Source organism: Flavobacterium ovatum (genome assembly GCF_040703125.1).
In the GTDB taxonomy this organism is placed as follows: domain Bacteria; phylum Bacteroidota; class Bacteroidia; order Flavobacteriales; family Flavobacteriaceae; genus Flavobacterium; species Flavobacterium ovatum.
In genome coordinates, this window is record NZ_CP160035.1 from 2,481,029 (window position 1) to 2,596,371 (window position 115,343).

The window sequence follows — 115,343 nt, forward strand, 5'->3', positions numbered from 1 at the left end:
TTTTCACTCAGACTACGGAGTATTCTTATGATACTTTGTCGGCTCGTATGCGTGAGTTGTCCTACTTGAATAAAGGAATTACAATTACTTTTACAGATAAAAGAGAATTAGATAAAGACGAAAATTTTGTTTCTGAAGTATTTCATTCTACAGAAGGACTAAAAGAATATATTCGTTACCTAGACGGGAACCGTGAGCCAATTATTGCTCATGTAATCTCTATGGATAATGATAAAGGAGAGATTCCTGTTGAAGTGGCATTGATATACAATACAAGTTATAGTGAGAATATTTTCTCCTATGTAAATAATATCAATACACACGAAGGGGGAACGCACTTGCAAGGTTTTAGAACGGGTCTTACGAGATCATTGAAGAAATATGCAGATGCTTCGGGAATGTTAGACAAATTGAAATTTGATATTTCAGGTGATGACTTCCGTGAGGGGTTGACAGCTATTATCTCTGTAAAAGTTGCAGAACCACAGTTTGAGGGGCAAACAAAAACCAAACTTGGAAATAGAGAAGTTGTTTCGCCAGTAAGTCAAGCGGTGGGTGATATGATTGAAGCATATTTGGAAGAAAATCCAAATGATGCTCGAATCATTGTTCAAAAAGTAATTTTGGCAGCTCAAGCACGTCATGCTGCTAAGAAAGCGCGTGAAATGGTACAGCGCAAAACCGTAATGGGTGGCGGTGGATTGCCAGGGAAATTGTCTGACTGTTCAGAACAAGATCCAGCAAAATGTGAAGTATATCTTGTCGAGGGAGACTCGGCAGGTGGAACGGCTAAGCAAGGTCGTGATCGTGCATTTCAAGCAATTTTGCCCTTACGTGGTAAGATTTTGAATGTTGAGAAAGCGATGCATCATAAGGTGTTTGAAAACGAGGAGATTCGGAATATATTTACTGCTCTTGGAGTTACAGTAGGTACTGCAGAGGATAGTAAAGCATTGAATATTGAGAAATTACGTTACCATAAAGTAATTATTATGTGTGATGCCGATGTCGATGGTAGTCATATCTCTACTTTAATTTTGACATTCTTCTTTAGATTTATGAAAGAATTGATTGAAGAAGGACATATATATATTGCTGCTCCACCTTTATATTTGGTGAAAAAAGGAAATAAAAAAGAATACGCTTGGAATGATTTACAACGTGATCAAGCTAATGAGAGAATGGGAGGAAGCGCAGCGATACAACGTTATAAAGGTCTTGGAGAGATGAATGCAGAACAGTTGTGGGAAACAACTATGGATCCTAACTTTAGAACATTACGTCAAGTAACAATTGATAGTTTAGCGGAAGCTGATAGAGTCTTTTCGATGTTAATGGGTGATGAAGTACCACCTCGTAGAGAGTTTATCGAAAAAAATGCAGTTTATGCTAATATTGATGCTTAATTTATTAAATTAGACCGACCATTAATAAAAATGGTCGGTTGTCTATTTTAATTAACAAATTAATTCAAAAAAAACATGAAGGTATCAATAATAGGAGCAGGAAACGTGGGTGCAACTTGTGCTGATGTAATCTCTTATAGAGGAATTGCAAGTGAAGTAGTATTGTTGGACATAAAAGAAGGTTTTGCTGAAGGTAAAGCTTTGGATATAATGCAATGTGCGACTAATACAGGATTTAACACAACGGTTTCCGGGGTGACTAATGATTATTCTAAAACAGCAAATAGTGATGTTGTTGTGGTAACTTCTGGAATTCCAAGGAAACCAGGAATGACCCGCGAGGAACTAATTGGAATTAACGCAGGAATTGTTAAATCTGTTGTTCATAGTGTATTAGAGTTTTCTCCTAATGCAATTTTTGTAATTGTGTCGAATCCAATGGATACGATGTGTTATTTAACATTAAAATCTACGGGATTACCTAAAAATAGAATTATTGGTATGGGAGGCGCGCTGGATAGTTCTCGTTTTAGAACCTATTTAGGGTTAGCGCTGGATAAACCAGTTAATGATATTTCGGCAATGGTGATTGGAGGTCATGGAGATACGACTATGATTCCTTTGACACGTTTAGCTTCTTATAATGGTATTCCTGTTACTCAGTTTCTATCAGATGAAGTTTTACAAAAAGTAGCTGCAGATACTATGGTGGGAGGAGCAACTCTAACAGGATTGTTAGGGACTTCAGCTTGGTATGCGCCAGGAGCTTCTGTTGCGTTTTTAGTAGATAGTATTTTGAACAATCAAAGAAAAATGATTGCTTGCTCAGTTTACGTGGAGGGCGAATATGGACAATCAGATATTTGTATAGGTGTTCCTTGTATTATTGGTAAAAATGGTGTGGAAGAAATTTTAGAGATTAAGTTAAATGATGATGAAAAAGCATTATTTGCTAAGAGCGCAATTGCTGTTAGGCAAATGAATGATGCTTTGAAATCAATATTAGGTTAATAAAAATGGCATATAAATGAAAAGACTGCACTTTTGCAGTCTTTTTTTTGAGATTAATTCGAAAATAAATTGGTTAGTCTGAACCATAATTATATATTTGCTCGGTTTAATAAAATAATACAATTCTTGGGTTTTGTTTTTTTGTTTTAAAAACATGATTAAGATTAGCATTTCAAGCACAAACAATAATAAAATAAATATAAAATAATTAATTTTCAGTAATAATGCAGAATAAAGGACTTATTAAATTTTTTGCAATTCTATTTGCATTGGTAAGTATTTACCAACTCTCGTTTACTTTTGTTTCGAGTAAAATTAAAAATGATGCTAAATCTTTTTCGGGAGGAGATCCTGACAAAGAATTGAGATATTTAGATTCAATTAGTAAAGAAAAAGTATTTAACTTAGGGTTTGCTAATTTTACTTTTGATGAAGTAAAAGACAAGCAAATAAATAAAGGTCTTGACTTAGAAGGTGGTATCAATGTGATATTACAAATTTCTGTGAAAGATATATTAAAAGGATTGTCTAACAATTCTAAAAATCCAGTTTTCAATAAGTCTTTAGCAGATGCAACGGCTAATCAAAAAGGGAATCAAACGTATATCGATGCTTTCTTTGAAGCTTTTGCTGCTAACTCTAAAGGAACAGTAAAATTAGCTTCGCCAGATATTTTTGCAAACCGTTCTTTGCAAGGTGAAGGTGGTGTTGATTTTCAAATGTCAGATTCTGATGTTCAAAAAGTAATCAAAAGAAAAGTTGACGAATCAGTTGAAAGTGCTTTTGGTGTTTTAAGAAAACGTATTGACAAATTTGGTGTAACACAACCAAACATCCAAAAATTAGGAGAATCAGGAAGAATCCTTGTGGAGCTTCCAGGTGCTAAAGATGTTGATAGAATTAAAAAATTGTTGCAAAGTACTGCGCAATTAGAGTTCTGGGAAACCTATAAAATTGATGAAATTGGTAACTTCTTGGTAGCTGCAAATGATGCTTTGAAGAAAACTGAAATCACTAAAGTTGAAACTAAAAAAGTAGTTAAAGATTCTTTAAGTGCATTATTAACAGATACGAAAGATTCATTGGCTACCAAACAAGGAAACAATCCTTTGTTTGATAAAATGTTATCTCAAGGTGGTGGACCGGTTTTAGGTTTATTTGCTCCTAAAGATACAGCTGTAGTTAATGGTTATTTGAAAAGATCAGATATTAGAGTTTTATTAGCTCCTGAATTTCGTTATGTGAAATTTGTTTGGGGAAAATCGACTCAAATAAAAGATGCTAAAGATAAAAGTGTAGAAGCAGTAGAATTATATGCCTTAAGAGGTAATAGAGATGATGTTGCTTCAATGAGTGGTGGTGTTGTAACTGGTGCAAATGCTTCTTTTGATCAGTTAGGAAAACCTTCTGTATCTATTGAGATGAATGGACAAGGAGCAAAGGTTTGGGAAGAATTAACAGGAAGAGCGTATACTCAAAAATCAAATATTGCTATTGTTTTAGATGATATTGTTTATTCTGCTCCGGGTGTTTCTACTGGGCCTATTGCAGGAGGAAGATCGGAGATTTCAGGAAGTTTTACTTTGGATGAATCTACGGATTTAGCTAATGTTTTAAGAGCAGGTAAATTACCCGCAGCAGCAGATATAGTACAGTCAGAAGTAGTAGGTCCATCCTTAGGACAAGAAGCTATTGATAATGGAACAACATCTGCGCTAGTAGGTTTACTTATTGTTTCATTATGGATGATGGTATATTATGGTAAAGCAGGATGGTATGCTAATATAGCATTAGCGGTTAACTTACTTTTCCTTTTCGGAGTTTTAGCAAGTTTAGGAGCTGTTTTAACATTGCCAGGTATTGCAGGTATCGTATTAACAATGGGTACGGCAGTTGATGCCAATATCATTATTTATGAAAGAGCAAAAGAAGAATTAAGAGCCGGAAAATCGCTTGAAGAAGCTATTAAAACGTCTTACAGTTGGAGGGGAGCAATGTCTTCTATTACAGATGCAAACGTTACTCATATTTTAACAGGTGCAGTATTATTTATTTTTGGTTCAGGACCTATTAAAGGATTTGCTACTACTTTGTTAATAGGTATTGCTACTTCATTATTTACTTCAATTTTTATTGCAAGAATCTTTTTGGATAGAAATTTAAGAACTAAAAGTGACTTAACATTTGTCACTAATTTCTCTAAGAAAATATTCAATAACTTCAATTTTGATTTCTTAGGAATGAAAAAATGGACATATATGTTCTCGGCAGTTGTTGTTGTGGTAAGTATTGTATCATTATCAACAAATGGTCTGGATCAAGGAGTTGATTTTGTAGGAGGTAGAACTTTTCAAATTCGTTTTGAAAAACCCGTTGAAGCTGAAGTAGTAAAAGGGGAATTGACTAAAGTATTTGGTAGTGCTGAAGCAAAAATATTTGGTAGTGATAATCAATTAAAGATTACTACGAAGTATAAAGTTAAAGAACATGGAATTCAAGCTGATGAAGAAGTAAATAAATTATTGTTTGAAACTTTAAAACATCATTATGCAGCTGATTTAACGTATGATAAGTTTATTAATGCTTATGATGGTAAGAAAGTAGGTATTTTACAAGCTTCAAAAGTTGGGCCTTCTGTTGCTGAAGATATTAAAACAAATGCTTACTGGGCTGTTCTTGGGGCTATGTTATTGGTGTTTTTATACTTAATGATTAGTTTTAGAAAATGGCAATATAGTTTAGGAGCTATCACAGCTGTTGCTCACGATGTTATTTTTGTTTTGGGGATCTATTCATTATGTTATAAGTTCATGCCTTTTGGTATGGAAATTGACCAACACTTTATTGCTGCAATCTTAACGGTAATTGGATATTCTATGAATGATACAGTTATTGTATTTGACAGAGTACGTGAATTCTTAGCAGGTAAAACAAAAGGTAATTTTGCTGAAATTGTAAATCAATCTATTAATACAACTATGTCAAGAACGATTAATACTTCATTAACTATGATTGTGGTATTGTTGATTATGTTTGTTTTTGGTGGTGAATCAATTAGAGGATTTATTTTCGCAATGCTTGTGGGTATTGTAGTTGGAACTTATTCATCTTTGTTTATTGCGACTCCAGTATTAGTTGATACTATTTCTAGAGAAGATAAAAAGAATGTTGAAAAACAACACGAAGAAAGTTAATCTACTTTATATACAAATCAAAAAGACCTAGCTTACAGGAGGGCACTGAAAAACCTCGCTTATTTCGATTTGTGTTATTTTTCAAAGATTAAAAAAACGCTTATAACAGGATTTCAAACATCCGTTATAAGCGTTTTAAATTTTACAACTGTTTTTATTTTAGATTTTAGGAGTCTATTTTTTGGCTTAAAATGAGTGTATTTTAGACAATACGCAAGTAGAACGCATTTCCTACATTAGTTTTATGATTCTTTTTAAATTTACTGTAAAAATAGCCATTGCTCCTTGCATTTGCATATTGTTTATGCCATAAGATATCGCTCTGTCAAAACCATGTGCATTTTTTAACTCACTATTCTTCGCTTCTATTTTGTATCGGTGCTTTGCTTTTTCTTTGTAATAGTCTGTTTCTTGAAAGGATATTTGCTCTTGATATAAATCTGATTTTATGGATACCGAATATGTTTTTGTTTTTGCTCCCTCTTTATAACAGCCTTCTGTTAAAGGACATGATTTACATTTTTCAACATCAAAATAGTAAGTGTCGACTTGATTTTCCCCGATATCTTTGGTTCCACCTCGTGCTTTTCGTATTGCCATATGACCCGCAGGACATACAAACCTATCGGCATCTTTATTGTAATCAAATTTATCCTCGTCTTTTCTAAATCCTTGTGTTATGGATGGGTTTAGTCTGGCCACTACTTTAATATTTTGCTCACTTGTGATTTTAAGATTTTCTTTCCCCGAATAGGCACCATCGCCAATAATAGTATCTACCTCAATTCCATTTTCTTGACTAATTTCTAAGAGTTTTGGCAACTCCGGTCCATCTCCTTTTTCTCCCGATGTTACTACGGCTGCTGTTATGATGCGCTCTTCGGTCATAGCTAAATGAGTCTTGTAGCCAAAGAAAGAACTCTCGGCAGATTTATGCCCAGTTTTGGCATCGGTATCTTTTGATAAAATTAAATTTTCTTGTGTATCTTCTTTGTCTTTTTTGATTTTAAATCGAGTAGGGTCTTTTACGGCCGGTATCAAACTCACCGAAGGATCTTCTTCTAGTCTTTTCTCTAACTCTTTGCTATAAGCCAACTCCTTTTCTAAATCATTCTCGTTGTTCTTCTCTGGCATACGTTCTTTCCATTGTTCATCAAATGAATAAACCACTTTACGAAGTTGTTTGGAACGTTCTCTCAGTACGTCTATAGCTAAAAATGGATTTGACCTTGATAAAGTATGTGTGGCATCAACTATTATAGATTTAGAACGAATAACACCTTTTTCAATGGCTAAGGCTACCGTTTTGTTAATCAATAAATTCAATAAATCGGTGTCTTTTAAGCGGAGTTTTCTAAATTTTGTCAATGAACTTGGGTTGATAACATCGGCTTCGGGTGTCATATCCAAAAAATATTTAAAGGACATGTCAAAACGAGAGCGATCAACAACATCAACATCCGAGACCGTATAAATCGTTTTCAAAAGTAGATATTTGAACATACGAATAGGACTTTCTGCCATACGACCATTATTTACACAATAGGTATGTATAAGTTCATCGGTGATAAATGAAAAATCAATTAATTCATTGATTTTTCGAAGAAGATTATCTTTAGGAATGATTAAATCATATAACGAGGAATGCTCGCTGAACTGAATTTGTTGTTGCTGAACTAACATCTAAAAAGCCTTATAATTACAGTTAAATATAACCAAAAAGGAGCAGTAAATAAAATTTTACTGCTCCTTTTTTATGCTGATTTTTTGTAAATGACTTTTTCAGTGCCCTCGCTTACAGTTAGGTCTTTTTTTTTGTACCATTTTTAAATGTTTTGGGAATTACAGTAACTCTTTGAGTTGTCAATTTTAATTAAATAAAACGAATTACGTTAAAAATAAAATACTGCCTTTATAAATGTATTTTGGAAGTTTAGTTGTTTTTTTGTCAGTCAAAAAAAAAACACTCTTTTACGAATTAGAATTATAAAATTGTATTATTTTAATTTAGCAAATTTACTAATGCAGGATTTAATACTAAAAATATTTAATTTAGGTTTTTTATAAGAGTTATAATTTTTGAAAACATACTTTACTGTTTTAATAGCTATTAAATGTTGTTATTAGTCGGTTTTAATTTTTTAACAATTTCAAATTTTATATATTTACTAAATGTTGAAATAATGAGATTCTTCACTCAAGTTCAATTTTAAATTTTTAACAATGAAAAAATTTATAAAGTCATCTACTCTTCTTTATATAGTTGTGTGTTTTTTGAATGCAAGTCTGTTCGCTACTACATTTAGTAATAGTCTTGTTGTAACAACAAGCATAGGGTTCAAGGCTGATAAAAGTTTGTTTTTTGCTCCACCTGCGGCTCCAATAGTGCAATCACCAATTTATTATTGTCAAAATAGTCCCGCTAGCCCATTGACTGCTACTGCTGATCCTGGAAATACATTGTTCTGGTATGGTACTGCTGCAACAGGAGGTACTCCATCAATTACAGCTCCAACACCTTCCACCAATTCAGTTGGTTCTACAACTTATTACGTAAGTCAAACAGACGGAAGTACTGTCAGTCCAAGAGCACAAATAGTAGTTAATGTTGTTGCTAATAATGGAGCTGTAATTTTAAATTATAGATGTGATCCGTCTCAAGTTTTAGCTCCTGATAAGGCTTCATCAGTTATGTTTGATTGGTCTAACAATCCCTTGATATCTAATACATATAATTATACTTATACTATTCAAGGTGGATCGCCAGTTTCTGGAACAACAAATGTTTCGCATCAACAAGTTTTTGGAATGTTACCTGGACAAAGTGCAACAATGACTTTGTCATCGGCAACTCATCCTTGTGTTCCGCCTCAAACTATAACTTGTACGGTTCCTTGTGGTACAGCTACAACTAACCCAAATTTTGCACCGATTCCTCCATTTTGTACAGGTTCACCTGCCCCAATCTTAGGGCCTACTTCCCCTAATGGTATTTCAGGAACTTGGGCACCAGCCGTTGTGAGTAACACGGCAAGTGGAAATTATGTGTTCACACCTGACCCTTTTTTACACCCTTGTGCTACAACACAAACGTTAAGTGTTACAGTAAAACCGTTAGTAACCATGTCTTTTACATCGATTCCAGCAAACGTGTGCCAAGGATCAACTTATAGTTTACCTACAAGTTCCAATAATACGCCACCAATAACAGGAACTTGGAGTCCATCGACTGTTGATACTTCAACATTAGGTTCTACGTCTTATACTTTTACATCTAACCCAGGACAATGTACATCTGCTTCAACGTATTCAACTACAATAACAGTAATACCTAATAATGTTACTCCAACATTTAATGCAGTCGGACCAATATGTTCTGGTGACCCACTAGCGCCATTGCCTACAGTATCTAATGAAGGAATAACAGGTAGTTGGTCTCCGGGGATTAGCAATACGGCTACCACCACCTATACTTTTACACCTAATGCAGGTCAGTGTGCTTTAAATACGACGATGACTGTTACTGTTAATTCTAAAGTAACCCCAACATTTAATGCCGTAGCACCAATTTGTTCTGGAGACGCATTAGCACCTTTACCTACTTTTTCAAATAATGGATATTCAGGAAGTTGGTCGCCTATTTTAGATAATACAAAGACAACTACTTATACATTTACTCCTACTGCGGGACAATGTGCGAATAATGCTACTTTGACAGTAACGGTAAATGCAATAATAGTACCTGTGTTTAGCTTAGTGCCTTCAGTAATTTGTGAAAATTCAGGAGATCTTGTTTTACCTACGAATTCTGAAAATACTCCCCCAATTACAGGGACTTGGAGCCCTGCTTTTGTAGATAGTTCGGTTTTAGGAACTGTTAATTATGTGTTTACGCCAGATGGTGGGCAATGTGCTAGTAGTAAAACGCTTCCAATTACGGTGAAAGAATCGAATACTTTGATAGATTTCCAGTGGACAGTCACTGATGCTTTTGTAGAAAATCAAGTCGTAACGATAAATGCTACTGCTGCGGGGGAATATGTATATCAATTTGATTTTGGTCCTTTTCAATCGAGTCCAATTTTTGAAAATGTACCTTATGGACTTCATTCCGTAACGGTAAAAGACCCTGTGGGTTGTAGTGCTCCAATAACTAAATCAAATATTCTAGTTGTTGATTTTCCAAGGTTTTTCACACCAAATGGTGACGGTTTTAATGATTCTTGGAATATAGAAACTCTGAAAGATGATGTAAATGCTAGAATTCACATTTTTGATCGTTATGGAAAATTTTTAGTTGAAATAAAACCTAATTCAGTAGGATGGAGTGGCTATTACAATGGGCACCCAATGCCTGCAACTGATTATTGGTTTACTATTGATTATGTAGAGGCTAATGTTGTTAAAAAGTTTAAATCTCATTTTTCCTTAAAACGCTAGTTTAGTAATCAAAAATAGGAATTGAATCAAAGTATTTTAGTTTAATGATTTACTTATAGAAAAAGAGGGATGATACAATATTGTATCATCCCTCTTTTTCTATTGTTATAGGTTTTTTTTCTATAATTTGATTGGCTTTTCGGCTGTAAAGATAAAATACAAACCAATTAGTATAAATGGAATACTTAACCATTGCCCTGTAGAAAATAAACCTAATGAACTTTCAAAACCACCTTGACTTTCTTTAACATACTCAACAATAAAGCGAATAGTCCATAAGGCAACTAAAAATAGCCCAAATAAATAGCCTGATTTTAACCTCGTGTCCGTTTTCCAGTATAAAAACAACAATAAAGCAAATACAAATACATAGCAAAAGGATTCATATAATTGAGCTGGATGTTTTAATGGAACTTGATCTAATAACATCGAATATTGAGGGTTGTTTGCAATCGCATGATATGCCTCTGTAGGATTTGAAATATTTGTTAAAGAGACGGCTTCTCTAGGTGAGAATTGGTCTCTTATAAATTGAATTCCAAATATTGAATCAGTTTTTTTACCAACGATTTCAGAGTTAAAGAAATTCCCTAAGCGTACAAATATAGCACCACTTGCAACAGCAATTACTACACGGTCTAATATCCATAACAAGGGTCTTTTAAGTACTTTTTTACTGTAAAAATACATGGCAACTATAATCGATATTGCTGCACCGTGACTCGCTAAACCTTGGTATCCAGTAAATTCAAATGAGGGCGTAAATCGAAAAGGAAGAAAGATTTCTAGTAAATGATTGCGGAAATATTCCCAATCATAAAAGAGAACATGTCCCAGTCGTGCTCCTAATAAAGTAGCTAATACAGTCCAAACGAATAAAGAATCTAGTTTTTCTATGGACTCATTTTCACGATCAAAAATATTTTTCATGATGTACCACCCTAATCCAAAAGCAATTACAAACATGAGGCTGTAAAAACGTATCACGAAAAATCCTAAATCAATACCTTCTGAAGGGTTCCATACAATGTTTAATACGTGTGTCATTATGTAAATTTTGGTGTAAAAATACTGTTTTTGTTTTGAGTTTCAATATTAAATTGAAGTTATGAAGAGGTATTAAGAACAGTTTAACAGTCTTAATTGGTGTTAATTTAATTGTTGTTTTTCTTAGGCGGTACAGGATCATAACCTGTTTTACTCCATGGGTGACAGCTTAAAATACGTCTTAATCCTAAATATCCACCATAAAGTAATCCATGTGTTTGTAGTGCCTCAATCATATAAGAGGAACAAGTAGGTTCAAAACGGCAAGCAGCAGGTGTAAATGGAGAAATGGCTGACTGATAAAATCGAACAAGAAATATAAAAGGAGTTGTTAATTTCATTATAAGAGGATTGTATCATTAAATGAAAAAGGTCCAATTGCTAAAACAATTGAACCTAATTAATTATATAGTGAAGCTTGTGCCTTCTTTGCTATCTTTTAGTTGAATTCCGACTGCAAGTAATTGATCTCGTATTTGATCAGATAAAGTAAAATTCTTGTCTGCACGCGCTTGATTACGCATTTCTATAAGAAGTTTAACGGTACCTTCTAATTTTTCATTTTGACTGTTCGAAACTTTTTCGTTTTCCAAGCCTAAAACATCAAAAACGAATGCATTCATTACCGTTGATAAACTTGATAAATCTTCGACAGTTACTGTTTCTTTTCTGTCTTTTAATAAATTAATATAACGAACTCCTTCAAATAATTGTGCAATTAATATTGGAGAATTAAAATCATCATTCATAGCGTCATAACACAACTGTTTCCATTCGGAAATAGCTAGTGTACTTTTAGGGCTAGGCGAAATTTGTTTAAGCCCGTCAATAGATTCCATCAATCGTTTGTATCCTTTTTCAGCTGCTACAATCGCATCATCAGAAAAATCAAGTATACTACGATAATGTGCTTGAAGCATAAAAAAACGTGCTACAGATGCCGGAAAAGGTTTGCTTAGAATATCATTTTTACCAGAAAGAATTTCTCCAGGTAAAATATTATTCCCTGTTGATTTAGCCATTTTTTTACCGTTTAAGGTCAGCATATTGGCGTGTAACCAGTAATTTACAGGCGTTTGTCCTGTACAAGCTTCGTTTTGTGCAATTTCACATTCGTGATGCGGGAATTTTAAGTCCATTCCGCCACCGTGAATATCAAAATGATTACCAAGGTACTTGGTACTCATAGCCGTACATTCTAAATGCCAACCAGGGAAGCCTTCACCCCAAGGAGATGGCCAACGCATAATATGTTGTGGTTCTGCTTTCTTCCATAGAGCAAAATCTTGTGGGTTTCTTTTGTCTGATTGCCCGTCTAAATCTCGAGTGTTGGCAAGCATATCCTCAATATTTCGTCCACTTAGGATACCGTAATTGTGGTTTTTGTTATATTTTACCACATCAAAATAAATCGATCCGTTAGCTTCGTAACCGATTCCAGAATCAATTATTTTTTTGATAATTTCAATTTGTTCAATGATATGTCCTGTAGCTGTCGGTTCAATACTAGGAGGTAGGAAATTGAAAGCTTTTAAAATCTCATGAAAATCTACAGTGTAGCGTTGTACAACTTCCATTGGTTCAAGTTGCTCCAATCGTGCTTTTTTGGCAATTTTATCCTCTCCTTCATCAGCGTCATCTACCATGTGTCCCACATCAGTAATATTACGTACATAACGTACTTTGTATCCGACATGCTGTAAATAACGAAAAATGATATCAAACGACATGAAAGTACGCAAATTACCCAAGTGTACATTACTGTAAACTGTAGGGCCACAAACATACATTCCTACGTTTCCTTCATGAATAGGAATAAAAGCCTCTTTCTCTCCAGATAGAGAATTGTATAATTTTATGTTTTGAGTACGATATAAAGGCATTTTTATATTTTTTTGGAGCTTTATCCTGATTTTTTTATTTCAATCTTTTTTAATTTCTAGCCTCTAAAAAGCTCAGACTAGAAATTAAAAAGGATTTCCACTTCAAATGTAATTCACTGAACTCATATAAAAAAATATAAAAGTTATGAAGTAATCAGGGCTATGGATTTAGTGGGGCAATTAAAATTTAGTTTCTAATTTGATGTAATCTAAAAATTCACGTCTAGTTTGTTCTTCTTTAAACTTACCACCAAATTCAGAAGTCACAGTGCTACTCTCAATATCTTTAATACCACGAGAATTTACGCAAAGGTGTTTAGCGTCAATCACACAAGCAACATCTTCAGTTCCAAGTGCGTTTTGAAGTTCTTGTACAATTTGCATCGTTAAACGTTCTTGTACTTGTGGTCTTTTTGCATAATGCTCCACAATACGATTCATTTTAGACAACCCAATCACTGTACCTTTAGAAATATAAGCCACATGTGCTCTTCCAATGATAGGTAGTAAATGGTGTTCGCAAGTAGAGTAGAGTGTAATGTTTTTTTCTACCAACATTTCACCATACTTATAGTTGTTGTCAAAAGTTGAAGCTTTTGGTTTTTTGTTTGGATTTAATCCACCAAAAATTTCTTTAACAAACATCTTAGCCACACGATTTGGTGTTCCTTTGATGCTGTCATCCGTCAAATCCATTCCTAGTGTTTGTAGAATGCTTTCAACATCTTTCTTTATCAATTCAATCTTTTCATCGTCACTTAGGTCAAAAGCGTCTTCTCGGACAGGGTTTTTTGCACATGAACCAATATGATTATCTCCTATTTCATCATGTAATTCTTCATTTTGTATCATCAAATTCTTCTATTATAAAAGAGGTTATTTTTAAGTTGGCAAAGTTAATTAATAATTATGAAACTATGTAATTCGACAAAAGTTAAATAAAATATTTTCTAGGTAAAAAAATAACGGCAAAACCTAATAAATGGGTTTTTGCCGTTATTTATATGTTATAAATCAAATATGGTTATCCGCAGCTAGTACTAAACTATAAAAAAGACAGGGATGATGATTATTTCAACTGATTTTTTGAGAATCCTTATAAATTTATAGGAAACACCGTCATCTATGTTTTAGTTCGTTTAGTCAATAACCATTGGTTTTTTGTATTTTATAGCTTTGTATACTTTAAGAGCTTCTTTTAAGATTTGAACTGAACGGATTAAATCTTCCTTTTTCAAGACATAAGCCATACGAACTTGGTTTTTTCCCATTCCTGGAGTCGAATAAAATCCTGCTGCAGGAGCAATCATTACGGTTTCTCCGTCCAATTCGTAATTTTTTAATAACCATTTCGCAAAATGATCGGTATCTTTTACTGGAAGTTGTACAATGCAATAAAAAGCTGCTTTTGGAAGTGTTACTTCAACACCTTCAATTTTAAGCAATTCAGTTATTAATGTATCTCTTCTTATCTTGTACTCTTTAATTGTTTTTGTGAAATAACTTTTTGGAGTATCTAGAGCAGCTTCACAGGCAATTTGTTCAATAGTTGGAGGGCATAAACGCGCTTGTGCAAATTTCATTGCAGTAGCGATTACTTCTTTGTTTTTGGTAACCATACAACCAATACGAGCACCACACATACTATATCTTTTGGATACAGAGTCAATCATGATAACGTTTTGTTCTAGGCCTACAAGGTTCATTACAGAATAATGAATATCTTCTTTGTCGTAAATAAATTCACGATATACTTCATCAGCAATTAGAAACAAATCATGTCTTTTGACTAATTCTCCTAATTGTTGTATTTCTTGTTCTGAATATAAATTACCAGTAGGGTTACTAGGATTACAAATTAAAATCGCTTTGGTTCGTGGCGTGATTAAGCTTTCAAATTTCTCAATAGAAGGTAGAGCAAAACCATCTTCAAAGCTAGAAGTTACAGGGATTACCTTTGCACCAGACTCTTCAGAAAAGGCACTATAGTTAGCATAAAAAGGCTCTGGGATAATTACTTCATCACCTGGGTCCATAATACTACCCATAGCAAATAATAAAGCTTCAGATCCACCGGTGGTAATCATAACATCTTTAGTATCTACATTGACACGTTGTCTTTTGTAAAATTGAGCTAGTTTTTTTCTATAGGATTTATTCCCTTCAGAGGGACCGTATTCAATTACATCTAATTCAATGTTTTTGATAGCTTGTATGGCTTTTTCAGGACTTTTGATGTCTGGTTGGCCAATGTTAAGGTGGTAAACTTTTAATCCTTTTCTATTTGCAATATCTGCAAATGGAGCTAGTTTACGTATTGGGGATTGAGGCATTTTGCGTCCTCTTATTGATATATTAGGCATGTTACTGAATTTGGTGCAAATTTGCGATTTTTTTTTGAACTAACTTAATGCTGGATACACAATTTGTAAATATCTAGCAAAAAATGCAAGATATTTATTAAATTTATAAAAACTACTATAACATGGGGAAAATAATCTTATTTTTTTTCTGTTTTCTTCAAATCTTTCCTATTATGGGACAAGATGATTTTCAATTTATAAAAAAAAAGAACAGGGTAAGTTTTTCATTTCAACTCGTAAATAACTTAGTGCTAGTACCTTTAAAAATAAATGGAGTTGAGTTGACTTTTTTATTAGATTCGGGTGTTGCTCAAACTATAGTTTTTAGTATTGATGATCAAAATGATTTCGAATTTAAGAATACGCAGAAGGTTTTGTTAAAAGGTTTTGGAAGTGATTATACTGTTCCTGGATTGAAATCTACGGATAATATTTTAGAAGTCAAAGGCATGATATCACGTTCGCATTTGTTATATATAGTTCTAGGGGAAGAATTTAATTTTTCAGAACATCTTGGAGTTCCTGTAAATGGTATTATGGGGTATACTTTTTTAAAAAATAATTTGGTAGAAATTAATTATTCAAGACATAGGATAACAGTTTATGATGATAACAATAGGAATAGAAAAAAAATAGAAGCGAAATTCTCTAAGGTTCCTCTCAGTATTGAAAAAAACAAGCCTTACCTTATTGGAAATGTAAAATTGAATGGAAGTGTTGATTCCTTGAAATTATTAGTAGATATAGGCAATAGCGATTCAATTTGGCTTTTTGAAAATGAGAAAGTAGCAATTCCAAATAAAAATTTTGAAGATTATTTAGGTAAAGGTTTTAGTGGAGATGTTTTTGGTAAAAGGGCTCAAATAGATGAATTTCGATTGCTAGATTTTAAGTTTTCAAACCCTATAGTTGCTTTTCCTGATTCTTCTTCAATAAAATTTTTAAAATTTATTCCTGAAAGAATGGGATCTGTAGGAGGAGAAATTTTAAAAAGATTCACTGTGATTATGGACTATAAAAATAGAGCTATGTATTTAAAACCCAATAAAATGTTCAAAAACCCCTTTTTGTATAATAAAAGTGGCCTTGAGATTATACATGCGGGAATGAAATTAGTAAATATTGAAGATACACGAAAGTCACTTTTATTAAAAACGGCAACAGTTTTTAATTTAAATGTTAAAAATACATCAAGCAATTTTAAGTACAAATTTGAATTAAAACCTATTTATAAAATAGCAAGTGTACGGTTAAATTCCACAGCTGAAAAATCGGGGATTCTAAAAGGAGATATAATTGTTTCAATAAATAAGCATACAGCTGAAAGCTATTCTTATCAAGAGATATATGCTATTTTAAAATCAGAAAACGAAAAATATATTACGATAGAAGTGATTAGAAATGGAAAAAGACACCAATTTAAATTTAAACTAATCGATATTCTATAAAAAAAAATACTCCAAGGTTTTGATTCTTTGGAGTATTTGGTGTGTATTAGTTGGCGATGACATCACCTTTAATTTTTAATGGAATCCTACCTTCGTCATAGTTTACTGCATTCGTTTCTACAGTAATAGTTTTTCTAATTGGTCCCGATGTCATATTGTACTTTATTTCAATTTTCCCTGATTTCCCTGGGAGTACAGAATCCGATGTTTTAGAAAGGATAGTACACCCAGCAGTAGATTGAACCGAATAGATAAGCAATGGGGCGTTTCCTGTATTTGTAAATTCAAATACGCGAATTCCATTGTCGTGATCTTTTGTAATGGTACCAAAATCGATAGTATTGTTTTTGGCTTTGAAATCAATTTTAGCTCCATTTTGTGCGAATCCAATACAGCAAAATAATAGGAATGCGATAAAAGCGGCTATTTTTTTCATGGGTTTTATTTTTGAAAAAGTAAAGATACTTGCTTTTAATTAGGACACAATTTTTTATTTCGCTTTTTATAGTGTACTTAATTATTTACTTTTGTTCCCTAATTGAATTACAAGAATCAGACCAAAGTAGAAAGTTTATATGTTTAAGTGGTTATTTGCTTAATCGATTAAACATATAACCACTTAAACAAATAAAAAATACAATGACAATTCCCGCACAATTTGACGCCGAAACGATTGAGAATAAATGGTATGACTACTGGATGAAAAACAACTATTTTCATTCAGAACCAGATCATAGAACACCTTATACCATTGTGATTCCGCCACCCAATGTCACAGGAGTATTGCACATGGGACATATGTTGAACAATACCATTCAAGATGTTTTGATACGTCGTGCTCGTTTAAAAGGGTTCAATGCTTGCTGGGTTCCTGGTACTGATCACGCCTCTATTGCCACAGAAGCCAAAGTTGTAGCCAAATTAAAGTCGGAAGGAATTAATAAAAATGACCTGACACGCGAGGAGTTCTTGAAGCATGCATGGGATTGGACTGAGAAATACGGTGGAACTATCCTAGAGCAATTGAAACAATTGGGTTGTTCTTGTGACTGGGAACGTACTAAATTTACTATGGATCCGGATATGTCTGCTTCTGTAATCAAATCTTTTGTGGATTTGTACAACAAAGGATTGATTTATCGTGGATACAGAATGGTAAACTGGGATCCAGAAGCCAAAACTACTTTATCCGATGAAGAAGTTATTTTTGAAGAAAGACAAGGAAAATTATATTTCTTAAGATATAAAATAGAAGGATCAGAAGATTATTTAACAATCGCAACGACTCGTCCCGAAACAATTTTTGGAGATTCGGCTATTTGTATTAATCCAAATGACGAACGTTTTGCACATTTAAAGGGTAAAAAAGCGATTGTGCCTATTTGTGGTCGTGTGATTCCTATAATAGAAGACGAATATGTTGATATTGAATTCGGTACGGGTTGCTTGAAAGTAACGCCTGCACACGATATGAATGATAAAACGTTGGGCGAAAAGCACAATCTTGAAATCATTGACATCTTCAATGAAGATGCGACTTTCAATAGTTTTGGTATGCATTACCAAGGGCAAGACCGTTTTGTGGTTCGTGAGGCTATCGCCAAAGAACTGGAAGAAAACGGAGATTTGACCAAAACAGAAGTCCATTTGAATAAGGTAGGAACTTCTGAAAGAACCAAAGCCGTTATCGAACCAAGATTATCTGACCAATGGTTTCTTAAAATGGAAGATTTGGTAAAACCAGCAATCCAATCTGTTTTGGTAGATGGTGATATCAAATTGCATCCAAAACGTTTTGAAAATACTTATGCGCATTGGTTAAACAACATACGTGACTGGAATATCTCTCGCCAATTGTGGTGGGGACAACAAATTCCAGCTTATTTCTACGGAGATGGAAAAGAAGATTTTGTAGTTGCTGAAAATATTGAAGATGCTTTGAAATTGGCGCAAGCTAAAACTTCTAACCCCTCACTTCTAACCTCTGACCTTAGACAAGACGTAGATGCACTAGACACTTGGTTTTCTTCATGGTTGTGGCCAATGTCTGTTTTTGGCGGAATTATGGACCCGGAAAGTGAAGATTTTAAATATTACTATCCAACCAATGATTTGGTTACCGGTCCAGACATTTTGTTTTTCTGGGTAGCGCGTATGATCATTGCTGGATATGAATATGCCGATGCAAAACCATTTACCAATGTGTATTTAACAGGTTTGGTACGTGACAAACAAAGGCGTAAAATGTCTAAATCATTGGGTAATTCGCCTGAACCATTAGAATTAATCAAGAAATTTGGTGCTGATGGAGTGCGTGTAGGATTGCTATTGAGTGCTTCTGCAGGAAACGATATCATGTTTGATGAAGAATTATGCAACCAAGGAAAAGGATTTTCGAATAAAATTTGGAACGCCTTCAAATTGATTAAAGGATGGGAAGTTTCTAGCGAAATTGAGCAACCAGAATCATCAAAAGTGGCCATCGAATGGTACGAAGCTAAATTCCAACAAGTATTAGCTGAGATTGAAGATAATTTTGATAAATATAGAATTTCAGAAGCTTTAATGGCAATCTACAAACTCGTTTGGGATGATTTCTGTTCATGGTTCTTAGAAATGATCAAGCCGGGCTACCAACAACCAATTGATAGCGTAACTTTTGCGAAAGCGATAGAAATGCTTGAAAATAACATAAAATTGTTGCATCCTTTCATGCCGTTCTTAACGGAAGAAATTTGGCAATTAATCGCCGAAAGAACTCCAAAAGAAGCTTTGATTGTTTCGACTTGGCCAGAAGCAAAACCATTCAACGCTAATTTGATTGCTGATTTTGACATCACCATGGACGTAATTTCGGGAATTAGAACGATTCGTAAAGACAAAAACATTCCATTCAAGGATACTATTGAGTTGAAAGCGATCAATAATGATGCGATTTCGACTTACTTTGATACTGTTGTAACCAAATTGGGGAATATATCTTCTTTTGAATACGTAGCCGAAAAAGTGGATGGAGCACTTTCTTACCGTGTGAACTCGAATGAATATTTTATTCCAGTTGCTGGAAATATTGATGTAGCTGCCGAAATTGAAAAACTAACGGCCGAATTGGTGTACACAAAAGGTTTCTTGAAATCTGTACAAGGCAAATTATCGAATGAGAAATTTGTAGCGGGTGCACCCGAAAAAGTTATCGCAAACGAAAGACAAAAAGAAGCAGATGCGCTTGCAAAAATCGAAACTATTGAACAAAGTATTGCTGGTTTGAAGTAATACTGTAATTGATTTATACCTCAAAAGGCTGTCCACAAGACAGCCTTTTTTGTTGAATAGTAAAAACGAATTAGAAGTTTCAGGAGCAGAAAGAATCTTTTTCATAAATTAGCCTCCGTCCTGCTCTACATTATATCTCTTGTATTTGCTAACGCATACAAGAGGATGCCATTGCGATCAGGGCTATCAAGAAATTATTTTTTTCTATTTACGAAAATATAAAGAGCATTCATAAAACCCATTGGTGCTGTTTGCAGTATATAAGTTGGAATTACAAATCTACGAAGGGTTCTAAATCCTTCGTGGGTGTGTAAATCAACCAATTTTTAAAATATAAATGAAATAATGTCAGGGATGTGATTTTTTTGCGTCTATAAAAATATGAATGGCAAAAATAATTTAAATACAACAACAACTGCGATTTTGCTTTTTGCTCAAACTGAGCGAACTGAGGCATTGTCCAAAAAAATTAGTTCTTACTCCAAGAACAATATTTTGTTGTGGAAAAAATTAAACCAAAAGGCAATTCATACAGTTCAAAAAACAAAATTACCTTATTTTATTTCGGATGAAACGACCCAGATAGGAACAAATTTTGGAACCAAAATTACTGCTGCAGTTCAATCAGTATTCGATCAAGGTTTTGAAAAAGTCATTGTGATAGGTAATGACAGTTTGGCAATGTCGTCCACCGTATTATTGCATGCTACACAAAGACTACAAGAACAAGACATCGTTTTAGGTTCTGATTGGAATGGTGGTGTGTACTTAATGGGAATCTCAAAAAAGGTTTTTAATCCAAAGGAGTTTGAAGCGATTGCTTGGCAAAGTCATACTGTTTTTAAGGGTTTGAAAGACCATTTTGAAAATCTAAATATTTTTTTACTTCCGAGATTAAAGGATTGTAATGATACTCGTTCCTTTCGAGAATCTGCTTCAAGGTTACATTATTTCTCCAAGTTAAGAGCCTTTTTAATGGCATTGATGCAGGAACGTTTTTCTTTTTTTACCTTGGAAACAGTTACTTATTTTACTGCTTATTTTAAACAATTTTACAATAAAGGGTCGCCTGAACTTGCTTAAACTTTAGACCAAGAACAAAATTTTAAGGAGTCACTTTTTTTATAATCTATGAAACAACTTTTTATCTGGGCCTTGCTTTGCATTTCGACCTTTGCTATGGCTCAACAAGACCTTACCGTCGCTATCATTGATGGAGACGACCAAAAACCAGTATCCAATATTACAATTAAACTAGTAAATACTGCTAGAAATGTATCCATAGTACAAACAACAAACGCGCAAGGGAAAGCCATTTTTCGTGGGATCCCAGCTTTAGACGGTTATCAAGTTTTGTTTGCGGGAAACATCCTGTTAGCCCCTACAAGTTCTGAAATGTTGAGCATTCGCTCCAATGAAAGTCCAAACATAAATTTGGTTTTGCAAAAGGCCAATGGTCAACAATTGAATGAAATTGTTATCGCAACAGGTTCGGGTTCCAAAATAAATAGGAGGGATGCTGAGGTTTCATTCGAGATGAAAGCAGCCGAAATTCAGGAAATTCCTGTAGAAGGTAGGGATGTTACGAGAGTTTTGTACCGTTTACCCAATGTTTCACAAGCGACTGGATTTTATCCAGAAGCTGCCAATGTGAGTATCAACGGTGCAAGTTCTGGATATACTTCGTATTTAATTGATGGATTGGACAACAACGAACGTTTTTTGGGTGGACAGAAATTTGCTATTCCGTCAGGGTTTGTAAAAGATATTACCGTTTTGACCAATAACTTTTCAGCAGAGTATGGTCTAACTGGGAGTGGAATTGTGAATATTACTCCTCGTTCGGGTTCCAATGAAACGACAGCTGAAGTATTCTTTATCACAAGACCTGGCCCGAGTATTGACGGAAAATCGAGTTTTGCTCAACGTGATTTGTCGGGAAACCAAGTTAAGAACGGTTTTGCTCGTTACCAATGGGGTGCGGGTGCTGGTGGTGCCATTGTAAAAGACAAAACCTTTTATTATGTGAATTTTGAACACACGACAGATATAAAAGATAATTTGCTAAATGTTCCAGTTTTGGGAGTGACAGAAAGCATTAGAGGTAACAATCAATTTAATTATTTTTCGACCAAAATAGATCAGATTTGGAACTCAAACTTCAGTTCGTCTTTGCGAGCTAATGTTGGAGTTATTGATATCGAACGTCAAGGTGGTGGTTTGGACGGAGGTTCTACTTTTGCCTCAGCAGGGAATTCACAACAACGCAACAGTATATTATTGGCATTGAAAAACAGCTATAAATTGGGTGATATCTCAGGAGAAACCAATGTACAATACAGCCGCTTTAGATGGAACTACGCCAAACCATTTAACCCGAATAGTTCGCAAGTAACTATTTTGGGGGTAAATGACGAAACTTTAGGCGTAATAGGAAACCCTGGTTATGTGTTTGATGCAATAGAAAACACAATTCAAATTCAGCAAAAAGTAAAATATTATACCGAAAACCATACGTTCAAAGCAGGTTTGAATTTCATTCGTGGAGAACATGAATTATTTGGTGGCGGAAACCCAGTTGGGAATTACAGAGTCAAATTGACACAAACACAAATTGACCAAATTAAGAATAGTGGCGTGGGAGGTGCTTTGAATGTTAATGATATTCCGGCAGATGCACAAGTTTTAAATTATAATGTGGAGTTGAGACCCACATCCTTTGGAACCCATCAAGATATTTATTCGGCCTATATCGAAGATTTATGGTCGGTGACTGATCGATTGAATTTGACTCTGGGTTTGCGATACGATTATGATAATTTATCGAAGGGCGGCAGCGATAAAGGAGATTACAACAACTTTGCACCACGATTTAATTTTAACTATAAACTGAATAATAACAGTAGTTTGCGTGGGGGGTATGGTATTTCATATGATAAAGTAAGTTACGCGGTCTATAGTGATGCATTGCAACAAAATACGACATCGACCAGTTATAAAATAGAGTTGCAGGAATTAAAACGTTTGGGGATATTACCCGCTAGTACCAATATTGATGCGATTACTTATAACGGAAATTTGAATGCTACGGTAAATAATGTTTCTTATTTGAACGGTCCGTCTGCCGCTGATTTGCAGGGACAAAGAGAAACAGTTTTTTCAAACGAAAGAAGGATTCTAAATCCGAATGGTTATAAAAATGCCTACAGCCATGAATTTGCATTGGGGTATCAACTGCAATTATCTGATGATAGATTGTTTTATGTCGATTTAGTACATAATAGAGGAGAGAATTTAACTCGTTTGCGCAATCTAAATGCTGCAGCAGAATATCCAATTGATCCGAATAATGTGGTGATTCGAACTGTAGCGCAAGCAGATGCAAGCCGACCAATTCCGATTGTGAATGGTACTACTACTATCAATGGGCAAACATATACGGGAATAGCGCGAAGTGTAATAATGAGTGAAAACGAAGGCAAGTCACGCTACTACGCCATGAGTTTGAACTATCAAAAAAAGAGAGGTACAGATGATTATTCGTATCGATTGAATTATACACTTTCATCAAGTAAAAATAACACAGACGGAATTAACTTTAGGGCTTCGGATGCGAATAACTACGCCAATGAATGGGGACCTTCTGTAAATGATAGAACCCACAACATTAATGGGATTTACAATTATTATCCCTTCAAAGGGACTACGGTTACTTTTACAGGATTGTTGCAAAGTGGACAACCGATTAATAGGATTCCGATCGGGTTTGGAACCACCGATTTGAATGGTGATGGTGCTAGTTTTGCCGATACCTATACTGGGAATAGCGATCGTTTTCCGGGTGAAAGTCGAAACAATGACCGCTTACCTTGGAATACTACATTTGATCTTGGGTTGCAACACCAATTTGCAATTGGCGGTGATAACAAAATTGAATTGAGAGCCGATATTTTTAATTTGCTTAACGCAGAAAATTTAAGCGGTTACAGTAATAATGCAACGCAAAGTAACCAAATTCAAGGAGGATCGAGCGCTAGTGGTTTGTTTACGCAACGTAATGCGTCGCCTCCGAGACAGTTTCAGTTTGGGGTACGTTATTTGTTTTAGGGATTAGAAACGGGAACTAGGGTTTGCGTTAGGGATAGGAGCGATATCCTTTTGTGAAGCGGTAGCGGAACAAAAGATATAGCGGATAGCCTGGCCCTTGTGGTAACGCCCAATATAATAGATTTATAATTTTTAAATAGTAAAAAATATGTTTGTATTGGATGCAAATAATCCGGAGGCATTGGCCGAATGTTTGAAGGAATTGAATTGGTTGGCAGCTGATGAAAATATTGTTACTTTAACTATACCTGGAGCGGGTAATATGAATTGTGTATTGCGGGTAGATACTGGCAAACGCAGGTTCATCATCAAGCAGTCGCGTGCGTATGTGGAGAAATATCCGCAGGTAGCAGCACCAGAAGAACGTGTTGTTACGGAAGCTGCTTTTTATGACAAAGTAAGGGAAATTCCATTTTTACAAGGGTATATGCCTCGTAAAATAGGCGTAGATGTTTCGAATAAATTGCTTGCGATTGAAGATTTGGGACCAGCAAATGATTGTACTGTACTCTATAATGAAGGTGAACAACTGTCTGAAGAAACCTTTACAAAGTTACTGGAGTATTTGAGTGGACTGCATCAGCAATTTATGAAAAATAAGGTTGATGATGAATTGGAGAATGAGGAGATGCGCAAATTGAATCACGAACATATTTTTAAATATCCGTTTATGGTCGAGAATGGATTTGATTTGGATACCATTCAAGAGGGATTACAAAGTTTGGCATTGCCATTTAAAAATAATTCTTTGTTGCGACAAAAAGTAGAAGTTTTGGGTGGATTGTACTTATCGAAAGGGAAGTATTTATTGCACGGTGATTTTTACCCAGGGAGTTGGTTGCAAACAGAGAAAGGCATAAAAGTTATTGACCCAGAGTTTTGTTTTTATGGTTCAAGAGAATTTGATTTGGCGGTATTTATAGCGCACTTGTATTTGTCTGGACAAAAGGAAGATTTGATTGCATTGGTAGCCGATAAATACGAAGGTTTTGAGCAATTGAACCGCTCGATTTTGAATGGTTTTGTAGGAACAGAAATTATGAGACGCTTGATTGGCTTGGCACAATTGCCATTGGAAATGAATTTGGAACGAAAGAAAACGTTATTGGATTTTGCTAGTAAATTAATTTTGAATGAAAAAATATGAAATATATAATTTATGTTGGACTGTTGCTCTGCACAGGATTTGTAAAGGCGCAAACCAAAGTTTGGTTTGATACCGATTTAATGATTGGAATGCCAGACAAATCGGGACCTAGAGAAGTTGATGATGCTTTTACACTTATTATGGCTTTGAAACAACCACAAATAGAGATTGTAGGAATCAGTTCCATTACTTATGTGGATTATAGTTATAATGTGCTTGTTAAACTATTGGAATGGCACAACAAGGGAGCTGCAATTCCGGTGTACAAAGGTTCACCAAATGCAGATGATTTGGGGGTTGAAAATGACGGAACAAGAGCGCTATATGAAGCTTTGAAAAAAGAGAAATTAATCATATTGGCTTTGGGACCGCTGACCAATGTGGCTACATTGATAAAAAATCATCCTGATATTATTCCACAAATTGAGAAAATAAGTATTTGCGCAGCACGAACGCCAGATTTACCATTTAACCCCGGTCATGGAAAGCTAAATGTTTTTGATTACAATTATGAGTTGGATTACGAATCTATGAATGTAGTTTTGCAATCCTCGATTCCGTTGGTGTTTGCAGGTTACGAGCCGAGTTCGTACACCTTTATTGGTAATATTGACTTGGCAAGTTTGGACCTAAGTCTAGAAGCAGACAAATGGCTGTTTGACATTGTACAACCATGGATGGAAAAAAACGAACGCTTTTTTGGAATACGAGGTTTTATCCCGTTTGATTGTTCGACTTTAGGTGTGATTACACATCCGGAATTTTTTACGTACTATAAAGACATTCCCATTAAAGTAACGTACAAAAAGAATGATGCTTTGAAAGTACAGCCGAAAGTACCGTACAAAAATTTCTTGGAGGTTTCGTATGATTTTAAAACCAAAAAGAAAGTTGATTATGCCAGACGTGCTTTACTAGGTTTTGAAGAGAAAATTTTAGAAACATTGTCGGTTAATAAATAGAAACGTTTCTTACATCAAAAATCCCATTTGCTCAATTGTTCAAGTGGGATTTTTTTTAGATGTAATTGTCTTTTGTGAATTAGAATATATACTTCAATGATGTTAAAACTTGGCGTGGAGCAATTGGATTGGCACTATAATTTTCATGCACCGTATAATTGAGTTCGTTGGTAATGTTTGATAATTTGCACAAGAGAGACAATTTTTTCCAAGAGTATCCCAGAGAAAGGTCAATTGTAGCATATCCATCAACAGGAACCTCTCTGTCTTGAATGATTAGAGTACCAGGATTTATGGTGTCATCGATGTAGCGGTTGTTCCAACCTGCAATTCGGTTACCAATGTAATTTCCAATAGCTCCAACTGCTAATCCTTTAAGTTTACCTGTTTGTAGGGTGTAGAAAAAACTAAGGTTTGCTGTATTTGCTGGAGTTCTAGCCACGCGATCCCCTTCAATAGAGTTCCCAACTGCTACGGTAGTATTTACAAATCGCATATCATTATGGCTGTATCCTGCATTGATGTTAAACCCTTCCGTTGGGCGCGCAGTAAGGTCAATTTCGATACCTTTACTTCTGGTTGCTCCACTCAATACTTTTAGACTGGTGTCGGTATTGGCAGAACCATCTGCTTTGTATTGTGCTGTTTGAACTAGGTTGCTGTTCGAAATTTGGTACACAGTCACATTAGTACACAAAATTCCTCGCCAGAAATCGGTTTTAATTCCTGCTTCGTATTGGTCAATAATCGAAGCTTGTACTGGTTTTAAATCTACTGTTGTACCAGACGTATTTGGAGTAAAGGAGTTAGAATAGCTAGAGAAAATAGTAATGTCCTTTGTTGGTTGGTAGACCAAACCTACTTTTGGAGAAAAGGCATTATCCAAAGTTTTTGCCGCAATAGTTGGGACGTTATTTTCTGGAGCTACAGTTTGAAATTTGTTGACCAAGGTTTCTTTGTAAGTCGAAGCTTCGGACTCAATCCAAGACCAACGAATACCGGCAAGAACTTTGAATTTATCGGTTAACGAAATCAAATCTTGAAAATAGGCTCCAAAACGTTGGGAGTCTGTATTTACAATTTGTGTTGCTCTAGAATCAAAAGGAGCAACTGTACTTTGTGTACTTAGGTCGTAGTTGAAGAGATTAATAGCGGTGTCCTCTGTCGTTTTTGTGTTTCCTGCAGCGTCAAAAAAAGTATAGGTATGGGCTATTGCCAAAGAATTTTCATAATCGAGACCTGTGAAAATTTGGTGCTTGATGGTTCCTGTATTAAAAATTCCTTGTATGCTAAATTGATCGCCAAATATTCTCTCCTTGTTATTGCTTTGTGTTAAACCTCTTTTCCAGTCACCACGGGTTGTGTAAGCATCTAAATCAGATAATTGTGCGGTAGATTTAGAACGTCTGTCATAATTTTGGTAAGAAGTATTAAAGCTAAGCTTCCAGTTTTTATTAAAATCGTGATTTAATAATGCCGAAGCACTAGATGATTTTGTGTTTCCTGTTGACCATAACGCACCATAATAATTGTTACGTGGTAAATCTAGAATTTCTTTTCCAATGATTCCGGTACCAAAATCAGGAGTCCAGTCGGCGCTCAGATAATCTCCTTGAACTGTAATTTGTGTTTTATCGCTAATGTCGAATAAAAAAGATGGGTTGTAATAGATACGTTCATTTTTCACCACATCTCTAAAGCTCTCTGAGTTTTCGTAAGAACCAGTGAAGCGGTAGGCGATTGATTTGTTTATCGGTCCATAAAAATCAATTGATGGTTTGTAGAATGCATAACTTCCAGCTTGTATATTTATTTCGCCACCTTTGGTAAATTGAGGTGTTTTGGTTACCATATTAAGAATTCCTCCAGGTGTTACGTTACCAAATAATAACGCGGAACTTCCTTTTAAAAATTCTACTCTTTCTAATGAGGATACTTCAGGAATGGAACCAGCATTGTAACGAAAACCGTTTTTCAACATATTATTATTAGACATTTCATATCCTCTTGACCAAAACGATTCTTGAGCTCCACCACGAGCAGAACCTACATAGACTCCGTTGACATTTTTGATTACATCACTCAAACGAATGGCTTGTTGTTGCGCTATGATTTCACTACCAATTACTTGCACGCTTTGAGGCAAATCCATTGGTTTAATTCCAGATCTTGAAACACAAATTGGTTTAGGTGGTTTATTTCCAGTAACAATAATTTCTTTAAGGACTTCTCCTTTTCTGTTTTTTATAGTATCGTATTCTATTTCATATTCTTCAGTTGAAGCAGAATAACGTTCAATAGAGGCGATTTCTTGGGCTTGTAGTGTCAGTCCGATTATGGTGGTCAAAAATAAAATAGCGTTTTTCATGCGTTTATTTAGATTAATTAAAAATAAAAATGCAAATGTAATTTCTGAAACCGTAAAAACAAAACTTATTTAGAATAAATAAAAATAATAAATCAGTGTTTTTTTTAACTTGTTGTTTTGTAGTTATTTGGACATTGCGAAACGTATAGTCTATAGGAGAAATGGAGTGTTAAGCGTGCTGGAAAGTGTGTTTTTTAAGAGGGAATAAAATTATTTCCTGGAGATATTGACTTATAATCTCAATGCAAATTGATTAAAAATTCATTTAACATTAATTAACATTTTCATTTGTTATAGGTTAAACAAGTTTGTTTATTTTTGCGTCATGAAAAAGAAATTGATTTTTCGACTTTTTGCACCAGTACTCATATTGCTATTAAGTGGATATGGGACTGCACTAGTTGGTAACTTCGATGGACCTTTTAAAAGTTTTGCATTTGATACAAACTTAAACGCAAACGATCGTCAATTTTTTCAACAGAATGGGGCAGGACTTCTAACAATTAAAAAAGACCAACCGCTTTCTAATAAGAAAAATATAAAGCTTCGTGCTACAGATAATGAAGTTGACGAAGATGAAGTTGACACTTCAGACTCCCCACTAACTTCCAATAATTATTTTGCTACTTTCTATCAATCAGTTTCTTTTGGAGACTATTTGGTTAACTTTAAAGAAAAAGCAAACTTCAAAACAGTTTTTTACAACCTGACCACTTACAAGAAGTATGTCTTGTTTCAGGTTTTTCGTATTTGATTTACAATCGTCTTTCCGCGGCAAAATCTTTTTTGCCAATTTAGTACAATTTAAAAATTTACCACCAAGATCCTTATAGTTTAGTCTATTAAGGCTAGGTTTTACTTGTACTTATTATTTCGATTAAAATTTCACACACACAAAACATTTACTTTAATAAGCTAACTTATTATGAAGAAATTATCTATGCTCGTAAGTCTTTGCGCTTTGATGAGCCTCATTGGTTGTAAAGAACAAAAAGAAGAAAAGAAAGAAGAAGTTAAATTCTTAGTTACCAACCCAGTATTAAAAGACACTGCAATCACAAAAGAGTATGTTTGCAATATTAGTTCCATTCGCCATATTGAATTGAGAGCATTGGAAAAAGGATACCTACAACAAATCTATGTTGGTGAAGGGCAATCAGTCAAAAAAGGACAATTATTGTTTAAGATTATGCCAAACATCTATCAAGCAGAATTAGGGAAGTCCAAAGCTGAAGCAAATTTTGCTGAAATTGAATACCAAAACACCAAAAAATTGTCTGACGCTAATGTAGTTTCAAAAAATGAATTGGCTATGGCCAAAGCAAAGTTGGATAAAGCCAAAGCAGAAATGTCTTTGAATCAAGTACACTTAGACTTTACTGAAATTAGAGCTCCTTTTGATGGTATTATTGACCGTTTTCATGTGAGAGTTGGTAGTTTAGTTGACGAGGGCGATTTACTAACAGAACTTTCAGATAACAGCTCCATGTGGGTTTACTATAATGTTCCGGAAGCGGAGTACCTTGATTATGCTACGAAAGTACATAAAGACACTAAAATGAAAGTCAACTTATTAATGGCTAATAATGAAATATTTGATCAATCAGGAGTGGTTGAAACGATTGAAGCCAACTTTAATAATGAAACTGGAAATATTCCTTTTAGAGCGACTTTTCCAAATCCAAAGCGATTATTAAGACATGGAGAAACGGGTACTATCGAAATGAGATTACCCTATAAAAATGCTATGATTATTCCTCAAAAGGCAACTTTTGAAGTATTAGAAAAAAAGTATGTATATGTAATTGATAAAAATAATGAAATCAAATCAAGAGAAATTACTATCGCTGCAGAGTTGCAACATCTGTTTATTATAAAAGATGGTTTAGCAACAACGGATAAAATTCTACTTGAAGGAATCCGTTTGGTAAAAGAAAACGAAAAAATCGCCTATAAATTAGAAAAAGGAGATGCTGTTTTGTCACATTTAGAGCTATACGCAGAATAATCGAAATCACTTAAAAAGATAAAAACATGTTTAGTAAATTCATACAAAGACCCGTTTTTGCGATAGTAATTTCGATTGTTATTGTATTCATGGGATTGTTGGCAATGTTAAAATTACCAACATCACAATTTCCAGATATTGCCCCTACAACAGTAAATATATTTATTGCTTATCCAGGAGCAAGTGCAGATGTATTGGTGAAGTCTACGCTTATAACTTTGGAGAATGCCATCAATGGTGTTCAAGACATGAGGTATATGGCAACAGATGCAACCAGTGCGGGTGAAGCCACATTGAGAATTATTTTTGAACCAGGAACTGATCCCAATCAGGCTGTTATTAGGGTGAAGACAAGGGTGGATCAAGTAATGCCGTTGTTACCAGAATTGGTTCAACGTGAAGGGGTTATTATTACTCCTATCCAGCCGAGTATGTTGATGTATATCAACTTATATGCTAAGGATAAAAACATGGATGAAAAATTCTTGTACAATTATGCCAATGTAAAAATGCTACCTGAAATCAATAGGATTAAAGGGGTTGCAAGATCACAAATCTTAGGAAGTAGAACCTATGCTATGCGTATTTGGTTAAATCCAGACCGCATGCGTGCTTATAAAGTTTCTACCGAGGAAGTGATGAAAGCGTTGGGGGAACAATCTGTGGTTGGTCGTCCAGGTCGTATCGGACAAAGTTCGGGTATAAAAGCACAATCATTAGAATATGTTTTAACGTATAAAGGAAGATTCAGTGAGCCAAAAGAATACGATAATGTAATTATTCGTGCTAATCCTGATGGTGAAGCAATTCGATTGAAAGATATTGGTAGAGCAGAATTAGGAAGTGAGTTCTTTGATATTTATTCTAATTTAGATGGACATCCATCAGCTTCTATTGTATTAAAACAAAATTACGGTAGTAATGCAACTGAAGTAATTGAAAGAGTAAAAGCAAAAATGGAGGAAATGAAGGAATCTTTCCCTCCAGGTTTAGATTATAAAATCAGTTATGATGTTTCCAAATTCTTAGACGCTTCCATTGATCAAGTTATCGACACTTTGAGAGATGCGTTTATTTTGGTTGCCTTGGTAGTATTTATTTTCTTAGGAGATTGGCGTTCAACTTTGATTCCGATTTTGGCAGTACCCGTTTCGTTAATTGGAGCCTTTTTTGTCATTCAGTTTTTCGGAATTACCATAAATTTAGTTACTCTATTTGCATTAGTACTCGCGATTGGTATTGTGGTCGATGATGCGATTGTCGTCGTCGAGGCCGTCCACGCCAAGTTTGCCGAATTCCCCCATATCTCTCCTTATATGGCGGTTAAAAAAGTTTTAGGAGAAATTAGTGGTGCTATTATAGCAATTACTGCGGTAATGGTTGCAGTGTTTGTACCTATCTCTTTCATGAGTGGTCCAGTAGGAACATTTTATAGACAGTTCTCCATTACGATGGCAAGTGCAATTGTGATTTCGGCAATTATCGCTTTGACATTGACACCTGTTTTATGTGCCATGTTGTTGAAAAATAATCACGGGCAAGAAGTGAAAAAGAATCTATTGACTAAAAGTCTGGATGCTTTCAACCGTGTTTTTGATAAATTAACTGGTAAATATGTGATTTTATTGAAAGCAATTGTGAGCAGAAGAGTATTAACTTTCGCTATTTTAATTGCATTTTGTATTGGTACTTTCTTTGTAAATAAAGTACTTCCTTCAGGGTTTATTCCTAGTGAAGATCAAGGTACTATTTATGCGATTATTCAAACACCTCCAGGATCTACATTAGAAACTACTAATCAAGTTTCACAAAGACTTCAAAAAGTTTGTGAGGACGTAGACGGTGTTGAGTCTGTATCTTCTCTTGCGGGTTATGAAATTATGACAGAAGGTCGTGGATCTAATGCGGGTACCTGTTTGATTAACTTAAAACCATGGGATGAAAGGGAACACAAAGTGACCGAAATCATGGAAGAATTAGAAGAAAAATCAAGAGACCTTGGAGCCAAAATTGAATTTTTTGAGCCACCAGCAATTCCTGGATTTGGTTCATCTGGAGGTTTTTCAATGCGTTTGTTGGATAAAAATACAACAACTGATTACGCAGATTTCGACAAAATCAACAAAACGTTCATGGAGAATTTGGAAAAACGTAAAGAACTATCAGGTTTGTTTACCTTCTTTGCGGCCAATTATCCTCAATATGAATTAGAAGTAGATAATAACTTAGCCATGCAAAAAGGAGTTTCTATTGGTAAAGCAATGGAGAACCTAGATATATTGATTGGTAGTACCTATGAGCAAGGTTTTATTAAATTCAACCGTTTCTTTAAAGTATACGTTCAATCTGATCCAAAATACAGAAGATTACCATCAGATATCTTGAATTTATATATTAAAAACGATAGAGATGAAATGGTTCCTTATTCTGCTTTTATGAGGCTTAAAAAAGGACAAGGACCAAATGAAATTACGCGTTACAATATGTACAACTCTGCGGCAATCCAAGGGCTTCCAGCCAAAGGATATACTACCGCAGATGCAATTCAAGCGGTAAAAGAAGTGGCCGCAGAGACATTGCCAAGAGGGTATGATATTGCTTGGGAAGGTTTGTCTTATGATGAAGCCAGTAGAGGAAACGAGTCTATGTATATTTTTATGATTGTGTTGGCTTTCGTTTATTTAGTACTAGCAGCACAATATGAAAGTTTTATTATTCCGTTGGCGGTAGTGCTTTCTTTACCGGTAGGTATTTTTGGTTCTTTCTTATTGCTGAAATTAATGGGGCTACAAAATGATATTTATGCTCAGATTGGTCTTATCATGCTGGTCGGACTGCTCGGTAAGAATGCCGTGTTGATTGTCGAATTTGCAGTTTTAAAACATCATGAAGGACTGACGGTGTTAGAAGCAGCGATCGAAGGAGCCAGAGTACGTTTTCGTCCTATTTTGATGACTTCGTTTGCCTTTATCGCTGGTTTGATTCCATTGATGGCGGCTTCTGGAGCGGGTGCAATTGGAAACAGAACCTTAGGTTCTGCAGCACTTGGAGGAATGCTTTTTGGAACAGTCTTCGGAGTAATAATTGTACCAGGATTGTACTATATTTTTGGCTCATTGGCAGCAGGAAGAAAACTAATCAAAGGAGAAGAGGAAAACTCATTATCTGACGGATTTGTACACTATATTGATGATTTCACAACAACCGAAGAAAATGATGAAAATGAATAAACTAAATAAATTAAAATACGCAGGTCTAACCTGCGTATTAATAAGTCTAGCTGGTTGTAAAATTCCTTCTGTTGTTCAAAAAGCAGAAAATAAGACAACTCCAGAAGTTTTTGCTAATGCAAGCAATGACACTTTGAATACGGCAAAAACAAAATGGAAGAGTTATTTTACAGATGCCAATTTGAATGAGTTAATTGATAATGCCTTAAAAAACAATCAAGAGCTTAATATCACCATGCAAGAACTAGTGATTGCACAAAGTGAAGTTAGAGCTCGCAAAGGAGAATATTTACCATTTGTAGGATTGAATGCAGGAGCAGGAGTTGATAAAGTAGGGCGCTATACTAATATTGGTGCAAGCGAAGCTACCACTGATATTATGCCAGGGAAGGAAACACCAGAACCGCTTCAAGATTATAAAATAGGTGCTTTTGCAACATGGGAAGCCGATATTTGGGGTAAATTACACAATGCTAAAAAAGCCGCGGTTAGTCGTTATTTAGCAAGTGTAGATGGTCGTAACTTTGTACAAACCAATTTAATTGCCGAAATATCAAATTCGTATTACGAATTATTGGCTTTAGACAATCAATTGGATATTGTAAAACAAAATATTGACATCCAAAGCAATGCGTTAATAATCGTAAAATTGCAGAAAGAATCTGCTCGCGTAACCGAATTGGCTGTACGTCGTTTTGAAGCTCAGGTTTTAAAAACTCGTGGTATGCAGTTTGGAATTCAACAGAAAATTACTGAGACAGAGAATAAAATTAATTTTCTAGTAGGTCGTTTTCCTCAACCAATTGTAAGAGTACATGAAATGTTCGAAAACTTGGTTCCTAGTAAAGTCAATGCAGGAATACCTTCACAATTGTTAGAAAATCGCCCTGATATCAAAAAAGCAGAGATGGAATTAGTAGCAGCAAATTTGGATATAAAAGTAGCCAAAGCACGCTTCTACCCATCAGTTGGGATTTCTGCAGGTATCGGTTTTCAGGCATTTAATGCAAAGTATTTGTTGAGTACACCAGAATCGCTTTTGTATTCTTTTGCGGGTGATTTAGTCGCTCCATTAATCAATAGAAATGCTATAAAAGCAAGTTATATTAGCTCTAATGCTAAGCAAATTCAAGCGGTATATAATTACGAAAGAACCCTTATAAACGCATATGTTGAGGTTGCAAACCAATTGGCAAAAATCAAGAATATGCAACAAAGTTTTGAGTTAAAAGCACAAGAAGTACAAGCTTTGAATCAATCTGTTGGAATTTCAAATGATTTGTTCAAATCGGCTCGTGCTGATTATATGGAAGTGTTGTTGACGCAACGCGACGCATTAGAATCTAAGTTTGAACTTATTGAAACTAAAAAGCAACAAATGAATGCATTTGTTGATATTTATAGAGCCCTTGGAGGCGGATGGAACTAACTGGTAAAGTTAGATTATTTGGTTTTATGTTTTACTTGTGAGGAAAGGTTGTCTGAAAAGACAACCTTTTTTTGTGCGGTATTATGAAATCGATTGCTTATGAAATTATTTTGGGTGTGCCCTCTGAAATCTCGAAGTGTCAGGAGTGTAAAGGCTCTTCGCTACCATTTTTTTTCGGGGCAAAAAAGCCTCAAAAAAGTGTTTTATCCTGACGTTTCGGGACTATTCTTCATCTTTACTTTGTATTTAGTAAAAATCATTAAATTTTTGAGATAAAAGAACTTATTAGTTGATTAAAATATCTGAAAACTACTGGCTGTCCCCCTTTTAATTTCAAATATCAAACAAATTCAGGATATAAGATGATTGCTTTAAGAAAAGATTTTAAATCAAACCATGATTTACATAGTTGTTATTTCACCTTTGCCAAATTATATGTTTCGCTAGCAGATTTACCCAGTTGAACGCCTGAAATTTCAGTTAAAAGCTGACTAGTATTAGTTTGAGAATATTTAATTTTTTGAGGATAATCGTTATTTAAATTCTCAAAAATTAGTTGATTCTCTACAGATTCCTTAGATAAGAATAGAATTGGTTGATTGTTGTTCTGACCCTTTATCGTAGTTTTGTAGGTTAGGTTTTCATCTGTTTGTTGTAAAACAATCATTTCTTTATGAATGGTGTCTTCTCCTCTAATAAAAAAAGAAGTAGCGTTCAAAGTACTATCGTTGACTTTTACCCATTTTTCAATAATGATGCCTTCATCATTTTTTTGTTCCCAATTCCCCAGTATCCATTCCGTTGAACGGATGAGTTTCTTATCTGCTTTTGTGCTTTTTTCGCAAGAAACTAGAGCTATAATTATAGATAAAAGAGTAATTCTTTGAATCATAATATTGGTGTTTTAGTAATTGTTAGGAATGGCTAAATTAGGAAAAAAAAGATTGTATTTGAAAATCAAATTACTTGGATCGTAAGAGCCAATTGTGATTCCCTTTGGTAGCTTTTTAGTTTTTTTATTTTCAAGCTTCAAGCTTTTAACTTTAATCGAATTTTTAATTAGTCAATTAATTTTGTAGGAATCTATTTTTATTTTACTTTTAGTTGCCGTTTTGTTACTGCCTTTCCTTTTTTAATACTAACTAATAACGATACCACTATATTTTGAAAGCTTTCAATATCATTTTATTTCTTAGCTGTTTTACCAATTTATTCGCCCAGAACAATGTATTCAGCAATTATAAAAAACAACAATTTCTGATGGCTTAGCTCAAAATGGGGTGACTTCTATATTAGAAGATTCCAAAGGTTTTTTATGGTTTGGTACCTTCGCAGGCATCAACAGATATGATGGTTATAAACTAATAACCTATAAAAACACGGTTAGTAGTGAAATTTTGTCAAGTAATCGTATTCGATCTATTAAAGAAGATAAAAAAGGTAATATTTGGATTGGAACAGACAAAGGGATTAACTTGTTTAATAGCACTACCCAAAGATTTCAAAAATTAAGTTTTAACTTAATTAAAGCAGGAAACCGATTTGTTGAAAGTGCTACTATCCGGAAAATTATAATAAATAATCCAGATCATCGGATTGTTTGTTTAACCGAAAAAAGCGGAATTCAAGTCTTTGATGATAATTATAAGTTTCTAGGTGAGGTTAAATTAGGGAATGACATAGGTGATAAGGTTCGAATTATTGATGGAGTACAGTTACATAATAACCATTATTTATTGGCTACCTCAGTTGGATTAGTGCTTTTTGATATCAAAAATAATAAATTTAAACAAGTTTTAAAGGAGCAAATTAATCATTGTAATTCTGTTGAATTAGTTGAAGGTAATCAAGTACTAGTTACATTAGGCAGTGGATTAGCCGTAGTGAAATTTGAAGTTTTTGAGAATTTAATTTCGTTAAAGCTGAATAAAGTGATTTTCAACTCGGTTTCATTTACATGTTCTGCGGTAGACAAGAGAGGGAATTTATGGCTAGGCAGTCAATTGAGTGGTGTGAAATATGTGAAGAATTGGAAAGCTGTTCTAAGCGGGCAAGCTGCAGAAGTTGAATTTTTTAATGATGGTCTGCCAATATTGAAATCAAGTGTATTATTAGGAACAACCAGAGATTATTGTTGGTTAGGTACATACAACGAAGGTCTTTATCAGTTTAAAATAAAGGAATCTGATTTCAAGAGTAGCACTACTATTTCGAATAGTAATTATTGGAATAACGCAAATAAGGTTTCGAATATTGAACAATTTGGTGACTCTAAAATTTGTCTCACATCTGGCCTAGGGGGACTAGGATTATTTGATTGGAAGGCACATAAATTTGAAGCTTTACCAGCTAAATACACAACTAATTTTAAGTCTTTATACCTGAATTCAAAGAAAAACTCTTGGATTATTGACGATCAAAAAAGATTTTATAGAATAAAAAATGATAATCAATCCATTCAAAGAGTGGATATAGGCGAAATACCAACTGCTGATTTAAGAGCTTTTACCTTTGAAAAATATGGATACGGTAACGTATGGGTAGGAAAGAAAAATGATGCCTACAAAATAATTTTAAACAAGGACGATGCGATAGTCAAAATAGAATCACTGAATAATAATCCCTTCTTTTCTAAAAATAAATTAGAATTGATTAGGTGTGTTTATTCAGATCCCAAGACCAAGGATGTCTGGATTGGAACGAGTGGTAATGGCTTGTTTAGGATACAAAACAGTGCAGGTATTTCGATTGAAAAATCAAAAATAGAGCACTTTGTTGTAGAAAGAAATAATAATTTTTCAATACCTAGTAATTATCTAACTTCCATCATTAGGTTACCAAATGGTGAAATGTGGATAGGTACTGAAGGTGGTGGTGTGTCTAAAGTTTTGGAAGATAAGACTGGACTTAAGTTTGAAACTTTTACCAAAGAGAATGGATTATCAAATGATGAAAACAAGAACATGTTAGCCGATGAAGAGGGTAATTTGTGGATCTCAACTAATAATGGACTGAATAAGTTGAATACAAAAAATTATAGTATTCGAAAATTTAAAAAATCAGATGGTTTGTCTTTTGAGAATTTCACTTACGCCGCAAAAAGATTAAGTGATGGAACCATGATGTTTTCTGGCTTGAACGGTTTTTGCTATTTCAATCCTAAAAAGATTACGCAACAAGAATTGCTTCCTAAGATTGAATTCGAAAATCTAAAAATTTTCAATAAGTTAATAAAGCCAGGTTTTAGCATAAATGATCGTGTTTTATTAAATAAATCATTAGGAGTGCTGAGTGAGATTGAATTAAAATACAATGAAAATGTTTTCTCATTAGATATAAAAAGTTTGCATTTCTCTAATCCAGAAAATCACTTATTGCGATACAAACTTACACCCATCAATAAAGATTGGGTAGAAGTTGCATCTAATCAAAACACCATTAGCTACAGTGGTTTGCAGCCAGGAACCTATCAGTTAACTGTTATGGCTTCAAACTCTATGAATGAATGGAGTCCTGTCAAACAACTTACAATAACTATAACACCTCCATTTTGGAAGACTAATTGGGCTTATCTTTTATACATACTCTTTATTTTAGGAGTAGGATATGTAATTAATCGTACAATATTAAAAATACATCTGCTGAATCATAAAGTAGAAATTGAACAATTAGAGAAAAAAAAGGAACAGGAATTTAATGAAGCCAAATTGCGCTTTTTTTCAAACATATATCACGAGATAAAAACACCATTGACCTTAATTTCTAATCCTATAAATAATTTATTTGAACGCTACAAAGGCAATCCTGAACTAGGAGAAAAATTAAGCTTGGTCTTGCGTCAATCAAAAAAAATGCAACAATTAATAGAGCAAGTTCAAGATTTTACTAAAGCAGATAATAATGTTCTAAAGTTAAAATATTCCCATTTTGTCTTCAATGACTTTATAAAAGAGCTCGTTGGTGATTTTAAATATGCGGCAGAAGTTGATGATAAAAACTTGAATTTAGTTGGAGATGAACTACCGATTGTGGTTTCGGCAGATAAGGATAAATTAGAGAAAATATTCAACAACTTATTGAATAATGCTTTTAAATATACGGAGGTAAAAGATGCAATTAAAATAGAATATAAAACGGAAGATAAATTTTTGATTGTATCAGTAATAGATTCAGGCAAAGGTATAGATAAAGTAGATTTAGAGCATGTTTTCGAGCGGTTTTATCAATCTCATAAGATTCAAAATGCACATTTAGGAGGTTCTGGAATTGGTTTAGCGTTTTCTAAAAAATTAGTAGAAATGCATTACGGCTATATTACAGCTGAAAGCGAAATAAACGTAGGAACTACAATCACCGTTAAACTACCGATTGTAAAAGAGCAAAAAGAAGGAGAATTACAAGAAGAAAATATTGACCTACCAAAGGAAGAAGAGATTAGTGTGGGGAGTATGAATAATCAATCAGAAGCTGCTATTGAAATTTCTGGTGACTTTAAGGAATCTCTAATTTTTTATGTCGAAGACAATGATGATCTGAGAAATTATGTGTCTGGTTTTTTATCAAAATACTTTAAAGTAAAAAGTTTTAGAAACGGTCTGGAGTGCCTTAACGCTTTAGATGATGAGTGGCCAGATATTATTGTAAGCGATATTCAAATGCCGGAACTCAATGGTTTAGATTTATGTAGACGTGTAAAATCGGATATTAAAACGAGTCATATTCCTATCATTTTGGTAACTGCACTCACGCATGTTGTCAATCAATTGCAAGGGATAAGAGACGGGGCAGATGCTTATATTCGGAAACCATTTGATATTCAAATTCTTATGACAACTATTGAAGGCTTACTAAAAAACCGAAAAGTATTAAGTGAACGCTATCAGATTGGGATTCCTTTGTCAAGAGACAACAAGAACAATAGAAATGATAATGCATTTTTAGAAAAATTTTATAGTTTACTGGACGATAATTTAGACAATCAAGATTTCAATTTAAAAGAATTAGCGTCAGAATTATGCCTGAGTAAATCTGCTTTTTATCAAAAAGTGAAGACACTTACCAATCAAACTCCATTGGAGTTGATTATGAATTATAGATTGAAGAGAGCAAGTGAATTTTTGGGTCAACAAGGATTGTCAGTTTCAGAGGTTTTTATAATGACCGGCTTTAAAAACAGAACTCATTTTGCCACAAAATTTAAAGAAAAATACAATGAGTCGCCTAGTAAATATGCTATCCAAATAAAAGAAAAGAACGTGCAAGATTAAACATAGTTTTATTTAATTTGAAAGATCTGTACGTGAATTGATCTCGTACTATTTTAAAAGTTATTTCTAAGAAAAAGGTAAAAATAATTACTTGGTTTTTGGGAATAACTTTTTTGAGGTCAGTAGATAATTTCATATCTTAGAAGTCAATAAAACAAGAGAATTATGGATTTATTTACAGGACAAAACCTTTTAGATTTTGCTGAACGGTTTAAAACAGATGAAAACTGCAAGGAATATTTAGCAAATTATAAATGGGAACAAGGATTTATTTGTTTAAAATGTAAACATACAAAGAGTCAAATCCGTAAAGATTTCTCCAGAACTTGTAATATTTGTAGTCATACAGAAACCGCAGCTGCAAATACTTTATTTCATAAGGTTAAGTTTGGTTTACGTAAAGCCTTTTTTATATGTTTTGAGATGTCAACCACAACTAAAAGTTTATCTGCTAGCTATATGGGAGTTCGCTTTGGAGTTACAGAAAAAACAGCACGTTTATTTATGCATAAAGTTAGAGAAGCCATGAAGTCTAGTGAGAATCATCCAATGGATGGAACCGTTCATGTTGATGAATTTGTTATTGGTGGAAAGGAAAAAGGCAAAGTAGGAAGGAGTTATGACAGCAAAAAGAAAAAGATAGTAACCGCAGTAGAATTAACAGATAAGGGGAAAGTTAAAAGGATGTATGCCTTAAAAATTGATAATTATTCAGCCCAAGAATTAGAGACAATATTTAACAAGCACATTGATAAAAGCGCAAAAATAACTACAGATAAATGGAAAGGCTATCGTCCCTTATTTGAGCATTACAATATCACACAAATAGAAAGTAATAATGGGATGAATTTTATGGCATTACACACGATGATACATCAAGTAAAATCATGGGTTAGAACAACATATTCTTCAGTAAGTGATTTTAATATAAACAGGTATCTTGATGAATTTTGCTATCGAATTAATCGTTCTCAAAGCAAAGACACAATATTCAATAATTTAATAGTACGAATGGTTAAGTCGGATAAAATATATCAGTCTAAAATCATATGTTCGTAACTACTGACCTCAATACAATTTAAATCTAAAATGACTACAACACAAGATGTTCATATTCTGAACAACTTAATGAACATGTTAATGAATATGTTCAAAAGCCTTGTGTATACTAGCCCGAGATAAAAATCGGTTACCCAAAAGTCATGAGTTTTAGGGTAACCGATTTTATCCCTTTCAGTACACGCATTAATGAATATTTTGGAGGGAGTATAAAAGAAAAAACCCTTTAAATCATTCCTTAGATTCAAGTAATAAATGCAACACTTAGAAATTGATTAAATAAAGCCTACTGATAAGTCTTGCAGATCTAGATCTTCAAGACTTATCAGTAGGCTACGAAAAAAATTTCACTTATTTTTGGGTTACTAAGCACAAAAAAAGATGTCACATTTAACGATTGAACAAAGATACGAAATTGCTACACTACGTTCGCAAGGATTTTCCATGAGTAAAATTGGAGAGTTTGTAGGTAGAGACAAATCTGTAATTTCAAGAGAACTTTCTAGAAATTCAGACCAAAGAAATAATGTATATAAAGCAGATTTAGCTCAAAGTAAATTCCATTTTCGACAGCGAAAAAAAGCAAAGAAAATACACTTTACTGAAGAGATTAAAACACTTGTAACATCACTATTAAAGGAAGATTTTAGTCCCGAACAAATAGTTGGTCATTGCAAAATAAAAGACTTTAAATGTGTTTCTGCTGAAAGAATTTATCAATTCATTTGGGATGATAAAAAGAAAGGAGGTCAACATTATAAGCACCTTCGCTCAAAAGGTAAGAGATATGCTAAAAGGGGAGCTTTAAAGGGGTCGAGAGGTATTATTAAAGACAGAGAAGGTATCGAAAACAGACCTTTAGTTGTAGAAGAAAAGCAAAGAATAGGTGATCTTGAAATAGATTTGGTTATTGGTGGAAATCACAAAGGAGCTTTATTAACAATAAATGATAGAGCAACAGGCGTGCTAAAAATGGCTAAAATATATAGTAAGGAAGCACGAGAAGTTCAGGGGAAATTAATTGAATTATTAATGGAATGGAAACCTATTTTGCACACTATCACTTCTGATAACGGAAAAGAGTTTGCCAACCACAAAAAAGTGTCAGAAATACTAGAAATTAAATACTTTTTTGCCAACCCATATTGTAGTTGGGAAAGAGGTGCTAATGAAAATTTAAATGGACTAGTAAGGCAATATTTCCCCAAAAAATATAACTTTGATTTAATAACAGAAGAAGAGGTTTTAAGAGTAACAAATAAATTAAACAATAGACCCAGGAAAAGGTTTGGATTTAAAAGTCCAAATGAAATTTTTGAACAAAAACTTAAACAATGTGCATAATGTTGCATTTGTTACTTGAATCCACCTTCGATTTAAAGGGTTTTAATTCAATTTGTATTTCTACTGGCGGAGAAAGAGGCTCCGTAACCTTTATGAAAATGCCAATAAATATAGAGCTTCGCAAGATGTTCTTTTAAATAGGGTGACCAATAGGGTAACTAAGATCAAAAATAGTTTTAGAATAATACAAATGTATTATAAATGAATGAGATAATTGTTTTATTTTCAATTAATTCACCCTGTTATTTATACATGATTGATTTAATTTATAAAAATTAATAGTTTGCTTTAATAATAACGTTTCGTAAGATACAGTCAATTAATTATTGTTTACAAAAGAGAATTTGTAAAGTTTGTTTTCGATACCAATTTATAATATCAGGATAGTTACTATCGGACTCTACAATGTTCGAATTTAAGTATTTCAATATAGTGATAGTAAATGTAATTTCGTTACTTTTATGAGAAAAAAAGAACAGTTTTACAATCATCTCATCGAATGGGAGAGTATGATTCGAACCTAGTCGGTTGAACCCCTATCTATACTGCAAATTTCAAAATTTATAACCCAATATACTACGATTTCGCCACAAAACTAAATGAATTAAATAGCTAAAATATAACCTTCTCAGTTACTTTAATTGATTTTAATGAACGTAATAATTCATAATTAATGAATTAAAAAGGTAATTTAATCTGCAACAAAATTGTAAGAACTTATGAGGTTGTTGTTGATTTAGTGATTGTTAGCGATAAAAATACTCAGTCTAGTGATCTTGTAACTGAATCTTTTGGGAAAGTTTATTATAAACTGTTTCATATGTACTCTAAAATTTATGCTTGCTATAAAATCCAAAATTTGATAGATAACTGCTCAAGTTTTGTTCAATATGGATTAGTACAAATTTATCAGCCATCGCAATTCAAATTAATAATAGGATATAAATTCATTAAATTATTGAGGCGCTCAATGTTATCTTGCAACTATTTGTTAATACAAGAAAAATTTAATTTTGAATAGTAATTAAGCATGTGATGATTTGTTACAAGTGCAAGGCAGTGGAGTGAATGGGAGCACAGTCGAACACCTAATTCCAATTTTAACTTTTTTGGATAGCTTTGATGATTAGTTGTAAGTAATTAATAAATAGTATTTTGCGTCTGAGTTTAGTTTGCGTTTTTAAATTAAATCAATATTTTTAAGAACATATAGTAGCTGGATTTTAATTTTTTTACGTATTACTATTTAGGGAGGTAAATTATAAAAAATAAGGATGTACTAATTTATATAGTGAATGGGATTGATATAGAACACTGTTATTATAGGTTAGTTTGTAAATATTATGCAACTAATCGGTTAGATATTTCACTTTTTAGAATTAATTATTATTCATGATTTTTGGTAAACTTTCATCTCGAGAAAGTTTAAGAGATTTAATATTTGTTATAGAAGCTCATCAATCTAAATCCTATCACTTAGGGGTTGGGAAAAATGTAAGTAATAGTAATTTATCTCATTTCTTGAAAGGAAAAAATTATTTATATACTTATCCCATAAATTTAACTCAAAGTGATAATCGTCTTTTCCTATAGTTGCACTCCACTAGTATTCTAACACTTTAATATCATTTTTTTTATTGTATTTAAAGCAAGGGCAAATAAATAATAATGAACATTGTTTCTTAAACAGCTATGAAAATGTATCATTTGTACTGTATAATGCTTCAAATGTGGTATTTGTTTCCTACTTGATAATCTAATTTTACTAAACGAAAAAATTAAATTATTTAACAAAAAAACGTTATTATTATGAAAGGAAAATTACAATTATTAGCTATGTTATTTACTAGTGCATTTGGATTCAGTCAGAATGGCATCCAATCTAACAGCGCTCCAGCAAATGCAGAACAGGGATCTACAATTACTGCAAGTTTTAATTATACTGCTGATGCTGCAGGAACTTGCCAAATGCAATTATTCAAAACGGATTCCTCTGGAAATATTGATTACAGTGCAGGAACTGATGTGTATTTTGAAGGTCCAATAACTGCGGCTGCAACATCTACTTTAAAATCGGAAACTTTTACAATACCTGCAAATTTGCCATTATCCAGTTCTTTACCCCCAGGCGTTGTGTACAAATGGTTTTTTAAAATAGAAGTACCAGTAGGAACACCTTTTTACAGTGCCAATCCAACTACGACTATCGTTGCACCTGGTACTTTAAGTACTAAGAGTTTTAATAAGAATGGACTAAAAGTATTCTATAATGCTAAAACTAAAAATTTAGTATTTTATGATGTTGAGAAATCTGCAATGTCAATTTATGATGTTAGAGGATCAAGTGTAATGGGGTTGAATACAATAAGTCCAAATAACAGTATTGATGTATCATCTCTTTCTAATGGGCTGTATTTTCTTAAAAACAATAACGGAACTGTTTATAAGTTTGTAGTACAATAATAGTATAAAGAATTATAGTTTAAAGACTGCTTAACGGCAGTCTTTTTTTGTTAAAAGCTTATTTTAAAGGAAATGTTGTTCCCCGTTCTATCAAACTAGTTTTAATAATTTTGGTAGTAAATTCTAGTTCTGTTTTGTTTTCTAGGCGATCAATAAGCATTTTTGTAGCTACTTCCCCAATGTATTTGCCATGTTGGCTTATAGTGGTTATGGTAGGAGTAACATGTTGGGGTAGTTTTCCATTTGTAAAACAAATGATGGACATTTCCTCGGGTATTTTATAATTCATCGATTTTACCAGCTGTAAACACGCAATGGCAGAACTTTCTTCTAGGCATAACAAACCATCTATTGATTTATCAGCAAGGATAATTTTCATGGCCGTTTCTATGTCTTCTTTTTTAGATAATCGAACAATTATTTTTTCGTCGATTGCAACTTGGTAATCTGTTAATGCTTTATTATAACCCTCAACCCGAAGCTTGCCAACACTTAAATTATCAATTACTGAAACAACTGCTATTTTTTTACAGCCCGTTTTTATGAGATGCTCGGTAGCGTGTTTTGCTCCTTCAAAGTCATTTACAATCACTTTGTCACAATCTATTTGATCGGTTACTCGATCAAAAAGGACTATAGGTACTCCTTCATTTATGGCATCAATAAGATGGGTGAAATTTTTTTTTATTTGGGTTTCTTCGGCAATAGAAATTATAAATCCATCGATGGTACCGCTTTTGAGAAGTTCTACCGTATTGACCTCTTTATCGAATGATTCATTAGAAATACAAGAAATTAAATTATACCCCAGTTGCGTTGCTTTTTCTTCAATACCCACAAAAACTTCGGTAAAAAAACTATTCATAATATTAGGGATAATTACCCCTAAAGTTTTTGTCTTTTTATTGAGTAAGCTCAGTGCGATTTTATTGGGCTTATAATGATGTAGCCTAGCAAATTCTTGTATTTTTTCTTTTGTTTTGGTACTTATTTCATGGCTGTCATTGAGCGCTTTAGACACGGTAGCAATAGACACATTAAATTCGGCAGCTATTTTTTTTAATGTAATTCTATTACTCATTTTTATTTTTTATCAGGGTAGCTAATGTAATTATAATTTCCGGGACATTTTCACTCTAATTATAAGGAGTTGTTAAACACGTTATTACTTTTCTTAAAATAGTAATAGGAGATTATAAAAATGTACCTGATGAAGTAATGGATGCTTTTCAGGCTACTTCGCAAAAGTAATTATTTTATTGCTGTAAAAACAACCTCTTTCTTGATAGGATCGAAAAAGTTACGTAAACCTTTAAGTAGTCAAATATGACTTTTTTTTTCGAGCCTAAAAAAGTGTAAATCATTGGTAAACAAAGGGTTTAAGGAGGTTTTATGTTGGAAATTAAATTCGAACTCATTTTGCGTGACAAATCGCTGTTTCATCTTTATTTTACCAATAATATAATGAATACTGTAATTTTATCCTCGTAGAAATAAATAATTGTCAATACAATTTCAGTATTGTAAGAATAAATCTAGTTTGTTAAACGATTCTTTTTAGTTTTTGCTTTTTGAATGAAAATGATAAAAAAATCTGAATCAAAATCGATTCAACTAGTGTGTAGCAAAATAGAAATCTACAGTCAGGATTCCAACATATTTTAAATATCAAAAACCAAAATAAACAATGTATTACATAGGATTTGACATAGGAAGTTCTTCAGTAAAAGCAGCTATCGTAGAAATAGCCACTGGAAAAAGTATTGGTGTTGTTCAAGAACCAGAAACCGAAATGGAAATGCTTGCCTTGAAAAATGGATGGGCAGAGCAAAAACCAGAAGATTGGTGGCTTCATTGTTGTAATGCTGTTTCGAAACTAAAAAAGAAATACGCTATCTCGAGAACACAAATCAAAGGAATTGGAATTTCGTACCAAATGCACGGTTTGGTTTTGGTTGATAAAAATGGCGCGCCTTTGCGTAAGTCTATCATTTGGTGTGATAGTAGAGCAGTAGCATTAGGTCAAGAGGCTTTTACAGCAATTGGCGAAGACAAATGTGCTTCTAACTTATTAAACTCTCCGGCCAACTTTACCGCTTCAAAATTGAAATGGGTCAAAGAGAACGAACCTGAAATTTATAATCAAGTTTATAAGTTCATGCTGCCTGGGGATTATATTGCTTACAAGCTTTCAAACGTAATCAATACCACTATTTCAGGATTGTCTGAAGGTATTTTTTGGGATTTCAAAAAAGATACTGTAGCCGATTTCCTTTTAGAATATTACGGCATTGATGCGTCTTTGGTGCCAGATATCGTGGATACTTTTGGATTACAATCAACTGTTGATGAAAAAGGGGAACTAGAAAGTGGTCTAGCAGCTGGAACGCCAATTTTTTATAGAGCGGGTGATCAACCTAATAATGCATTGGCACTAAACGTGTTTAATCCTGGCGAAGTAGCTGCTACTGGAGGTACATCTGGTGTAGTTTATGCAGTGACTGATAGTTTGTCTAGCAAAGAAAGCTCGAGAATTAACAATTTTGGTCATGTGAATTACAAAAAAGGAGCAGAACCAAGAATTGGGAAACTACTGTGCATTAATGGCGCCGGAATTCAATACCGTTGGTTGCTAAATAATTTGGCAGTGAGTTCGTATGAAGAAATGAATCGACTAGCATCAGAAGTTCCTGTGGGTTCTGATGGAGTTTGTATACTGCCTTTTGGTAATGGAGCTGAAAGAATGTTGAATAACAAAGATGTGGGAACTCGCTTGGTCAATGTTAATTTGAACAATCACAATAAAGCCCATCTCTGCCGTGCTGCACTTGAGGGAATTGCCTTCTCGTTTGTGTACGGAATGGATATTTTGAAAGGGGATGGTGTGGCTGTAAATGTCATGAGAGCAGGAAACGATAATTTGTTTCGCTCTGAAATATTTTCGAATACCGTAGCTACGCTTATAGGTCACGAAATTGAGATTTATAACACTACAGGAGCTATTGGAGCCGCAAGAGCTTCGGGATTACATGAAGGAAATTTTGAACAATATGGTAAATGGGTTATGGAAAATGACCATGTGATGACCTATATGCCGTTTAAGGACAAAGCGCCTTACTTGGCAGCATACGAACTTTGGAAAAACGAACTTGAATTAATAATAAATAAATAACATAAAAATGGCAACTTTAGGAAACAAAGAATACTTCAAAGGTATTGGAGATATTAAATTTGAAGGAAAAGAATCTGACAATCCGTTAGCATTCAAATACTACAACCCAGACCAAGTGGTAGCTGGAAAAACAATGCGTGATCATTTTAAATTTTCAATCGCATATTGGCATACCTTCTGTGGGCAAGGTTCTGATCCATTTGGTCCTGGAACACAAAATTTCCCATGGGATAAACCTTCAGATGCTATTGCTGCTGCAAAAGAAAAAGCAGATGCAGCTTTTGAATTTACTACCAAAATGGGATTTGGTTACTACTGTTTCCATGATTACGATTTAATTCAAGAAGGAGCAACTTTTGGAGAATCAGAAAGTAGATTGGCAGCGATCACAGAATATTTGAAAGAAAAACAAGCAGCTTCAGGGGTAAAATTACTTTGGGGAACTGCAAATGCATTTTCTAATCCTCGTTACATGAATGGTGCAGCAACTAATCCTGACTTTAATGTATTGGCTAGAGCTGGTGGACAAATAAAATTGGCTATGGACGCTACGATTGCTTTAGGTGGTGAGAACTATGTATTCTGGGGTGGTCGTGAAGGATATATGTCTTTGCTAAATACAGATATGGGTAGAGAATTGGACCACTTGGGACAGTTTTTAAGAACGGCTCGTGATTATGGACGTGCACAAGGTTTCAAAGGAAACTTCTTAATTGAACCAAAACCAATGGAGCCAACGAAGCACCAATATGATTTTGATACTGCAACTGCAATCGGATTTTTACGTGCACAAGGTTTGGATAAAGATTTCAAAATAAATATCGAAGTAAATCACGCAACATTGGCTCAACATACTTTTCAACACGAAATTGATGTTGCTGCTCAAGCTGGAATGTTAGGAAGTATGGATGCTAACCGTGGTGATTACCAAAACGGATGGGATACTGACCAGTTCCCAAACAATATTCAAGAAACTACAGAAGCAATGTTGGTTTTCTTAAAAGCAGGTGGTCTTCAAGGTGGTGGAGTTAACTTTGATGCAAAAATCAGAAGAAACTCAACAGATATGGATGATGCTTTTCACGCACATATTGGTGGAGCAGATACGTTTGCAAGAGCATTATTAACTGCTGACAAAATTATCACATCATCAGCTTATGACAAATTGAGAGCAGATCGTTACAGTTCATTTGATACTGGAAACGGAAAAGCTTTTGAAGAAGGAAAGTTAACAATGCAAGATTTATACAAAATTGCGCATGAGAATGGTGAGCTAAACTTACAAAGTGGTAAACAAGAATTATTCGAAAACATCATTAATCAATACATCTAGAATTTAATTTACCTGATGGTTGTCTCTTTCTTTAAAGAATAAAGACCGCCATCAGGAATTTTTATAGTCTATGTAATTGAATTTAAAATAATAAATAAAAACAAAACAACATGAAATTTTTTATAGATACAGCAAATTTAGCCGAAATAGCAGAAGCACAAGCCTTAGGAGTTTTAGACGGAGTTACAACAAACCCATCATTAATGGCGAAAGAAGGTATTACTGGTGCCGACAATATTTTGAAACACTATGTAGCTATTTGCAACATTGTAGATGGAGATGTTTCTGCCGAAGTTATTGCAACAGATTATGAAGGAATGATTCAACAAGGAGAAGAATTGGCTGCCTTACACCCACAAATCGTGGTAAAATTACCAATGATCGCTGCAGGTGTAAAAGCATGTAAATATTTTTCAGATAAAGGAGTTAGAACGAATGTAACTCTTGTGTTTTCAGTAGGTCAAGCGTTATTAGCAGCTAAAGCTGGTGCTACTTATGTTTCACCATTTTTAGGAAGACTAGATGATATTTGTACGGATGGAATGGGCTTAATCGCCGAAATTAGACACGTATATGACAATTACGATTTTGGAACGCAAATTCTTTCTGCTTCTGTTCGTAACACCATGCATGTTATCAATTGTGCCAAAGTTGGTTCAGATGTTATGACAGGTCCTTTGTCTTCAATCACGGGATTGTTAAAACACCCATTGACAGATAGCGGATTAGCACAATTTTTAGCCGATTACCAAAAAGGAAACTAATTATGGAAATTTCACAATTGCAAGATAATGTATCTCAAACTAGAAGAGATATTTTAAGAATGGTACACAAGGTAAACTCGGGTCATCCCGGGGCTTCTTTGGGTTGTACGGAGTTTTTAGTAGCATTATATAATGAACTAATGGAATTGAAACCAGAATTTGAAATGATAGGTCAGGATGAAGACTTATTCTTTCTTTCTAATGGTCATATCTCGCCAGTTTTTTATAGTGTTCTAGCCCGACGTGGTTATTTTCCTGTTTCCGAATTAAGTACTTTTAGATTACTAAATTCAAGATTACAAGGACACCCAACAACTCATGATGGTTTACCAGGCGTACGTATTGCTTCAGGATCTTTAGGTCAAGGAATGTCTGTGGGGATTGGCGCAGCACAAGCAAAAAAACTAAATAAAGACACTAATTTAGTCTATACACTTCACGGTGACGGAGAATTGCAAGAAGGCCAAAACTGGGAAGCAATCATGTATGCTTCTGCCAAAAAAGTGGATAATCTTATTGCTACGATCGACTTTAATGGTCAACAAATAGATGGTTCTACAGACACTGTTTTGTGCATGGGAAGTTTGAAAGATAAATTTCTAGCTTTTGATTGGGATGTGATCGAAATCAAAGAAGGAAATAATATCGAAGCGGTAATCGCTGGGATGAAAGAAGCCAAATCAAGAACAGGAAAAGGGAAACCAGTTTGTGTTTTGTTGCATACAATGATGGGGAATGGTGTTGATTTTATGATGCATACACATGCATGGCACGGAAAAGCACCTAGTGATGAGCAATTAGCAAACGCATTAGGACAAAATCCTGAAACATTAGGTGATTATTAGAAAGTTTTCAGTGGTCAGTTTTCAGTAATCAGTTTTCAAGCTGGCCCTAAAAATCTTTAAAAAAAAGAAAATAATATGAAAAAATATACATTTACCGAACAAAAAGATACGCGCTCTGGTTTTGGAGCAGGTCTTGCCGAATTAGGAAGAACAAATCCTAATGTTGTTGCACTTTGTGCGGATCTTATTGGTTCGCTTAAAATGGAAAAATTTATTGAAGAAAACCCAGAACGTTTTTTTCAAATTGGTATTGCCGAAGCAAATATGATTTGTATTGCTGCAGGACTTTCTATTGGTGGTAAAATTCCGTTTACAGGAACATTCGCCAACTTTTCAACAGGAAGAGTCTACGATCAAATTCGTCAATCTGTTGCGTATTCTGATAAAAATGTAAAAATTTGTGCTTCTCACGCAGGATTAACTTTGGGTGAAGATGGAGCAACGCATCAGATATTAGAAGATATCGGAATGATGAAAATGTTACCAGGTATGACCGTTATTAATACCTGTGATTACAACCAAACAGAAGCAGCCACTATCGCAATTGCTGAACACCACGGCCCAGTATACTTACGTTTTGGACGTCCAGTGGTACCAATATTTATGCCTAAATATACCGATGTTGCAAACGAAAATAAATTTGTAATTGGAAAAGCTATTCAATTAACTGAAGGTACCGATGTAACTATTGTTGCAACAGGTCATTTGGTTTGGGAAGCTTTACAAGCATCTGAGCAATTGGAAGCTATGGGAATTAGTGCTGAAGTAATTAACATTCACACCATTAAGCCTTTAGACGACGAAGCGATTTTAAAATCGGTTGCCAAAACAGGTTGTATTGTTACTTGTGAAGAACACAATTATTTAGGAGGTTTAGGTGAAAGTGTCGCGGGATTATTATCCTTAAATACACCTACACCACAAGAGTATGTTGCTACCAAAGATACTTTTGGCGAAAGCGGAACTCCAGCACAATTGATGGCAAAATATGGTTTGAATAGTGAAGCTATTGTAAAAGCTGTTCAAAAAGTAATGAGCCGTAAATAAATTACTATTGACTATTATCAATGGTTTAGTTTAGTGTCAATTGCCGTTGACTTTAGTCAACGGTTTTTTATTATATTGCCTTTGGCTTTAGCCAAAATAATTGTGTTATTTTGGCTAAAGCCAAAGGCAATTCAACTCTTAAAAACATCAAGATGAGCGAAAATAAAATCAAATGGGGAATTATAGGATTAGGAAATATTGCCGAGCAATTTGCCCGAGATTTAGCTTTGATTCCAAATGCTCAATTGTACGCTGTAGCTTCTCGATCACTAGAAAAAGCAACTAAATTTGAGGCGAAATTTAGTGCTACAAAAAGCTACGGAGATTACGATTCGCTTATTAATGATGATCAAGTTGATATAATTTACATTGCAACGCCGCATGATTCGCATGCAAATTTGAGCATACAGGCATTGAATGCTAAAAAGCATGTGCTTTGCGAAAAACCAATTGCGATCAATCATGCACAAGCTTCGCAAATGATTGCAGCTTCCAGAGAAAATAATCGTTTTTTCATGGAAGCTTTTTGGACCCGATTCAACCCTTCTTTTATAGCTATTTTATCAAAAGTAAGAGCGGGCGAATTAGGGAAAATACAATACATAAATGCCGATTTTGGCTTTATAATGAATAATGGTCAAAACCGCCTAGAAGATGTTAATCTGGGCGGTGGATCATTATTAGACATGGGCGTTTATCCCTTGTTTTTATCCTATATGATTTTGGGAAAACCCGAAAACATTGCGGCATCTTCACTCTTTTATGAAGGCGGAGCCGACAAACAAACCACCATGCTTTTGAATTATCCAACAGCGCAAGCGGTTTTACATAGTAGTTTTATTGCTAGAACCAACATGCACGCTACGATAAGTGGGGAAAAAGGGCGTATTGTAATCGATCCTTTATGGCACGAAGCCCAAAGTTATTCACTGTTTCAAGATGAGGTAGAAACGAAGTTTGATTTGCCTACAAAAGGAAAAGGATTTACTTATGAAATCGAAGAATGCCATAAATGCATCGCTTCAAATAAAATAGAAAGTGCGGTTTGGTCGCATCAAAATAGTTTAGACCTAATTACAATTGCAGACCAAGTACGTAAAGAAGCGGGTATCCTCTATCCGGTAGATAAAATATAAAGAGGTTTTATAGAAGTTTTAAAAGCTTATTTTAGTAGTATTCTATGTTTTTCGAAACAAAAAAATGATCAGAAAAAGGGTCTAAATTTATCGGAATATAGAAGAATTGAGCTCAACAAACGGATGAGTACTGCGTGATATTCTAAAATAATAATAGTTATTACTTGAAGTTGAATGATTTAGTTTCGATTCATTTTTAAGTATGCGACTAGACGTGCTTATTTTTATGAAGTTAAAATTTAGTTAAAAATAGTTGAAATATAAATTGTAAATTAGGAGCTGTTTTATGATATTTGACCAGATTCAACTGCAATCAATATTTCACTTATAAAAGATAGTTTCACTTTCAAATAAAAAAATACCACCTACCTTGAAAATAATAAAAACGATAAAATTCTGTAAATTAATGCTTACGGTAGTGCTGATAAGCTTAATTTCTACTGCTGCATTTTCTCAAAAAATGTATGAGGGTTATCAGTTTATAAACATCAACGAGGGAATTTCGAAAAGAGGTGTTTCTTGCATTACTCAGGACCAATATGGTTATATTTGGATTGGTACTTTTGGTGCTGGTTTGTACAAATATGACGGAATAAGTTATACCGTTTTTGAGAACGACTGGCAAAAAGAAAGTTCGATTATAAGTAATATTATCTATTGTACTTACGTCGATGCAAACAATAAATTATGGATAGGTACCGATCAAGGAATCTGTTTTTACAATCGAGAACTTAATAAATTTGAAAGTATTGATCTAGAAGTAAAGCATGTAAAAGGATCGATAGATGATACTCCTGTAAAAAGTATTATCCAAGATAATTTTGGGAACTTGATTATAGGTACGTTCGGGAGAGGAGTTTTTAAATTCAATTTAAAGACAACAAAAGTTGCTTTTTTAAAGTCAGAAGTGGCTACTTATACAAATTATCAAGTCAATTGTTTGACTAAGAGTAAAGATGGTACCATATATCTCGGAACTAGTTTTGGTTTAAAATCATTGCAAACAGGGGCAACAGTTGTAAAAAACGTACGAGATTCGGCCGGAAAAAATCTTGTCAATCAATATATCGAATCGATTGTTCTTGATCGAAAGGAAAATATTTGGTTGGGAACATTTTATGATGGATTGGTGAAAGTAACCAAAGAGGCAGCTGGGTTTTCTCAAAAATCATTCCCAATAACCAAGAAAAGAGTCATGGCATTGCTACAAGCAGAAGGCAATTCCATATTATGCGCTACAGAAAATGACGGCTTACTTCTAGTTGATGGGCAAGGTACGATTCTTAAAAAGTACATCAATAATAAAGGGGAAAATAATAGTTTAAAATCAAATTCGGTTTGGTCTTTGTTTGCCGATAAAGAAAATAGAGTTTGGTTGGGTTACTACAATCAAGGAGTTGATGTTTTTGATAAATTATACAGTAAGTTTAATGCAATTGGTAGTACTATTTACAATAAAGAAAATTCTCTTCAAGCGAAGTCTGTAACAGGAATTGCAAAGGATAAAGCGGGTAAATTATGGATCAGTCTTGAAGGTGGTGGCGTTGATTATTATGATCCAATTACGAGCATCAACAAACATATCAATAGTAAAAATGCTTCGTTTTTATCGGGTTTAAAAAGTGATGATATCCAAACCGTATTTATTGATAGCAAGGAAAATGTTTGGTTAGGAAGCTGGGATGAGGGGATTTATTTCTTGAAAAAAGGCGCTTCTAGTTTTGTTAATTTTAACACAAATAATTCCAACGGCATAACGTCAAACAGAATGCTCAGCTTCTCTGAAGATTCCAATGGAATTATTTGGATTGGTACGTATCTCAGAGGTCTGCATTATTATGTTCCGGCTGAGAATAAATTTTATCATTGTGATTCAGCACCATTTACAACAGTCGGCTTGACTAATGGTGATGTTAGAAAAGTATTGGTAGATTCGAATAACAGAATTTGGGTAGGTTCCACTTTGGGATTGTTTCTTGTTACCCATGACAAGAATTTTAAGTTTACGGTTGAAGCCTTGAAAAACCAAATGATGAAGGACAAAAAAATGCAAAAAAACCAATCGGTTTTATCTTTGTATGAGTCCCGAAATAAACAGATTTGGATAGGAACGGATGGAGCAGGTCTTTTTAGCTACACACCAAAGGGTAATACGTTTGACTATTACTATAATTTTGAAGGATTGGTCGAAAAGTCAGTTGCGGCAATCATTGAAGATCAACAAGGTGCAATATGGATCAGCGGAAAAGCGGGAATCACCAAAGTAGATTTAAAGAATAAAAGTGCTATAAATTTCACCAAGGATGATGGTCTTTTAGATAACGATTTCAATAATAATTCGGTTTTAAAAGATAAAAATGGTGATTTGTACTTTGGTAGCTACGAAGGAATCAATTATTTCAACCCTAAGCAAATATTAAAAAGTACCAAGCAACCCTTGTTATACTTTAGTGATTTAAAACTGTTCAATAAATCAGTAAGTCCCAGTGATGCAGATTCACCACTTACAAAGGTGATTTCAGAGACTGACCACTTAGTTTTAACTCATGATCAATCGGTTTTTACTGTCGAATATGTGGGCTTAAATTATTCACATCCTGGTAAAAATGAATATGCCTATTATCTAGAAGGTTTTGAGAAAGAATGGAATTATGTAGGCGGAAAAAGAGCTGCTACCTATACTAACTTACCTCCAGGGGATTATATTTTTAATGTAAAAGCAGCCAAAAGAGGCGGAGTGTGGAGTGTAAAGCCGTTGCAACTACATATTGAGGTATTGCCACCATTCTGGCGCACAAATTTCGCTTATTTTTTATATGTATTGGCTTTTATCTTGGTGTCTATTTACATGAAGAAATATTTACAAAGACGATTTGAAGAAAAGCAAGCCATTCAATTTGAAAGAGACAAAACCGTCCAGATCGAAAAACTAAATGCTAAGAAATTACAGTTCTTTACCAATATTTCGCATGAGTTTAGAACGCCTTTGACTTTAATTATAAATCCATTAGAAGATATTCTGAAAAATAAAAGCTTTGGTCTGCCTGCTGAAGTGCTTAATAAATTGTTTGTCATTCATAAAAGTTCAGATCGATTGTCGCGATTGATTAATGAGTTAATGGACTTTAATAAGCTACAATTTAATAAAATGGCCTTGCATGTGCAGCAAGTAGAGGTAGTGAGTTTTACCAAAAATATTGTGAGTTATTTTGAAGAAGAAGCCGCTAGTCGATCAATTGATTTACAATTTGAGTCCACTGTTGATTCGCTTCAAGACTGGTTAGATCCTAAGATGTTTGAAAAAATTATTTTTAATATTATTTCGAATGCCTTCAAGGTAACTGCTGACAATGGAAAGATTAAGGTAAGCGTCAATGCTTCGCAAAAAATGATGTTTTTACCACTAGCGAGTGGTTTAGGGAAGGTCGAAACATTTGAAATAGCCATTGAAGATACAGGTGCGGGATTGAACAAGAAAGAAATCAAACGCATTTTTGATCGTTTTTACCAGGTCAACAATCTGAATAAAACCTATTACGGAAGCACAGGAATCGGACTTGAAGTAGTACGTGGTTTTGTAGAATTGCACAAAGGTAAGATTGAAGTCGACAGTACATTAGGAGTAGGAACCACATTTACGGTGGTGTTTCCATTAGGGAATGAATATTTTACCGAAGCCGAAATTTTAGACGAGGAACATCAAGTGGTATTGAGAGAATCTATAAAAAAATCAGTTGTTGATGAGAACGAGGAAATCAGTACAGAAGAAATTGCAACTGAAATTACGCATACCATCTTAATCGTAGAAGACAACACCGAGTTAAGAAATTATCTTAAGGATGAATTGAAAAAAAGCTATAAGGTACTCGTTGCCGAAAATGGTCAAAAAGGGGTTGAGTTGGCCAAACAAAAATTGCCCGATTTGATATTGACAGATGTCATAATGCCCGTAATGAATGGTCTTGAATTATGTAAAGCTGTGAAAGCAGATTTAAAAACGAGTCATATTCCGTTGTTGATGCTTTCGGCCAAGGCACTGGTCCAAGACAAATTAGAAGGCATCGATTCAGGTGCAGATATGTACATGAGCAAACCTTTTGATATGGATGTTTTGAAATCCAGTTTGGGACAATTAATCAACAGTAGGCAAATCATGTTTGACAAGTTCTATAAGGGGATTACCAAAAATGCGAAAGAAAAAACGACTACGCTGGATAACGATTTTATTCAAAAAACACTAAATTTTATTCATGAAAATATCAACGAATCTGATTTGAGTGTTGAGGTTCTGGCATCAAAGGTTTTTTTAAGTAGAAGTCAATTGTATCGAAAAATTAAAACGTTAACGGGTGTTTCGGTAAATGAATTTATTCGAAATGTACGTTTAGAAAAAGCAAAAGAACTGATACAATTGGGCGATAGCAATATTAATGAAGTAAGTTATCAAGTTGGGTTCACCTCGGCTTCCTATTTTACAAAATGTTATAAAGCCAAGTTCGGACATCTGCCCACGCAGTTGGACAAAAACAAACCCGATTTAGAATAGATATGCAATTAATCGGTACAAAAAAGAGCTCTAATGGAGCTCTTTTTTTATGCTTATTATTCAGTAAATGATCCTAAAAAGTCCTTGAGAATCGGCAATAGGTGTTTTCTGTTTTCAAAGCTGTTTCTTTCGATAAAAATGATTGAAAGTACTTTCTCTTATTTTTTAGCCCATTGCGCATTGTGCATTTAGTTGGGGATTTTTTTTTACTTAATAAAAAAAACAATCCTCATTGATTGATAATTACGCAGAAAATTACTTTTTTGAACCAATATGCATAATCTCCCTATATCATTGGGCTCAAAACAGCTCGATGCATCAAATGAACTATATTTTGCATCATTTGTAGTATCAAATAGGTGCACTATTGTTCTAGTTTTGACTTAGTAAATTACTTTATAAACCAATTATTTTTTTAAATTAAACCATTAATACATAAACTATGCAGGAAAAATTAAATTTTATCTTTTCAAAAAAATAGCTTTTCTATAAGCTCTATAAAGCGGGAATCATCGCTTTATAAAACAGTTCAAAGAGAGACTAATTGTAAAAACTATAAAATTGAAAAAAACGAACATTTTAATTGACACTAAAAACAAATTAACTAATTAATAAAAACCAATTTAATATGATGATAAAGTTAAAATTCGCAATAATTGCTCTGGCAATGATTTGCACGCATAGCGTAGTGTCGCAAACCAAGACCATCCAAGGGGTGGTAACAGATCAGACACAATTGCCTTTGCCTGGTGTAAATGTTTCAGTCAAAGGAACAGCTACAGGTGTTGTAACCAACTATGATGGTTCTTTTGTGCTAGATAAAGTTCCTGCAAACGCTAGAATTATATTTAGTTTCATAGGGTTTACTTCTAAAGAAGTTGCAGTGGATGGTAAAAGTACAATAAATGTAAGTCTTATTGAAGATACAAATAATCTAGAAGAGGTTGTAGTTGTTGGTTATGGTACTGTAAATAAAAAAGATTTAACTGGAGCTGTTACAACAGTGAAATTTAATGCTGACGTAGCTAATCAAGTAACGTCTGTAGACCAATTATTACAGGGTAAGGCAGCAGGAGTTCAAGTTACGCAAAATGCCGGATCATTAGGATCTGGTATTAGCGTAAAGATTAGAGGTACTAATAGTTTAAGGGGAAACAATGAGCCACTTTATGTTATTGATGGTGTTATTATATCTTCAGCAGGAGAAGATGTAATAGCTTCTGGAGGCGTAGGTAATTCAGGTCAAGAAACTCAAAATGGTTTAAGTGGTATTAATCCAAGGGATATTGAAGGGATTCAAATTTTAAAAGATGCATCAGCTACCGCTATTTATGGTTCTAGGGGAGCAAATGGAGTGGTATTAATAACAACAAAGAAAGGGAAAAAAGGGAAGGTTAAAATCAATTCGTTTATAACAACATCTGTAAGAAGTATCACAAAAAAATATGACGTTTTAGATGGTGTTGATTATGCTAACTATCAAAATGAAATAGATAAAAATAATAGTGTAAAGCCACGGTACCAAATAAATGGTTCGCAAGTATTTGGAGTTGCTTATGATGCAGCAAATAATCCAACAGTATCTAATACTCCTGCTAAAATTTATAATTGGCAAGATGAATTATACCGACAAGGATTTAGTACTAAGGTAGGAACGTCTGTTTCCGGAGGTAGTGATAATGGTAATTATTATATATCTGCAGGGTTTGACGATCAACAAGGTATTGTTGCTAATTCGAGTCTTAAAAGTGGTGATTTAAGAGTTAATTTAAATCAAGATCTTAATAAGAATTTAAAACTAGAAGCAAGAGTTAGTGGGTTTTTTAGCAGCACTGATTTTACAGAATCGGGAGATTTGATTGGGGGCAGTGAAAGCTTTGTAAATAATGTTATTACATATAATCCTGTAGTTACTGGAGTAATTCAAAATTTAGGGCAAGATTTAGGATCTGCAAACCCTTATTCATGGGTAAATGATTTTTCTGATTTTGCTAAAGAAAAAAGATATATTGGATCTTTAGGACTTACTTATGAACTTCCTTTAGAAGGTTTAAGTTATCAAATACAAGCAGGAGGAGACGTAAGAACAAAAGATAGAAGGCGTTTTTATGGAGTAACAACTTATCAAGGCGCTAATGCAAACGGGGCACTGCAAATATCAACTTTAAATGCAGCATCGTATCAAATTAATAATTTTTTAAGATTCAATAGAACATTTAATGATAAGCATAGAATAAATGCAACTGCAGGTGTTACCTATGATGTTAGAAATGTAGAAAATAGTATTTATGCTGTTGAAAATTTTGTAACGACAGAGCTTACTATAAAACAGCCATTTTTAGCTTCTGTAATTACTCAGCCATTACAATTTTTTAAATCAGATCAACAAATTTTTTCTATATTAGGGCGTGTAAATTATACCTTTAATGATAAATATATCCTAACAGCATCTTTCCGTAGAGATGGGGTGTCAAAATTCTCAGAGGAGAACAGATATGGATCTTTTCCTTCATTCGCACTGGCATGGAGACTTGGCGATGAAAAATTTATTAAAAATTTAAACCTTTTTGACGATTTAAAACTAAGAGCTGGTTGGGGACAAATAGGAAATCATGGTATTGGGCCTTACGGAACATTGTCTAATTATGGAATAAACGGATCCTTATATGGAACTCCTGGAAATGGAACAAGTGTACCTTTAACGCTAAATAACATTGCAAATCCTAACTTAACTTGGGAAACGACCCAACAACTAAACTTTGGTTTAGATTTTGCAACCAAAAACAAAAGGTTTTCTGGAAGTATTGACATGTATGATAAGACGACGAAGGACCTATTGCAAAAGAGTCCAATTCCAACATCTTCAGGATTTGGTTCTATACTTATAAATAGAGGAACCATTTCTAACAAAGGATTAGAACTAGCATTAAATGTAGCTCCTGTTTCCACAGACAATTTTCAAATAAATATAGGTGGAAATATAGCATTCAATAAAACTAAAATTGAAACTTTAGGGATTCCTTTAAAAGATTTTTATATAGATGGTGCTGCGCAACAAAAGTCTTTCTACTATGGAGATAATATTAGTCGTGGGCTTACATTCAAATCGCCGGCAAATGTATTTGTAGAAGGAGAAGAACTGGGTCTTTTTTATGGTTACCAAAGCAATGGTGTTTATCAAACAGGAGATACAGATCTACCAGTAGGTTCGAAACCGGGTGATGAAAGAATTGTAGATCAAAATAAAGACGGTAAAATCAATTTGTTGGATAGAACATTTATTGGAAATCCAAACCCAGATTTTGTTTATGGGTTTGATTTAAATTTCAAAATAAAAAGACTTACAGCTAATTTCCAATTTAATGGAGTTTACGGTAACCAAATTGCTAATGGTAACTTGTTGCGTTTAGCAAATGCAGAAGGCGATAATGATAACATATTAAAGGCCACCTATACTAATGCTTGGAGGGCAGACAATCCATCAAACACCTACCCAAGAATCGGATTTACGACCGATAACCGTCCTGCTATTACAGATCGAATTATTGAAGATGGTAGTTATTTGAGATTGAACAATGTGACTATTGGATATGATATCCCTGTTGAAAAAAGCAAGTTTTTTGAACGTCTGAATGTGTATATCGCAGGTCAAAATTTAGCAACCTGGACACATTATAGCGGTTACAATCCTGAGATTACAAACTTTTTATACACTGGACTTATAAAGGGTGTTGATTGGAATGGATCGCCTAATGCAAGAACTATATTATTAGGATTAAATATTAATTTCTAAGTTCATTTTAATATTACAAAAAACAAAAACACATGAAAAATTTCAAATTTATTTTAATATTGAGTTTTGGTTTTTTATCTAGTTCATGTAACTTAGATGAAGATCCAATATTTTTAGACAAAACATTATACGATACGCCACAAAGTGCATCTGCCGCTTTAAATGGTATTTATCAAGGGCTAACCAATTACAATACGCTAGAACGCCGCATATTTGTAGTCGATGGTTTTTCAGGATTATTTGTCGCTAGTAGAGGTGGGGATAATATAAATACTAGTCATAACACACAGATCCTTTCATTAAAGCCTACTTATGATGGTGATTCTGAAGCCATGTGGGGTGGTTTGTACGGTGCTATAGCACAAACAAATTCAGCAATTCAATCAATTAAAGTTGTTGATAGCCCTACTACCAAAAACGAACTGCTCTTTAGCGATATCGCCGGTCATGCTCATTTTGTGCGTGCATGGTCATACTTTTCTTTAGTAAGACTTTTTGGAGATATTCCTTTATGGTTGCAACTTGCTGATTCTGAAAATTTAAATAAACCAAAATCAACAGCGAAAGAGGTTTATGCACAAGTTATTAGTGATGCTAAAAATGCAGCTAGTTTATTAAATGGAGCAAGTGGTAAAGGGTATCCTAAACAATATGCTGCCAATATGCTATTAGCAAAAGTGTATATGACATTGGCTACCAATCCAGATTTACGTGAAGGTTCATTGTCAGAAATGGACTATTGGCAAATGGCGTATACTGAAGCTATGAAAGTGTATGGAAATTATACATTAGTATCTAATTACAGTAGCTTGTTTACCGATTCAAATGAAAATTCAACAGAATCTATTTTTGAACTTCAAATTAGTCAAGATGCTGCAAATTCACAAATGGGAAGGAATTATACACCACTCAATTATAAGGCATCACAAGCTTTTGGATACCTTAGAGTACATGCTGATGTTTATGACCAGCATGTTAATACATATCCAGAAGACCCAAGAATTGCTGGTACTTATATAAGTCAATATGCAAATGCAACCACTGGAGCTATCATTAAAGTTTATCCTGCCGATCCAACACGAGCAAATTTTAAAGTAGCGAATCCATACTTTTTTAAATTTGCCGAAAAAAGTACGACTCATAGTAACCAGTATAATAGCCAGAACCACATTATATACCGTTACGGTGAATTACTCGTTATGCTTGCCGAAATTTCTAATGAATTACAAAATGGTCAACAATTAGGTTATGTTACACAATTGTTGAACAGAGTAGGCAAAGTACCCCACGCAGGGTATCTAGGTTCTAAAGATAATTTTAGAGATGCGATCATGATGGAATACCGTTTTGAATTACTAGGCGAAGGCGAAGATTCGCATAACAATAGACGTAGAGGGTTTGATTATTTTCTAAAGAACACAATAAATAAACATAATAATAACCCCGGGTTTAAAGCCACTGTCGATCTTTTATTAAGTACGAATAAATCGCAAGTTATGGGGTTACCAATTCCGCTATCTGAAGTTAACACAAATGAACTTATAAACTAACTAGTTGAAATTCTTAACTAGAATGTATGGCTCAATTCACTTTCATTATTATAAAAAATAGGGATATGAAAAATCGATTGGCCTTTAATGTACAAGGACTATTGCAGTGCGAAAAAAGCACATACTGGTTTCCTTGAAGGATTAAAATAGTCACAAGCACTATTTCATTACGGATTGATACATCATCGTCACTTTTTTACTGATTGGTTGACAGTAAAATTGTGACTTGGTGTAATCAATCCGTTTTTGTATATCCTGTTTTTAAAGCTACGCAGGATTACACTACAATGGTTTCAAGATTGTCAGCTTACTTCTCGTATAATACCGATACCATAGTAAGATAGTACAATACTCCTGACGCTTAGGGAGGACTATATTGAAATTGGTGTTACTACTAATTATTATTTCTTGACAACGGTACTTTATTAAAAAAAAGAAAAAATAACTATTACTATTATTTATTGTAATTGCGTTATGTGTATTAAATAGTTGGTTTTTTTTTACTTAATAAAAAAATAACCGTCATTGATTGATAATTGCGCAGAAAATTACTTTTTTGAACCAATATGCACAATCTCCCGATATCATTGGGCTCAAAACAGCTCGATGCATCAAATGAACTATATTTTGCATCATTTGTAGTATCAAATAGGTGCACTATTGTTCTAATTTTGGATTAGTAAAATACTTTATAAACCAATTATTTTTTAAATTAAACCATTAACACAGAAACTATGCAGGAAAAATCAAATTTTAGCTTTTCAAAAAAATAGCTTTTCAATAGGCTTTACAAAGCGATAATCTTCGCTTTATATAACAGTTTAATGAAAGACTAATTGTAAAAACTATAAAATTGAAAAAAATGAACATTTTAATTGACACTAAAAACAAATTAACTAATTAATAAAAACCAATTTAATATGATGATAAAGTTAAAATTCGCAATAATTGCTCTGGCAATGATTTGCACACAGAGCGTACTGTCGCAAACCAAGTCCATTCAAGGGGTCGTAACAGATAAGGCGCGATTACCTTTGCCTGGTGTAAATGTTTCAGTCAAAGGAACAGCTACTGGAGTGGTTACAAATGCAGACGGTTCTTTTGTACTAAGTAAAGTTCCTGCAAACGCTAAAATTATTTTTAGTTTTATAGGGTTTACTTCAAAAGAAGTAGCAGTAGATAATAAAAGCACTATAAATGTAAGTCTTGTTGAAGACACAAATAACCTAGAAGAGGTTGTAGTGGTTGGTTATGGTACTGTTAAGAAAAAAGATGTAACAGGGGCTGTTTCGACCGTTAGTGCAAAATCTATAAAAGATCAGCCATTTACAGGACTGGATCAAGCCTTGCAAGGTAAAGTTTCTGGGGTAACGATAACTCAAAATTCAGGAACACCTGGAGGTGGTGTTTCCATAAGAATACGAGGGATCGCTTCATTATCAGGAAATGAGCCTTTGTATGTTGTAGATGGAGTACCTATTAATGGAGGAGACAATAATGACTCTTTTAGTTATAGTTCTTTAGGTGGGGCAAGCGGACAAACAAAGTCAAGTGCTTTAACATCGATAAACCCATCTGATATTGAATCTATGGATATCCTTAAAGATGCTTCGGCAACTGCTATTTATGGTTCTAGAGGATCAAATGGAGTTGTTTTGATTACAACCAAAAAAGGAAAAAAAGGAAAATCAACTATCTCGTACGAAACCTATACAGGTGTTCAACAAGTAACAAAATACTTAGATGTTTTGAATTTAAGGGATTTTGCGAAATACAGAACAAGTGTAAGCAATGAATTAGGGCAACAAGTTCCGTATGAGTTTCAAAATCCTGAATTATTAGGAGAGGGAACAAACTGGCAAAAAGAAATTTTTAGAACTGCTCAGATGCAAAATCATCAAATTACTATTTCAGGCGGAAAAGACAATACAAGATATTACACGTCAATGAACTATTTTGAACAAGATGGTATTGTAATCAATTCTGGTTTCAAAAGATATTCTATGCGATTGAATATTGATACCAAGGTTAATGATTGGTTCAAAATAGGTAATAATCTTACTTTATCAAACACGAAGCAAAAAATTGCCTTTAATGATACTGAAGATGGTGTAATTAGTACTGCTGTGTCACAAGCACCTAATATTCCTGTAAGATATTCTGATGGAACTTTTGGTGGGCCTTTAGAAGGTTTTGGTAACACGGCTGCATCTAATCCTGTGGCTACCGCGTTAAACAAAGGAAACAACCTTGATAAATATAAAATTGTAGGAAGCCTTTTTGGTGAAATTTCATTTACTAAAGATTTGAGTTTTAAATCAGTTTTGGGGTATGATTTTAATACAACAAATGGTTCTGTTTTTTATCCGGATATTACAATAGGTACAACAACTACTAGTAGTGCATCTGTTAAGCAACAAAATCAAAGTATTTTTTGGACGTTACAAAATTACTTTACTTATTCTAAAAGTTTTGGTAAACACAGTGTAGTAGCTTTATTAGGTCAAGAAGCACAAGAGTCAAAATATGAGGGCTTGTCTGGGACAAGAACCGGGTATTTGTCTAATGACATTACTACTTTGGGTCTTGGAGATTCTAAAACCGCTACAAATGACAATTACAAAGGAACAAGTAGTTTGAATTCTTATTTTACTCGTTTAAATTATTCTTATGACAGTAAATATATGTTAACGGCTACTTTACGTTCAGATTCCTCATCCAATTTTGGGGAAGGATATAAAACGGGTTATTTTCCATCGTTCGCTGCGGGTTGGGTAATCAGTAATGAGTCTTTTTTCGAAGGAATTAAAGATGTGGTAAATCACGCGAAATTTAGAGCGGGATATGGAGAGGTAGGAAACCAAAATATAGGAAGCTATAAATATGGCGCCTCAATTGTGAGTTTTCCAACAGCTTTTGGAACTGGTTTTGCGCAACAAAATATTCAAAACCCAACGGTTCAATGGGAAACAACCAAAGCATCTAATTTTGGTGTAGAAGTAGGATTTTTTAGAGATGCTGTACGTTTAGAAGTAGATTATTACAAGAAAGTTTCAAGTGATTTCTTGTTTAGTGAGCCAGTACCTGCTTATTTAGGTACAAATCCACAACAAGGAAATTTAGGTCTAGGAGCGAAAGTAGTAAACCTTGGTGATATTGAAAATAAAGGATGGGATGTTACTTTAAATACAAGAAACATTTCAAATGAAAACTTTAAATGGAATTCATCATTTATATTTTCAACATTCAAAAATAAATTAACCTCTTTTGGAGATGGTAATTCAGCTATTTTCAGAAACTTTCAGTTTAATAATACAATAACTAAAACTGGAGTAGGATTTCCTGTAGGGCAGTTTTATGGGTATCAAGTGGATGGAATTTACAAATCTGCTCAAGATATTGCAGACAGTCCTACACCCGATAATACAGTTGGGGCCAATGGACAAGTTTGGATTGGTGATATTAAGTTTAAAGATATCAATGGTAATGGGAAAATTGATGTTGGAGACAGAACTAATATTGGTAGCCCAATTCCAGATTTTACCTATAGTGTGATCAATAATATATCCTATAAAAGTTTTGATTTATCTGTTGTGATTCTGGGAACTCAAGGGAATAAAATTTATAACTGGACCAGAAAACTTACCGAAAGTTTGGGAGGAATAGGTGGACCATATGCTAACCAAAGTGCTGCAGTGAATAATCGTTTTGTAGCAGGTGTAAACGAAAATACAAATATACCACGTTACGTAAATGGAGATCCAAATGGAAACGGTAGAGTTTCTGATCGTTTTGTTGAGGATGGATCTTATTTGAGATTGCAAAATGTAACGTTAGGTTATACTATGCCTGATCAGTTAGTTAGTCAAACAAAATTTTTCAGTAAAGTAAGAGTATATATGACAGGACAAAATTTGTTCACAATCACAAAATATTCCGGATTGGATCCTGCTGTAGGTTCATTCAGTCAAGATGCCTTATTATCAGGTGTCGATAATGGACGTTACCCAGTTGCTAGAGTGTTTACATTAGGTTTAAATTTAGATTTTTAAAAAAATAATAATATGAAAAATTCAACTAAATATTTCGTGCTTTTGATAGCTGTATTTTTTACGGTATCATGCTCAACAGAATTTTTAGACAATCCACCAGAGGATAAATTAGTTTTAGATAATTTTTATACTTCAGATGGGCAAATTTTGGGATCGGGGGGTGGACTTTATGGTCGTCCTTGGTTCTACTTTAATGAAAAATTCGTTTACGGACTGGATACCTACGCTGGTAATGCGTCAGGTGGTTATTCTGATTTGGCACAATTTGAGAATTTTGCAGTAACAGGAAACAATCAGTTTGTTTTTGAAGGTTGGCAATCACTATTCAATGTTATAGCACAATCAAATACGCTTTTATATAACCTGGAAAAAAATGTAGGTCCGGCAGCCACTCCATTAGTGGTAGAAAGAGTAAAAGGGGAAGCCTATTTTATGAGAGCCACAGCTTATTTTTATTTGGTTAGACTCTTTGGTGCTGTACCTATTTTAAATAAAATAGAGCAATACACACAAAAAATCCCTACCTATAGAAACAATGTGGATGATGTGTATAAATTTATTATCAATGATTTCAAAGAAGCACAAAAGCGTTTGCCTTTAGTAACAGGAAGTAGTACTACTGAAAAAGGAAGAGTGATAAAAAGTGCTTGCGACGGAATGTTGGCTAAAGTGTACATCACGTTAAAAGACTATCCGAATGCAAAAATCCATTCTGAAAATGTTATCAATAGCGGTGATTACTCTCTTATTGATGATTATGGATTACTATTTAATAGTCCAACAAATAATAATAGTAGAGAATCAATATTTGCTTTGCAATGGGTAGGCTGTAAGGGATACGGATACGGTAATTCTGCTCAGGCTTACATTACCCCAACTGGAACAATTACAGGAGATTATACGGGTTGGAAAACTTTTTTGCCTAGTATTGATTTGCGTAATGCTTATGAGCCAAATGACAAAAGAAGAAAAGCTACCATCATGTTACCTGGAGATTTTTATCCTGAGTTAGTTACAAAATCAGGTGGGTACACGGTTGGGCCAAGTGGATTTGGTGGATCAATGGGTTTTAGAAAATATGTTATTGGTTCGACAGTTGAATTTGCTAATAATTGTCCGCAACAAACCGGTCAAAATACAACGATGTTGCGCTTTGCCGAAATATATCTAATACATGCCGAGGCTATATTAGGTAATTCTACTTCCACTACAGATACTAAAGCTTTAACTTCTTTTAATCTAGTAAGAAAAAGAGCAGGTTTTACGACTGATAAAACGAGTATTACAAAGGCTGATATTTTTAAAGAAAGAAGACTTGAATTAGTTATGGAAGGAGATTATTGGTTTGATTTAGTTAGAAGAGACAGAGCTGAAGCAAAAAGTATCATTGAAAATCAGGAAAGAGGGGTGTATAGTAATATTTCCACGTTAACAATTTCATCCAAAAAAGTGACTACTAATGCAAATTCATTCTTGCTTCCGATCCCAGCTTCTGAATTAGATGCAAACCCGCTTCTTAGAGAGAATGCAGTTCCTTTTCAATTTTAATAATTAAAATATATAACAATGAGAAAAATAATAAAAAATAGTAGACATTTTCTAGCATTCCTGATGGTGAGCTTAGTGTTTTCATCATGCTCAAATGATGATGGGGCCAGCGCTGCAGCAAATGTGGAAGGCGTATATAGTTTAGACAATACAACTTCTCCGCCTACTGAAAATAAAGCTAAAGGCTATCCTGGAGATTTAGTAAAGATTGAAGGATCCGGATTAACCAATTCTAAAACAGTTGTTTTTGACAACCTAGTTAACGTTATTTTCAATCCTGCAATGAACTCCGATAAGGCCTTATTCTTTAATGTGTTTTTTGATGATAAAAAAGGAAGCCGATTTGGCGTTCAAGAATTGAAAATCACCAAAGGAAACGGCGAAGTTATCGTTTCTAATTTCGAAATTTTACAGCCAAAAGTTACAATCTCTGAAAAATTCGAACCATCAATTCCAAAAGTAGGAACAATGGTAACGGTAAATGGAAGTTGGTTTTTCAACATCTCTTCTGTTAAGTTCGCAGGTGCGCCAGTTACGTTTACTCGTGTTTCCTCTACTTCTCTAACTTTCATTGTACCAGCAAATGCAACTGCTGGGGGTGATGTAGAAATTACAACTCCTGGAGGAACAGTAAAACGATTTTTGGATATAGATCAAGGATTTGATGTAGTCAAAGTAGCTGATTTTGATGGTGGTGGTGCACGTACAAGTAACAATTGGGTGAAATATGGTGATGCAGCTACTCTTTCTTATTCGTCTGTAGGAGGCACCTTAGGGAATTATGCCCAATTAACTTGGACTGGATCAACAGCTAATGGATATAATGGAAGCCAATCTGATGGCGGAAGTCCTTTTATGGCTGCTACTGTAACTGATGCAACAAAAGTGTTCTACCTAATCGATGTAAATTGTGGAACGGCAGTAGGAACCAAAATCGATTTACTTATAGTAGACAACGATGGAGGAAACTGGGCGTATTCTTATACAATTGCAACTACAGGATGGCAAACAATTGAGGCTAAAACGTCAACATTTGGAGCTAATTACAACTCCTCAAATTTTACGCAAGGAACCGTAAATCCTTCAAAAATCAATCAAGTTAAAATGACTATAAATCAAAATGGAGGAACCGTAAATCCTTCTGTAGTTAAATTTGATAACATTAAATTTAAAATATTGCGTTAGTTGAAGTAAGAATAAAAAGTATTAGTTAGTGTTAGTAATTAAAAGGTTGCTGCAATTTGTTAGCAACCTTTTAAAAAAAAAAATAAAAATGAAAAAAATGAAAATAAGACAAGCTTTGTCGATACTCTTTATCAGTTTATTTGTTCTAAGCTGTTCAAAGAGTGATGAAGCGGAAGAGGTGGTTGCCGGCGTACCTTCGGCATATGCTGCAGCAAAGTTGACAAATGATGGTTTTACCGCCAACTGGACACGTGTATATCATGCCGATAAGTATTTAGTAGATGTTTCTACAAAGGCTGATTTTTCTACTTTTTTGCCAAATTATAATGCATTGTCTGTAACTGCTCTAACGGTAGATATTTCAGGATTAACTGCGGGTGTTTCTTACTATTATAGAGTAAGAGCTGTACGAGGAGCGCTAATTTCGGCCTTTTCAAATGTCATCACAGCAGAGATTCTTAGCACGGGACCTGAGCCTACAACGGCCTTAAAAGATGTGGCCAATTTTAATGTTGGTATGATTGTAAGATCAAGTAAACTTACAGGACAAACATCGGATATTATCTTAAGAGAATTTGATAATATTACCTCTGAGTACGAAATGAAAATGGATAAAATGTATCCAAGTAATGGAACCTACGACTTTGTAGCAGTTGACAAAATTGTGAAGTACGCTACGGACAATAATTTAAATCTTCATGGTCATGCTTTGATTTGGCATAATGCAACTCCTGACTGGGTTACAAAATTTTCAGGAACGAATGCTGAATTTGAGACTATGGTTAAAGGCTATATTACAACAGTAGTAACACGTTACAAAGGGAAAATTAAATCTTGGGATGTTGTTAATGAAGCAGTAGAAGATGGTAGTAATACTTTGAGAAATTCTATTTTTAGACAAAAAATGGGGGATGATTATATTAAAAAATGTTACCAATGGGCTAGAGATGCAGATCCTGCTTGTAAGTTGTTTTATAATGATTACAATTTTGCATCTAATGCTGGTAAAAGAGCAGCAATCTTTAAAATAGCTGATGATTTAAAGGTGAATAATTTAATTGATGGTTTAGGGGCGCAAATGCATATTAGTTACAAATCACCTGCTGCTTCAGATATTCAAGCTGTTGTAAATGGTACTGTTTCTAGAAATTTATTAATGCATTTTTCTGAATTGGATATTCAAGCCAATCCAGACAATAATATGACGACATTGACGCCAGAAAGAGCAATTGAACAAAAAAATAAGTACAAAGAAGTAGTTAAGATTTTCAACGCTATTCCTAAAGCAAATCAATATGCACTTACGGTTTGGGGATTGAGAGATAGTGAATCTTGGTTGATAAGCTTCTGGGGACATGCTGATTGGCCTTTGATGTACAATGACGATTACAGTGCCAAAAAAGCACATACTGGTTTCCTTGAAGGATTAAAATAGTCATAAGCACTATTTCATTACGGATTGATCCATCATCGTCACTTTTTTACTGATTGGTTGACAGTAAAATTGTGACTTGGTGGAATCAATCCGTTTTTTTATACCCTGTTGTTAAAGTAGAGCAAGAGTATGATTCTGAAGGTTCGAATGTAGCATTTGGAAATACGATTTCAGGACGTATAATAAACGGTAATTCTCATGAATTTTAATCATTTTCTACAGGATAATAAAGTTCTTTTTAGCCAATTATAAATAACTTTTACTATCGATAGAAATTTACATTTTAATTTATACGCCTTCATTAGAGCCCGTAAACATTGAAAAATGCACGATTTGTTTTAGTTATAGCTTCAATAGTACCATTCAACTAACGAACATCGTACTAATTTTACAAAACAGATTTTATGATTGCTAGTCGGTTTTTGGAAAGGCTACCTTTTTAGAATAATAAATTCAAAACAATCTTGAATATTCGTTTTCAATAGCTGTAAAAAAGAATTTATTCGAAATAAGAATAGCTTCATATAATCCAACAATATTTACCAATTATAAATTAAAAAATACAATATGTCTCAATTTAAACAGATTTGTCTTTTCATTCTATTAGCCATCACAACTTGTGGTGCTCAAGTAGCGACTCATAAAGATGCCTCAAAAACCTTTGAAGAAAGAGCTTCTTTTTTAGTTTCGAAAATGACATTAAAAGAAAAGGTTTCTCAAATGACCTACAACTCTGCTGCAATAGATAGATTAGAAATTCCTGAAATGAACTGGTGGAACGAATGTTTACACGGTGTAGCTCGTGCGGGAATTGCCACTGTTTTTCCACAAGGAATCGGAATGAGTGCTATGTTTGATAGAAGCCAAATGTTCGAAATTGCCAATGCTATTTCAGATGAAGCGAGAGCCAAACACCATGATTTTGTATCTAAAAATAAAAGAGGTATTCACCAAGGTTTGACTTTCTGGACACCCAACATTAATATTTTTAGAGATCCAAGATGGGGTCGCGGAATGGAAACCTACGGTGAAGATCCTTATTTAACGGGAGAACTTGGGGTACAATTTATAAAAGGCTTACAAGGAAATGATCCTAAATATTATAAACTGATTGCTACTGCAAAACATTTTGTGGTACACAGCGGACCAGAAGCGAGTCGTCATAGTTTTAATGTCGATCCGTCGGCTTTTGATATGCTGAATACCTATAGTCCACAGTTTGAAAAAGTGGTAAAGGAATCAGGAGTGTATTCTGTAATGTGTGCGTATAATAGTTATAAAGGGGTGCCTTGTTGTGGGAACAAACAATTAAGTGATTTATTGAGAAAAGATTGGGGCTTCAAAGGATATATCGTGTCTGACTGTTGGGCGGTGACTGATTTTTATAATAAAGGAGCTCATGAAGTAGTCCAAACAAAGGAACAAGCATCTGCAATGGCAGTGCAAGCGGGAACCGACTTAAATTGCGGGGATTCGTATCCTTCACTTGTAAAAGCGGTGGAGCAAGGTTTAATTTCAGAAGTGGAACTAAACGTTTCAGTAGAAAGATTAGTAGAAGCACGATTAAAACTTGGCTTGTTTGCACCAAAAGGCGATGTGAAATATGAAGACATTCCCTATTCAGTAGTAGATTCAGAGGGACACCGTTTATTGGCCTTGCAGTCAGCTAGAAAATCAATGGTTTTATTAAAAAATAACAACCTATTGCCATTAAGCAAAAACTTGAAAAGAGTAGCGGTTATAGGTCCGAATGCGAATGATGCGGATGTGTTGCTTGGCAATTATAACGGTTTTCCGTCACAACCTATTACACCTTTGCAAGGGATTAAAAATAAACTACCAAATGCGAATGTGAGTTTTGCACAAGGTTGTAGACTAGCAGACGGTTTGCCAATTTTAGAAGCGGTTCCTGCAGCTGTTTTATATACCGATAGCAAATTGAAAAAGAAGGGTTTGAAAGCGGAGTATTTTTCGAATACCACATTAAAAGGTAACCCATCGCACAAACAAATCGATAAAAACGTTGACTTTTTATGGGCAACAACACCGCCATTTCCAGAAATGACGTATGATAAATATTCTGTTCGCTGGACGGGATATCTTTCTGTTCCAAAATCAGGTCGTTACGCGCTAGGAGGACAGTCCTATTCTGGAATGAAATTGTATGTCGATAAAAAATTAATTCTTGAAAGTGACAATGTTTATGAGCCTAAAACAGAATACGAGTATTTAGACTTAGAAGCTAATAAAGTGTATAAAATTAAATTAGAGTACAAACAAGACAATTCAGAGCATGCTATAATGCGTTTTTTATGGGAAGCACCTAATGAAAATCTTGAAAAAGAAGCAATGGCTTTGGCTGAAGCATCTGATGTTGTCGTTTTTTGTATGGGATTGAGTCCGCTTCTAGAAGGGGAAGAAATGAAAGTAAAAGTAGAAGGTTTTGATGGTGGTGATCGTGTGGATATCAAACTACCAGCTTCTCAAACTAATTTAATGAAAAAAATAAGCACACTAGGGAAACCGATGGTTTTGGTTTTGCTAAACGGTAGTGCGCTTGCCATCAATTGGGAAAACGAAAATATTCCTGCTATTCTAGAAGCTTGGTATCCTGGACAAGCGGGAGGAACTGCAATTGCTGATATTTTGTTCGGTGATTATAATCCGTCAGGGCGTTTGCCGCTTACTTTTTATAAAGATATTAATGATATTCCAGCTTTTGATGATTATAATATGAAAGGCAAAACCTATCGCTATTTTCAAGGAAAACCCTTGTATGAATTTGGTTTTGGGTTGAGTTATACAAGTTATAAATACAGCAATCTAGTTTTAGACAAAGAACAAGCAACGAACAAAGAAATTCTACTTTCAATTGATATTACCAATACTGGAAAAGTAGATGGCGACGAAGTAACCGAATTGTATATGAAAAGCGCCAAAGAAGATTTTCAAAACACCATAAGAACATTGGTAGGTTTTGAAAGAACTTTTCTAAAAGCGGGTGAAACAAAGACTGTTTCATTTAAAGTGCAACCAAAACAATTAGCACAAATCAATGCTGATGTGAAAATGGAAGTGAATCCAGGTGATTATACTTTTTCAGTAGGAGGAGCACAACCAAATGAGGAAAGAATAAAAGCCGCCAATGTGGTTGTTAGCACAGTTACTTTAAAAGGAAACCCATTCAAAATTTAATTAAAACGTTATGAAAATAGTTTATAGTCTATCAATTACGGCATTATTTCTTTTTAGTATAGCGACCAATGGTCAAGTTAGCACTAAAAAAAGCAAAAGACATACCGTTGTTTCTATCGAAAAAGATAATTTTTTAATCAACGGTCAAATAATAAATAAGGGCAAAACATGGAAAGGGAATCCTATCGAAGGATTGTTGTTTAATTCCAGAATGGTGCAAGCGACTTTTGATGATGAGAATCCAGAAACAGCTGTTTTATGGAAATATCCCGACACTCAAAAATGGAGTGCAGATCGCAATACAGCCGAGTTTATTGCTGCCATGGCAGAATGGAAATCGTATGGGTTAAACGCGATTACCGTGAATTTACAAGGTGGTAGTCCAACAGGATATGGCAATAAAAATTGGATCAACTCTGCTTTTACTGCTGATGGTTCTATTAAACCAGCCTATTGGAATAGATTAGAAAAAGTACTTAAAAAAGCCGATGATTTAGAAATGGTCGTAATCCTAGGATTATTTTATTTCGGTCAAGACCAACTTTTGGCAGATGAAAAAGCAGTAATCAATGCTGTTGATAATACTATAAACGGACTTCATAAAACGGGATATAGAAACATTCTTATTGAAGTTGTGAATGAATGTGACTTACCCTATTACGACCACAAAATCTTAACCGAAAGTGGTATGGCCACATTGATTAATAGAGTAAAAAACAATAAAAGAGGAAACTTTAGGTATTTAGTATCAACTAGTTTTCAAGGTGCTTCGATTCCAACTTCTAGTGTGATAGAAGCGTCTGATTATATTCTACTTCATGCAAACGCTGTTGAAGATCCAAAAGGTGTGGCAACAATGATCGAAAAAACAAAACAAGTGTCAGGTTATAGTTTAAAACCACTTGTTTTTAATGAAGATGATCATTATGAATTTGATAAAGAAGAAAACAATTTCAAAACAGCAATCGAGAACAAGGCCTCATGGGGTTTCTTTGATTTTAGAAGAGAAGGAGAGGCAAATATTGAAGAAGGATTTCAAAGTGTTCCTGTAGATTGGAAAGTAAGTTCAGCTCGAAAAAAAGCATTTTTTGAGTATGTGAAAACCATTGTAAATAGCGAAAAATAAACGAAGAAATAAAATAATTTATTGATTTTAAAAAAAACAAAATATGAAAATAGTAAATAGCAAAACGGCTACAATTATATTGGCAGGGGTTTTAATGATGAGTTGTCAGTCTAAAAAAGAAGTAGTAGATCAAGAACCAACATTAAAAAGCGCTTTTAAACAAGACTTTTTCATTGGTACAGCACTTAGTGCAGACCAAATCAATGAAAAAGATTCGGTTGTAAATAACTTGATTAAATCACAATTTAGTGCTATTTCTCCCGAAAATAATTTGAAATGCGAAATGATTCATCCAAAATGGGATATGTATACTTTTGATGTAGCCGACAAATATGTGGCTTATGGAAAAAAGAATGACATGTTTGTGGTAGGTCATACGCTTATATGGCACGAGCAATTGTCTCCATTTGTTCATGCTATAAAAAGCAAAGATTCGTTGAGCTTATTTATGGAAAATCACATCAATACGGTTGCAGGAAGATACAAAGGTGAAATTGATGGTTGGGATGTTGTAAATGAGGCTTTGAACGAAGACGGAACCTATAGAAAATCAATATTTCTGGATAAACTTGGAGAAGATTATTTAGTAACTGCTTTCAAATTAGCAGAAAAAGCAGCTCCAGGAACGGAGTTATATTACAATGATTTTAATATTGAGCAACCTAAGAAAAGAGAAGGAGCTATTCGATTATTAAAGAAAATAATAGACAGTGGTGCTCGTATTGACGGTGTTGGAATTCAAGGACACTGGAGCCTTGATGGTCTGCCATTGAAAGATATTGAAGAAAGTATTATTGCCTATTCGAAATTAGGATTGAAGGTGATGTTTACTGAACTAGATATTTCGGTTTTACCAGTACCAGAAAAATTAGTAGGTGCTAATGTGAATCAAAATTTTGAACAAGACGCAAAAATGAATCCGTACACTAATGGAGTTCCAGACAGTATCCAAGTAAAACTTGCGCAACGTTATGAAGATTTGTTTAAAGTATTCTTGAAGCACCAAGACAAAATTAGTCGTGTTACTTTTTGGGGAGTGAATGATAGTCAATCGTGGTTAAACAATTGGCCTATTAAAAACAGAACAAATTATCCATTGCTTTTTGATCGAAATAATAAGACTAACAAAGCATACGATAAAGTAATGGCTTTGAAAAAAAAATAGAGCGACTGTAAATAGGAGTAGCGCAAATGCCTTAAAATTTTAGGACTATTTGTTACTTGTACTAAAATTAAAAAAGCACGCAGATTTAAAATTGATTAACTGTAATTAACCTGTCTAATCTGCGTGTAATTTTTTATCTAGTATGTGAAGCGGACAGTCATATAAAATTAAATAAAATTAAAAGGGATTATGATACAAATTTCTAGACTTTCGAAAATAGTAGTTTTATCATTGTTGACTTTATTTTGTCAACAGGGGATTTCACAATCCTTCGATAATTATAAATGGGAAACCTTGGTTTGTACAGGAGAACCAGCGGCACGACATGAAGCGGCATTTGTGGAAGTTGGAGGTAAATTTTATCTTCTTGGAGGTCGTCGTATTCAAGAAGTTTCCATTTTTAATCCTGAAACCAATACTTGGACCTCAGGAGCCAAACCCCCAATTGAATTGCACCATTTTCAAAGTTTCGCCTATAAAGGAAAAATTTATGTAGTTGGAGCACATACTGGGCAATACCCACATGAAACTCCAGTAGCAACATCTTATATGTATGATCCTGCAAAAGACAGTTGGGAAAAAGGCTTTTCAATGCCAAACAATAGATTAAGAGCCTCTACAACCACTAATGTTTATAAGGACAAGCTCTATATTTCGGGTGGAATCATAGACGGTCATTGGGATGGACACGTAAACTGGTTTGATGTTTATGATTTCAAAACAGGAAAATGGGAAACATTGCCAGATGCACCACGAGCTCGAGATCATGCTACCTCTGTAGTGTGTAAAGATAAATTATATGTATTGGGAGGAAGGGTTTCATCAGGCGTTATCAACAAGGTTTTTGAGTTAACAATTCCAGAAGTGGATGTGTTTGATTTCAAAACTGGACAATGGAGCACACTTGCCAATCCTGTTCCTACGCAACGTGCAGGTATTGCATCAATTTGTATTGGTGATAAAATTTTGGTTACTGGAGGCGAAAATGCAGATCAAATACTAGCGCATAATGAAGTTGAAGTTTTAGATACAAAAACAGGAGCATGGAGTACACTACCATCATTGCAGCAGGGTAGACATGGTACACAATTTATTTGGTACAAAAAAGAATTGTATATCGCTTCTGGCTGTGGCCAAAGAGGTGGCGAACCGGAATTAAAAACAATTGAGCGCTTTAGTGATAAAACGATTAAATAATAGGAAACGTTTAGAAAGAATAATCATAAATACATTTACAAAATGAATAATACATCCCAAAAACTTTCGGTTTTAGAGAAAGTAGGTTACAGTTTAGGCGACTTTGCAGCCAATTTGATTTTCCAGACTTTGATGACCTTTTTGGCGTTTTTCTACACCGATGTGTATAAGATTCCAGCGGGTACAGCAAGTGCGATTATCTTTTTCGGAGGGTTTATCGGTGCCTTTTTTAATATTATAATGGGTGCGGTTGCCGACAGGACGAGAACCCGTTGGGGAAAATTCAGGCCTTGGATTTTATGGACATCGGTGCCATTTGGAATTATCGCTATTTTGGCTTTCTCAACACCAGATTTTGGTCCAGACGGAAAAGTAATTTATGCCTTAGTGACTTATTTCTTATTGATATTAGTGTACTCGGCCAATAATTTACCGTATTCAGCTTTAAGCGGAGTTTTGACAGGAGATATGGGACAACGTAACAGTTTGTCATCGTATCGTTTTGTGGCCGTAATGTTTGCACAATTTATCATTCAAGGATTGTTGTTGCCTTTGGTTTTAATATTGGGTCATGGCGACAAAGCAGCTGGTTTTAAAACGACCATGATGATTTTTGCAATAGCAGGAGTTATTTGTTTTATAATCACATTTTTGACTACAAAAGAACGTATTGTTCCTAAGAAAGAACAAGAATCATCAGTAAAACAAGATTTAATTGATTTGTCCAAAAACAAGCCGTGGGTCATCATGCTTTTTGTTACTATTTTGATATTTGTTACGCTTTCGCTAAAAGGAGGAATGTACATTTATTACTTTAAATACTACTTAGATCCTGTTGCTCAAGCTACGTTTTTGCAAGATATTGGATTTAATAACATGATTGCAGGATTGAATGATACACTAATTGGAATGGGACTTACCGAGTTTCAATGGCCAAAAGATGCACCTACATCTGCCTTTAGTTTGTTCAATTCGGGTGGAATTTTATTCATGATTTTCGGAATTATGTTTTCAAAAGGATTGGCGGATAAATTTGGTAAAAGAAACATTTTTATTGCCTTTATATTCTTGTCTGCTTTAAGTTTGGTTCAGTTCAATTTTTATGCGCCTACGTCTATAACTTTAGTATTTGTAACGCAGGTGGTACATGGATTTTTGTACGGAATTACGATTCCGTTATTATGGGCGATGATTGCTGATGTAGCTGATTATAGCGAATGGAAAAACAACCGACGCGCAACTGCGATCATCTTTTCAGCTATGATTTTTGGTCTAAAAGTAGGTTTGAGTATTGGTGGTGCTTTGGGTGCTTTTCTATTATCAAGATACGGTTATGTAGCCGAAGCAGCGAACCAAGCACAATCTGCAATTGACGGAATTAAATTAGCAGTAAGTGTTTATCCAGGATTATTTTTTATAGCAAGTGCAGGTTTGGTATGTTTTTATATTATCGATAAAAAAATGGAAGTGCAACTAGAAAGTGAATTAAAAGAAAGAAGAAGTAAAACTATAAATTAAATTATTATGCCAGAAGAAAATATCAGTCATATCAATTTTGACGAAATAAACAAAAAAGCAATTTCACAACCGCTAATTAAACACATGTATACCGCAGATCCTTCGGCGCATGTTTTTAACGGAAAAATATATATTTATCCTTCTCATGACATCGAAGCGGGAATTCCATTTAATGACAACGGAGATCATTTTGGGATGGAAGATTACCACGTTATTTCTATGGATAGCCCAACAGGGGAAGCTACAGATAACGGTTTAGCGCTACACGTAAAAGATGTGCCTTGGGCCGAAAGACAAATGTGGGCGCCTGATGCTGCTACTAAAGATGGAAAATATTATTTGTATTTCCCAGCCAAAAGAGCCAACGGAATTTTCCAGATTGGGGTTGCTATTAGCGATTCTCCGGTTGGACCATTTATTGCTGAACCAGAAGCGATTGAAGGTAGTTATTCTATCGATCCAGCTGTTTTTTGTGATGATGACGGTAGTTACTACATGTACTTTGGTGGAATTTGGGGCGGTCAATTGCAAAACTATAGAAACAATAGTTATGATGTAAACCACAAAGAACCAGTAGGAAATGAGTTGGCTTTAAAACCAATTATGGCAAAGCTTTCTGCTGATATGAAAAGTTTTGACGAATCGGTAAAAGAAATCGAAATTCTGGATGAAAACGGAAAACCACTTTTAGCAGGAGACAACGACCGTCGCTTTTTTGAAGCTTCGTGGATGCACAAGTATAATGGCAAATATTATTTCTCTTATTCAACAGGAGACACCCATTTTATCTGTTATGCTACAGGAGACAATCCTTACGGGCCGTTTACCTATCAAGGTCGAATTTTAAACCCTGTTATTGGTTGGACATCGCACCATTCTATCTGTGAGTTCGAAAATAAATGGTATTTATTCTATCACGATTCTAGTTTGTCGGAGGGAGTTACCCACTTAAGATCGGTAAAAGTGGCTGAAATCACTTATGATCAAAATGGAAAAATCAATACGTTAGATCCATATTTGGAATAAAAAGTAAATACTAATGTCTCAACTTTTTAAGTTGGTCAATTTTTTGAGCCTTGTTGCTGTACGCATCTTTCGGTTCGAATAAAATGATTTTGGTTGGTACTGTCAGTATTTGCTGGATTTTAATTCAGCAGTACTGACAGTTTTTAACACGAATCAGGGGTTGAAATGCTACGATGGTTTTAGTTTTTCGACCGTCACTTCGAGTGTTTTTTGATAGTAATGCGATAGCTTTACTATTAAAAAATGTATCGAGAAGCTACAGTAAATATCGTTCTCGATACATTTTATTAAAAAAGCTATCGCATCCGCGGAGGCGGACACTCGAATTGACTAATAATTAATTTAATAGGTCAATCAACTCTTGTGTCGAATTACTAATACGAAAGTCATCATGACTTGAAAGTTATCCAAATGAGTACTAACCATAATAATTACAACGTCATGAATTATAAAAATATCTCGGCAGTTTTTATAGCATTTACACTATTTTCTTGCTCCACAACAAAAAAAACAACGCAGTCTCCAAAACCCAAAAATGTAATTCTGCTAATTAGTGACGGAACAGGTTTGTCGCAAATTTCGTCCGCATTTTTCTTCAAAGATTCAAAACCCAATTATACTCGATTTAAAAATATTGGACTGATAAAAACATCTTCTGCAGGTCAGGAGATAACCGATTCGGCCGCTGGCGCAACTGCATTTAGTTGTGGTGTCAAAACTTTTAATAGCGCAATAGGAGTTGCAAATGACTCTACAGCAGTACAAACAATTGTTGAATTGGCTTCGTCAAAAAATGTGAAGACGGGTTTAATAGCGTCTTCGGCAATTACGCATGCAACACCAGGAAGTTTTTTTGGTCACCAAATTAATCGCGGTATGGGGGACGAAATAGCAGTAGACTTATTAGGTGGTAAAGTCGACTTTTTTGCAGCAGGCGGATTGAAATATTTTACAAAGCGAAAAGACAAACGAAATTTGGTCACCGAATTAACAGCGCTAAACTATAAAATTGACACTACAGCTTTAGGGAATTTTGCTCAAATTAAATCAAGCCAAAAAGCGGGTTTTCTTTTAGCTAAAGATCAGTTGCCAAAAATGTCTCAAGGTAGAGGTGATTTTCTTTCGAATGCAACCGAATTGGGAATCCAATTTTTAAGTAAAGACAATGCACCCTTTTTTATAATGACAGAAGGTTCTCAAATTGATTGGGGCGGGCACGATAACGATGCTCCTTATTTGATTGCTGAATTATTAGACTTTGATAATCTTATTGGTAAAGTATTGGATTACGCCGAGAAAGAGGGTAATACTTTAGTCGTGGTTACTTCTGACCATGAAACAGGTGGGTTCACACTATCTGCTAAAAGAAAAAAGAAAGCAGACGGAACGGAATATGATGATTATAGCAAGGTAGGAACTTCATTTTCTACAGGCGGACACTCTGCTACTTTAATTCCGGTTTTTGCTTTTGGACCAGGGTCAGAAGAGTTTAATGGTATTTATGAAAACAATGAAATTTTTTCGAAAATAGTAAAACTGACAGGTTGGGATACAAAAAAGTAAACTAATAACACAAGTTATAATTAACTCGGTATAATAGACATACGGTTGCTTTCTTATTGTTCGTTAAGCGATTTTGTTTAATAAAATTTCAAAAGGATTAATTTCAAAAACTAATAAAATGAAAAAGTCTACAATTTTTATTAAACAAAGTGTAAAGCAAATTGTTACTACTATAGCTTTAATGGTATTATTCACATTGTCTGGATATGCGCAACAATCTGAAATTCAATTCCCTGTAAAAGTGGGGGTAAAACCAGAAAGTATTACAAAAGGTTTTAATGACAATTACTATGTTACCCTTATGAATGGGGCAGAGCAAGGTGATGGTGAAGTAGTTGAAATCTCTAAAAATGGCGTAAAAATTTTTGCAAAAGGTTTTGATGAACCCAAAGGTATTGTCTATCTAGAAGGTCATTTGTATTTATTGGACTTAACTCGAATTTGGAAAGTCGATAGTGCTGGTCATGCAACTGTCTTTGTAAAAAAAGAGGATTTTCCCAAAGTAGTTTTGTACTTGAATGATGTTGCAGTTGATGCTAAAGGTAAAGGAATTTATGTGGCTGACATGGGAGCAGTAAAATATATGCGTGACGAAAATAAAGTGCTTTGGCCGCTTGAAAGTGAACAGGCTAAGTTAGTTCCGCAATTGGGTCGTATTTATCATGTTGATTTGGATGGAGTTGTATCCATAACGCAAGATACATCTCCCTTGATGTTGAACCCAAATGGAGTAGGCGTGGACAACAATGGCAATATTATGGTGGGTGCTTTTTTTCTTGGTAATTTTTTAGTGAAACGTGATGGTAAATTAACTCCGTTGAAAGGACAATTCCGAGGTGCTGATGGAGTAGAGCAAGATAGTATAGGCAATTATTATGTTAGTAGTTGGACGGCAGGAGCGGTTTGGAAAATTGATGGAAAAACCGAAAAAGCAACCGTTTTAATTGAGGGTTTGAAATCGGCTGCAGACTTTTATTTAGAAGAAGATAAAGGGCGTTTACTGCTTCCTGATATGCTAGCAGGGATGATATATGCCGTTAGTATTGAGAAGTAAAAACTAATTATTTGGCTTTTTAATATCCAAATTGATTAATAAATTCTAGTAATTAAATATAAAAACATGCATTTAAAAATCAATATTGTATTAGCAGGATTTCTATCAATTTCTTTAGGTAGTACAGCACAGCAGCTCGAAAAACCAATAGTAAATAAAAAAACGGTTTTCGAAGGAAATAAGGAAACAATTGCTGTAGAAGCAGAGCATAATTATAAACAAAGCAAAAACGAAATCAGACAATGGTATCGAACATCATCAACTGAAACTCCTAAAGTAGGTAGAGATGAAGATGAAAATCACAACCTTGGAGCGAGTAACAACGCTTATTTAGAAATCCTACCCGACACAAGAGTAACTGCTGAAGATGAACTTATTGTAGGCGAAAATTTTTCGAATGAAGCAGGACAAATGGGTATTCTTCATTATAAAGTAAAATTTAGTACTCCCGGACGTTATTATGTTTGGGCGCGAATATTTAGCATGGGTGCCGAAGACAATGGACTACACGTAGGCATTGATGGTACTTGGCCAGAACACGGACAACGCATGCAATGGTGCCAAGGGAAGAAGGAGTGGACTTGGGGAAGTGCGCAACGTACAGAGTTGATTCACTGTGGTGTTGCCAAACAAATTTATTTAGATATCCAAAAAGCGGGGATACACGATATTCAGTTTAGCATGCGCGAAGATGGTGTCGAACTGGATAAATTTCTCCTAACGAAAGACATTGATTATGTTCCAAATGGAGAAGGTCCCGCAGAAATAAAAAAACAGCTTACAGCTCTTTCTTATATTGACGAAATTGGAAAAACTGTGAATGGAACGAAAATCATGAAAGCTATTGATTTTCCTATTGAAAACACCAATTTTTATGTGGATAATGCATGGTTGGCAATAAATCCTGAAAAACATAAAGAGGCTACGGTCACAACAGATTTTCCTTATGAAAATGGGGTATACGATATCATTTTTGTAGGTGTTGGAGAAAATGATGGACAATCAGGTTTTCAAATGTTAATAAACGGAAAAGAGGTGGGTAAATATTCCGCTCCTTTGAGTAAGAATTCCTTCGAAGAAAGCATTAAATACAACAAATTATGGAAAAACATTGCCCTTAAAAAAAGCGATAAAATAACGGTAATTGCCACAGTGGGAACTGATGGGACAGAATTTACTCGTGGACGTTGGGGAGGAATTGTATTTGCTCCAAAGTCAAAGGGAAAAGATGTTCTTAAAAATTCAAAAGTATTTTCTATAAAGAAAAACGTCGGATCGGAAACTATTGTGAGCGGATCAATAACTAATACCAAAAAATAAATAACATGATACATAAAAAACAACGTTATCCTCAAATTGCAACGATCCTTTTTGTGGCAACGGTGTTTGCCTTTACAAGTTGTAAAAGTGTAAGCCAAAAAACTTCGTCTGAAGCAGGTCTAAAAAACGTTTCAGATTTTCCAATTGGTACGGCAATTAATATCAATAAGTTGATCAATGACCAAGCGTTAATGGCTTTGCAGATTTCAAATTTCAATAGTATCACCGCTACTAGCGATATGAAAATGCAATCGATTTTGCCTGCTGAAAACCAGTTTAATTGGAAAAAGGCCGATACTTTATTGTATTACGCCACCAAGCACAACCAACGTCTTTTTGGTCATAACCTTATTTGGCACAGCAGTACACCTAAATGGGTAGAAGAAAAAGGGGCTAAAGACAACATCTGGTTGGGTAAATTTATGAAAGAGTATATTCAAAAATATGTCGGCCGATACAAAGGAAAAGTAGCTGGATGGGATGTTGTTAACGAAGCTTTTGAATCTGCAGGAGGTGAATATAGAAAAACATTTTGGTACAATAATTTGGGTAAAGAATATATAGCAAATGCCTTTCGATATGCCCATGAAGCGGATCCCAATGCCGTGTTGTTTTATAATGATTTCAATATTGAGCGTGATACTACAAAATTAGATGCCGTTTTAAAAATGGTCGAAGACTTTAAAAAAGAGGGTGTACCCATTCATGGTATTGGTTTTCAAATGCACATTCGTATGGATACGCCAGATGAAGCTATTGCCTATTCTTTGAAAAAAGCGGCAGCAACAGGTTTGCAAATTCACTTGTCGGAAGTTGATATTATTTTTAATTCGCACAATGACGAAAGGTTAGGTGGTATTGAAAAGTATAGTTCGGTAACAAATGAAATGAAGCAAGCGCAGGCTGAAAAATATAAAAATCTAGTTTTAATGTATCGCAGTATTGTGCCGAAAGAACAGCAATTTGGGATTACAGTTTGGGATTTTACAGATAGAGATTCTTGGATTAAAGGCTTTTTCAACATGAAAGATTGGCCTACTATTTATGATGATAATTTAAAACCTAAACCTGCTTATTATGGTTTTCTAGAAGGACTAAAAATGAAAATAGAAAACAAATAATATGAGGTATATCAAAAATAATATTGTGAAGTTTTCAACCCTACTTTTTTTGCTATTGGTTGTAAAGGTGCAGAGCCAAGAGACAAAAAATATCGGTGCGTTTTACCATGCCAAATACGAACCCCAAACCGGAATTTACCACGGTGCTGGTCAGGACAAAAAGGGTTTTAATGATTATGTAAATGCTGTTGGACACGATAAAACGCCAGCAATTTACATGACGTATGTCAATATAACGTCACCAGTAAAAAGGATTGAAAGTTGGGGGAAAGGTTTGAAACAAGTTTTAGATAGCTTGCCCAAAGGAATGATACCTCAAATTGGTTTAGGATTTACGGGTGGAAAAGATACAGGAGCAGGTTTGGACAAAGAAGTTGCCAGCGGAAAATATGACAAACAATTGCAAGCATTCTATAAAGTGCTTTTGGAACTAGACAGACCGTCTTTTACCAGAATTGGTTACGAGTTCGAAGGCGATTGGAATGGCTATTCGCCTGAAAGTTTTAAAAAAGTATTCATAACTATTTCAAAGGCTTTTAAAGAAAAAAATATAAAATCGGCAACGGTTTGGTGCTCAGGCGGTGGCTCTGCAGATTTTATAAGTACAGAAAAGTTGATGGAATATTATCCTGGTGATCAATATGTAGATTGGTGGGGTATCGATATTTTTAGCCCTGAAGAATTTGATAACATTGGTTTGCAAAACTTTTTTGATGGTGCTCATAAACATAATAAACCAGTGATGATAGGCGAGTGTACACCACGATTTGTGGGTGTAATGGATGGTGAAGTTTCTTGGGATAAATGGTTCAAACCTTTCTTCAAGATGCTACACGACAATCCAGGAATAAAAGCATTTTGCTACATCAATTGGGATTGGGAATATTGGTCGAATAGAAATGGTTTTCCTTGGCATGATTGGAAAGATGCCCGTATAGAAAAAAATCCATTTGTATTAGAAGCATATAAAAAAGAAATGGAAAGTCCCTTATTTATTCACCTTGATAAAAAATAATAAAAATGAAAAGAGTTCTTTTTTTAATTATTTTTCTAAAATCATTCGTCGGTTTTGCTCAAGAAAACTACGGTATTTCTTCTCAAAAAGATAGACTAAGGCAATATTCGGGCCAATGGGTAAGTGCTATAAATCCTAGTACAGATAGTGTTGCAAAACTTCCTGAAATTAAAATGAGCAGTTTGACCAATTTCGATAATCATTCGCTCACGGTTGAAGTTTTTCAAAAAGATAATTCCGATCAATACAATCCAATACTTCATGAAATTATTGGTTATGATACGGTTACCGATGCTATTTTTGCTGCTGGTCATAATGCAAAAGGCGCATTTTTCACAGGAAAAGGCATGTTTACTTCAGAAGATCATTGGACAATGCAAGACAAAGACCTCAATGGTAATAAAACAATGAAGGTTGATTTTAACTTTCAAAATTATACCGATGTTATATTGGAAGGCTTTGATACTAATGAAAAGAGTGTATGGAAAACAAGATACATTAAGAACAATCCTAAAGACAAAAATATTGGTATTCAGCTTGTTTCTGTTCACAAAGAAATGCTTAAAAACCCAGAGAAAACCTTGACTGAGTTAGGTAGAATGGGGTATAGCTATGTAGAAACTTTTGTATATAAAGACGGTGGTTTTTACGGTCAAAGTCCAACGCAGTTTAAGGCGATGGTCGAAAAAGCAGGCATGAAATTTTTAGGCTCAATGACCTTTTTCGATTCCGAAGATAAAAACGACGATGCAGCAATCTATGCGTGGTGGAACAAAACGATACAAGACCATAAAATAGCTGGTGTTGAATACCTGTCTACTTCAAATAGTAAATTAAAAGGCATCAAGACGATTAAAGAATTGCAAGAGTATTGCAATTATTATAATAAAGTTGGAAAACTCTGTAAGAAGAACGGACTCAAGTTTGTGTACCACAACCATGCCGATGAATTTTTAAAGGTCGAAGGTGTAACCATTTATGATTACTTTCTTCAAAATACCAATTCGGACTATGTTTATTTTCAATCAGATTTGTATTGGATGCATAAGGGAGGTGTGAATCCTATAGATTATTTCAAAAACTATCCCAACCGATTTATTAGTTGGCATGTAAAAGATTACAAAGAATTAGGCGAAAGTGGAAAAATAGATTTCAAGGATATTTTTAACTATCAAAAAATAGCTGGAGTAAAGTACATCTTGTCTGAAGTGGAAGATTATAATTTTCCGCCTTTGTATAGTGTCGACTTAGCTTGGGAATATATTTATTATGAATTATTGAAATAATCCACCACCAACTGAAAGTTTTACTAACTATTTTTTGCCACAGATTATTAGAAAGTGGCGGCACTTTGACAATGCGGTACTAAATTTAATTTAGATTAAAACCTAAATTATTATTTGCGAAAATCTGCCAAATCTGCGTGCAAACTTTTTTCACGCAGATTTTCGCAGATGTAGCAGATTTTAAAAGAGTTAACTAGAGTGAACAATGGTAGCAATGATTAATCAGTATATAATCTGTGGCTATATTTTTTCAAACAGAATCAAAATGAACTATAGCATATCGTTTTAGTCATGCCCGTAACCAATAAAATTAAATTATGAAACCATTTAAAATGAAATACATTTTACTAACCCTATGTATCCTAACGATGATGAAAGCCAATGCGCAAGAGCAATTTCGTGTTTTATTGTTTACCCAGCATGATACTTGGCATTACAATTCTATCCCTGTCGCTGTTGAAGCATTCAAAGAAATGGCAGCCGAAAATCAGTTTAAGTTTGATTGGACCCAAAGACCAGACGATCTAATAACAAAATTACCAGAATATGATGTGGTGATATTCATGAATGCCAATGCTAATTTTTTGACACCAAAACACATGGATGCTTTAAAAGCATTTATGAAACGAGGCGGTGGCTTTGTAGGCATACACGGTACGGCAGATGGTGAAAACGATAACGCTTGGTTTGATGGTCTAGTAGGAGCGAAATTTGTAAATCATCCAAAATTACAAGCAGCCATTGTAAACGTTGCCAATCATGATTTTCCAGCAACATGGCATTTACCCAATAAATGGCTTCGTTCTGATGAATGGTATAACTTTAAAAACATGAACCTCGATAAACTACATATTCTATTGACCGTTGATGAAGCTTCTTATGACTTTACTGCCGGTTATGATGCGATCCCGTTGAAAGGGATGGGAAAGGCACATCCTATTGCATGGTATCAAGAGTATGAAGGTGGAAGATCGTTTTACACCGCTTTGGGTCATAAACCAGAATCGTTTAAAGATAAAAACTTTTTAAACCACATTTTTGGCGCTATTTATTGGGCTAAAGGCGATTCAATTAAAAAATAAACTAACAATACAATATGAAAACTAAATCAAAAAAACAGATTTATAGCAATTATCTAAATTTAATGGGCATCAGTTTTCTACTGATTGTAAATATGTCTTGCAAGGCGCAGAAAGACTTAAACAAAGCTATAATTGCCGATGGTGCGCAGCTTACTTTGGTTGCTGATGGATTCGAATTTACCGAAGGTCCTGCTGCAAACAAAAATGGAGATGTCTATTTTACAGATCAGCCCAATGACCGCATCCTGAAATGGAATGCCAGTGACAATACCGTTTCAGATTATATGAAACCATCCGGTCGCTCTAACGGATTGTATTTTGACAACCAAGGAAATTTATTGGCTGTTGCCGATGAAAAAAATGAAATATGGTCTATTGATGCAGATAAAAAAGTAACCGTGCTACTTGCTAATTTTGAAGGTAAAAAATTTAATGGTCCCAATGATCTTTGGGTAGATGCCAAAGGGGGTATTTATTTTACGGATCCTTATTACCAACGTACGTGGTGGCAACATCAAGAGCCACCGCAAGCATCAAAAAGGGTGTATTATTTAGCACCAAATACAAAAATACCGACAATTGTAGCCGACGATAACTTCAATCAACCGAACGGAATTATAGGTACTCCCGATTGCAAAACCCTATATGTGGCAGACGAATCTGGTAAAAAAACCTACTCCTATACAATTGGTAAAAACGGCCAGCTTTCGAATAAAAAACTGTTTGCCAATATGGGTTCGGATGGGATGACGATTGACAACCTAGGTAATGTTTACCTGACCGGAAAAGGCGTTACTGTTTTTAATAAAAAAGGGGAACAAATAGCACATATTGCTGTACCTAAAGATTGGACTGCCAATGTCACTTTTGGTGGACCAAAGCAAACCACACTTTTTATTACTGCCTTGGATTCGGTGTATACCTTAGCTATGGCCGTACATGGAGTGCGATAAGTACAAGTAATATTTAATGACGTTTTCTTTGTCAGGCTGAGCTTGTCGAAGCCCCTTTTTAATAATTATACTCTATTTGTCATTACAATAGGTTGGAATACATTTTTCTATTAATAAACAAAAAACCATGAAAAAAACAAAGTTCACAGTAAATAAAATGGCCACAATTATGGGTGTTTTATCATTATCATTCACAGCTTGCACTGCTCAAAAAGTGAAAACTACTGCTGTTTCGAAAACAGTAACAACTACTGAAAATGTAACATTAAAAGATGCCTTTAAAAACTACTTTTTATTAGGTAGTGCCATAAATGATGCTATCGTTTCGGGTAAGGATAACGCTTCTCAAACAATTATAAAAAGGGAGTTCAATACCGTAACTCCCGAAAACTGTATGAAAGCGGAAGTTGTATGTCCGTCACCGGGAATTTATGATTTTACATTGGCTGATGCCTATGTTGCTTTCGCCAAAGAAAACAAGATGTTCGTTATGGGGCACACCTTGATATGGCACAATCAAACGCCTGCATGGTTTTTTACAAACGATAAAGGAGCGCCAAATTCGCCAGAAGAACAAAAAGAGCAATTACGTACGCACATCAAAGCGGTTGCTGGTCGCTATGCTGGAAAAGTACAAGCATGGGACGTAGTAAATGAGGTGATAGATGATAATGGTAAATACCGACCTACAACATGGGTAAATGGTATTGGCGATGGAGACGAAATGGTTCGCTTAGCCTTCAAATATGCGAGTGAATATGCCCCTAACACCGAATTGTATTATAATGATTTCAATGCTTGGCGTCCAGAAAAAAGAGACGGAATTGTTCGTATGATTAAGATGCTTCAAGATGCCGGAATCAGAATTGATGGAGTTGGGATTCAAGCACATTGGGGTTTAAATTTTCCTAAAACGGAATACATTCAACAAGCTATTGATGCTTATGCGGCTTTAGGAATCAAAGTAATGATTACAGAATTAGATGTGGATGTATTGCCAATTACCAAGGAAGGTCAAATAACTGGGAAAAGCATGATGGAGCCTCAGTATCAATTAGAGGAGTTCGAAACCTTTTTAGACCCGTATAAAAATGGTTTGCCGAAATCGGTAGAACAGCAACTAGCGAATCGTTACAAAGAATTCTTTGCAATTTTTGTAAAGAACAAAGATAAAATAAGCAGAGTCACTTTGTGGGGATTGCAAGATGGTATGTCTTGGAAAAATGACTACCCAATTCCAAATAGAACAAACTACCCACTTTTGTATAATAGAAATTTCGAACCTAAATTGGCGAGACAAGCAATATTGGAAACTGTAAAGTAAAATTTAGTTGTTGGTGAATTGAACTTTTATCTAAACTATTAAACGCTTTCTGAAAAGGGAGCGTTTTTTGTTTTGTCTGGTTTTTAAAGTCGAATTCCTTTACGAAAAGCAGTTTTGTGGGGTGCGGTCTATGGCAGAGCGGCTTTTTTTACATAATGTTATTATAGAGCATAGGGGTTTACCAATTGAAAGATAGCGTTTCTGTATGCTCTATAATACTCAATTATGTAACACTGCTTGGGGAAAAGCTTTTTTGTTGCCCTTACCATAAATTTCTTTTTAACCGTAAACGTTCTAGGGGGTGCAAAAACTTTTGGAGCGTTGGCAAAGGAGTGCCTTAAAGCTGAATGAGATAATGAATTGATAAAGGTTTATTGGATAATCTTTAATTTTGCTTCGTCGTGCTCTTTGAAAGCATTACTTAATTCTAATTGCAATTCTAATTCATCTATAGTATTTGCTTTTAGTGTTGCGCTAAAATCTTGTGCTCTTTGCAACATTTTTATATAAGCTAATGGATCCTTTTGTCTTGTTAGTCTCCTTAAAGCACCTAAATAATCATCACGATATACTGTTGGAATTATTATTCTTGATTGGTCTGCTTTGACCAATTCTGCATTCATCATTACTCTTGCTATTCTTCCATTTCCGTCTAAAAATGGGTGAATTTCACTTACCATAAACATAATGTAAGCCGCTTTTGCAAATGGGTCTGTTAGTGCTTTGTAAAAATCAAAACCTTTTATTAATGTACCTTTTACTAATTCAAAATCGACAAAAAAAGTTTCTCCAGCACGGTTATTTTTATCTTTAAATACGCCTGGCATTTTTGATACTCTTGCTTCCAAAAGAAATCGGTGTCTGTATTGAAGAATGGTAATGAATTCTTCTGGAGAAGCTGGTGTAACATTCATTTCGATTTTATTACTGAGCAATTTATATGTTCCCAATATATCGTGAGAGTCTTCGTCTCGATTGAGCATTGGAGTATCAGTTTGGATAATATTTTTTGCTTCGACCACTTCAAATCTAGTTCCTTCGATATAATTTGAAAAGTAGGATTCAAAGAAAGCGAAATTTTGAAAAGCTGTATTAGTTGTATTTCTATCTATCACATTTTTGAATTCTCTTTGTTTTAGTTCTAGGAATAATATTTCAAACAAATCTATTCTTGATTGGTCATAAGGATTTCCAAATGCTCTTGCAATGGCTCTTGGAGAGGATAATATTTTGGATGGTTGCGTAGACAATAAGGCACTAATTAGTTTGTTTAACTTCTCAAACTCATTTTGCATTCCTAATTTATCAGCGATTAATTTTGCGTTATCTCTAATTTGATTTAGTCCGTCTTCACCTTTCACTTGAACTATTTTCTCTAGTTTATTTTCTAGTTCAGCAATTGAAATTGTTTTATATTCTGGTCCCGTTTTTCTTGACGGTTGTAGATTTTCTAAAAAAGCTCTTTCTTGTTGTGAAACAAATAATTCGCCCGAAAATGAATTGTCTCCTTCAATTGCTCCAATACCTTCCATAAAACGGATTGTTATTCCAGGTAACTTTATTTTTTTGGTATAAGTATAGGTAACAAATATTTGTCCTGTAGCCGTTGGTTTAAATTCTATTGCGGAACGATGGCTTAATAATGCACCTGGATATAAATTTCCTAAAATTGATAAAATATTTCTTTTGATAATAACCTCATCCGTGTCAATAAAGTTGGAAGTGAAGATACGAGGTGCAATTTTTTTAATTTTACCTGTACTTTCAAGCATAGCAATTTGTTTTCTTATTTTTTTATCGCTTGAGGAATAAATAATTTCTTGAAGGTGTGTTGGGACAAAATTTTCCATTAGTGGTGCTTTATTAAGTAAAATTATACTTTATTTTCCACTAAAAATCATTTTTTGGGCGTTTTTTTCCACTAATAATGAATATTGAAATAAGACTGGACTTTTTTTTCCACTAACTATATATGTTTTTTTAAATAATATTTTTTAATACTAGAATACTTTCTCTCATTTTACTTAAATCTTTACTAAAAATGTTTTGCCGCAATCTGTAGAACAGCAATTAGCGAATCGTTACAAAGAATTCTTTGCCATTTTTGTAAAGAACAAAGATAAAATAAGCAGAGTCACTTTGTGGGGACTACAAGATGGTATGTCTTGGAAAAACGACTACCCAATACCAAATAGAACAAATTACCCACTTTTGTACAATAGAAATTTCGAACCTAAATTGGCGAGACAGGCTGTATTGGAGACTGTGAAGTAAATTGATTAGATGGTGATAACTTTTATCAAACTTTCTAGCTTTACTATATTCAATATTAGTTGAAGTAATGATAAAGTAGATTATAGTTTTGTAGTCGTTTTTTGCGTTTGGATCCTTGGTTAAATCTAAAAAAAATGACTTTTGCGGTTTCCCGTAAAATTCCTATTATTTTTAATTATATATTTGGCATCTAGATTTTGATTGTAAAAAAAATGTTTAACTCTTTAAAGTCAGAATGAACCAAATTATGGACGAAAAAATTAATAAGTATGATGAAATATTGGAAAACACCAATCTTGCAATGCAAAAGGTTGACTCTGCTTTCCAGAATTGTAATTCTACATTGACTTTAGTAAATGGGGCTGTAGATAAAATTGCTTTAACGGTCTTACAAGTTAAAGAAATTGAAAAATCGATAAAAATATTTGATGGACAAGTTGAATTAATGTGCAAAGAATATGACATGAGAATTGAAAAATGTAAAATTCAAGCAAGTTTAGTGCAAAGTGTGTTAAGTGGGATGTCAAATAAAACAGATAAGATTCTTGATCAAATATTAAGTATGGATAGTTATAGCGATGATGTTAACTATATAAACTATCGATCTGAATTAATCGCAACTTTAAGAAGTACATCTGATTGTATTTCTAATGTGTTTTTTCATTTTATTACAATTTAAAAAATATTAAAAATGAGTACAACAAAACAATTTCAATTTTTAAGAAAAGATATTGATTTAATTGAAAAAGAAATTATTGAGATATCAGAGATGGCTGCTCAAGTTTCAGAAAAATTTCAAGGTTTAGCAAATAACATCCAAAATGTTTCAGGCATTGTGGGGCTAATTGCAGGGAGAAAGGTAGGGAGTGCAACAAATTTAATTGGTGGTGCTATTGGTTTATTTGGAGATATTCATGCAGATATGAAGCGCGATGAGGCACTTGCTAAATTAGCTCCCAAAAAATTAGAATTATCAAGAGCTAAAACTGAAATCATAACAAATTTTCGTGATACTTTAAATAATAGAAATGAAAATTTATGGGAACTATTTTTAATAGAGGCAAATAGACAGTATCAAATAAATGAACAATGGATGTTTGTTAGAGACCATGGGGATAATTGCGATTCTGCATTCTATTTATATGTGATGAATTTTCACATGATTCAAGTATGTGATTATCTGATAGAGCACTTTAAATCTTGGGGTTGGTCAAATGGTAAAAATGATAGTACAACTGCAATTGAGCCTGATAAATCTTATATTTTGGAATACATTTTAAAAAATGTTATTTTAAATGAAAGTAGTTTTATTGAAGCTGTATCAAATGACACCTATACTGGTGGTGTTTGGTTACTTTCTCAACATGAAAGCCTATTTGCAGCCTATTTTCAAAATGTAATTTCAGAAGTAGATACTCCTAACGATAGAAATATTAAAAGAGTTGTAAATAGACAATCTTTTATAGCTTTAAAAAAGACTATAAAAGAATTAAATGTTATTCAGAATAATGACAATTTAACATGGTTAAGAGAAAATAATATTTATTCACAAGCCAAAAATATATCTAAGCTTAAAACTTTGAATTTGTATTTTTTCATGTATTTTTTTATTGGATCATCTAGTTTTATTCTATTTCAGAATTCATCATTGTGGCAATATGATTTTTTAGATATAATAAGTAAAAGTTTTGGGTTTATTATGCTTGGAGTGTTTGCCGCATTATTTTTGACTGTCTTTGCAAGAATAGTTTTTTGGCGTAGTGAAGATGATGATATGGATGGAGATATTTGGTATTATGGTATTTATCTTTTATTTACTGTGCTTACATTAGGATTAATGCCTATTGCTTTTTATAGATATAAAAAAAAGGAAGATAATTACTTTAATTTTATATATGGACTAAATGGAGTGATGAATATTTAATTCTTAGAAATTCATTAAGTATAATTGATGTTTTTTGATGAGTTACTAAAAAATAGTTGGTGGATTAGAATAAGAAAGATTTAGGCTCAACAATTTTATATTGTTGAGCCTTTTTTGATGTAAAATGAAATGTATTTTCCGTTTTTTGAATTCTTCCAATAATGCGGGTTGGTTTTTTGATTCTTTGAACCCAATAACTTAGGATTATTTTATGCTCATTTAAGGTTTTTATTTTACGTCTTTGTCCCGTCCTGAAATAGCGATACACAAAAAGTATCCTTATGGAAAAACATGAAGAAACACGCTATGTTAAGCGAACGCAAAAAGATTACTCAATGTCTTTTAAATTGCAAATTGTCCAAGAAATTGAACGAGGACATCTTACGGCAACAGCTGCTACAAAAAAGTATGAAATTCAATGTAGAAAAACTGTAGTCAATTGGCTCAAGAAATTTGGTAACTTTGATTGGGAGAACCAAACACCATTTACTATGTCAAAGTCACCAGAACAAAAGATAATGGAGCTTGAAGCCAAAGTAAAACTTCTAGAGAAGCAGAAGTCCTTTTTGGAACAACAAGCCTTTGTTGCGGATAAAAAAGCAATCATTTTTGATATGATGATTGAAATAGCCGAGAAAGAATATCAAATTGATATCCGAAAAAACTCATCACCCGAACAATCGACCATTTTAAACAAAAAGAACAGCAAACAATAATGTTCGCCTGTAATTTGTTCGGGGTAGACAGACAGGTTTATTATCGTAGAATTAAAAGGAAAGTTATCAAAGAATCTAAAGCAATTCAAGCGGTTTCATTGGTTATGGATATAAGAAAATCAATGCCTAGATTAGGCACTAAGAAATCATATCTTTTGTTATTGGACGAGCTTAAACCAATGAAAATTGGTAGAGATAAATTATTTGATATACTCAGAGCTAATCACTTATTAATCCAACCAAAACGCAGTTATCACATTACAACTAATTCACATCATCGCTTTAGAAAACACCAAAAAAAATTCTAGATTTAGAAATAAATAGACCCGATCAGGTTTGGGTTTCTGATATAACATATATTGGGAAAAGAGATAAACCGTGTTATTTAAGTATCGTTACTGATGCTTATTCTAAAAAGATAGTGGGTTATTATGTTGCTAACAATATGAACACCGAAAGCAGTGTTATAGCCCTAAAGATGGCTATACAGCAAAGAAAAAACAAGGAAGTACCTTTGATTCATCATTCAGACAGAGGATTGCAATATTGTGCCAATGATTACCAAAACATCCTAAGTAAAAATGGAATATTGCCAAGTATGACACAGAACTCTGATCCATATGAAAATGCGGTCGCTGAAAGAATAAATGGAATTCTAAAACAGGAATTTATGATTGATAAATATAATCTAGATTTGAAAATTATGAAGAAAATCGTAAAAGAATCAGTTGATATATATAACGAATTACGACCACATTATTCTAATTATATGCTAACACCAAATCAAATGCACTTGCAGAATCAAATTAAAATGAGAACATATAAAACAAAAAACACTTGCAAAAAAGTTCTTGCAAGTGTTTAATTAATTATTTTTAGTCTAATAATCTGTATCGTTTATTTAGGACTAGACACTTCGATAATCTCCCACTGCCGCACGAATCCTTTCATGTAGTAAGAAGTACATGATGGTATGTCTTGGAAAAATGACTACCCAATAACAAATTACCCACTTTTGTATAACAGAAATTTCGAACCAAAATTGGCGAGACAAAAAATATTGAAAACAGTAAACAAAAAAATAAGATAGTACAAACTCACATTTGCACTATCTTATTTTTTTATGTTCTCTAGTAAGCTACTTTTGTCTTATTTTCCAACTTACCTTCTACTATTGGGTAAAAGTTGTAGGTTGGATATATTTCGGTTTTGAAAGCCTTCCAAGCGGTTCTTTCAATGGCTAGATTCACTGCGGCTAATTTGGAAGCTGGAAGTTCTAACACCACCATTTGCCCAATCCCCATAACCACATACCAGTTTACTACAGAAACTCCTTCGGGTGGGAAATTTTTATAAAAACCTTGTTCGGTTCTAATCTTTTCGATTTCATTCAAATTCATGCTTTGATCATGTTTAAGAAAAATGGTCAACAACAACTTGTCATCGGCTTTTGGAGTAGGAACAGTTTCTTTATTCGATTGTGCATAACCAAGGATTTGAACTAAAAAGAGTCCGATTACTAATGCGTATTTCATGTTTTAAATTTTTTTGAGTTTTTTGAGTTTTTGTTTTTAGCTACTGCTTTTGCGCTGTTAATACATTCCTTTTTAATAGAATGCTATTTCAAAACTTTAGATTTTACTCTACTCAATGTTTCTTGAGAAATATTTAAATAGGAAGCAACAATCTTATTTGGTAGTCTTCTAACAATATTTGGATTGATCCGGAATAATTGGCTGTATCTCTCTTTTGCGTCAAGTGCGGTAAAGGACATTAACCGCTTTAAATTGTTCACATATGCTTTTTCTAAGTAGATGTTGTAAAAATCCTTCCATTTTGGGACCTCTAATAAAAGTTGTCTAAAATCCTCGTGACTGATACTAAAAAGTTCACAGTTTTCTATGGCTTGAATGTTTTCTTCTGCTGGTTCCTTTGTGATAAAACTGACAAGTGCAGTAGCAAATTGATTTTCGAAAGCAATGTATCTTGTAATGTCTTTTTCTTCACCATTTATAAAAAAAATTCTTAAGCAGCCTTTGTTGACAAAATAACTGTATTTGCTAATTTGTCCTTGCGAAAGTAGAATTTCTTTCTTTTTTGTTTCAATAATTTTAAAATAGGGAAGTATGATTTGTAAATCTTCGGCTGTAAAATCAACTTGTTTTTTGAGAAAAGCAGTAAGTACGTGGGAGTCGTTCATTTATTTATAATCTCTGACAAATTTACGATATTGAACGATATCTTCTATGGTTAATACAATCAAATCATGTTCTTCGGCAAATTCTATAATAGTATTAATTTGAGCCATGGTTCCGTCGGGATTCATCAATTCACAAAGTACCGCTTCTGGGTGTAAATCGGCTAATTTCATTAAATCGATACTGCCTTCAGTATGTCCTTTTCGCTCAAGTACGCCATTATCTTTACCTCTTAACGGAAAAATATGTCCTGGTCTTGAAATATCAGTACTCACTGCGTTTATATGGCAAGCCGTTTGAATTGTTTTTAATCTATCAAATGCCGAAACACCAGTAGTAATTCCTTCTTTTGCCTCTATTGAAATGGTGAAGGGAGTTTGGAAAGTACTAGTATTTTCCTTTACCATATAGGGCAGTTGAAGTATGTCAGCTTTTTCATTACTTAAACAAAGACAAACAATACCACTACACTCTCTAATCATCAATGCCATATTGGCTACTGACATAGAGTGCGCTGAAAAAATTAAATCTCCTTCATTCTCTCTGTCTTTATCATCTATTAAGATAATTCCTTTTCCGTTTTGAAGATGCTTTAATGCTTTATTCACACGTTCTATGCCTGTGTAATTTAAACTGCCCAATGGTCTTGTTGCTATAGCTGTCATTATTTATTTTTTTTACAAATCTAGAATAGTTACATATCAAATTGTTTGACTTAAGTCAAAGAATAATACTTTTTTTATTTCAAAAATATGAGAATATTTTGTCTGAGATTAAGGTGTTGTTTTTACAGTGTATTTAAAAAATAAGATAGACATGTTGATAATGGCACTCACAGCTTAAAAGCTCCTTTGGCTTACACTTAGTAATAACTTTAGCAATTGCAAAAGATCCTAAATTCATACCATAGTCAAGAAATTATTTGTTTTTTAATTGAAAGTTTAAAAGGAATTGGTTTGGAAGTAAAAATATTGTGAAGCTTTCTTACTAGTCCGTCGCGGCAGAGACTCGAACCAGGGTTCGCCGCGACGACTAGAAGTCCTCCAAGTTATTGGTTGTGAATTATATTTTTGATAAATTCTCTGCCAACTCCGGTTTTAAAATATTTTTCTCTTGTCATAGCTTCACATTTAGAATCGAAAAATTCGATATAAATAACAGTCCATGGTCTGAATTTCAATGTGTAGCCTTTGATTCCTAGTTCGTTATGTGATTAAAAATGTTCAATAAGATTGGAGGTGAATCCAGTGTAATTTTTATTTAATTTTTGGGAATATAGAGTGTAGACTACAAATTCATCCATAACGGTTGTTTTTGTGTATCGCTATTTCAGGACGGGACAACTCAAAGAAATAAAAGCTCAAGATTGGTACAGGTGGTTTTTTATTAGCAGGAAGCGAAATATTAAAGTTGAAATAGTCTAAACATGAACAGTAAAATAGTGCGATTAGTAAGTTTGTTTTTAATGATTACTACAATAGCAACAGCTCAGAATCCATTACAAACTGGAAGATGGGAAATTGTGAAAACTACGAATACAACTCTGGCAAGGCATGAATGTAGTTTTGTAGGTGTTGGTAATAAGTTTTATTTGCTTGGTGGTCGTGGAATTAAAGCTGTTGCAATTTATGATGTAAACAAAAATTCATGGAGTGAAGGAAAGGAGCCACCCATAGAAATCCATCATTTTCAAGCAGTAGCTTACAAAGGAAGTATTTATATGTTTAGTGCCATGACCGGTAAGTTTCCTCATGAAACAGCTTTGAAGAATATTTTGATTTACAATACTAAAACGAATACTTGGACAGAAGGTGGCGAAATTCCAGAAGGGAGACAACGTGGTTCGGCGGGAGTAGTTGTCCAAAATAGTAAAGCATTTATTGTTAGCGGTATAGTGGATGGTCATAATAGCACACACGTATCATGGGTTGATTCTTATGATTTTAAAACTAAAACTTGGACTGTTTTAAGAGATGCGCCTAGGGCTAGAGACCACTTTCATGTTGCTTTAAATGATAATAAAATTTATGCAGTAGGTGGACGAAATACATCTTTTGCAACCAATCAAACATTCGATTTGACCATTCCAGAAGTAGATGTATATGATATTAAATCAAATACATGGACAACCTTAGCAAAAGAAAATAATGTTCCAATTTTGAGAGCAGGAGCTTCGGTAACATTTTTGGGAAATGATTTAATTGTGATTGGGGGAGAGAGTATGCAACAAAAAGAAGCGCATAATAATGTAGATGCTTACAATTTAGCAACTAAATCTTGGCGAAAATTAGCCAGTTTACATACTGGAAGACACGGTACGCAAGCCATTAATTATAAAAATAAAATTTTTATAGCTGCTGGCTGTGGAAGTAGAGGAGGAAAACCTGAGTTGTCAACTCTAGAGATGTTTACATTCAAATAAAATAAGTTTACTATGGAAATCAAATGTATTTACAAAATGAAATTAAAATGAGAACATCTAAAACAAAAAACAGTTGCAAAAACGTTTCTGCAACTGTTTAATTAATTTTATCTAATAATCTTTATCATTTATTTAGGTCAAGACAAATCTTAAAAGGACTTTGATAAAATTTTCGGCTGTGCCAAATTCTATAAAATCAGATATGAAAATAATAGTTCCTTTTTTTAGGGTCTTTATCTTTTCTTCTATTTAATTATGAATTGGCTGTTGTCTGATTTTGTGATTTATTTTGTCCCAAATTTAGTAAAAAAATGGGACGAAAAATGTGTAATTATGTTTTGAATAACTTATGTCGCTGAGTTCAAATATTTGTTAAGTCGGTACGTCTATTTGGATATGCTTCATTATAAAAACATCTTTTAATCTTTACCCTCTTGCACCAATTGCTGTAATTCAGGATCGTTTTTTATGTGTTCCAATTCACTTTAGATAATTAAAACAATATCTTGTTTTATCTGATTGTAATTAGCTTCAATTTCGATCTTCATATTGTCTTGTCCGTTTTCGTCCGTGAAAGATAAAATCTCGGGTATCTTTTTATAAGCCTTGGTTTCGGATGATACTCTATCATTATCTACAACAATTTCAGAATGAAAAATTTTCTGTTCGATGCGTTCATCAAAGTTGTCTGAAATTGCTCCCACGAACATCCCTTGGGTAAGCGTGGAGATTTTAGAAGCGGGTATCAGACTGTCTAATTGAGTGGATATTGAAGTTGATTTGTCATTTCGATTGATGGTTAGACTCTGGCGTTTCTGCTGTACTTTTCCAAACCGTTCAGATAATTTTTTGGCTGTTTCTTCCACAACCTGACCGCTAAAGATATTACACACAGTATTTTGGATAACTTTACTTTCCTTGTCACCATAATAACGTGTCAATTGAGAATAGAGCAGACTACTACTTCGTTACTTCTAGCGGTGGCAATCAGATTATCTAGTCCTCTAAATTATGGCTAATAAATATTAATGGGTCAATCTCAAAAGATAGTAGGAGTAAAAAACAAAAACCCGAAACTTTCGTTTCGGGTTTTGAGCGGAGAAAGAGGGACTTGTCAATCTCAAAATACACCAATAAAATCAATACTTCACAGCGTATTTTATTTAAGTGACACCTCGACTGACACCTCTCTATTAGGATACAATTATCTTAAATTCAAAGTACTCAAATATAAGGATAATTGATTGAATATTAAAACTTTCGTACTAAAAAATGAACTGGTTATTTACCCATATATTAATTCTTGATGGACTAAAATTGAGGTATAGATTTTACCTGTTTTCTATCCAAAAATTAAGTGAGTAACTTGTTCATGTTTTAATCCTGCATATGAACAAAACTCTTGAACAGTTAAGAACTCATTTTCGAGCTTATTGAGGTCTTTTTTTACTTTTTGCATTAATCTTGTACTTTGGCGATAACTCTTGCCTGTTATACGCTGTATGTCTTTTGGATAAATGCAAATTCTTTGTTTTTCTATATTCATACTCTATCTATTGCTTTAACTAGGCTTTGATTCACTGTAAAGGACTATCTGTTAGACTTTATTAAGCATAAATTTATAAAAAAAAAAGTCTTTACTTAATCCATCTCAAACAATCTATGGTATCTTTCTTCTAGTAGTGTTTTGTATTTTACTTTGAAAGCATCAGATAGGAATGAATTGTCGATCCACTGGTGAGCGATGGGTTTGTTTTTTTGAAAACGGTTTGCTATTCCTTTTAGTTGTTTTTCGTTTAAGCCAAGGCTGATTCCTAGTCTTTTAAAATGTTCCCATTTTAGTTTTTTCTTTTTACCTTCCAATGTTAGTGCAAGTTCTTCGGGGTCTTCGGGGTTTACTATAGCTACGTTTAATAAATCATATGCTGGTGCCAATTTCCAGATATCTACCGAATGTATCATCGAAAAGTTTTTCAAATGCATATCATTATTGCCCGTCAGGAAACTAAAAATACCCAATTCCAGAAAGTATACTTTATCGAGTAGGGTGTTATCTGAATACTCGTCCAGAGCTTTGCCAATTTTCTCCATGGAGCTTTTGTATTTGTCAAAAGCTTCTGTGATTTGGAACATGTCGAGCATGTGTATTTTTTCTCCTGTTTCGGTTCTGTCGATGCGTTTGGTGATATAGGACAGTTCCCCCGACTGGAGTCGGATTAAGCTGGATTGGACGGTGTTGATTCCAAAAGCTTCAGCTATTCGCATGGTGAGGTGTTCATTTTCGGGCATTTCTTGAAAATGTTCGGATGGTGGTTTGAAAATATAATTTCCACCCAAAGCGCCGACTACAGTAAGCCGTCCTTTAGTTCCGTCCTGTATCGTATTGTTTACAATAGTTAAAGATAATTTGGGTTGTACCCCAGGAACAGCTACACTTCGTTCTACTACATTTTTGGCCAGTTCAACCATTTGCTTTAGCGAATGCTCGAATAGTGGTGGTTGCGCGGTTCCAAAAAACGTTAAGCTGCACTGCTCATGAAAATCACCAGCGATTGTATCGTCTAATGATTTGTAACAATATAAACATTTCTTAGGCATCTTCATTTAGTATTATTGGTTGAACACTTACTGCACCTATACAATTTTGGCAACAAGCCAAAAGGAGTCCCATGCGGTCGTTTGGATTAATTTTCCAGTTTTTAGAAGCGATATCCAGTAACCATCCTTCAGGAATCAATCCTTCAAAAAACGGGAATAATCGATTTTCAGTGTATGTTTTGGAGCGTACTGGCATGGTCAAACTAATGCTTTCTTTAGGATGTTCTGTGATGAAATTGTCATCGTATTGAAATAGGTATTCTCCTTCATCCGTTTCTGTGAGTATACCCGCCAGGAAGTCTTTATAATATATGGCTGCTTTTCTCATGCGTTCTCCTCTTGATTTCTGGATAATTCTCTTGTATTAACGGGTGCTAATGTATGTCCAAACATTTTTAGTACTTGGTTTACTTTTTCTAGATTCAGGTTTTCTTTTCCCTGTTCTATCTTTCGGATAACAGTTAATGCTACTCCAGCACGTTCCGCAAAAGCTTCCTGTGTGAGGTTGACTTCATTCCTTTTCTCCTTTACAAAATTTGCTATTGTTTTCATAATTATATGCTTATGCAACGATTTGCAACAAATATAGTGAATTATATGTAAAAGCATATAAATAAGTTGTGAAGTTGGTTTTTATATCTAAAGGCATATAGTTTTACTTTAGGTTTTATTTTGAATACCAGTTGACATATTGTGTTATTTAAGCCATTTATACCTAATAATGCCATATTGCAGGGATGGACTTTTTTATATGCTTAATTCTCCTAAAATTTGCCAAGAAATCAATCAAGAAATGTTGCAACAGAATGGTGATTGAACGAATGTGAAATTATTTCAAACTTAAATTTTCAAAGTTATGGCAAGGCAAAAAGGCATAATTAAATTGAAAGGTACTATCGGAGATATTACTTTTTACAAAACGAAAGATGGGCATTTAGCCCGTGAGAAAGGTGGTATTGATGCTGACAGAATTAAAAACGACCCTGCATTTCAAAGAACCCGTGAAAACGGTTCGGAGTTCGGGAGAGCTGGGAAGGCGGGAAAGGTTTTAAGAACGGGATTACGCGTCTTGCTTTTGAATTCGGCTGATAGTCGAATGGTGAGTCGTTTAACGCAATCTATGATTAAGGTGATTCAGGCTGATGCTATAAATGAACGTGGTTTAAGAAACGTTATTGATGGTGAAGCGGAATTGTTAGCAGGATTCGAATTCAATATTCGCGGAAAACTAGGCACTAGTTTGTATGCTCAGTATACTGGAGCTATTGACAGAGCATCAGGAGAATTGTCTGTGGATATTCCGTCATTTATTCCATCGAATATGATTGCGGCTCCTGGAGGAACTACGCACTTCAAAATTATTTCGGCTGGTGTTGAGGTGGATTTCGAAAATGAAACTTTCGTTGAGGAGCATTCAGAAACGGCAATTTTACCATGGAGTGCTGCAGCAACAGCTGTAATTAGCCAAGTAAACGCAGTTACTCCTAATAGTACTAAGCCTTTGTTTTTGGCTTTAGGTCTTGAGTTTTATCAAGAAGTAAACGGTAGCATGTATTCGTTGAAAAACGGTTCTTACAATCCGCTATCGCTTATTAAAGTTGATGGAGGTGTCTAATGGACTTCGACTCCCGAAGCTTCGGGACAGTCTGACAAAAAAGGTTAAAAAATGATATTATTTTTAACTAGAACTTATTTCCCTGAAGGAACCAATGGAAAACTCCAATGTGACGGTAAATTGATTAGTTATACTATCGAATTGCCCTGGAATAATAATGAAAGACGAGTTTCCTGCATTCCCGAAGGGAAATATTTTATAAGAAAGCGGTATAGTCAAAAATTCAAATGGCATTTGGAAGTCGTTGATGTTAAAAACAGAACTTATATATTGTTTCATCCTGCCAATAATGCACTATTGGAATTAAATGGTTGTATTGCTCCAGTAACTAAACTATCAGGTCCAGGTTTAGGATTGATGTCGAGAAAGGCATTTTTTGCCCTAAAAGAAATCGTTTATAAAGCTTTAGACCATAGTGAGAGTGTCGAATTGATTGTTGAATCTGTAAATACAGTATTATGAATGTAGTAGAAAGAGCAAAAGCTCCAACACCAAAGTTTTTTAAAGTTTTGCGAAGTATTGGATTGGCTTTATTGGCCATCAGCGGAACAATTGTCGCTGTGCCAGTAGTATTACCAACGGTTTTGGTTAGTGCTGCAGGTTATTTGGTGGTTGCAGGTGGAGTAATTTCGGCGATTAGCCAAATTACGGTTGATCAAGAAGCTGAAATGGACGAAGCGATTTTAAAACAATTGCAAAAAGATAACGAAAACTTAGCTCGTGATGGAATCGAATAACAGCCTTCCGATTGGGACTGTTTCAGGGACTTTTTTGAGTATTGTGCCCAATATTTTATCTGAAGATATTTTAAAAACCATTATCTTAGCAGTCATAGGAGCAATCGTAAGTTTTATGGTTTCGCTCGTATTAAAAAGGATCATAAAATCCAAAAACAGATACTGAAACAAGTTCAGCAAAATGTTTCGGTTTTGATTGGTAACCTTTTCCGAAGCAATACTAAAGCCTGATCGTGAGATTAGGCTTTTTTGCTTTCTACCTCAACTGATTCTGAAGTAATGCCCATTTTAAATTTTCAATTTGTTCGATGGTTTTTGAATAATGGTGTTGCAGTTCGTCTAGTTTTCGGATGCGATTCACAAAATCTACATGTTTTTGATGTTTCTTAAAAGCTTTCAGGACCTCATCACGGAAATAGCTCTTAAAAGTTCCAATCCTAATAAACGGAATAACCGAACCTATTTGATATTGGTGCCAAAAGTTGGCTTTCCAAAGCGTGTATGCGATCCAATACAAACTTTCTGTTTCCTCTGCAGTTTTTACTGTGATCAAAAAGCAATTTGGACAACTTTCCTTTAATGGTTTACCAGCATTTTTGCCTTTGCTTAAAATAAAGAAATGTGGTTGTGTCACTGTTCTTTGGGGTTGATGTGTCAGTACGTTGTGAGAAGTCATAATTCTGGATTTAAAATTATGCATTCGCTCGCTTTTCAAGCTTCGCTATATTATTTTCAAAAGAAAAAAAGAAAAAAAAGAAAGTCGTCCTTACTGAGAAGGTTTCAAATGAAGTCAAGTTTTTTTGATAAAATACTACCTAAGTGTTTTTGTAGAGTCGGTACGTATTTTGAAGTCGGATGGTGAATCGGAGAAGTGAAGGTGGAGATTTTTTCAAAAACCCGTAGGGCTTGAACTTTACTATTTGAAATCGTAGCAGATCTTTACTTTCTTTTTATTTATTTTTTTTTCGGAGAAAAGAATGTTATGGTGGAGCAGTAATACTGGAATCGTTCTTATGAAAATGGCAATCAAACACCCCCAAGCACCGCAAGGAGCAAATAAAGTGGTGCCCGTTTTTCAGGGGCAAGGAACTTTATTTGTGGATGAGGAGCGCAGTGGCGGGGTTGCGGCAATCGAACAGCCACCATAGACGCGAGAGTTGAGCGGAGGAACGGAGCGAAACGTAGCGGCTATGAGCGTGTAACGGCGTGGAAACAATAAAACACTCCCGCCTTTTTTGGCGGGTAGCCTTGATTTAGGGCATAGCGACCGAATGAGATTTGATTAGAGAATAGCTGTTGTACTAAAACGATTGCTTATTCAAAGTTGAAATGAGGTAAGTGGAGCCAACCCCGATGGCTGTGCGAAGGAGCAACCGCTGAAAAAACAGAGGGCGGCAGACATAATACTGCTGGAATGTAGTGGAACGTAGCCTGCGGAGTGTAACGGAATGAAGCGGTATTGTGGATGCATAAGCCCGACCGAACGCAGGAAGTGACCGTGTGAAGATGAGGAACAAGCAGTGCAATAAAACAGCTGCTTATTTTCATTAGAACCTTACTATTATTTTAATGGACAAATGTAATTCGCAAGGGCTCATTTCAAGCTGCTGTTTTATTGTGGCTGCGCCGTGTCTGTGGAATGGAGGTAAACCCTAGTAAAGTCGTCATGTAGACCCTGAAACGAGTTCAGGGTTGACCGACTGGAACAGCCGAACGGAACAAAGGGAACGACCGTAGAGAGACCGCTTGTTTGTATCCGCCCGACGAACCACATATTTTTTAGATTAACCTAAGGTATTAGTTTTGTTCTAAACAATTTAGACATGGACAAAAATGAATTTATGTTATCCCAAGTAGAATCTTGGAAACAAAGTGGACTTTCACAACAAGGGTATTGCGATCAAGCAGGTATTAAATTAGGAACCTTCAGCTATTGGATACGAAAAAGCAAAAATGAAGAAGCACAAAGCGGAGGTTTTATTGCACTGAAAAAACCAGTTTTAGCTTTAGAAAACAAATACGAAATCGTTTACCCTAATGGAGTTGTGCTGCGAGTGGATACGGATAATTTAAGTGAACTTTCGGCTTTAGTAAACCTATATTAGTGTTTAGCCTTAGTAGTTCACATACCTTTTTGCTCTACCCCAAAGTTTGCGATATGCGCAAAAGCTTTAATGGTTTGTGTGGTCTTGTTACCAATGAATTAGGACGCGTAGCACACAGTGGAGAAGTATTCATTTTTATCAATCGCAATAATAATCAGATGAAACTTTTGCACTGGGAATCTGGTGGTTTTGTTCTTTATCACAAGCGCTTAGAGCAAGGGACTTTTGCTGGTTCAACCGGTACTAAATTGCAAATTAATTGGAGTGATTTGGTGTTGATGATCGAAGGAATTCAAATCATAAAAAGCAATAAAAAAAGGAGATTTTCTTTGGAATAAAACAGCCCTAAGCCTTGGTAAATATAGGATTTTGACGTATATTTAGCCTATGGAAATAGACCTAGATAACGTATCAAAACAGGAACTTTTTGAGCTTTTAACTAAAGCTCAAAAAAACATGTTTGTGCTGGATAAAACTATTTTTGAACAAAGTGAAACTATTTCTGTTCAAGGTAAAACTATCTCCAAACAAGATAAAAAACTTGTTAAGCTTGAAAAAAAGGAAGTCGTGTTAGAAGGTAAAGCTTCTAAATTAGAAGGTAAAGCTTTTAAATTAGAAGAACGAGTTGAAGAACTTCAACGTTTAGTAGAATTACTGCGCCGTATGCAGTTTGGTCAAAAACGAGAGCGTTTTGAAGATCCTTCTCAAACTACTTTACCTTTAGATCTAGAACAAGAGCTCCTGCAAGAACAAGAAGAAGTTATCAAAGAAGAAATCACTTATTCTCGTTCTAAAAAGAAACATCCTGGCAGGGCTAAACTTCCGGATCATTTACCAGTTGAAGAAATCGAGATTTACCCTGAAGGAGATTTATCTGATCAGGTTTGTATTGGCAAAGAAACTACAGATGTGCTTGATTATGTTCCGGGACACTTTAAAATCAAAAGATATATCCGATACAAATACGCGACTAAGGATAAAGACAATACTAAGATATCCATCGGGGATTTACCCGAAAGAATCATAGATAAAGGAATACCCTCAGAAGGACTACTAGCCACTATCTTAGTAGATAAATATGTGGATCACCTTCCGCTATATCGTCAAAAGCAACGGTTCTCTAGAGAAGATATCGATATTGCTTCTTCTACAATAGATGGTTGGGCGGCTCAGAGCATGGATGCTTTAAAACCCTTGTATGAGAAGCTGGTTATGGATATCAAAAATGAAGGTTACCTTCAAGTTGATGAAACCACCATCAAGGTTTTAGACGACAAGAAAAAAGACAAAACGCATCTCGGTTATTATTGGGTGTATCATGCCCCAATATCAAAACTTGTAATGTTCAATTACAGCCCTACTCGTGCAAGTAGCGCTGCACTACCTATTTTGCAAAACTTTAAAGGTTACTTGCAAACAGACGGATATGCAGGCTACAAAGCTTATGGAAAAAAATCAGATATTACTCATCTGGGCTGTTGGGCACACGCTAGGCGAGAATTTGAAAGAGCATTAGATAATGACAAGCAAAAAGCACAACATGTTTTAGTTGAAATACAAAAGCTATATGCGGTGGAGCGCAAAACAAAAGAACAAAACCTTAGACCTGAGCAAATCAAAGAGCTGAGGCTTCAGGAAAGCTTACCTATTATAAACGAACTAGGTAAATGGATGTTTTTGCAAATCAAACTAACCCTACCAAAAAGTCAGATTGGCAAAGCTCTTGCATACTCTCAAACAAGATGGGATAATTTATCGGCATACCTATTAGATGGCAACTTGCAAATAGATAATAATCTGGTGGAAAATGCAATCAGACCAGTAGCCATAGGTAGAAAGAATTATCTTTTTGCCGGATCGCACGATGCTGCTCAAAGAGCGGCTATGGCCTATACCTTTTTTACTAACTGCAAAAAACATAACGTAAATCCTTTTGAGTGGCTAAAATATACCCTTGAGAATATCCAATCTATAAACCACAAGAATATTAAAGACTTGTATCCCCACAATTACAAGCAACTAGCGGAATCTACACCATTGTAACATTACGCTCCTATGAATAATCGCATCGTATAAAACAACATGTAGTTGCTCGGGTGGATACCTTGCTTCTTCATTTGTACCCTTGACTTTAGAGCCTTCTCCTGACCATCTCTCTGGATTTATATACTTGTTTGTACTAAACTCAAATCTTTTGGCTTGGATTGTTACTCTTGTGTAAATAGGACAGATGCCATCGTTGTTGATTTTTGATCTCTTTATGTAAAAGAGAACGGATACAGTTGTGTTCATAAGTGGTAACCTTTTAGTTATTATTAAATTTAAATTTTCTAATAATTACAGTCAAGATGTACATATTATGAATATGCTATTGAACAGCTTGCTGTACTGGTGGTTTTCTGTGAGAGGTGTCACTTAAATTATTATAATTTAGTGACACCTCGAAAGACACCATAACTTTGAGATTAATTGAATAATTTGATTATCCTAGAAACGAAAAAACCCACTAAATCGTTGAATTTAGTGGGTTTTGTAACCATTTGCTTTTCAGCTGGCGGAGAAAGAGGTTCTCCTCTAATCCACGTCAAGCCAATATATTCAATGCTTTACAAAAATATATTTTACAGGGTACCAACTAGGGTACCAAGAACTAACAGAAGTACTTTTCTGAGACAAAGATAATTAAGTTGCTGATATTTTTAGTTGGTTTTACGAATTTATATGTTTACTAAAATCAATAACTAATTAATGTTCTGTTGCTACTTTTTCATTTGACCAATTTTCGGCACTATTGTTATTAAAAATCGTTGATTCGCTGTTTTAATATCGGGTTTGGTTCTTGGAATACCTTTTTCTCCACTACCTGCAATTATTATTTCACAGTTTTGTAGTTTATCAAGTCCAATATTATTTAATTTCCAAAGCCATGTAAGTGACTGTGCTCTGTGAAAACTTAAATCTTCATTACCTTTCCAACCATCCTTTGATGCTTGTCCCTCAACAACTATTAAATACTTTATATTGTCTTCTACAGGATATTTTAAGATTAGCTCTTTGATTACCTTTCCTGCTTTAATTAAATCAACTCTTTTATCGGGGTATATTTGTGAAATATTATAACTCCCACTCGGAAATAAAAAGTGCATATTTAAGATATGCTTTTTATTTACTTTGTCATATTTAAAATAAGTCGTGTCAATATTGTTTATTGTCTTTTCGATTTCTTTTATTCTGTCAAGTTCACGTCCTTTTTCTCCAAGGTCACTAATAAGTTTGTTTTGCATTGTATAAACTAAAACAAATAAAACTAACATTACAAAGAACAGACTAGTCATTAAATCTGAATAACTTAACCAAAAGAAGTCTCTCTTTTTTTCATTTGATTTTGCCATTTTATTTATCTGTTGGTATTTCTATTTTACTCATTGTAATTTTTAAATCTTTGATAGCATCGATTAAAGCTCTATTGGTCTCAATAGATTGTTTTTGAGAACCCTTGAAGTCATTACGCATATCAACAATTTCATTTTTTAAAATATTAAACTCATCTTTTTGAATTGAAGAGTTTTCGACAAATATCTTGATTGCATTTTGTATTTCATTAATTCCAGTAAAAAAGTTGTTGTTGCTTCCTATGAATGTTTGAATTTGTTCTGTTGAAGTTTTAAAATAATTATTAAGTTCTTTGTAAACTTCTTTAACATCTTGGTTTAATTCATCTACTTGAGTTCGCCATATCTTACGATGGTCATTAATTGTTGGAAAGTGTTTTTCTAAAGAGTCTTTAAATTGTTTTTGAAGTTCTATTGTAGCTACTGAATTATTACTAATTGCTTTTAAATTGGCATTGAAGTCTTTAAATTGTTTAATAATTGTATTCATTTCATAAGCTACTTTTTCCGTTTTGTCAACGTAATTGTTTAAGCCTTTTTGATAGGTCTGAAATTTTTCTAAGTGTCCTGACGATTCATTTAAGTCTGTAAAAACCTCTGCAATTTTAGTAGATGTTCGTACGATGTTGAGTTTGTTTATTTCCTCTAAAACAGTTTGCTGTTTTCTTAAATTGTCATTCAGTAATGTTCCAGAATCTTTATAATCATCCATGTTTTCACCAAACTTTATAATAAAGTGATTTAAAACATCTTTAAAACTCCCGAGTGATTTTGAAACACCTATATTTAGAAAAGGTAATAATTCTCTTTGAAGAAAATCGTAATAATGATTTTTGTCTGTATCATTTTTATATGATGCAGGCTTATATATCAAAGCTGTACTAATAACAGTAAATGCTAAACCTATCAAACTTGCTACCATTGCAGCAGTAACACCATGTATCAATTGAGCTATACTATCTGATGAAATCACTGTTGTTGTGTCGGCTGTTGTTGTTGAAAAATCAATACCCGCTAAGCCAATTATAATACCTATAAATGTTCCTGCTAAGCCAATGTAAAGAGGAACATTTATCAAATTACCAATCTCATTATCAACTTTCTCTAAATGTCTTTCACAAGTGTCTTTCAAAATTCCAAAATCTGCTGAAGCTCCTTTGTTTTTACACAAATATGCATTTGTTGACCTGATTACTTCTGCAAAATGTAAATGTTTTTCTTTTGTAGTATTTTGAATTACAAGTAATTCAATTTGTTCAGAATCTTTCGTTTCATCAATTAATTGTACTTCATCTGACAGAGACTCTAAATATAAATCGAATATTTCAGGGTCAATCAGAATGGCTTTTGAAATTAAAAATTTTTTAATTTCAATTTCCTTGAACGAACTTGGGAAAAATCGTTCGTAAGAAATTATTTTCTTATATACGTTGGCAAATACAAATATTTGTAAGCCAACCAATGCTATTATAAATAGGATTTCAAATGCCATAATTGATATTTTTAAAATAGGGATGTTTGATTGTTGTCGTCAGTGTTTTTTGGTTTGTTTGTTTTTCTCTTTTTAATTTCTTTAAGAGGTTCTATTTCAGTTTGTCTATTTTTTCTTTCAATAATTTCCTTATATAATTCAACTTCATTGGGATAATTGTTTTCTACAAAAGCCTTAACTAAAAATGCATGAGACAATGGTTTCGTTGGATTTAGAACATCACAATTTGTTTCATAATCTAATAGTACAATATCTTGCTTTTGTGATGCTTCTTTTAATCTTACGAGAATATCCGAAACTTTATTTTCTAAAACCCACAAATAGCTGGGTAGGTAAATTTGAATTCTTGCATCAATATAATTTAATAGTTCTGTTCCATTAATCCCTTTTCTATGTCCTAATGGTTTTCCAAATTTACGAACCGTCCTTTTGAGATTTTTCATTGTATCATTTAGAAACATTTTTTCATCAATGTCTACACTTTCAAAAACTTTTAGTGCTTGCCAAATACCTTCAACGGATTTTGCTGTTTCATTTTCAGAAAATGGGACTGGTATATCTCCATGGGGATAAAATGGGCTCAATTTCACTAATGCTGTTGGAGCTTTTGAAGTAACATCAACTATTTTGGCATTTGGATATTTAGCTGATAAGGTTTTCTCCTGCTTCTTTCTATTTTCAACGTATATCATTAGTTATAGGAATTGATGTTTGTAATATGCTCAATAGGAATCCAAGTTTTTACAAGAACTTCTGCTTGATATCGTTTTTTGTCTAATGTATCTAAATCAAAATAATTTTGAGAAAACAAATCAAACCTCAAAGATTCAATAAATTCAATTGTATCATTATTTTCATGTCTATTGTCTGTGGCATTCATGTTTGAAAATCTGGTGTTTTCAAAATAGCACACTTCTATTGATACTTGTAATAATATTGGATTGGTAATTCTTCCTTCCCTCATTGCAACGTGTTTCATAGGGTGGTCTTTTACAAAACTTAATCTAACAAAATCTTCCAGCCCAAAACTTTCATCTAAACTTCTACCTAATGCGCTATTTCCCGTCATAGGTATAACGATATTTCTTATATCACAATGATACCATGAGTATAACCCGCCATTTTCTTTAATTGATTTTAGGTTAGATTTGGCTGTGAAATGGTAAAGAGTAGAAATTCCATTTTCTTGAAGTACCCTTTGAAAATCTCTCCAATTGGCTTTTTTATTTAAAAGTGCTTTTAATTTATTTTCTTTTTCTTTTCGCTTATCTTCTTCGTGCTTTTTTTTGATTAATTCTAGTTCTCTTTTTAGTTTTAATACTTCATATCTTTTTTCCTCTTCTTCCTTTAATATTTTTGCTTGTTCTGCTTGTTTTTTTAGTAGTTCTTCTTGTTGCTTTTTAAATACTTGTAATTCCTTTTCTTTATATTTTTCTTTCAAGACCGTTAATCTTGCCAATTCCTTTTGATAGGTTGGTTTTATTGAAATTTCAAGTTGATTAATTAGAACTTTTACTTCAACAAGTTTATTTTGATTAATAAGGTTTTCAAGGGTTGAGAGTTTTTGTTTTGTCTGATTTTTGTAAATTTCCTCTTGCCTTAATTTTATATTTTCTCTGGTTGTATGTTTTTGAAGTGTTGAATTATTAGTTAATATTGTTTCAAGTTCTTGAAAGGATTTTTCAAATTTAGAAATAGAGATACCTGCTAATTCAATTTTATTATTTATTTTGTTTATGCTTAATTGAGTGACCATTTTATGTATCCTTTTGTCAAGCGATGAAGTATCGGGATAACTGGCTGTCTTAATTTGTGATTCAGTAAAATTAAGTAATGTTAGTTTTTCTTCTAAAAGACTGAGTTCTTTTTCAAGTTCGTGAATTTCAAATAGTCTTTTGCGTTTCTTTTTTTCTTTTGGTCGACTCACCAATTTTGAATCTTGTTCAATTATTTCAATTATTTTCTTTGCTTTTTCAAACTCTGTAATAGGTTTTAAAATTTTTTTTCTTTCATTTTCATCTTCGGTGTTTTTTGCTTCTTTATATATTTCTGCTTTATTGACTCCTATTT

The 115,343-nt window shown here is 34.1% G+C and carries 84 protein-coding genes and 2 pseudogenes (2 of these 86 running past the window's edge); 60 read left to right on the forward strand and 26 right to left on the reverse strand.

Annotated elements, in window-relative coordinates:
• The 3 genes from gyrB to secDF form a co-directional block, all read left to right on the forward strand.
• A protein-coding gene (gene gyrB / locus ABZP37_RS10505) for a DNA topoisomerase (ATP-hydrolyzing) subunit B (RefSeq protein WP_366182820.1) crosses the window boundary here: on the forward strand, positions 1-1,406 show its 3' portion. Its footprint begins 541 nt before the window's first position; 1,406 of the gene's 1,947 nt are visible here — the last part of the coding sequence; its start codon lies off the left edge, out of view; the stop codon is at positions 1,404-1,406.
• A 75-nt stretch (positions 1,407-1,481) separates the two neighbouring features.
• Positions 1,482-2,417, forward strand: a complete 936-nt coding sequence (locus ABZP37_RS10510; protein WP_366182821.1) for a malate dehydrogenase — start codon at positions 1,482-1,484, stop codon at positions 2,415-2,417.
• A gap of 224 nt (positions 2,418-2,641) precedes the next feature.
• Positions 2,642-5,611: a protein translocase subunit SecDF gene (secDF, locus tag ABZP37_RS10515; protein ID WP_366182823.1), complete on the forward strand. Its 2,970-nt coding sequence runs from the start codon at positions 2,642-2,644 to the stop codon at positions 5,609-5,611.
• Between the two features lie 231 nt (positions 5,612-5,842).
• Here secDF and ABZP37_RS10520 read toward each other — a convergent pair whose 3' ends face one another.
• Positions 5,843-7,294, reverse strand: coding sequence for an IS1182 family transposase (locus ABZP37_RS10520; protein WP_366182825.1), 1,452 nt, complete (start codon positions 7,292-7,294; stop codon positions 5,843-5,845).
• Between the two features lie 540 nt (positions 7,295-7,834).
• Here ABZP37_RS10520 and ABZP37_RS10525 point away from each other — a divergent pair.
• Complete coding sequence (locus tag ABZP37_RS10525) at positions 7,835-10,051, forward strand: T9SS type B sorting domain-containing protein (protein ID WP_366182826.1); 2,217 nt, start codon at positions 7,835-7,837, stop codon at positions 10,049-10,051.
• Positions 10,052-10,171: 120 nt separating this feature from the next.
• Here ABZP37_RS10525 and lgt read toward each other — a convergent pair whose 3' ends face one another.
• The 5 genes from lgt to ABZP37_RS10550 all read right to left on the reverse strand — a co-directional run bounded on the left by lgt (position 10,172) and on the right by ABZP37_RS10550 (position 15,344).
• Complete coding sequence (lgt, locus tag ABZP37_RS10530) at positions 10,172-11,098, reverse strand: prolipoprotein diacylglyceryl transferase (protein ID WP_366182828.1); 927 nt, start codon at positions 11,096-11,098, stop codon at positions 10,172-10,174.
• Between the two features lie 107 nt (positions 11,099-11,205).
• Positions 11,206-11,439 carry a membrane protein insertion efficiency factor YidD gene (gene yidD / locus ABZP37_RS10535; protein ID WP_366182830.1) on the reverse strand — a complete coding sequence of 78 codons (234 nt, stop codon included), beginning with the start codon at positions 11,437-11,439 and terminating at the stop codon, positions 11,206-11,208.
• A gap of 63 nt (positions 11,440-11,502) precedes the next feature.
• Positions 11,503-12,981, reverse strand: coding sequence for a cysteine--tRNA ligase (gene cysS, locus ABZP37_RS10540; protein WP_366182831.1), 1,479 nt, complete (start codon positions 12,979-12,981; stop codon positions 11,503-11,505).
• A 180-nt stretch (positions 12,982-13,161) separates the two neighbouring features.
• Positions 13,162-13,833 carry a GTP cyclohydrolase I FolE gene (gene folE / locus ABZP37_RS10545; RefSeq protein ID WP_366182833.1) on the reverse strand — a complete coding sequence of 224 codons (672 nt, stop codon included), beginning with the start codon at positions 13,831-13,833 and terminating at the stop codon, positions 13,162-13,164.
• Between the two features lie 287 nt (positions 13,834-14,120).
• Positions 14,121-15,344, reverse strand: coding sequence for a pyridoxal phosphate-dependent aminotransferase (locus ABZP37_RS10550; protein WP_366182835.1), 1,224 nt, complete (start codon positions 15,342-15,344; stop codon positions 14,121-14,123).
• Between the two features lie 122 nt (positions 15,345-15,466).
• On the opposite strand from ABZP37_RS10550, the gene ABZP37_RS10555 reads away from it, so the two are divergent.
• Positions 15,467-16,792 carry a PDZ domain-containing protein gene (locus ABZP37_RS10555; protein ID WP_366182836.1) on the forward strand — a complete coding sequence of 442 codons (1,326 nt, stop codon included), beginning with the start codon at positions 15,467-15,469 and terminating at the stop codon, positions 16,790-16,792.
• 46 nt (positions 16,793-16,838) lie between these two features.
• Here the strand turns inward: ABZP37_RS10555 and ABZP37_RS10560 are convergent, their stop codons facing one another.
• Positions 16,839-17,228, reverse strand: a complete 390-nt coding sequence (locus tag ABZP37_RS10560) for a DUF1573 domain-containing protein (RefSeq protein ID WP_366182837.1) — start codon at positions 17,226-17,228, stop codon at positions 16,839-16,841.
• A gap of 203 nt (positions 17,229-17,431) precedes the next feature.
• Here ABZP37_RS10560 and ABZP37_RS10565 point away from each other — a divergent pair, with 203 nt between their 5' ends.
• The 5 genes from ABZP37_RS10565 to ABZP37_RS10585 all read left to right on the forward strand — a co-directional run bounded on the left by ABZP37_RS10565 (position 17,432) and on the right by ABZP37_RS10585 (position 26,281).
• Positions 17,432-20,065 carry a valine--tRNA ligase gene (locus ABZP37_RS10565; RefSeq protein ID WP_366182839.1) on the forward strand — a complete coding sequence of 878 codons (2,634 nt, stop codon included), beginning with the start codon at positions 17,432-17,434 and terminating at the stop codon, positions 20,063-20,065.
• A gap of 381 nt (positions 20,066-20,446) precedes the next feature.
• Complete coding sequence (locus ABZP37_RS10570; RefSeq protein WP_366182841.1) at positions 20,447-21,148, forward strand: DUF2064 domain-containing protein; 702 nt, start codon at positions 20,447-20,449, stop codon at positions 21,146-21,148.
• Between the two features lie 48 nt (positions 21,149-21,196).
• Positions 21,197-24,172: a TonB-dependent receptor gene (locus ABZP37_RS10575; protein WP_366182843.1), complete on the forward strand. Its 2,976-nt coding sequence runs from the start codon at positions 21,197-21,199 to the stop codon at positions 24,170-24,172.
• Between the two features lie 148 nt (positions 24,173-24,320).
• On the forward strand, positions 24,321-25,319 hold the full coding sequence (locus tag ABZP37_RS10580) for a phosphotransferase (RefSeq protein WP_366182845.1): 999 nt from the start codon (positions 24,321-24,323) through the stop codon (positions 25,317-25,319).
• Positions 25,316-26,281: a nucleoside hydrolase gene (locus tag ABZP37_RS10585; protein ID WP_366182847.1), complete on the forward strand. Its 966-nt coding sequence runs from the start codon at positions 25,316-25,318 to the stop codon at positions 26,279-26,281. The genes ABZP37_RS10580 and ABZP37_RS10585 overlap by 4 nt, the downstream gene beginning before the upstream one ends.
• 79 nt (positions 26,282-26,360) lie before the next feature.
• On the opposite strand, the gene ABZP37_RS10590 is transcribed toward ABZP37_RS10585, so the two are convergent.
• Complete coding sequence (locus ABZP37_RS10590) at positions 26,361-28,649, reverse strand: TonB-dependent siderophore receptor (RefSeq protein ID WP_366182849.1); 2,289 nt, start codon at positions 28,647-28,649, stop codon at positions 26,361-26,363.
• Between the two features lie 325 nt (positions 28,650-28,974).
• Here ABZP37_RS10590 and ABZP37_RS10595 point away from each other — a divergent pair, with 325 nt between their 5' ends.
• From ABZP37_RS10595 to ABZP37_RS10610, 4 genes are all read left to right on the forward strand, one after another.
• Positions 28,975-29,403 (forward strand): hypothetical protein, encoded by a 429-nt coding sequence (locus ABZP37_RS10595; RefSeq protein WP_366182851.1) that lies wholly within the window; start codon positions 28,975-28,977, stop codon positions 29,401-29,403.
• Between the two features lie 171 nt (positions 29,404-29,574).
• A complete protein-coding gene (locus ABZP37_RS10600) occupies positions 29,575-30,657 on the forward strand; it encodes an efflux RND transporter periplasmic adaptor subunit (RefSeq protein ID WP_366182853.1) in 1,083 nt (360 codons plus the stop codon).
• Between the two features lie 26 nt (positions 30,658-30,683).
• Complete coding sequence (locus tag ABZP37_RS10605; protein WP_366182854.1) at positions 30,684-33,887, forward strand: efflux RND transporter permease subunit; 3,204 nt, start codon at positions 30,684-30,686, stop codon at positions 33,885-33,887.
• Positions 33,874-35,316, forward strand: a complete 1,443-nt coding sequence (locus ABZP37_RS10610) for an efflux transporter outer membrane subunit (protein ID WP_366187525.1) — start codon at positions 33,874-33,876, stop codon at positions 35,314-35,316. Before ABZP37_RS10605 ends, ABZP37_RS10610 begins: the two co-directional genes overlap by 14 nt.
• Before the next feature lie 412 nt (positions 35,317-35,728).
• Here ABZP37_RS10610 and ABZP37_RS10615 read toward each other — a convergent pair whose 3' ends face one another.
• The gene (locus ABZP37_RS10615; RefSeq protein ID WP_366182856.1) at positions 35,729-36,208 is read right to left on the reverse strand and encodes a DUF6265 family protein; all 480 of its coding nucleotides are present in this window, start codon (positions 36,206-36,208) and stop codon (positions 35,729-35,731) included.
• Positions 36,209-36,569: 361 nt separating this feature from the next.
• Here ABZP37_RS10615 and ABZP37_RS10620 point away from each other — a divergent pair, with 361 nt between their 5' ends.
• The 5 genes from ABZP37_RS10620 to ABZP37_RS10640 all read left to right on the forward strand — a co-directional run bounded on the left by ABZP37_RS10620 (position 36,570) and on the right by ABZP37_RS10640 (position 45,449).
• Positions 36,570-40,583, forward strand: a complete 4,014-nt coding sequence (locus ABZP37_RS10620) for a two-component regulator propeller domain-containing protein (RefSeq protein WP_366187527.1) — start codon at positions 36,570-36,572, stop codon at positions 40,581-40,583.
• 165 nt (positions 40,584-40,748) lie between these two features.
• On the forward strand, positions 40,749-41,642 hold the full coding sequence (locus ABZP37_RS10625; RefSeq protein WP_366182858.1) for an IS1595 family transposase: 894 nt from the start codon (positions 40,749-40,751) through the stop codon (positions 41,640-41,642).
• Between the two features lie 381 nt (positions 41,643-42,023).
• Positions 42,024-42,986 carry an IS30 family transposase gene (locus ABZP37_RS10630; protein WP_366182577.1) on the forward strand — a complete coding sequence of 321 codons (963 nt, stop codon included), beginning with the start codon at positions 42,024-42,026 and terminating at the stop codon, positions 42,984-42,986.
• Between the two features lie 1,392 nt (positions 42,987-44,378).
• Positions 44,379-44,579, forward strand: a complete 201-nt coding sequence (locus tag ABZP37_RS10635; RefSeq protein WP_366182860.1) for a DUF4372 domain-containing protein — start codon at positions 44,379-44,381, stop codon at positions 44,577-44,579.
• Positions 44,580-44,795: 216 nt separating this feature from the next.
• Positions 44,796-45,449 carry a T9SS type A sorting domain-containing protein gene (locus tag ABZP37_RS10640; RefSeq protein ID WP_366182862.1) on the forward strand — a complete coding sequence of 218 codons (654 nt, stop codon included), beginning with the start codon at positions 44,796-44,798 and terminating at the stop codon, positions 45,447-45,449.
• 58 nt (positions 45,450-45,507) lie between these two features.
• On the opposite strand, the gene ABZP37_RS10645 is transcribed toward ABZP37_RS10640, so the two are convergent.
• Positions 45,508-46,530: a LacI family DNA-binding transcriptional regulator gene (locus tag ABZP37_RS10645; RefSeq protein ID WP_366182864.1), complete on the reverse strand. Its 1,023-nt coding sequence runs from the start codon at positions 46,528-46,530 to the stop codon at positions 45,508-45,510.
• A 606-nt stretch (positions 46,531-47,136) separates the two neighbouring features.
• Between ABZP37_RS10645 and ABZP37_RS10650 the strand changes: the two genes are divergently transcribed.
• The 29 genes from ABZP37_RS10650 to ABZP37_RS10790 all read left to right on the forward strand — a co-directional run bounded on the left by ABZP37_RS10650 (position 47,137) and on the right by ABZP37_RS10790 (position 91,800).
• Positions 47,137-48,621 carry an FGGY family carbohydrate kinase gene (locus ABZP37_RS10650; RefSeq protein WP_366182866.1) on the forward strand — a complete coding sequence of 495 codons (1,485 nt, stop codon included), beginning with the start codon at positions 47,137-47,139 and terminating at the stop codon, positions 48,619-48,621.
• Positions 48,622-48,628: 7 nt separating this feature from the next.
• A complete protein-coding gene (xylA, locus tag ABZP37_RS10655) occupies positions 48,629-49,954 on the forward strand; it encodes a xylose isomerase (RefSeq protein ID WP_366182867.1) in 1,326 nt (441 codons plus the stop codon).
• 110 nt (positions 49,955-50,064) lie between these two features.
• Positions 50,065-50,718, forward strand: coding sequence for a fructose-6-phosphate aldolase (gene fsa, locus ABZP37_RS10660; protein WP_366182868.1), 654 nt, complete (start codon positions 50,065-50,067; stop codon positions 50,716-50,718).
• 2 nt (positions 50,719-50,720) lie between these two features.
• On the forward strand, positions 50,721-51,563 hold the full coding sequence (locus ABZP37_RS10665; RefSeq protein ID WP_366182870.1) for a transketolase: 843 nt from the start codon (positions 50,721-50,723) through the stop codon (positions 51,561-51,563).
• Between the two features lie 75 nt (positions 51,564-51,638).
• Positions 51,639-52,610 carry a transketolase C-terminal domain-containing protein gene (locus ABZP37_RS10670; protein ID WP_366182872.1) on the forward strand — a complete coding sequence of 324 codons (972 nt, stop codon included), beginning with the start codon at positions 51,639-51,641 and terminating at the stop codon, positions 52,608-52,610.
• Between the two features lie 152 nt (positions 52,611-52,762).
• On the forward strand, positions 52,763-53,746 hold the full coding sequence (locus ABZP37_RS10675; RefSeq protein WP_366182874.1) for a Gfo/Idh/MocA family oxidoreductase: 984 nt from the start codon (positions 52,763-52,765) through the stop codon (positions 53,744-53,746).
• 370 nt (positions 53,747-54,116) lie between these two features.
• On the forward strand, positions 54,117-58,292 hold the full coding sequence (locus ABZP37_RS10680; protein ID WP_366182875.1) for a two-component regulator propeller domain-containing protein: 4,176 nt from the start codon (positions 54,117-54,119) through the stop codon (positions 58,290-58,292).
• Positions 58,293-58,920: 628 nt separating this feature from the next.
• Complete coding sequence (locus ABZP37_RS10685; protein WP_366182877.1) at positions 58,921-62,085, forward strand: TonB-dependent receptor; 3,165 nt, start codon at positions 58,921-58,923, stop codon at positions 62,083-62,085.
• Between the two features lie 32 nt (positions 62,086-62,117).
• A complete protein-coding gene (locus ABZP37_RS10690) occupies positions 62,118-63,635 on the forward strand; it encodes a RagB/SusD family nutrient uptake outer membrane protein (RefSeq protein WP_366182878.1) in 1,518 nt (505 codons plus the stop codon).
• A gap of 920 nt (positions 63,636-64,555) precedes the next feature.
• Entirely contained in the window at positions 64,556-67,687 is a 3,132-nt protein-coding gene (locus tag ABZP37_RS10695) for a TonB-dependent receptor (protein ID WP_366182880.1), read from the forward strand.
• 12 nt (positions 67,688-67,699) lie between these two features.
• Positions 67,700-69,235: a RagB/SusD family nutrient uptake outer membrane protein gene (locus ABZP37_RS10700; protein WP_366182882.1), complete on the forward strand. Its 1,536-nt coding sequence runs from the start codon at positions 67,700-67,702 to the stop codon at positions 69,233-69,235.
• An 18-nt stretch (positions 69,236-69,253) separates the two neighbouring features.
• Complete coding sequence (locus tag ABZP37_RS10705; protein ID WP_366182883.1) at positions 69,254-70,420, forward strand: IPT/TIG domain-containing protein; 1,167 nt, start codon at positions 69,254-69,256, stop codon at positions 70,418-70,420.
• Between the two features lie 97 nt (positions 70,421-70,517).
• Positions 70,518-71,855, forward strand: a complete 1,338-nt coding sequence (locus ABZP37_RS10710) for an endo-1,4-beta-xylanase (protein ID WP_366182885.1) — start codon at positions 70,518-70,520, stop codon at positions 71,853-71,855.
• Positions 71,856-71,926: 71 nt separating this feature from the next.
• Entirely contained in the window at positions 71,927-72,064 is a 138-nt protein-coding gene (locus ABZP37_RS10715; RefSeq protein WP_366182887.1) for a hypothetical protein, read from the forward strand.
• A 358-nt stretch (positions 72,065-72,422) separates the two neighbouring features.
• A complete protein-coding gene (locus tag ABZP37_RS10720) occupies positions 72,423-75,050 on the forward strand; it encodes a glycoside hydrolase family 3 C-terminal domain-containing protein (RefSeq protein ID WP_366182889.1) in 2,628 nt (875 codons plus the stop codon).
• 10 nt (positions 75,051-75,060) lie between these two features.
• Positions 75,061-76,176: a hypothetical protein gene (locus tag ABZP37_RS10725; protein ID WP_366182891.1), complete on the forward strand. Its 1,116-nt coding sequence runs from the start codon at positions 75,061-75,063 to the stop codon at positions 76,174-76,176.
• Between the two features lie 43 nt (positions 76,177-76,219).
• On the forward strand, positions 76,220-77,341 hold the full coding sequence (locus tag ABZP37_RS10730; protein WP_366182892.1) for an endo-1,4-beta-xylanase: 1,122 nt from the start codon (positions 76,220-76,222) through the stop codon (positions 77,339-77,341).
• A 189-nt stretch (positions 77,342-77,530) separates the two neighbouring features.
• Positions 77,531-78,538 (forward strand): kelch repeat-containing protein, encoded by a 1,008-nt coding sequence (locus ABZP37_RS10735; protein WP_366182894.1) that lies wholly within the window; start codon positions 77,531-77,533, stop codon positions 78,536-78,538.
• 42 nt (positions 78,539-78,580) lie between these two features.
• Complete coding sequence (locus ABZP37_RS10740; RefSeq protein ID WP_366182895.1) at positions 78,581-80,056, forward strand: MFS transporter; 1,476 nt, start codon at positions 78,581-78,583, stop codon at positions 80,054-80,056.
• 6 nt (positions 80,057-80,062) lie between these two features.
• Positions 80,063-81,082, forward strand: a complete 1,020-nt coding sequence (locus ABZP37_RS10745; RefSeq protein WP_366182897.1) for a glycoside hydrolase family 43 protein — start codon at positions 80,063-80,065, stop codon at positions 81,080-81,082.
• A 411-nt stretch (positions 81,083-81,493) separates the two neighbouring features.
• Positions 81,494-82,645, forward strand: coding sequence for an alkaline phosphatase (locus ABZP37_RS10750; RefSeq protein WP_366182899.1), 1,152 nt, complete (start codon positions 81,494-81,496; stop codon positions 82,643-82,645).
• Positions 82,646-82,763: 118 nt separating this feature from the next.
• On the forward strand, positions 82,764-83,699 hold the full coding sequence (locus ABZP37_RS10755; protein ID WP_366182901.1) for a gluconolaconase: 936 nt from the start codon (positions 82,764-82,766) through the stop codon (positions 83,697-83,699).
• A gap of 66 nt (positions 83,700-83,765) precedes the next feature.
• Positions 83,766-85,019 (forward strand): hypothetical protein, encoded by a 1,254-nt coding sequence (locus ABZP37_RS10760; protein WP_366182902.1) that lies wholly within the window; start codon positions 83,766-83,768, stop codon positions 85,017-85,019.
• Positions 85,020-85,024: 5 nt separating this feature from the next.
• Positions 85,025-86,140 carry an endo-1,4-beta-xylanase gene (locus ABZP37_RS10765; RefSeq protein WP_366182904.1) on the forward strand — a complete coding sequence of 372 codons (1,116 nt, stop codon included), beginning with the start codon at positions 85,025-85,027 and terminating at the stop codon, positions 86,138-86,140.
• Position 86,141: 1 nt separating this feature from the next.
• Positions 86,142-87,155, forward strand: a complete 1,014-nt coding sequence (locus ABZP37_RS10770) for a glycosyl hydrolase (protein WP_366182906.1) — start codon at positions 86,142-86,144, stop codon at positions 87,153-87,155.
• A 5-nt stretch (positions 87,156-87,160) separates the two neighbouring features.
• Positions 87,161-88,441, forward strand: a complete 1,281-nt coding sequence (locus ABZP37_RS10775) for a TIM barrel protein (RefSeq protein ID WP_366182908.1) — start codon at positions 87,161-87,163, stop codon at positions 88,439-88,441.
• 317 nt (positions 88,442-88,758) lie between these two features.
• Complete coding sequence (locus ABZP37_RS10780) at positions 88,759-89,523, forward strand: ThuA domain-containing protein (protein ID WP_366182909.1); 765 nt, start codon at positions 88,759-88,761, stop codon at positions 89,521-89,523.
• 14 nt (positions 89,524-89,537) lie between these two features.
• Positions 89,538-90,476 carry an SMP-30/gluconolactonase/LRE family protein gene (locus ABZP37_RS10785; RefSeq protein ID WP_366182911.1) on the forward strand — a complete coding sequence of 313 codons (939 nt, stop codon included), beginning with the start codon at positions 89,538-89,540 and terminating at the stop codon, positions 90,474-90,476.
• A gap of 127 nt (positions 90,477-90,603) precedes the next feature.
• The gene (locus ABZP37_RS10790; protein WP_366182912.1) at positions 90,604-91,800 is read left to right on the forward strand and encodes an endo-1,4-beta-xylanase; all 1,197 of its coding nucleotides are present in this window, start codon (positions 90,604-90,606) and stop codon (positions 91,798-91,800) included.
• 371 nt (positions 91,801-92,171) lie between these two features.
• Here ABZP37_RS10790 and ABZP37_RS10795 read toward each other — a convergent pair whose 3' ends face one another.
• Positions 92,172-93,650, reverse strand: a complete 1,479-nt coding sequence (locus tag ABZP37_RS10795) for a Fic family protein (protein WP_366182913.1) — start codon at positions 93,648-93,650, stop codon at positions 92,172-92,174.
• Positions 93,651-93,846: 196 nt separating this feature from the next.
• Between ABZP37_RS10795 and ABZP37_RS10800 the strand changes: the two genes are divergently transcribed.
• The 5 genes from ABZP37_RS10800 to ABZP37_RS10820 all read left to right on the forward strand — a co-directional run bounded on the left by ABZP37_RS10800 (position 93,847) and on the right by ABZP37_RS10820 (position 97,579).
• Positions 93,847-94,074 carry an endo-1,4-beta-xylanase gene (locus ABZP37_RS10800; RefSeq protein ID WP_366182915.1) on the forward strand — a complete coding sequence of 76 codons (228 nt, stop codon included), beginning with the start codon at positions 93,847-93,849 and terminating at the stop codon, positions 94,072-94,074.
• Positions 94,075-94,321: 247 nt separating this feature from the next.
• Positions 94,322-94,753, forward strand: coding sequence for a hypothetical protein (locus ABZP37_RS10805; protein ID WP_366182916.1), 432 nt, complete (start codon positions 94,322-94,324; stop codon positions 94,751-94,753).
• Between the two features lie 12 nt (positions 94,754-94,765).
• A complete protein-coding gene (locus tag ABZP37_RS10810) occupies positions 94,766-95,998 on the forward strand; it encodes a hypothetical protein (protein WP_366182918.1) in 1,233 nt (410 codons plus the stop codon).
• A 281-nt stretch (positions 95,999-96,279) separates the two neighbouring features.
• Positions 96,280-96,714, forward strand: coding sequence for a hypothetical protein (locus tag ABZP37_RS10815; protein WP_366182920.1), 435 nt, complete (start codon positions 96,280-96,282; stop codon positions 96,712-96,714).
• A gap of 316 nt (positions 96,715-97,030) precedes the next feature.
• Complete coding sequence (locus ABZP37_RS10820) at positions 97,031-97,579, forward strand: IS3 family transposase (protein ID WP_366187529.1); 549 nt, start codon at positions 97,031-97,033, stop codon at positions 97,577-97,579.
• Positions 97,580-97,844: 265 nt separating this feature from the next.
• On the opposite strand, the gene ABZP37_RS10825 is transcribed toward ABZP37_RS10820, so the two are convergent.
• The 4 genes and pseudogenes from ABZP37_RS10825 to ABZP37_RS10840 form a co-directional block, all read right to left on the reverse strand.
• On the reverse strand, positions 97,845-98,249 hold the full coding sequence (locus ABZP37_RS10825; protein WP_366182921.1) for a hypothetical protein: 405 nt from the start codon (positions 98,247-98,249) through the stop codon (positions 97,845-97,847).
• Positions 98,250-98,332: 83 nt separating this feature from the next.
• Positions 98,333-98,914 carry a Crp/Fnr family transcriptional regulator gene (locus ABZP37_RS10830; protein ID WP_366182923.1) on the reverse strand — a complete coding sequence of 194 codons (582 nt, stop codon included), beginning with the start codon at positions 98,912-98,914 and terminating at the stop codon, positions 98,333-98,335.
• The gene (gene ribB / locus ABZP37_RS10835; RefSeq protein WP_366182925.1) at positions 98,915-99,577 is read right to left on the reverse strand and encodes a 3,4-dihydroxy-2-butanone-4-phosphate synthase; all 663 of its coding nucleotides are present in this window, start codon (positions 99,575-99,577) and stop codon (positions 98,915-98,917) included. It lies immediately after the preceding gene.
• Between the two features lie 383 nt (positions 99,578-99,960).
• Positions 99,961-100,113: pseudogene (locus tag ABZP37_RS10840) on the reverse strand (GIY-YIG nuclease family protein); the annotation flags it as partial.
• A 225-nt stretch (positions 100,114-100,338) separates the two neighbouring features.
• Between ABZP37_RS10840 and ABZP37_RS10845 the strand changes: the two are divergent.
• Positions 100,339-101,334, forward strand: a complete 996-nt coding sequence (locus ABZP37_RS10845) for a kelch repeat-containing protein (protein ID WP_366182926.1) — start codon at positions 100,339-100,341, stop codon at positions 101,332-101,334.
• 132 nt (positions 101,335-101,466) lie between these two features.
• Here ABZP37_RS10845 and ABZP37_RS10850 read toward each other — a convergent pair whose 3' ends face one another.
• From ABZP37_RS10850 to ABZP37_RS10870, 5 genes and pseudogenes are all read right to left on the reverse strand, one after another.
• On the reverse strand, positions 101,467-101,583 hold the full coding sequence (locus ABZP37_RS10850; RefSeq protein WP_366187530.1) for a DUF6088 family protein: 117 nt from the start codon (positions 101,581-101,583) through the stop codon (positions 101,467-101,469).
• 170 nt (positions 101,584-101,753) lie between these two features.
• Positions 101,754-102,343, reverse strand: a pseudogene (locus tag ABZP37_RS10855) (TraM recognition domain-containing protein); the annotation flags it as partial.
• A gap of 632 nt (positions 102,344-102,975) precedes the next feature.
• Complete coding sequence (locus ABZP37_RS10860) at positions 102,976-103,932, reverse strand: HipA domain-containing protein (protein ID WP_366182928.1); 957 nt, start codon at positions 103,930-103,932, stop codon at positions 102,976-102,978.
• On the reverse strand, positions 103,925-104,260 hold the full coding sequence (locus ABZP37_RS10865) for a HipA N-terminal domain-containing protein (protein ID WP_366182929.1): 336 nt from the start codon (positions 104,258-104,260) through the stop codon (positions 103,925-103,927). The genes ABZP37_RS10860 and ABZP37_RS10865 overlap by 8 nt, the downstream gene beginning before the upstream one ends.
• Positions 104,257-104,484 (reverse strand): type II toxin-antitoxin system Y4mF family antitoxin, encoded by a 228-nt coding sequence (locus ABZP37_RS10870; protein ID WP_366182931.1) that lies wholly within the window; start codon positions 104,482-104,484, stop codon positions 104,257-104,259. Before ABZP37_RS10870 ends, ABZP37_RS10865 begins: the two co-directional genes overlap by 4 nt.
• Before the next feature lie 304 nt (positions 104,485-104,788).
• Here ABZP37_RS10870 and ABZP37_RS10875 point away from each other — a divergent pair, with 304 nt between their 5' ends.
• Genes ABZP37_RS10875 through ABZP37_RS10885 form a run of 3 tightly spaced genes read left to right on the forward strand, consistent with a single transcriptional unit; the run spans position 104,789 to position 106,284 of the window.
• A complete protein-coding gene (locus ABZP37_RS10875; protein ID WP_366182932.1) occupies positions 104,789-105,547 on the forward strand; it encodes a hypothetical protein in 759 nt (252 codons plus the stop codon).
• A gap of 51 nt (positions 105,548-105,598) precedes the next feature.
• Positions 105,599-106,009, forward strand: coding sequence for a DUF5675 family protein (locus ABZP37_RS10880; RefSeq protein WP_366182934.1), 411 nt, complete (start codon positions 105,599-105,601; stop codon positions 106,007-106,009).
• Positions 106,006-106,284, forward strand: coding sequence for a hypothetical protein (locus tag ABZP37_RS10885; RefSeq protein ID WP_366182936.1), 279 nt, complete (start codon positions 106,006-106,008; stop codon positions 106,282-106,284). Before ABZP37_RS10880 ends, ABZP37_RS10885 begins: the two co-directional genes overlap by 4 nt.
• Before the next feature lie 256 nt (positions 106,285-106,540).
• Here the strand turns inward: ABZP37_RS10885 and ABZP37_RS10890 are convergent, their stop codons facing one another.
• Entirely contained in the window at positions 106,541-106,960 is a 420-nt protein-coding gene (locus ABZP37_RS10890; RefSeq protein WP_366182938.1) for a hypothetical protein, read from the reverse strand.
• Between the two features lie 1,147 nt (positions 106,961-108,107).
• Between ABZP37_RS10890 and ABZP37_RS10895 the strand changes: the two genes are divergently transcribed.
• The 3 genes from ABZP37_RS10895 to ABZP37_RS10905 are packed head-to-tail and all read left to right on the forward strand — an operon-like array spanning position 108,108 to position 110,432.
• Positions 108,108-108,389, forward strand: a complete 282-nt coding sequence (locus tag ABZP37_RS10895) for an IS66 family insertion sequence element accessory protein TnpB (RefSeq protein ID WP_366182939.1) — start codon at positions 108,108-108,110, stop codon at positions 108,387-108,389.
• Positions 108,389-108,727, forward strand: a complete 339-nt coding sequence (gene tnpB / locus ABZP37_RS10900) for an IS66 family insertion sequence element accessory protein TnpB (protein WP_366182941.1) — start codon at positions 108,389-108,391, stop codon at positions 108,725-108,727. Before ABZP37_RS10895 ends, tnpB begins: the two co-directional genes overlap by 1 nt.
• 49 nt (positions 108,728-108,776) lie before the next feature.
• Complete coding sequence (locus tag ABZP37_RS10905) at positions 108,777-110,432, forward strand: IS66 family transposase (protein ID WP_366182942.1); 1,656 nt, start codon at positions 108,777-108,779, stop codon at positions 110,430-110,432.
• Here ABZP37_RS10905 and ABZP37_RS10910 read toward each other — a convergent pair.
• The 5 genes from ABZP37_RS10910 to ABZP37_RS10930 all read right to left on the reverse strand — a co-directional run.
• Entirely contained in the window at positions 110,409-110,681 is a 273-nt protein-coding gene (locus tag ABZP37_RS10910) for an Arm DNA-binding domain-containing protein (RefSeq protein WP_366182944.1), read from the reverse strand. The two genes, ABZP37_RS10905 and ABZP37_RS10910, sit on opposite strands and share 24 nt — an antisense overlap.
• A 467-nt stretch (positions 110,682-111,148) precedes the next feature.
• Positions 111,149-111,781, reverse strand: coding sequence for a hypothetical protein (locus tag ABZP37_RS10915; protein ID WP_366182946.1), 633 nt, complete (start codon positions 111,779-111,781; stop codon positions 111,149-111,151).
• 1 nt (position 111,782) lies between these two features.
• Complete coding sequence (locus ABZP37_RS10920) at positions 111,783-113,273, reverse strand: hypothetical protein (protein WP_366182948.1); 1,491 nt, start codon at positions 113,271-113,273, stop codon at positions 111,783-111,785.
• Positions 113,274-113,284: 11 nt separating this feature from the next.
• Positions 113,285-113,965: a hypothetical protein gene (locus ABZP37_RS10925; protein WP_366182949.1), complete on the reverse strand. Its 681-nt coding sequence runs from the start codon at positions 113,963-113,965 to the stop codon at positions 113,285-113,287.
• Positions 113,965-115,343, reverse strand: the 3' portion of a protein-coding gene (locus ABZP37_RS10930; RefSeq protein ID WP_366182951.1) for a DarT ssDNA thymidine ADP-ribosyltransferase family protein. It continues 103 nt past the right edge of the window; the window shows 1,379 of its 1,482 coding nt (coding positions 104-1,482); the start codon falls outside the window, past its right edge; its stop codon occupies positions 113,965-113,967. The genes ABZP37_RS10925 and ABZP37_RS10930 overlap by 1 nt, the downstream gene beginning before the upstream one ends.

Bases quoted from the DNA above. Each gene is read 5' to 3' on its own strand.
- ABZP37_RS10510 (WP_366182821.1), top strand. From the start codon at position 1,482: ATGAAGGTATCAATAATAGGAGCAGGAAACGTGGGTGCAACTTGTGCT.
- ABZP37_RS10845 (WP_366182926.1), top strand. From the start codon at position 100,339: ATGAACAGTAAAATAGTGCGATTAGTAAGTTTGTTTTTAATGATTACT.
- ABZP37_RS10795 (WP_366182913.1), bottom strand. From the start codon at position 93,650: ATGGAAAATTTTGTCCCAACACACCTTCAAGAAATTATTTATTCCTCA.
- ABZP37_RS10635 (WP_366182860.1), top strand. From the start codon at position 44,379: ATGATTTTTGGTAAACTTTCATCTCGAGAAAGTTTAAGAGATTTAATA.
- ABZP37_RS10780 (WP_366182909.1), top strand. From the start codon at position 88,759: ATGAAACCATTTAAAATGAAATACATTTTACTAACCCTATGTATCCTA.
- ABZP37_RS10725 (WP_366182891.1), top strand. From the start codon at position 75,061: ATGAAAATAGTTTATAGTCTATCAATTACGGCATTATTTCTTTTTAGT.
- ABZP37_RS10665 (WP_366182870.1), top strand. From the start codon at position 50,721: ATGGAAATTTCACAATTGCAAGATAATGTATCTCAAACTAGAAGAGAT.
- ABZP37_RS10745 (WP_366182897.1), top strand. From the start codon at position 80,063: ATGCCAGAAGAAAATATCAGTCATATCAATTTTGACGAAATAAACAAA.
- ABZP37_RS10750 (WP_366182899.1), top strand. From the start codon at position 81,494: ATGAGTACTAACCATAATAATTACAACGTCATGAATTATAAAAATATC.
- yidD (WP_366182830.1), bottom strand. From the start codon at position 11,439: ATGAAATTAACAACTCCTTTTATATTTCTTGTTCGATTTTATCAGTCA.
- ABZP37_RS10885 (WP_366182936.1), top strand. From the start codon at position 106,006: ATGAATGTAGTAGAAAGAGCAAAAGCTCCAACACCAAAGTTTTTTAAA.
- ABZP37_RS10865 (WP_366182929.1), bottom strand. From the start codon at position 104,260: ATGAGAAAAGCAGCCATATATTATAAAGACTTCCTGGCGGGTATACTC.
- ABZP37_RS10585 (WP_366182847.1), top strand. From the start codon at position 25,316: ATGAAATATATAATTTATGTTGGACTGTTGCTCTGCACAGGATTTGTA.
- ABZP37_RS10790 (WP_366182912.1), top strand. From the start codon at position 90,604: ATGAAAAAAACAAAGTTCACAGTAAATAAAATGGCCACAATTATGGGT.
- ABZP37_RS10595 (WP_366182851.1), top strand. From the start codon at position 28,975: ATGAAAAAGAAATTGATTTTTCGACTTTTTGCACCAGTACTCATATTG.
- ABZP37_RS10705 (WP_366182883.1), top strand. From the start codon at position 69,254: ATGAGAAAAATAATAAAAAATAGTAGACATTTTCTAGCATTCCTGATG.
- ABZP37_RS10615 (WP_366182856.1), bottom strand. From the start codon at position 36,208: ATGATTCAAAGAATTACTCTTTTATCTATAATTATAGCTCTAGTTTCT.
- ABZP37_RS10920 (WP_366182948.1), bottom strand. From the start codon at position 113,273: ATGGCATTTGAAATCCTATTTATAATAGCATTGGTTGGCTTACAAATA.
- ABZP37_RS10830 (WP_366182923.1), bottom strand. From the start codon at position 98,914: ATGAACGACTCCCACGTACTTACTGCTTTTCTCAAAAAACAAGTTGAT.
- ABZP37_RS10525 (WP_366182826.1), top strand. From the start codon at position 7,835: ATGAAAAAATTTATAAAGTCATCTACTCTTCTTTATATAGTTGTGTGT.
- fsa (WP_366182868.1), top strand. From the start codon at position 50,065: ATGAAATTTTTTATAGATACAGCAAATTTAGCCGAAATAGCAGAAGCA.
- ABZP37_RS10805 (WP_366182916.1), top strand. From the start codon at position 94,322: ATGGACGAAAAAATTAATAAGTATGATGAAATATTGGAAAACACCAAT.
- ABZP37_RS10575 (WP_366182843.1), top strand. From the start codon at position 21,197: ATGAAACAACTTTTTATCTGGGCCTTGCTTTGCATTTCGACCTTTGCT.
- ABZP37_RS10925 (WP_366182949.1), bottom strand. From the start codon at position 113,965: ATGATATACGTTGAAAATAGAAAGAAGCAGGAGAAAACCTTATCAGCT.
- ABZP37_RS10755 (WP_366182901.1), top strand. From the start codon at position 82,764: ATGAAAAAGTCTACAATTTTTATTAAACAAAGTGTAAAGCAAATTGTT.
- ABZP37_RS10760 (WP_366182902.1), top strand. From the start codon at position 83,766: ATGCATTTAAAAATCAATATTGTATTAGCAGGATTTCTATCAATTTCT.
- ABZP37_RS10720 (WP_366182889.1), top strand. From the start codon at position 72,423: ATGTCTCAATTTAAACAGATTTGTCTTTTCATTCTATTAGCCATCACA.
- ABZP37_RS10810 (WP_366182918.1), top strand. From the start codon at position 94,766: ATGAGTACAACAAAACAATTTCAATTTTTAAGAAAAGATATTGATTTA.
- ABZP37_RS10785 (WP_366182911.1), top strand. From the start codon at position 89,538: ATGAAAACTAAATCAAAAAAACAGATTTATAGCAATTATCTAAATTTA.
- ABZP37_RS10690 (WP_366182878.1), top strand. From the start codon at position 62,118: ATGAAAAATTTCAAATTTATTTTAATATTGAGTTTTGGTTTTTTATCT.
- ABZP37_RS10905 (WP_366182942.1), top strand. From the start codon at position 108,777: ATGGAAATAGACCTAGATAACGTATCAAAACAGGAACTTTTTGAGCTT.
- ABZP37_RS10645 (WP_366182864.1), bottom strand. From the start codon at position 46,530: ATGAGTAATAGAATTACATTAAAAAAAATAGCTGCCGAATTTAATGTG.
- ABZP37_RS10815 (WP_366182920.1), top strand. From the start codon at position 96,280: ATGGAAAAACATGAAGAAACACGCTATGTTAAGCGAACGCAAAAAGAT.
- secDF (WP_366182823.1), top strand. From the start codon at position 2,642: ATGCAGAATAAAGGACTTATTAAATTTTTTGCAATTCTATTTGCATTG.
- xylA (WP_366182867.1), top strand. From the start codon at position 48,629: ATGGCAACTTTAGGAAACAAAGAATACTTCAAAGGTATTGGAGATATT.
- ABZP37_RS10860 (WP_366182928.1), bottom strand. From the start codon at position 103,932: ATGCCTAAGAAATGTTTATATTGTTACAAATCATTAGACGATACAATC.
- ABZP37_RS10700 (WP_366182882.1), top strand. From the start codon at position 67,700: ATGAAAAATTCAACTAAATATTTCGTGCTTTTGATAGCTGTATTTTTT.
- ABZP37_RS10520 (WP_366182825.1), bottom strand. From the start codon at position 7,294: ATGTTAGTTCAGCAACAACAAATTCAGTTCAGCGAGCATTCCTCGTTA.
- ABZP37_RS10875 (WP_366182932.1), top strand. From the start codon at position 104,789: ATGGCAAGGCAAAAAGGCATAATTAAATTGAAAGGTACTATCGGAGAT.
- ABZP37_RS10870 (WP_366182931.1), bottom strand. From the start codon at position 104,484: ATGAAAACAATAGCAAATTTTGTAAAGGAGAAAAGGAATGAAGTCAAC.
- ABZP37_RS10825 (WP_366182921.1), bottom strand. From the start codon at position 98,249: ATGAAATACGCATTAGTAATCGGACTCTTTTTAGTTCAAATCCTTGGT.
- ABZP37_RS10600 (WP_366182853.1), top strand. From the start codon at position 29,575: ATGAAGAAATTATCTATGCTCGTAAGTCTTTGCGCTTTGATGAGCCTC.
- ABZP37_RS10550 (WP_366182835.1), bottom strand. From the start codon at position 15,344: ATGCCTAATATATCAATAAGAGGACGCAAAATGCCTCAATCCCCAATA.
- ABZP37_RS10910 (WP_366182944.1), bottom strand. From the start codon at position 110,681: ATGAACACAACTGTATCCGTTCTCTTTTACATAAAGAGATCAAAAATC.
- ribB (WP_366182925.1), bottom strand. From the start codon at position 99,577: ATGACAGCTATAGCAACAAGACCATTGGGCAGTTTAAATTACACAGGC.
- ABZP37_RS10730 (WP_366182892.1), top strand. From the start codon at position 76,220: ATGAAAATAGTAAATAGCAAAACGGCTACAATTATATTGGCAGGGGTT.
- ABZP37_RS10740 (WP_366182895.1), top strand. From the start codon at position 78,581: ATGAATAATACATCCCAAAAACTTTCGGTTTTAGAGAAAGTAGGTTAC.
- ABZP37_RS10670 (WP_366182872.1), top strand. From the start codon at position 51,639: ATGAAAAAATATACATTTACCGAACAAAAAGATACGCGCTCTGGTTTT.
- ABZP37_RS10735 (WP_366182894.1), top strand. From the start codon at position 77,531: ATGATACAAATTTCTAGACTTTCGAAAATAGTAGTTTTATCATTGTTG.
- ABZP37_RS10625 (WP_366182858.1), top strand. From the start codon at position 40,749: ATGGATTTATTTACAGGACAAAACCTTTTAGATTTTGCTGAACGGTTT.
- ABZP37_RS10560 (WP_366182837.1), bottom strand. From the start codon at position 17,228: ATGAAAAAAATAGCCGCTTTTATCGCATTCCTATTATTTTGCTGTATT.
- folE (WP_366182833.1), bottom strand. From the start codon at position 13,833: ATGATACAAAATGAAGAATTACATGATGAAATAGGAGATAATCATATT.
- ABZP37_RS10650 (WP_366182866.1), top strand. From the start codon at position 47,137: ATGTATTACATAGGATTTGACATAGGAAGTTCTTCAGTAAAAGCAGCT.
- ABZP37_RS10590 (WP_366182849.1), bottom strand. From the start codon at position 28,649: ATGAAAAACGCTATTTTATTTTTGACCACCATAATCGGACTGACACTA.
- ABZP37_RS10630 (WP_366182577.1), top strand. From the start codon at position 42,024: ATGTCACATTTAACGATTGAACAAAGATACGAAATTGCTACACTACGT.
- ABZP37_RS10880 (WP_366182934.1), top strand. From the start codon at position 105,599: ATGATATTATTTTTAACTAGAACTTATTTCCCTGAAGGAACCAATGGA.
- ABZP37_RS10580 (WP_366182845.1), top strand. From the start codon at position 24,321: ATGTTTGTATTGGATGCAAATAATCCGGAGGCATTGGCCGAATGTTTG.
- lgt (WP_366182828.1), bottom strand. From the start codon at position 11,098: ATGACACACGTATTAAACATTGTATGGAACCCTTCAGAAGGTATTGAT.
- ABZP37_RS10695 (WP_366182880.1), top strand. From the start codon at position 64,556: ATGATGATAAAGTTAAAATTCGCAATAATTGCTCTGGCAATGATTTGC.
- ABZP37_RS10915 (WP_366182946.1), bottom strand. From the start codon at position 111,781: ATGGCAAAATCAAATGAAAAAAAGAGAGACTTCTTTTGGTTAAGTTAT.
- ABZP37_RS10555 (WP_366182836.1), top strand. From the start codon at position 15,467: ATGGGGAAAATAATCTTATTTTTTTTCTGTTTTCTTCAAATCTTTCCT.
- ABZP37_RS10640 (WP_366182862.1), top strand. From the start codon at position 44,796: ATGAAAGGAAAATTACAATTATTAGCTATGTTATTTACTAGTGCATTT.
- ABZP37_RS10710 (WP_366182885.1), top strand. From the start codon at position 70,518: ATGAAAATAAGACAAGCTTTGTCGATACTCTTTATCAGTTTATTTGTT.
- ABZP37_RS10565 (WP_366182839.1), top strand. From the start codon at position 17,432: ATGACAATTCCCGCACAATTTGACGCCGAAACGATTGAGAATAAATGG.
- ABZP37_RS10605 (WP_366182854.1), top strand. From the start codon at position 30,684: ATGTTTAGTAAATTCATACAAAGACCCGTTTTTGCGATAGTAATTTCG.
- ABZP37_RS10770 (WP_366182906.1), top strand. From the start codon at position 86,142: ATGAGGTATATCAAAAATAATATTGTGAAGTTTTCAACCCTACTTTTT.
- ABZP37_RS10675 (WP_366182874.1), top strand. From the start codon at position 52,763: ATGAGCGAAAATAAAATCAAATGGGGAATTATAGGATTAGGAAATATT.
- ABZP37_RS10775 (WP_366182908.1), top strand. From the start codon at position 87,161: ATGAAAAGAGTTCTTTTTTTAATTATTTTTCTAAAATCATTCGTCGGT.
- ABZP37_RS10890 (WP_366182938.1), bottom strand. From the start codon at position 106,960: ATGACTTCTCACAACGTACTGACACATCAACCCCAAAGAACAGTGACA.
- ABZP37_RS10685 (WP_366182877.1), top strand. From the start codon at position 58,921: ATGATGATAAAGTTAAAATTCGCAATAATTGCTCTGGCAATGATTTGC.
- ABZP37_RS10570 (WP_366182841.1), top strand. From the start codon at position 20,447: ATGAATGGCAAAAATAATTTAAATACAACAACAACTGCGATTTTGCTT.
- cysS (WP_366182831.1), bottom strand. From the start codon at position 12,981: ATGCCTTTATATCGTACTCAAAACATAAAATTATACAATTCTCTATCT.
- ABZP37_RS10895 (WP_366182939.1), top strand. From the start codon at position 108,108: ATGGACAAAAATGAATTTATGTTATCCCAAGTAGAATCTTGGAAACAA.
- ABZP37_RS10765 (WP_366182904.1), top strand. From the start codon at position 85,025: ATGATACATAAAAAACAACGTTATCCTCAAATTGCAACGATCCTTTTT.
- ABZP37_RS10610 (WP_366187525.1), top strand. From the start codon at position 33,874: ATGAAAATGAATAAACTAAATAAATTAAAATACGCAGGTCTAACCTGC.